General features: G+C 71.0%; 72 protein-coding genes, 1 rRNA gene, 1 other RNA gene and 1 pseudogene. 29 read left to right on the plus strand and 46 right to left on the minus strand.

From position 1 onward, the window contains the following. Positions 1–91 precede the first annotated feature (91 nt). The gene (locus ACWDA7_RS13270; RefSeq protein ID WP_450604222.1) at positions 92–601 is read right to left on the minus strand and encodes a DUF302 domain-containing protein; all 510 of its coding nucleotides are present in this window, start codon (positions 599–601) and stop codon (positions 92–94) included. A gap of 290 nt (positions 602–891) precedes the next feature. On the opposite strand from ACWDA7_RS13270, the gene ACWDA7_RS13275 reads away from it, so the two are divergent. Then, a complete protein-coding gene (locus ACWDA7_RS13275; RefSeq protein ID WP_450604223.1) occupies positions 892–1419 on the plus strand; it encodes a L,D-transpeptidase in 528 nt (175 codons plus the stop codon). A gap of 221 nt (positions 1420–1640) precedes the next feature. On the opposite strand, the gene ACWDA7_RS13280 is transcribed toward ACWDA7_RS13275, so the two are convergent. The 8 genes from ACWDA7_RS13280 to ACWDA7_RS13315 all read right to left on the minus strand — a co-directional run bounded on the left by ACWDA7_RS13280 (position 1641) and on the right by ACWDA7_RS13315 (position 11491). Next, positions 1641–2807, minus strand: a complete 1167-nt coding sequence (locus ACWDA7_RS13280; RefSeq protein WP_450604224.1) for an SUKH-4 family immunity protein — start codon at positions 2805–2807, stop codon at positions 1641–1643. A 190-nt stretch (positions 2808–2997) separates the two neighbouring features. Continuing rightward, positions 2998–3150, minus strand: a complete 153-nt coding sequence (locus ACWDA7_RS13285) for a hypothetical protein (RefSeq protein WP_450604225.1) — start codon at positions 3148–3150, stop codon at positions 2998–3000. Between the two features lie 13 nt (positions 3151–3163). After that, positions 3164–5476, minus strand: coding sequence for a xanthine dehydrogenase family protein molybdopterin-binding subunit (locus ACWDA7_RS13290; RefSeq protein ID WP_450604227.1), 2313 nt, complete (start codon positions 5474–5476; stop codon positions 3164–3166). After that, a complete protein-coding gene (locus tag ACWDA7_RS13295) occupies positions 5473–6891 on the minus strand; it encodes a 2Fe-2S iron-sulfur cluster-binding protein (RefSeq protein ID WP_450604229.1) in 1419 nt (472 codons plus the stop codon). Before ACWDA7_RS13295 ends, ACWDA7_RS13290 begins: the two co-directional genes overlap by 4 nt. Continuing rightward, entirely contained in the window at positions 6888–7781 is an 894-nt protein-coding gene (locus ACWDA7_RS13300; protein ID WP_432928256.1) for an FAD binding domain-containing protein, read from the minus strand. Before ACWDA7_RS13300 ends, ACWDA7_RS13295 begins: the two co-directional genes overlap by 4 nt. A 278-nt stretch (positions 7782–8059) precedes the next feature. Then, the gene (locus ACWDA7_RS13305) at positions 8060–9769 is read right to left on the minus strand and encodes a beta-N-acetylhexosaminidase (protein ID WP_450604230.1); all 1710 of its coding nucleotides are present in this window, start codon (positions 9767–9769) and stop codon (positions 8060–8062) included. 841 nt (positions 9770–10610) lie between these two features. Continuing rightward, positions 10611–10892 (minus strand): DUF3039 domain-containing protein, encoded by a 282-nt coding sequence (locus ACWDA7_RS13310; RefSeq protein WP_103841003.1) that lies wholly within the window; start codon positions 10890–10892, stop codon positions 10611–10613. A 29-nt stretch (positions 10893–10921) separates the two neighbouring features. After that, entirely contained in the window at positions 10922–11491 is a 570-nt protein-coding gene (locus tag ACWDA7_RS13315; protein ID WP_359396945.1) for a YqgE/AlgH family protein, read from the minus strand. A 251-nt stretch (positions 11492–11742) separates the two neighbouring features. Between ACWDA7_RS13315 and murA the strand changes: the two genes are divergently transcribed. Next, complete coding sequence (gene murA, locus ACWDA7_RS13320; protein WP_450604231.1) at positions 11743–13083, plus strand: UDP-N-acetylglucosamine 1-carboxyvinyltransferase; 1341 nt, start codon at positions 11743–11745, stop codon at positions 13081–13083. Positions 13084–13275: 192 nt separating this feature from the next. Here the strand turns inward: murA and ACWDA7_RS13325 are convergent, their stop codons facing one another. The 9 genes from ACWDA7_RS13325 to ACWDA7_RS13365 all read right to left on the minus strand — a co-directional run bounded on the left by ACWDA7_RS13325 (position 13276) and on the right by ACWDA7_RS13365 (position 25111). Beyond that, complete coding sequence (locus ACWDA7_RS13325; RefSeq protein WP_351222056.1) at positions 13276–13557, minus strand: HU family DNA-binding protein; 282 nt, start codon at positions 13555–13557, stop codon at positions 13276–13278. A 392-nt stretch (positions 13558–13949) separates the two neighbouring features. Further along, positions 13950–15368, minus strand: a complete 1419-nt coding sequence (locus ACWDA7_RS13330; protein WP_450604233.1) for a malic enzyme-like NAD(P)-binding protein — start codon at positions 15366–15368, stop codon at positions 13950–13952. 429 nt (positions 15369–15797) lie between these two features. Beyond that, complete coding sequence (locus tag ACWDA7_RS13335; RefSeq protein WP_450604235.1) at positions 15798–18107, minus strand: HelD family protein; 2310 nt, start codon at positions 18105–18107, stop codon at positions 15798–15800. Between the two features lie 150 nt (positions 18108–18257). Then, a complete protein-coding gene (locus ACWDA7_RS13340) occupies positions 18258–19082 on the minus strand; it encodes an anti-sigma factor family protein (RefSeq protein ID WP_450604237.1) in 825 nt (274 codons plus the stop codon). After that, on the minus strand, positions 19079–19615 hold the full coding sequence (locus ACWDA7_RS13345) for a sigma-70 family RNA polymerase sigma factor (RefSeq protein ID WP_359397056.1): 537 nt from the start codon (positions 19613–19615) through the stop codon (positions 19079–19081). The genes ACWDA7_RS13340 and ACWDA7_RS13345 overlap by 4 nt, the downstream gene beginning before the upstream one ends. Before the next feature lie 600 nt (positions 19616–20215). Then, a complete protein-coding gene (locus ACWDA7_RS13350; RefSeq protein ID WP_359396957.1) occupies positions 20216–20803 on the minus strand; it encodes a CGNR zinc finger domain-containing protein in 588 nt (195 codons plus the stop codon). 233 nt (positions 20804–21036) lie between these two features. Continuing rightward, positions 21037–22188, minus strand: a complete 1152-nt coding sequence (locus ACWDA7_RS13355; RefSeq protein ID WP_450604239.1) for a uroporphyrinogen-III synthase — start codon at positions 22186–22188, stop codon at positions 21037–21039. A gap of 199 nt (positions 22189–22387) precedes the next feature. Beyond that, positions 22388–23770 carry a nitrate/nitrite transporter gene (locus tag ACWDA7_RS13360; protein ID WP_450604241.1) on the minus strand — a complete coding sequence of 461 codons (1383 nt, stop codon included), beginning with the start codon at positions 23768–23770 and terminating at the stop codon, positions 22388–22390. Positions 23771–24130: 360 nt separating this feature from the next. Then, complete coding sequence (locus tag ACWDA7_RS13365) at positions 24131–25111, minus strand: LysR family transcriptional regulator (protein ID WP_450604242.1); 981 nt, start codon at positions 25109–25111, stop codon at positions 24131–24133. Positions 25112–25193: 82 nt separating this feature from the next. Between ACWDA7_RS13365 and ACWDA7_RS13370 the strand changes: the two genes are divergently transcribed. After that, the gene (locus ACWDA7_RS13370; protein ID WP_450604243.1) at positions 25194–26459 is read left to right on the plus strand and encodes an MFS transporter; all 1266 of its coding nucleotides are present in this window, start codon (positions 25194–25196) and stop codon (positions 26457–26459) included. Between the two features lie 531 nt (positions 26460–26990). On the opposite strand, the gene ssrA is transcribed toward ACWDA7_RS13370, so the two are convergent. The 5 genes from ssrA to ftsE form a co-directional block, all read right to left on the minus strand. Next, positions 26991–27359: a transfer-messenger RNA gene (gene ssrA / locus ACWDA7_RS13375) on the minus strand. Positions 27360–27523: 164 nt separating this feature from the next. Beyond that, positions 27524–28003: an SsrA-binding protein SmpB gene (gene smpB / locus ACWDA7_RS13380; protein WP_360991373.1), complete on the minus strand. Its 480-nt coding sequence runs from the start codon at positions 28001–28003 to the stop codon at positions 27524–27526. 83 nt (positions 28004–28086) lie between these two features. Next, entirely contained in the window at positions 28087–29250 is a 1164-nt protein-coding gene (locus ACWDA7_RS13385) for a S41 family peptidase (RefSeq protein ID WP_450604245.1), read from the minus strand. A 67-nt stretch (positions 29251–29317) separates the two neighbouring features. Beyond that, a complete protein-coding gene (gene ftsX, locus ACWDA7_RS13390) occupies positions 29318–30238 on the minus strand; it encodes a permease-like cell division protein FtsX (RefSeq protein WP_059127797.1) in 921 nt (306 codons plus the stop codon). 28 nt (positions 30239–30266) lie between these two features. Further along, positions 30267–30956 carry a cell division ATP-binding protein FtsE gene (ftsE, locus tag ACWDA7_RS13395; RefSeq protein ID WP_359396975.1) on the minus strand — a complete coding sequence of 230 codons (690 nt, stop codon included), beginning with the start codon at positions 30954–30956 and terminating at the stop codon, positions 30267–30269. A gap of 342 nt (positions 30957–31298) precedes the next feature. Here ftsE and ACWDA7_RS13400 point away from each other — a divergent pair, with 342 nt between their 5' ends. Next, complete coding sequence (locus ACWDA7_RS13400) at positions 31299–31490, plus strand: hypothetical protein (protein WP_450604246.1); 192 nt, start codon at positions 31299–31301, stop codon at positions 31488–31490. Positions 31491–31629: 139 nt separating this feature from the next. Here ACWDA7_RS13400 and ACWDA7_RS13405 read toward each other — a convergent pair whose 3' ends face one another. From ACWDA7_RS13405 to ACWDA7_RS13420, 4 genes are all read right to left on the minus strand, one after another. Continuing rightward, complete coding sequence (locus ACWDA7_RS13405; protein WP_450604248.1) at positions 31630–32268, minus strand: hypothetical protein; 639 nt, start codon at positions 32266–32268, stop codon at positions 31630–31632. A gap of 327 nt (positions 32269–32595) precedes the next feature. Further along, complete coding sequence (gene prfB, locus ACWDA7_RS13410; protein ID WP_450604250.1) at positions 32596–33702, minus strand: peptide chain release factor 2; 1107 nt, start codon at positions 33700–33702, stop codon at positions 32596–32598. Between the two features lie 879 nt (positions 33703–34581). Then, positions 34582–35814: a serine/threonine-protein kinase gene (locus ACWDA7_RS13415; RefSeq protein WP_450604251.1), complete on the minus strand. Its 1233-nt coding sequence runs from the start codon at positions 35812–35814 to the stop codon at positions 34582–34584. A 205-nt stretch (positions 35815–36019) separates the two neighbouring features. Beyond that, entirely contained in the window at positions 36020–37687 is a 1668-nt protein-coding gene (locus ACWDA7_RS13420; protein WP_450604252.1) for a protein kinase domain-containing protein, read from the minus strand. 779 nt (positions 37688–38466) lie between these two features. On the opposite strand from ACWDA7_RS13420, the gene ACWDA7_RS13425 reads away from it, so the two are divergent. The 5 genes and pseudogenes from ACWDA7_RS13425 (at position 38467) to ACWDA7_RS13445 (ending at position 49002) form a co-directional block, all read left to right on the plus strand. Continuing rightward, positions 38467–41871 carry an FHA domain-containing protein gene (locus tag ACWDA7_RS13425; protein WP_450604288.1) on the plus strand — a complete coding sequence of 1135 codons (3405 nt, stop codon included), beginning with the start codon at positions 38467–38469 and terminating at the stop codon, positions 41869–41871. 59 nt (positions 41872–41930) lie between these two features. Further along, a pseudogene (locus ACWDA7_RS13430) lies at positions 41931–42023 on the plus strand (carbohydrate ABC transporter permease); the annotation flags it as partial. A gap of 165 nt (positions 42024–42188) precedes the next feature. Continuing rightward, complete coding sequence (locus ACWDA7_RS13435) at positions 42189–44444, plus strand: bifunctional glycosyltransferase/CDP-glycerol:glycerophosphate glycerophosphotransferase (protein ID WP_450604253.1); 2256 nt, start codon at positions 42189–42191, stop codon at positions 44442–44444. 156 nt (positions 44445–44600) lie between these two features. Next, the gene (locus ACWDA7_RS13440) at positions 44601–46793 is read left to right on the plus strand and encodes a bifunctional glycosyltransferase/CDP-glycerol:glycerophosphate glycerophosphotransferase (protein ID WP_450604255.1); all 2193 of its coding nucleotides are present in this window, start codon (positions 44601–44603) and stop codon (positions 46791–46793) included. A gap of 4 nt (positions 46794–46797) precedes the next feature. Further along, positions 46798–49002 carry a bifunctional glycosyltransferase/CDP-glycerol:glycerophosphate glycerophosphotransferase gene (locus tag ACWDA7_RS13445; protein ID WP_450604256.1) on the plus strand — a complete coding sequence of 735 codons (2205 nt, stop codon included), beginning with the start codon at positions 46798–46800 and terminating at the stop codon, positions 49000–49002. Between the two features lie 104 nt (positions 49003–49106). Here the strand turns inward: ACWDA7_RS13445 and ACWDA7_RS13450 are convergent, their stop codons facing one another. Beyond that, entirely contained in the window at positions 49107–49520 is a 414-nt protein-coding gene (locus ACWDA7_RS13450) for an organic hydroperoxide resistance protein (protein ID WP_432928296.1), read from the minus strand. A gap of 131 nt (positions 49521–49651) precedes the next feature. Between ACWDA7_RS13450 and ACWDA7_RS13455 the strand changes: the two genes are divergently transcribed. Further along, on the plus strand, positions 49652–50149 hold the full coding sequence (locus tag ACWDA7_RS13455) for a MarR family winged helix-turn-helix transcriptional regulator (RefSeq protein WP_450604257.1): 498 nt from the start codon (positions 49652–49654) through the stop codon (positions 50147–50149). Here ACWDA7_RS13455 and ACWDA7_RS13460 read toward each other — a convergent pair. Next, complete coding sequence (locus ACWDA7_RS13460) at positions 50146–51828, minus strand: glycosyltransferase family 39 protein (protein WP_450604258.1); 1683 nt, start codon at positions 51826–51828, stop codon at positions 50146–50148. The two genes, ACWDA7_RS13455 and ACWDA7_RS13460, sit on opposite strands and share 4 nt — an antisense overlap. Before the next feature lie 107 nt (positions 51829–51935). Between ACWDA7_RS13460 and ACWDA7_RS13465 the strand changes: the two genes are divergently transcribed. The 3 genes from ACWDA7_RS13465 to galE are packed head-to-tail and all read left to right on the plus strand — an operon-like array spanning position 51936 to position 55945. After that, the gene (locus ACWDA7_RS13465; RefSeq protein WP_450604259.1) at positions 51936–53267 is read left to right on the plus strand and encodes a glycosyltransferase 87 family protein; all 1332 of its coding nucleotides are present in this window, start codon (positions 51936–51938) and stop codon (positions 53265–53267) included. Positions 53268–53322: 55 nt separating this feature from the next. Further along, positions 53323–54921: a glycosyltransferase family 2 protein gene (locus tag ACWDA7_RS13470; protein WP_450604289.1), complete on the plus strand. Its 1599-nt coding sequence runs from the start codon at positions 53323–53325 to the stop codon at positions 54919–54921. A gap of 43 nt (positions 54922–54964) precedes the next feature. Continuing rightward, the gene (galE, locus tag ACWDA7_RS13475) at positions 54965–55945 is read left to right on the plus strand and encodes a UDP-glucose 4-epimerase GalE (protein WP_450604260.1); all 981 of its coding nucleotides are present in this window, start codon (positions 54965–54967) and stop codon (positions 55943–55945) included. Positions 55946–55979: 34 nt separating this feature from the next. Here the strand turns inward: galE and ACWDA7_RS13480 are convergent, their stop codons facing one another. Then, a complete protein-coding gene (locus tag ACWDA7_RS13480) occupies positions 55980–56897 on the minus strand; it encodes an oxidoreductase (RefSeq protein WP_450604261.1) in 918 nt (305 codons plus the stop codon). A 99-nt stretch (positions 56898–56996) separates the two neighbouring features. On the opposite strand from ACWDA7_RS13480, the gene ACWDA7_RS13485 reads away from it, so the two are divergent. Next, entirely contained in the window at positions 56997–57602 is a 606-nt protein-coding gene (locus tag ACWDA7_RS13485) for a TetR/AcrR family transcriptional regulator (protein WP_450604262.1), read from the plus strand. A gap of 20 nt (positions 57603–57622) precedes the next feature. Beyond that, entirely contained in the window at positions 57623–58582 is a 960-nt protein-coding gene (locus tag ACWDA7_RS13490) for an ADP-ribosylglycohydrolase family protein (RefSeq protein ID WP_450604263.1), read from the plus strand. 69 nt (positions 58583–58651) lie between these two features. Here ACWDA7_RS13490 and ACWDA7_RS13495 read toward each other — a convergent pair whose 3' ends face one another. Continuing rightward, positions 58652–59278: a TetR/AcrR family transcriptional regulator gene (locus ACWDA7_RS13495; protein WP_359397004.1), complete on the minus strand. Its 627-nt coding sequence runs from the start codon at positions 59276–59278 to the stop codon at positions 58652–58654. Between the two features lie 260 nt (positions 59279–59538). Here ACWDA7_RS13495 and ACWDA7_RS13500 point away from each other — a divergent pair, with 260 nt between their 5' ends. The 4 genes from ACWDA7_RS13500 (at position 59539) to ACWDA7_RS13515 (ending at position 65301) form a co-directional block, all read left to right on the plus strand. Further along, the gene (locus ACWDA7_RS13500; protein WP_450604264.1) at positions 59539–60456 is read left to right on the plus strand and encodes an ABC transporter permease; all 918 of its coding nucleotides are present in this window, start codon (positions 59539–59541) and stop codon (positions 60454–60456) included. 4 nt (positions 60457–60460) lie between these two features. Next, complete coding sequence (locus ACWDA7_RS13505) at positions 60461–61327, plus strand: ABC transporter ATP-binding protein (RefSeq protein ID WP_450604290.1); 867 nt, start codon at positions 60461–60463, stop codon at positions 61325–61327. A 78-nt stretch (positions 61328–61405) separates the two neighbouring features. Continuing rightward, complete coding sequence (locus ACWDA7_RS13510; RefSeq protein ID WP_450604265.1) at positions 61406–63640, plus strand: CDP-glycerol glycerophosphotransferase family protein; 2235 nt, start codon at positions 61406–61408, stop codon at positions 63638–63640. Beyond that, positions 63640–65301 carry a glycosyltransferase family 2 protein gene (locus tag ACWDA7_RS13515; protein ID WP_450604266.1) on the plus strand — a complete coding sequence of 554 codons (1662 nt, stop codon included), beginning with the start codon at positions 63640–63642 and terminating at the stop codon, positions 65299–65301. The genes ACWDA7_RS13510 and ACWDA7_RS13515 overlap by 1 nt, the downstream gene beginning before the upstream one ends. A gap of 111 nt (positions 65302–65412) precedes the next feature. Here ACWDA7_RS13515 and ACWDA7_RS13520 read toward each other — a convergent pair whose 3' ends face one another. From ACWDA7_RS13520 to ACWDA7_RS13530, 3 genes are all read right to left on the minus strand, one after another. Beyond that, positions 65413–66825: a hypothetical protein gene (locus ACWDA7_RS13520; RefSeq protein ID WP_450604291.1), complete on the minus strand. Its 1413-nt coding sequence runs from the start codon at positions 66823–66825 to the stop codon at positions 65413–65415. A 182-nt stretch (positions 66826–67007) separates the two neighbouring features. Beyond that, positions 67008–67520, minus strand: coding sequence for a GtrA family protein (locus ACWDA7_RS13525; protein ID WP_450604267.1), 513 nt, complete (start codon positions 67518–67520; stop codon positions 67008–67010). 226 nt (positions 67521–67746) lie between these two features. Further along, a complete protein-coding gene (locus ACWDA7_RS13530) occupies positions 67747–72687 on the minus strand; it encodes an NAD-glutamate dehydrogenase (protein WP_450604268.1) in 4941 nt (1646 codons plus the stop codon). A gap of 614 nt (positions 72688–73301) precedes the next feature. Here ACWDA7_RS13530 and ACWDA7_RS13535 point away from each other — a divergent pair. After that, positions 73302–73868: a DJ-1/PfpI family protein gene (locus tag ACWDA7_RS13535; protein ID WP_359397018.1), complete on the plus strand. Its 567-nt coding sequence runs from the start codon at positions 73302–73304 to the stop codon at positions 73866–73868. A gap of 43 nt (positions 73869–73911) precedes the next feature. Here the strand turns inward: ACWDA7_RS13535 and ACWDA7_RS13540 are convergent, their stop codons facing one another. Next, the gene (locus ACWDA7_RS13540) at positions 73912–74577 is read right to left on the minus strand and encodes an HAD family hydrolase (protein WP_450604269.1); all 666 of its coding nucleotides are present in this window, start codon (positions 74575–74577) and stop codon (positions 73912–73914) included. A 68-nt stretch (positions 74578–74645) separates the two neighbouring features. Next, positions 74646–75161: a DUF6912 family protein gene (locus ACWDA7_RS13545; RefSeq protein WP_450604270.1), complete on the minus strand. Its 516-nt coding sequence runs from the start codon at positions 75159–75161 to the stop codon at positions 74646–74648. Positions 75162–75506: 345 nt separating this feature from the next. Here ACWDA7_RS13545 and ACWDA7_RS13550 point away from each other — a divergent pair, with 345 nt between their 5' ends. After that, positions 75507–76028, plus strand: coding sequence for an Rv3235 family protein (locus tag ACWDA7_RS13550; RefSeq protein ID WP_450604271.1), 522 nt, complete (start codon positions 75507–75509; stop codon positions 76026–76028). A gap of 73 nt (positions 76029–76101) precedes the next feature. Here the strand turns inward: ACWDA7_RS13550 and secA are convergent, their stop codons facing one another. Further along, complete coding sequence (gene secA / locus ACWDA7_RS13555) at positions 76102–78912, minus strand: preprotein translocase subunit SecA (RefSeq protein WP_450604272.1); 2811 nt, start codon at positions 78910–78912, stop codon at positions 76102–76104. A 407-nt stretch (positions 78913–79319) separates the two neighbouring features. Here secA and ACWDA7_RS13560 point away from each other — a divergent pair, with 407 nt between their 5' ends. Together ACWDA7_RS13560 and ACWDA7_RS13565 are read left to right on the plus strand one after the other, a co-directional pair. Then, positions 79320–79901, plus strand: a complete 582-nt coding sequence (locus tag ACWDA7_RS13560) for a GNAT family N-acetyltransferase (RefSeq protein ID WP_450604273.1) — start codon at positions 79320–79322, stop codon at positions 79899–79901. Between the two features lie 179 nt (positions 79902–80080). Further along, positions 80081–81283 carry a winged helix-turn-helix domain-containing protein gene (locus tag ACWDA7_RS13565; protein WP_450604275.1) on the plus strand — a complete coding sequence of 401 codons (1203 nt, stop codon included), beginning with the start codon at positions 80081–80083 and terminating at the stop codon, positions 81281–81283. A gap of 36 nt (positions 81284–81319) precedes the next feature. Here ACWDA7_RS13565 and ACWDA7_RS13570 read toward each other — a convergent pair whose 3' ends face one another. The 6 genes from ACWDA7_RS13570 to mtrA form a co-directional block, all read right to left on the minus strand. Continuing rightward, a complete protein-coding gene (locus ACWDA7_RS13570) occupies positions 81320–82066 on the minus strand; it encodes a response regulator transcription factor (RefSeq protein ID WP_359397032.1) in 747 nt (248 codons plus the stop codon). A gap of 239 nt (positions 82067–82305) precedes the next feature. Further along, on the minus strand, positions 82306–82962 hold the full coding sequence (gene hpf / locus ACWDA7_RS13575; protein WP_450604276.1) for a ribosome hibernation-promoting factor, HPF/YfiA family: 657 nt from the start codon (positions 82960–82962) through the stop codon (positions 82306–82308). A 316-nt stretch (positions 82963–83278) separates the two neighbouring features. Then, on the minus strand, positions 83279–84226 hold the full coding sequence (locus ACWDA7_RS13580) for a ComF family protein (protein WP_450604277.1): 948 nt from the start codon (positions 84224–84226) through the stop codon (positions 83279–83281). A gap of 183 nt (positions 84227–84409) precedes the next feature. Further along, a complete protein-coding gene (locus ACWDA7_RS13585; RefSeq protein WP_450604278.1) occupies positions 84410–86242 on the minus strand; it encodes an LpqB family beta-propeller domain-containing protein in 1833 nt (610 codons plus the stop codon). After that, complete coding sequence (mtrB, locus tag ACWDA7_RS13590; RefSeq protein ID WP_450604280.1) at positions 86232–88286, minus strand: MtrAB system histidine kinase MtrB; 2055 nt, start codon at positions 88284–88286, stop codon at positions 86232–86234. Before mtrB ends, ACWDA7_RS13585 begins: the two co-directional genes overlap by 11 nt. Position 88287: 1 nt before the next feature. Next, entirely contained in the window at positions 88288–88977 is a 690-nt protein-coding gene (mtrA, locus tag ACWDA7_RS13595) for a two-component system response regulator MtrA (RefSeq protein WP_359397045.1), read from the minus strand. A 229-nt stretch (positions 88978–89206) separates the two neighbouring features. On the opposite strand from mtrA, the gene ACWDA7_RS13600 reads away from it, so the two are divergent. Further along, a complete protein-coding gene (locus ACWDA7_RS13600) occupies positions 89207–89563 on the plus strand; it encodes a PAS domain-containing protein (protein ID WP_450604292.1) in 357 nt (118 codons plus the stop codon). Here ACWDA7_RS13600 and ACWDA7_RS13605 read toward each other — a convergent pair. Further along, positions 89455–90681, minus strand: a complete 1227-nt coding sequence (locus ACWDA7_RS13605) for a SpoIIE family protein phosphatase (protein ID WP_450604281.1) — start codon at positions 90679–90681, stop codon at positions 89455–89457. The genes ACWDA7_RS13600 and ACWDA7_RS13605 overlap by 109 nt on opposite strands. A 404-nt stretch (positions 90682–91085) precedes the next feature. After that, positions 91086–92231: an S-methyl-5-thioribose-1-phosphate isomerase gene (gene mtnA, locus ACWDA7_RS13610; protein ID WP_450604283.1), complete on the minus strand. Its 1146-nt coding sequence runs from the start codon at positions 92229–92231 to the stop codon at positions 91086–91088. A gap of 140 nt (positions 92232–92371) precedes the next feature. On the opposite strand from mtnA, the gene ACWDA7_RS13615 reads away from it, so the two are divergent. The 5 genes from ACWDA7_RS13615 to ACWDA7_RS13635 are packed head-to-tail and all read left to right on the plus strand — an operon-like array spanning position 92372 to position 97922. Continuing rightward, positions 92372–93715, plus strand: coding sequence for a hypothetical protein (locus ACWDA7_RS13615; RefSeq protein WP_450604284.1), 1344 nt, complete (start codon positions 92372–92374; stop codon positions 93713–93715). A 10-nt stretch (positions 93716–93725) separates the two neighbouring features. After that, on the plus strand, positions 93726–94436 hold the full coding sequence (locus ACWDA7_RS13620) for a DUF4129 domain-containing protein (RefSeq protein WP_450604293.1): 711 nt from the start codon (positions 93726–93728) through the stop codon (positions 94434–94436). After that, positions 94433–95623 (plus strand): DUF4350 domain-containing protein, encoded by a 1191-nt coding sequence (locus tag ACWDA7_RS13625; protein ID WP_450604285.1) that lies wholly within the window; start codon positions 94433–94435, stop codon positions 95621–95623. Before ACWDA7_RS13620 ends, ACWDA7_RS13625 begins: the two co-directional genes overlap by 4 nt. Then, the gene (locus ACWDA7_RS13630; protein ID WP_450604294.1) at positions 95623–96612 is read left to right on the plus strand and encodes an AAA family ATPase; all 990 of its coding nucleotides are present in this window, start codon (positions 95623–95625) and stop codon (positions 96610–96612) included. Before ACWDA7_RS13625 ends, ACWDA7_RS13630 begins: the two co-directional genes overlap by 1 nt. Further along, positions 96612–97922, plus strand: a complete 1311-nt coding sequence (locus ACWDA7_RS13635) for a DUF58 domain-containing protein (RefSeq protein ID WP_450604287.1) — start codon at positions 96612–96614, stop codon at positions 97920–97922. The genes ACWDA7_RS13630 and ACWDA7_RS13635 overlap by 1 nt, the downstream gene beginning before the upstream one ends. Before the next feature lie 91 nt (positions 97923–98013). On the opposite strand, the gene rrf is transcribed toward ACWDA7_RS13635, so the two are convergent. Next, positions 98014–98130 (minus strand): 5S ribosomal RNA (gene rrf, locus ACWDA7_RS13640). Positions 98131–98281: the final 151 nt, after the last annotated feature.

Below are 98281 nucleotides of genomic sequence, written 5' to 3' on the forward strand. Positions count from 1 at the left end.
CCTGGACCCTGACTCCGGCCACACCATGAAGCACGGAGGGCGGCCCCGCCACCAGCGGAACCACCCTCACAGCAAGATTTTCAGTGATCTTCTAGGCGAAGTCCTCGGTGGCGTCGACGCCGCAGCGGCGCAGTACTTCGATGACCTGGCGTTCGAGGTCCTCGCCCACCTTCGTCACCTCGGGAATGCCGAGACTTCCGAACTCGTCACTGGGCCGGTGCATGCCGAAGACCGCGTTGCCGTCGCCGTCGCTCCACACCAGCATCCGCAGGGGCGCGTACAGCAGGGCCCTGGGGTCGTACCGCATCATGCTCTCGGCAGTGACGTGGTTGCCGGTCAGGTACTCCATCGTCCTCACCTGGTGGCCCGCCAGCTTCAACAGCTGGGTGCCGTTGAGCCGCCAGTAGCGGACCAGGTGGTTGGGGGCGTTCACCTCCATGGCGGCACGGACGTCGTCCCAGCTGCCGCCGGCCTCCGCGATGAGCTCGACCACCCCCACGTCGGCGATGGGCGCCGCCTTCTCGAAGGCGGTGATGAAATCGCCGTAGGGAATTCCCGTGTGGACTTCGACCCGCTTCACGGTGTGGGTTTCACTCGGCATAAAAGAACTTCCCTTGCTGCTGGGCCCGCGTCCTTGGACAGCGGGCCGGATATGTTGCCGACAGCGGAAGCCTCAGAAAAAGAACCGTAGGTTCGTCGGGTGAGCCGGGCAACTCGGGCCGGGTGTTCTGGGCGCACCCTGGAAGCCATTTCCATGCGAACGGGTATTCGTTTGGACTGGCCGATTGAGCAGCTCGGTCGGCGGTACCCGCAGAGGCAGGGCGAAGCCGCCTCGATACGAGGGAGGGGCCAGAGTCTCCGAGTATGCACAGAGAGCGACGGTGATCAGAAATGACCCATCCACGCCAAGTCCCACGCCCACGCCATCGTGGCGTCTGCCGGCTCGCACTGGTCGGTGGCCTGGCGGCCTTCCTGACACTGGGCGCCGGTCCCGCCCGGGCGGCCTCCTCGGGGCACGTTTCGACGATCGACGAGGCGACCCACCGGATGACCGTCACGGACAACGGCCGGACGGTGATGACCTTCGCCGTGAGCTTTGGAAAGCTCAGCTTCCGTACGCCGTCAGGAACGTTCCACGTGCAGGGCAAGGACGCGGTCGTCCAGATGACCTCGTGCAGCGCGCACATCACGTGTGATCCGCACAATCCCAACTACTACTCCCTCAGGGTCAACTGGGCGGTGCGCCTGACCAGCACGGGCGTGTTCGTTCACGCGGCGCCCTGGAACAATGCCATCGGCCGAGCGGACATCTCCCACGGCTGCATCCACCTGAGCACGGCGGACGCCCGCCGCTTCTACGATTTCAGCCGGGTCGGCGACACGGTGATCGTCAAGCACACCGGTACGAGCGGCCGGTAAAGGCGCGCAGGCAGCGTGAAGGGGTGGCACTCGCGGGAGCGTGTCGCCCCTTCGTCCGTCCTTCGTGGGCGGTGCTTCCCCGCAGCGTCAGCGTGCAGTTCCGAACGTGGCGTGCCCGCCCACAAGCATCGTCTGCCCAGGGGCCGGCACGATGTCCGAGGCAGGCGCAGCCGCGAGCGGACCACGTCCGGTGACCCGGATCGCCCCGGCTCGGGCCGGCGCTACGCGTACAGTCCCCCGCCCGCCTGGTCCTCGAAGGCCTCCGGCCAGTAGCGCCAGCCGTCGTCCTGGGGGGTCCTCGGGGTGGGGTCGCAGGCGATCGGGTCGACCGCGGCGAGCGTTTCGGCCATGGTGGCGGCCAGTTGCTCGTACGCGTCCGTCAAGTCGTGCTCATGGTCGAGCGCCTTCTCGCGGTGCACCAGCCAGACCGTGAAAGCCAGGGTGGAGATGTCCGCGTTGAGCGGGCGAAGGACCGCGTCGGCCTCGCTCCAGCACAGGACCGCCCCGGTGGCGCCGTCGACGAGCAGACTCGTGTCCTCCACCAGATAGCCGAGGCGTATCAGCCGGTCCGCCTCCGAAGGCAGTTCGTCCGCGGTGAACCGGTCCTCGTCCGCGTAGTGCTCGGCCAGCGTCGGCAACGGCACGTCCGTGTCGAGTTCGTACCAGTAGCCGTTCTCCGGGAGGCCCACCTCACGCAGGAAGCGGCGGGTCGGCTCGTGCGTGAGCGTGCCGGGGAAATCGACCTCCTCGAAGCGCACGACGGCAGCGGAGCCGAACTCCTCGTCCAGCAGCCGCGACGGCAGGTCGAGCGCAAGTCCCGTGCCGGGGCGGGCGATCCGGGCGAGGGGGCGGATCAGCGCGGCCATCCGCCAGTACGGCGCCAGGTCCTCCCCGGCGTCCGCGGCGAACACCGACGCCAGCCGCTCGGACGCCGCCGCCACCGCCTTGGGGCCGTATCCCTGGGACGCGAACCGGCCCCGGGACGCGATCAGTTCGTCCGTCGCGGCCGCGCACCGCAGCAGCGCGTCCAGCGACGGCGCGAGCGGCGAGAGGTCCATCAAGCCGGGGTGACGCGGGTGGACGTGGGTCGTGAAGACCTCGCCCGTGGTGCCGTTCAGCACGAGGGACTCAAGGTCCCGGTCGACGGTCCGCAGCGCGCCTATGACGAGTTGGTCCCGCAGTTCCTCCGCGAGCCTCTCCGCGTCGTCGACGAGTTCGGCGACCCGCCGCAGCGCGGGGCGATGGCGCAGCGCCCCGAATCCCAACAGGGCGCTGTCGGACGGCAGTCCGGGCCCGGTGAGCAGGCGCCGCGTCGCCTCGTGTGTGACATGCGGATCGAGATCCGTCCCGGTCAGCGTGATCACGCCACCGATGTCGGTCGTGCCCATTGCTTCCCCCGTGTGCTTCGTCCCCAGAGCTGCCCGTGGCGGAGGGACGACCCCCGTCGAGCGGCTCTCCCCCGACGTCGAAAACCATACGCCGCCCCACTGACAACGCGGCCGGCATCGGTCCGGGACTCGCCGCACGCCCTGGGCACGTGACGAAGACCACAGGTTTTTTCGGGGAGGGCGCGGCCCGTCAGGTGAAGTACACCCCACCGAGGACCACCACGATCGCCGCCAGCACGAACACGAGGATCCACCCCAGCAGCTTCCCGACACTGGGTGGAGGCTCGTAGCGCGGCTCCTCGGCCGAAGGGGTCTCGGGGGTCTGCTGGGGCTGGTCGGTCACGTTTCGCTCCCGCTCACTGCGCTGTCACCACGGCCGCCTGCGGACGGATCGGCAGGCGGTTGACGGGGCGGCCCGTCGCCGCGCGTACCGCCGAGGCGATCGCCGCCGGGGAGGTCACCACCGGCACCGCGCTGACGGACTTCGCTCCGAAGGGCGCGACCACGTCCCGTTCCTCGACCAGCTTGACGATCCGGATCTCCGGCGCGTCCAGTGCCGTCGGCAGGGAGTACCCGGTCAGGTCGGGGTGGCGAATCAGGCCGCGGGCGGTGCGCAGGTTCTCCGTGAGCGCGATGCCCACGCCCTGGGTGACGCCGGCCTCCACGCGCGCCATGAGCTGCGTCGGATTCAGCACCCGGCCCACGTCCTGGGCGAGCGCCAGCTCCACGACCCGTACCGAGCCGATCTCGATGTCCACGTCCACCACGGCGCGGATCGCGCAGAACGCGAGCCCCACGAAGGCGTCGCCCTGGCCCGTCTCGTTCAGCGGCTCCGTCGGGTGCGGGCGGCACTGCGCCGTGGCCCACAGCTCCTTGCCGTCCATCGCCTCGGTGACGGTGGTCGACAGCACTCCGTCGTACGAGGTGATCTTGCCGTCGGTGATCTGGAGCAGCTCGGTGGACATGCCGAACTTGTGCGCCAGGGGTTGCAGCAGCTGCGTGCGGACCATCTTGGCGGCACGTTCCACCGCGCCGCCCGACACCCAGGTGTGGCGTCCCCGGCAGCCCGGACCGGCCGGCGGCTGGTCCGTGTCGACCGGTGCCACGTGCACCTCGTCGATGCCGAGTGTGTCCTGGACGATCTGCCGGGCCAGCGTCGCGAAGCCCTGACCGGTCTCGACGGCCGCGCACAGCACGGTCGCGACGCCGTCCTGCACCTTCACCGTCGCCGTGGAGACCTCGTCCGCGCCCTCGGCGCCCAGCATGTGCACCATGCCGACGCTGTAGCCGACGCCCCGGCGCACGGCACCCGGTTCGCCCGCACCCTCGGGACCGCCCGGCAGCAGCCAGTCCTCCTCGGGGGTGTCCTTGGGCAGCGGGGGCAGCGGGTAGTCCCGTACCGCCTCCAGCAGTTCGGCCACCGGCGCGGGGCAGGTCACCGTCTGGCCCGTGGGCAGGACGTCACCCGTCTCCAGGACGTTGCGCAGCCGCAGCTCCGCCGGGTCCACGCCGAGCTTCTTGGCGAGCTTGTCCATCTGGGCCTCGTAGGCCGCGCACACCTGCATCGCGCCCTCGCCGCGGACGTGGCCCGAGGGCGGGTTGTTGGTCCGTACGGCCCAGCCCTCGATGAAGGCGTTCGGGACGACATACGGGCCGCAGGCGAAGGAGACGGCGGCGGCGAGCGCCTCCGAGGAGGTGTCCGCGTACGCCCCGGCGTCCAGCAGGATCTGCGCCTCGACCTTCACCAGCTTGCCCTCGGCGTCCGCGTGGTGGCGGTAGCGCAACAGGGTGGGGTGGCGGTGGACATGCCCGAGGAAGGACTCTTCGCGCGTCGCGGTCAGCTTGACCGGGCTGCCCGTCTTCAGCGCGAGCAGACCGAGCGGCAGCTGGAAGCCCTGGTCCTCGCGGTCGGCGGTGGCGCCGGGCACCCCGGTGACGACCACCTTGACCTGCTCGGGTTCGAGGCCGTAGACCGCGGCGGCGCGGTCCCGGTCGGTGTGCGGGTCGGTCGAGGCGACGTACAACTCGACCCCGCCGTCGGGCCGGGGCACGGCGAGCCCCGCCTCCGCGCCGATCGGGGCGGGGTCCTGGCGGCCGATGCGGTAGAGGCCCTCGACGACGATGTCACCGGCCGCGTCCGGGTCGCCGTGGCGCAGCGGGATGTGGCGGATCAGATTGCCGTCGGGGTGCAGCGGCTCGGCCTCGAAGGCCTGCTCCGGGTCGGTCACCGGGTCGAGCACCTCGTACTCGACGATGACGGCGGCGGCGGCCATGCGCGCGGTGTCGGGGTGGTCGGCGGCGACGGCCGCGATGGGCTCACCGTGGTGGCGCACGATCTCGGAGGCGAACACCGGCCGGTCGGCCGTTCCGCGGCCGTGGAGGGCGCCGCCGGGCACGTCCTCATGGGTGACCACGGCGCGGACGCCGGGCATCTCGCGCGCGTGACTGGTGTCGATGGACAGGATGCGCGCATGCGGATGCGGCGAGCGGAGCACGGCGGCCCACAGCAGGCCCTCGGCCCACAGGTCGGCCGCGTAGGGGAAGGTGCCCTCGGTCTTGGCGCGGGCGTCGGCGGACGGCAGGGAGACGCCGAGGCCGTGCGGCATCAGGTCCGGGGCGGGTACGGGTGCGGCCGCCGCAGTGGTCGCGGTGCCGGCTTCGTTGCTCACGCCTGGCCTCCGTCCTGGCCGTAGAGGTGCTCGTTCGGGGCCGCGGCGTCGAACGCAGAGGAGTGAACGCCGCCCGCCCCGGGTCCGGCCTGGTGGGGGATGCGGGCCTCGTCGGCGTCCGGCGCCGCCTCCGCGTGCGCCTCGCGCTCGGCGACGACCTCCCTGACGGCCTCGACCACGCCCCGGTAGCCGGAGCAGCGGCACAGGTTGCCGCACAGCGCCTGGCGGGTCTCCAGCTCGGTGGGCGCGGGGTTGCCCTCCAGGAGGTCGTGCAGGGTCATGGCGATGCCGGGGACGCAGAAACCGCACTGCACGGCGCCGCACCGGGCGAGCGCCCGCTGCACGTCCGAGGGCTGCCCGTCGACGGCGAGGCCCTCGACGGTGCGCACCTCGTTGCCTGCGGCGGTGACGGCCGGCACCAGGCAGGACGCGACGAGCCGTCCGTCGACCTGGACGTTGCAGGCGCCGCACTCGCCCTGCGAGCAGCCGTCCTTCGCGCCGGCCAGGCCGAGCCGCTCGCGCAGGACGTACAGCAGCGACTCGCCGATCCATGCGTCGGTCACCGGCCGGTCGGCGCCGTTCACCCTGAGGACGTACGACGCCAAGGGGTGCTCGTCGTTCGTAGGTGCGGGCCCGGCGGCCTGCTCACCGGATTCGGCGGCCTCCGCCGGCATCTCGGGCCCGGGATCCGGTGTCTCTTCGGCCTCGGAGGCCCCGGAGGGCTCAGACGGCTCCTGGGCGGCCTCGGGGGCCTGCGGGGCGCCACCGGGCCGCCCGGCCTCGTACGACCCGCCGGAAGGCTCCCCAGGAGCCTCGGCGGCCACTTCGGCGGTGCTCTCCGGTGCCTCGCCCGACCAGGGCTGTCCGGGCGCTTCCGTCGCCCAGGGCGCGGCCGCACCGCCCGGCAGGGTCGCGGGCGGGGTGCCGCCCCACTGCTCGACCAGCGAGGACGTGCTGAACTCGCCCGACTCGTCCGGCAGGTCGCCGCCCGCCACCGGGATCGACCACTGTCCGGTCACGTCGTGCCCGGGCGCGGGCGCCTCCTGCGCGGCCGCCGACTCCTGGAAGTTCCACTGCCCGGTCGCGCCCGGGTGGTAGGCGAACCGGCCGCCGCCCTCCTGGCCGGCGGTGTCCCGGTCGGGCCACTGGGCCCCCTCGGCGGGCGCGCCCCAGTTGCCGCCTGCCGCCCCCGGGTCGACGGGGGTGCCCGCGGCCGGGGTGAAGGAAGGGGGCACATACCCGTGGCCCGGCGCGGCGAGCGGGCTGTCGGCGGCGGCGAGAAGTGCGTCGATACCGCCCTCGGGGAGCTGAACGAAGGCGGTGGCGCTGTCGTCGTAGTCCCCCTGCGGCAGCCGCTCCCAGGAGCCGCGGGCGCTGCGCCGGGAGTCGCCCTCGCGGTGCTGGTCGTCGGTCACGACAGTGCCCTCCCCAGTGCTCGTCGGGCCAGCGCGGCGACGGTGCGCCGCAGATGCATCACGGCGGGCGGAAGCTGTTGCACGGAGCCGTCCTCCGCCGGGGCCGCGTCCGGGATGCAGGCCGAGGCGACGTACTCGCCGAAGGCCGTGCGCGCCTCCGGGACGATCGTGCGGTTGTTGTCCCAGTCGATGAGCTGGGCGACCCACTGCTCGGCCTCCAGAGGGCGCAGCGGCATCGGCGCTATGGCGCCGACGGCGCAGCGCACACCGCGCCGGGCGGGGTCGAGGACGAGCGCCACGGAGGCGACGGCCCGCCCGGGGCCGGTGCGCCCGGTGGCCTTCAGGAACACCTGCGGGGCGTGCAGCAGTGGCACGCGCACATAGCCGATGAGTTCGCCGGAGCGCAGCATCTCCACGCCCGCGAGCAGGTGCGAGACCGGGATCTCCCGGCGGGCTCCGCCGGGCCCGACGATGACCAGCGTGGCCTCCAGGGCGGCCAGCACCGGGAGCGCGTCCCCGGTGGGGGCGGCGGAGGCGATGTTGCCGCCGAGGGTGCCGGCGTTGCGGATGTGCGGCGGTCCGGCCGCGCGCGCGGCCGCCGCGAGGGCGGGGATGAGGGCCGCGAAGTCGGGGCGGCCCATGCGCGCGTGGGTGAGTCCGGCGCCGAGCAGCGCGTGGCCGTCCTGGTACTGCCAGCCGCGGATCTCGCTGATGCGGCCGAGACCGACCAGCGCGGCCGGTCGTAGCTGCCCGGAGTTGACCGCGGCCATGAGATCGGTGCCGCCCGCCACGGGAACGGCGGCCGGCACGGCGGCGAGCGCCGCCACGGCCTCGTCCAGCGAGGCGGGCAGCGTCACGGCCTGCGCCGCCTGCGGTGCGTGCGTGGTCAAACCGGCTGCCCCTTCCCGCTGCCCCACTGGTCCCACCTGTGCTGCCGTACGGTACGTGCTGACAGGGCGGACGTGGCAACTCTGGCACATCTTTCCCGGCCCTCGACGCGGGGGTCCGCTAGGAGGCATTCGCCCCCTCACCAGGAAGATGGTCCGCTTTGATGACCAATGCCCGATAAGGTCGGATTGCCGGTTTTCGGTGATGCTTGCGTCACTTCTCCCATGCGTAGTCACGTTTCCAGGGAGTCCGGCGCCTCGCCCGCCCCTCCACGGCCGCCTCACACGTTCGGGGGCGCACCCTCGATCGGGCGTCCGAGCACACCCGGTCGCCGCTGCCACGGACGTGGTCCCGCGGGCGGCCGGTAGGCCACTCCCAAGGCGTCGAGCCGGCGGTAGTGCGCGGTCATCCGCCGCTCGAAGTCCGCGAAGTCGCGGTCCGCGGGGGCGGGCAGGGCGCTCCAGGCCACCTCGGCGAAGGCGGCGAGCCGGGGGAACGTCTGGTAGTCCACGCGCGACTGATCCTCCATCACCTCGGTCCACACGTTGGCCTGGGTGCCGAGGACATGCCGCGCCTCCTCTTCGGTGAGCTGCGGCGGAACCGGCTCGAAGCGGTAGACGTCCTCCAGAGTGCGCACATATCCGATAGGCACCGGCTCGTCCGCCCCGCCGTCCTGACGGTGGTCCAGGTAGACCTGCTGCTCAGGGCACATCACGACGTCGTGCCCGGCCCGCGCCGCGGTGATGCCGCCCGCGCACCCGCGCCACGAGGACACCGCGGCACCGTCCGTGAGGCCCAGTGCCGTCGTCTCACCCCTGGCCGCTCGTGACTCCCGCAGGCCTTCCTCGCCGTCCGCGGCCGGGGTGCGCTCTTCGACCCGGCTCCCGCCCTCCAGGATCTCGTCCCAGCCGATGAGCCGGCGGCCGCGCGCACCGAGCCAGGCGTCGAAGTGCCGGATGAACCACGCCTGCAGACCGTCCTCGTCGGCGAGCCCGAGTTCCGCGATGCGCGCCTGGGCGGCCGGGGACTTCCGCCACTGGTCCTTGGCGCATTCGTCGCCGCCGATGTGGATGAAGTCCGAGGGGAACAGTTCCAGGACTTCCTCGAGCACATCCTCGTAGAACCTCAGGGTGTTGTCGGTGGGCGCGAGGACGTTCCTGGAGATGCCCCAGTCGTCCCAGACCGTGAGGGAGTCCGTGTCGACGACGTCGCGGTTGCCGAGTTCGGGATACGCGGCGATGGCCGCCTGGCTGTGCCCGGGCATGTCGATCTCGGGGACCACGGTGATATGCCGCTCGGCCGCATAGGCCACGATCTCGCGGATGTCTTCATGCGTGTAGAGGCCACCGTGCGGTTTCTCCTCCCACAGCGGGGAGGCCCGGTGGCCGAATCTCGTGCGCGCCCGCCAGGAGCCGACCTCGGTGAGCCGCGGATACCGCTCGATCTGCAGACGCCAGCCCTGGTCGTCGGTGAGATGGAAGTGGAAGACATTGAGTTTGTGCGCGGCCATCAGGTCGAGGTAGCGCAGCACACCGTCCTTGGGCATGAAGTGCCGGGCGACGTCGAGCATGAGACCGCGCCAGGGGAAGCGCGGCGCGTCCTCGATGATCTGGTGCGGAATTCCGTGGCCGGCTCCCGGCCGCACGGGTGCGCGCCGGAAGGCATCGGGCCCGAGGAGCTGACGCAGCGTCTGGGCGCCCCAGAACACTCCGGCCGCGCTGCCACCCCGGATCTCCACACCCCAGTTGCCAATGGCGCTGAGTTTGTATGCCTCGGGTTCCAGTGTGTCGTCCAGGCGGAGCCGTACGGAATTGCGGCTGTCCTCGGTACCGGGCGGCAACGGCAGGCCGAGGGCCGCACCGAGGGTGGAGCGCAGCCAGCGTTCGGTGGTACCGGTACCGGGTGCGGCCACCAGGGCGGTTTCCCGGTCGAGCAGGACCCCGCAGCGCGTGGGGCCCTCGATGGCGCGCGGCGCCGGAATCAGTTCCATCACGTCAGTCCTTTACCGCTCTGCCCGGCCCGGAGACCGGCCATCGCTGTACGAGTACGAAAGAAGACCGGACCGGAAGAGGACGAGGAGTGCCGTCGTCACAGGAATCCGCCGCATGAATCCGGCGATCGGGAACGGGCGGTCAGGAACGTCATCAGCGGCCTGGGCCGGCACTGGAAGCCGCATCGCGTCCTGGCCGTCGCCGCGGGAAACGCGACCATTCCCGGGGCGAGGACGGCCGGGCCCACCGGGCGATGGCCGTTGAGGAAGCAACAGCCGAATTCCCGCCCCCTGAAGGCGGATCCGCACCTGCGCGGCGCCGTCGAATGCGGCGGCCGTCACGGCGCCGGCCGCCGGATGAAGGCGGGGCGCCGCAGGAGTGGCAGAAGCCGTGCTGATCCGGCCCGGCCGAGGGGATTCCGACGGCGGTCGCGATCAAATCCGTCCGGGCCGCCGGAACTTGAATGCCGCATTCCGTCAAGGCGGCGATGCGGGGCCCGATGGCGTCGCGGGCAGTTCTCGGGGTCGCCGATGATGGCGTCGACGCGCCGGGAAGGCCGAGGGGCCGGGCGGGCGACCAGTGGCGCGACGGTTCGGGCAGAGTGCTTCATCGAGCATCCTCCGGAGCGAGCGCGTTGCAATATGTGCAATGGCCGCTCTGCCCTGCACAACACCGGAGGCTACGGGCTCATGAACATGCCGACAACAGATCGCACCGCCCCGTGACCCGGCGGGACGCGTCGCCGGCGCCGGCAGGACGCCGGGCAGAAGCACGAAGACCCCCGGGGTGCGCCACTGCGCGCCCCGGGGGTCCGGCGATGCCAGTCGGTGAGCCCGTCGGCTACTTGTCGCCGCCCTTGCCTTCATCGCCACCGCTGCCCATGGAGTCGTAGATCTCCTTGCACATGGGGCAGACGGGGTACTTCTTCGGGTCGCGGCCCGGTACCCACACCTTGCCGCACAGCGCCACGACGGGCGTGCCGTCGAGTGCGCTCGCCATGATCTTGTCCTTCTGGACGTAGTGGGCGAAGCGCTCGTGGTCACCGTCGCCGTGCGACACCTGCGGTGTCGGCTCGACGAGGGTCCCCGTACCAGTACCGCGCTCGGGCTCAAGAGTGCTCATAGGGCCAAGGGTACTGAAGCCCGCACGCATCAGTTGAGCGTAGGGTCGTCCGGGTAGGTGGCCACCATCGCCAGCTCACTGCGCTGGCGTCGCAGCACCTCGCGCCACAGCCTCTCTGGCTCCGGGGACGACACATCGCCGGGCTCCGACTCCACGACGTACCAGGCGCCCTCCACCAGCTCGTCCTCCAGCTGACCGGGGCCCCAGCCCGCGTACCCGGCGAAGATGCGCAGCGAGCCGAGCGCCTGGGCGAGCAGCTCGGGCGGCGCCTCCAGGTCGACCAGACCGATGGCCCCGTGCACCCGCCGCCAGCCGAGGGGGGCTCGTTCTCCCGATCCACCGGGGATCACCGCGACACCGAGCGCCGAGTCCAGCGAGACCGGTCCGCCCTGGAAGACGACCCCGGGCTCGCCCGCCAGGTCCGCCCAGCCCTCCAGGATGTCGCCCACATCCACGGGAGTGGGACGGTTGAGCACCACACCGAGCGACCCCTCCTCGTCGTGGTCAAGGAGGAGCACCACAGCGCGGTCGAAGTTCGGGTCCGCCAGGGCGGGCGTGGCCACGAGCAGCCGCCCTGTGAGCGAGGACACCTCGGTCATGCCAGACATGATCCCGCATCTTGCGTCCGGATGGGGAGGCAATACGGGTACGCGGGTGAATGCAGCTCAGGGCGTACGGGTGCGGCCCGGGCGCACAGGCGGGTGGTAACCCCTTGCGTCCGGATACGCACGGTTCGTGTTGTGGCGAATCTATGACGTGGCTGGGAAGTACTTGGGCTTACTCGAGGGGGGTAGGCGGCCATTACGCTTACGTCTCCGGCCCCTGCCCAACTCCACGGAACGCGAGATCCATGACCGTCAACGACGATGTCCTGCTTGTCCACGGCGGAACCCCGCTGGAGGGCGAAATCCGTGTCCGAGGTGCGAAGAACCTCGTGCCGAAGGCCATGGTCGCGGCCCTGCTGGGCAGTGCGCCGAGCAGACTGCGCAACGTTCCGGACATCCGCGACGTACGCGTCGTGCGCGGGCTGCTGCAGCTGCACGGCGTGACGGTCCGTCCGGGCGAGGAACCGGGCGAGCTGGTGCTCGACCCCACGCACGTCGAGAGCGCGAACGTCGCTGACATCGATGCCCACGCGGGCTCCTCGCGTATCCCGATCCTCTTCTGCGGCCCCCTGCTGCACCGTCTGGGCCACGCGTTCATCCCCGGCCTCGGCGGCTGCGACATCGGCGGCCGTCCCATCGACTTCCACTTCGACGTGCTGCGGCAGTTCGGCGCCGTCATCGAGAAGCGCGCGGACGGCCAGTACCTGGAGGCGCCCAAGGGACTGCGCGGCACAAAGATCCGGCTGCCGTACCCGTCCGTCGGCGCGACCGAGCAGGTGCTGCTGACGGCCGTGCTCGCCGAGGGTGTCACCGAACTGTCCAACGCGGCCGTCGAGCCGGAGATCGAGGACCTCATCTGCGTACTGCAGAAGATGGGCGCGATCATCGCGATGGACACCGACCGCACGATCCGCATCACCGGTGTGGACAGGCTCAGCGGCTACACCCACCGCGCCATCCCGGACCGTCTGGAAGCCGCGTCCTGGGCGTCGGCGGCGCTGGCGACCGAGGGCAACATCTACGTCCGCGGCGCGCAGCAGCGCTCGATGATGACGTTCCTGAACACCTACCGGAAGGTGGGTGGTGCCTTCGAGATCGACGACGAGGGCATCCGCTTCTGGCACCCCGGCGGCCAGCTGAAGTCCATCGCGCTGGAGACGGACGTGCACCCGGGCTTCCAGACCGACTGGCAGCAGCCGCTGGTGGTCGCCCTGACCCAGGCCACGGGCCTGTCGATCATCCACGAGACGGTCTACGAGTCCCGCCTCGGCTTCACCTCCGCGCTCAACCAGATGGGCGCGCACATCCAGCTCTACCGCGAGTGCCTCGGCGGCTCCGACTGCCGCTTCGGGCAGCGCAACTTCCTCCACTCCGCGGTGGTTTCGGGCCCGACCAAGCTCCAGGGCGCCGACCTGGTCATCCCCGACCTGCGCGGTGGTTTCTCGTACCTGATCGCGGCTCTGGCGGCCCAGGGCACCTCCCGGGTCCACGGCATCGACCTCATCAACCGCGGCTACGAGAACTTCATGGACAAGCTCGTGGAGCTGGGTGCCAAGGTCGAGCTGCCCGGTAAGTCACTCGGCTGAGCGAGCCGGGTACGGCGCGAGGGGCGGTCACCCGGATCGGGTGACCGCCCCTTTGGCCTTACTGGGCCCGTACGCCGTCCCGAGGAGCGTCTGCGGGCCTCGTTACGCCGTCCCATGGCGGTACGGCCTTCGCTGCGCCGTCCCGTGGGGGTACGGCCTCGTACGCCGTCCCGTGGCGCACGAACGGCAGGGTCAGTTGCCCTTGGCGGCTTCCTTGAGCTTGGAGCCCGCGGAGACCTTCACGCTGTAGCCGGCCGGGATCTGGATGGGGTCGCCGGTCTGCGGGTTGCGCGCGGTACGAGCGGCACGGTGGGTGCGCTCGAAGGTCAGGAAGCCGGGGATGGTGACCTTCTCGTCGCCCTTGGCGACGACCTCGCCGACCGTCTCGGCGAACGCGGCCAGCACGGCGTCGGCGTCCTTGCGGGTCACCTCGGCGCGGTCGGCCAGCGCGGCCACCAGCTCACTGCGGTTCATGTTGTTACTCCCGTGTTCTTCTTGCCGTTGAGGCGTGCCACGCGGCGGAGCCGCATGATGGGCACGTCGAAGCCGATGCTGCCAGGGTCCTCGGTGGGCCCCCGGACCCGGGTCCGTCGTCAGACCCTTCGCGCCCGAAGACGCATCCTGCCCCCACCTGCGGCGGGAAAGCCAATCCGGCACCCGTAGGAGTCGTGAGAACACCCGTGGGAGTCACACGAAAAGCGCCACTGCCTCATTGTGGTGACGCCGTTCCGCGCGCGGCAACGGATCGCAGGCCCCCGGGGGCCTGACCTGGCCGCCACCATAGAGGGCGACCGGGCACCCCGGCTTCCACGACGCGCCGGATCCACGCCACCGTGGCAATGCTCACAGCCCGGGCGCAGCAAGGCCTACTCGGCGGAGGCCGCCACCGCCTTCGCGGCGTCGCGCACCGCACCCGCGACCGCGCCCGCGACCTTGTCGTTGAACACGCTCGGGATGATGTAGTTCGGGTTCAGCTCGTCCTCGGTGACGACGTCCGCGAGCGCGGTGGCCGCGGCCAGCATCATCTCCGTGTTCACCGTGCGGGACTGCGCGTCCAGCAGACCGCGGAAGACGCCCGGGAACACCAGGACGTTGTTGATCTGGTTCGGGAAGTCGGAGCGTCCGGTGGCCACAACGGCCGCGGTCTGACGGGCGATTGCGGGGTCGATCTCGGGGTCCGGGTTCGCAAGCGCGAACACGATCGCACCCTCGGCCATGGCGGCCACGTCGTCGCCGTCGAGCACGTTCGGGGCGGAGACGCCGATGAAGACGTCGGCGCTGCGCACGGCCTGCTTGAGGGTGCCGGTGAGGCCCTCGTGGTTGGTGTTGTCGGCGATCCAGCGCAGCGGCGAGTCGGGGGCGGCGGCCACCAGGTCCTCGCGGCCCGCGTGCACGACACCGTGGATGTCGGCGACGACGGCGCTCTTGACGCCCGCCGCGAGCAGCAGCTTGAGGATGGCAGTTCCGGCCGCGCCGGCGCCCGACATCACGACGCGCACATTCTCAATTCCCTTGCCCACCACGCGAAGTGCGTTGGTGAGGGCGGCGAGGACGACGATCGCGGTGCCGTGCTGGTCGTCGTGGAAGACGGGGATGTCGAGGGCCTCGCGCAGCCGGGCCTCGATCTCGAAGCAGCGGGGCGCGGAGATGTCCTCGAGGTTGATGCCGGCGAACCCGGGGGCGATCGCCTTGACGATCTCGACGATCGCGTCGGTGTCCTGGGTGTCGAGGCAGATCGGCCAGGCGTCGATGCCGGCGAACCGCTTGAAGAGGGCCGCCTTGCCCTCCATGACGGGCAGCGCGGCCTTCGGGCCGATGTTGCCGAGGCCCAGTACGGCCGAACCGTCCGTCACGACCGCAACCGAGTTGCGCTTGATCGTCAGACGGCGCGCGTCCTCGGGGTTCTCGGCGATGGCCATGCAGACGCGGGCGACGCCCGGCGTGTAGATCATGGAGAGGTCATCGCGGTTGCGGATGGGGTGCTTGGACGCCATCTCGATCTTGCCGCCGAGGTGCATGAGGAACGTACGGTCCGAGACCTTGCCCAGGGTCACGCCGTCGATACCGCGCAGCTTCCCCACGATCTCCTCCGCATGGGCGGTGGAGGTGGCCGCGATGGTGACGTCGATACGGAGCTTCTCGTGGCCGGACGCGGTGACGTCGAGGCCGGTGACCGAGCCTCCGGAGGACTCCACGGCCGTGGTGAGCTGGGAGACCGCGGTTCCGCTCGCGGGCACCTCCAGCCGGACCGTCATCGAGTAGGAGACGCTGGGCGCCGTTGCCATGGCCGACTTCCTCTGCTTTAACCGTGTGGCGGATATGCCGTCCGATCGTCGCACCTACTGAGGAGTACGTGGTAACGGCCCCGGATTGCGGACGTTTTGTTTCGTCACAACCGAGTACTTTCGGAAAGCGCCTTCCACCATACGAGAGGCCCGGACGGCGATGAAAGTGACCCGGCCCACCAGTGAGAAGAGGTCCGCGTCACGGATATGACGCGGACCTCTCGAACGTTCAACGACACCGACCCGCCATGCTCGCCTCGCGGCAAGTGGTCGCTCGCAGCGACAAAGGTTGGGCCCGGGGGCTTGGATCGGGCCGGTGTCACGTCAAGGCTAACAAACAGATCCGGCAAGGCCATTCCCGAACCGAGAGTTCATCTTCCGTACGGGTCGGTCCAGGTCAGCCGGGGGCCGGTCCAGGGCCCGTCCAGGTCAGTCCCGGAGCAGATCCGGCACCCCGGACGCGTCCGGCTGGTCGCGCTCGCTGGAGACCACCGTCAGCTGCTGGGTCGCCCGGGTCAGCGCCACGTACAGCACCCGCAGGCCCGCGGGGCTCTCGTCGGCGATCTCCGCGGGCGAGACGACGATCGTCGCGTCGTACTCCAGGCCCTTGGCCTCCAGGCTGCCGAGCGCCGCCACCCGGTCGCCGAGCCCCTCGAGCCAGCGGGCCGCCTCCTCGCGCCGGTTCATGGCCACGACGACGCCGACCGTGCCGTCCACCAGGCCGAGCAGCCGGGCGGCCTCGCTCCGTACGGTCTCGGCCATCGACCCGCGCACCACCGGGAAGCGCGGCTCGACGCCCGTGGAGCGGACGGCAGAGGGGGCCTCGGAGCCGGGCATCGCCAGGGCGAGGACCTTCGAGGCCAGATCGGCGATCTCCGCCGGGTTGCGGTAGTTGACCGTGAGGGTGAAGCGGCGGCGCGGACGCGTGCCCAGTGCCTCGTCGCGCGCCTCGGCCGCCTCGTCGGGATCGGACCAGGACGACTGGGCCGGGTCCCCCACCACCGTCCAGGTCGCGTGCCGGCCGCGACGCCCGACCATCCGCCACTGCATCGGCGTGAGGTCCTGGGCCTCGTCGACGATCACATGCGCGTACTCGATCCGCTCCTGGGCGAGTCGCTCGGCGCGCTCGCGCTGCGACTCCTCGCGTACAGGCATCAGCTCCTCGAGACCGGTCAGCTGATCGAGCGGGTCCAGTTCCCGCTTCTTCTTCGGGCGCGCGGGCAGGCCGAGGATGGCCTGCAGCTCGTCCAGCATCGCCACGTCGTGCACGGACAGCCCCTGCCGCTTCAGGGAGCGCGCGACCCTGCGCACCTCCGACGGGCTGAGGATGCGCCGTGCCCAGCGGCCGAGCCGCCTCTCGTCGGCCATCGCGGCCAGCACGACCTGCGGGCTCAGCTCCGGCCACCAGGCGTCCAGGAACGCGACGAAGGAGTCCTCGGAGGCGATGTCCTCGTCGAAGGAGGAGCGCAGCTCGGCTGCCATCTCGGGGTCGGTATGCCGGGTGGCCGAGCCGGAGCGGTTCCACAGGGCGTCCAGCAGCAGCTTGCGGGCGCGCGGGCGCAGCAGGTTCACGGGAGCGGTGCCGCTGAGGGCCTGGTGCCGGATGCGCTCCAGTTCCTCAGCCTCCAGTTCGAGGCGGCGACCGAAGGCGACGACCCGCAGCCGGGTGGGCGAACCGTTCGTCTCCAGAGCCCCGCGGGCGGCCTTCCGCAGCACCTTGAGCATGCGGTGCGAGCCCTTGGCCCGGGCCACGGACGGGGAGTCGTACAGCGTGGCCTCGGCACCGTCGACCAGCGAGCCGATGGCGCGGATGGCGACCTGGCCCTCCTCGCCCAGCGAGGGCAGCACGCCCTCGGTGTAGGCGACCAGCAGCGGGGTGGGCGAGACGATCAGGATGCCGCCCGCGTATCTGCGCCGGTCCTGGTAGAGGAGGTAGGCGGCCCGGTGCAGGGCGACGGCGGTCTTGCCGGTGCCGGGCCCGCCCTCGACATAGGTCACGGAGGAGGCGGGGGCGCGGATGACCATGTCCTGCTCGGCCTGGATCGACGCCACGATGTCCCGCATGGTGTGGGTGCGGGCCTGGCCGAGTGCGGCCATCAGGGCGCCGTCGCCGATCACCGGCAGCTCATGGCCGTCGAGTGTCGCCTTCAGCTCGGGGCGCATCAGGTCGTCCTCGACACCGAGCACCCTGCGGCCCTTGGAGCGGATGACCCGGCGGCGTACGACCCGCCCGGGTTCTACCGGCGTGGACCGGTAGAAGGGGGCGGCGGCGGGCGCCCGCCAGTCGATGACCAGGGGCGCGTACTCCTCGTCGAGGACACCGATGCGGCCGATGTGCAGGGTCTCGGCGATGTCGGCCGTGTTGTCGGCCCGCACCGCGCCCTCGGCGGGCTCGACCGCCGTGTACGCGCCGTCCGGGCCCTTCTTGCCGTCCTTGCCGGGAAGCAGGTCGATCCGGCCGAAGAGGAAGTCCTCGAACTCGTTGTTGAGCCGGTTCAGGTGGACACCGGCCCGGAAGACCTGTGCGTCCCGCTCGGCCAGGGCTCCGGGCGTGCCGACGTGGCCGCGCTGGGCGGCGTCGTGCATCAGGAACTCCGCCTCGTGGATCTTCTCCTCGAGACGCCGGTACACCCGGTCCAGGTGTTCCTGTTCGACGCTGATCTCCCGGTCGCGGAGCGAGTCGTGCGCGGACCTGCCGACCGGGCCGAGCGCGGTTTCCTGCTGAACCTGAGCGGCCACCGGGCCCCCTTCTTACGTGCTGGGCAGCCGTCCACCGTACGCGAAGGGGGCCCGAAGAGGCTACGGCCTGCCCCGGACCCCCTGCACGCGTCAGCCCGCGGCGTGGTCCTGCGAACGCCGCGGGAGGTGCTCAGGAAGCTGCGCGATGGCCTACGCGTTCACCTCCACCAGCCGCTTCCCGTCGAAGGTCATGACCTCGAAGTGGTCGATCTGGTTCGGCGTGAAGGCAGCGCCGCCGTGCACGTAGAGCGGGTACTTCGCCGCTTCGGTCTTGGCGTTCGGGATACCGTAGCCCCGGTCCGGGACGGACCAGGAGGTGACCGTCTCGCGCTCGCCGTTCTTGCCGACGGCGATCAAGGAGCACTTGAGCGGGCCCTTGACGTTCTTCAACTGGAGAACGGCGTGGGTGCCCCAGGCCCTGGGCTCCACCGCGACCACGGCGTTGACCTTGGTGCTCGGGTCGGTCCCGGAGTGCTTGTCCTTCATGATCTGGAAGGCCTGCTGGGCGGGGCCCATGGCCATCGGGTCCTGCGCCGTGCCGCTGTCACCGCCGCCGTTCACCGCCATGACGGTGAGCGGGCCGCCGATGATCAGCGCGGCCGCGGCCGCCACCAGGTAGAAGCCGCGCCGGCGTTTCTGGGCGCGCCGCTCGGACACCTCGTCGATCAGCCGCTCGGCCAGCCGTGGGCTGGGCTTCGCGGACAGGGATTCGCCGAGGACCGGGGAGCCCTGGCTGCCGGGCAGGTCCGCGAGTGCGGCCAGCATCGGCTCCATGCCCGCGAGGTCGTCCAGCTGCTCGGCGCACCAGTCGCAGGTGGCGAGGTGGGCCTCGAAGGCCGTCGCCTCGGCGTCGTCCAGGATTCCGAGGGCGTAGGCGCCGACGGTCTCATGGATGTCGCCCTGTCCCTGGGGACCCTGTGGACCTCTTACGGCTCCCGGGCCGCCGGTTCCGAATCCCCCGTACACATTGCTCATGCCGTCACCCCCCGCTCCTCCAGCGCCAGCTTCATGGACCGCAGGGCGTAGAAAACCCTGGAGCGCACCGTCCCACTGGGGATGCCGAGCGTTTCGGCCGCCTCATTGACCGTACGCCCTTTGAAGTACGTTTCGACCAAGACCTCCCTGTGAGCAGGGGTCAGGTCGTCCAGCGCGTCCGACAGTGTCATCAGCCACAACGCCTTGTCGATCTCGTCCTCCGCGGGGATGACCTCCAGCGGCGACGGGTCCACCTCCTGCGGCCGGGCCTGCCGGCTGCGGTGGCCGTCGATGACGATGCGCCGGGCGACCGTCACCAGCCAGGGGCGTACCGAACCGGTCGCTCGATTGAGCTGGCCGGCGTTCTTCCAGGCACGGATGAGCGTTTCCTGCACGACGTCCTCGGCGCGCTGCCGGTCGCCCGCGACCAGGCGCAGCACATAGGCGAGCAGGGGTCCCGCGTGTTCTCTGTACAGGGCGCGCATCAGCTCCTCGTCCGGTTCCCCCGACGAGGACGACGAGGACGAGGTCATGCGATGGCGGGCCCTTGGCCTTCGTTCATCAGCCACGGCGGAATCCTTGCGCACGCCTACCTCCGGTGTCCGGGGGTTCCCCCAGTCGGTCGCTCACATCCGGGTACGCAGACAAGGGCCGCCGTGTTCAAAGTGAGACCACAAATTTCTTGGGGAAGGTGTGGAACGCCACGCTCCTGGGCACCCATTCCTCCCCCAACGGGACATACGGCATCAGCAGTCGAGAGACGCAGGTCACAGCAGCCGGAGGCTTCACTCGCCGACAGGGCTGGATCATCCTGTGAAAATTTGGCTTGACTTTGATGGAGGACCTGTCGAGATCCGTCACCCGCAGTTCGGTTTCAGCCACCGTCTGCCATGACTCGGCCGCTTTCCCGCATGTTCCAGAATGCCTTCCCTTTTACGGCCGGGGATCTACTTTCAGCGACGACTCGACCCCTTTCCGTCACCTGATGATTTTCTCTTCGCCGCCGGTCCTCTTTTTTCGTGGCCATTTCTCTTCTCCGCCGCGCCGCCGGCCGATGCCCCGGCGCGGATCCGCCGCATCCGGCGTCCACCACCACAGCTGGAGCCCGGCCGCAGCCGGGTCGCCCGGCGGGGTCACGCGCGGGCGAGTGCGGCGCGGCGGCGGTGGCGGGCCACCCGTTCCCTGTTGCCGCACACCTCGCTCGAGCACCAGCGGCGACGGCGCCCCCGGGACGTGTCCAGGTAGACGATGGGGCAGTTGTCGCCCGCGCACTGCCGCAAACTCGCCCGCGCCTCCGGGTCGGTCAGCAGCTCGACGGCCTCACGAGCCACCGCGGCCAGCAGTTCCTCGCACCCCGGGAGTGCCCACAGCCGCCGTACCAGCACGCCCTCCTCGGTGCGGATCGCGCAGGGCGCGGGCACCGTCCCCTGCGCCACCGTGTTGACCCATGCCAGCGCCCCGTCGGCCGGATGCCCGTCCAGTTCGCCGCGCACCAACCGCCCGATGTACCCGCGCAGTTCACGGAAGGCCGCCAGCCACCGCGCGTCCACCCCGGTCAGCGGCGTGCCCACCGGCACCAGCCCGGCCCCGTCGATCCATGCCCGCAGCCGCTCCACCGAGTCGAGCCGTTCCTCGGGATGAGTCGTCGCCAGCAGGTCCAGGCAGATCCGACCGGAGTCGAACCGCAGCTCGGACGAGGCCGTGGCCGTGTCGGATGCCATGTGCCTGTCACCGCCTTGGAGTTGCCGCCGCGAGCGGCGGCCGGTGTGGTCCGCCGAAGAGACGTGTCCGCGCGAGGATGCCCGGGTACCCGGAGTTCGTACCCCCGTTCGTACCCACTACAGTGCACGTCCGCACCTGCCCCGGGAAGGCCCCGTACGCCCCTGCCTCCACCGCGGACACCGGCTTGTGCGGCTGCGCGGTCGTCTCCGTGTGCCGGACTCGTCAGGACGGCTCAGACATCGGCGTACTTGGACTCCGCCACCGGGTCGAGCGCCAGCCGGTAGCCGCGCTTGACCACCGTCTGGATGAGCTTGGGCGCCCCCAGAGCCGTACGCAGCCGGGCCATCGCCGTCTCCACGGCGTGCTCGTCGCGCCCGGCTCCCGGCAGCGCCCGCAGCAGCTCCGCCCGGGCGACCACCCAGCCCGGACGCCGGCTCAGGGTGCGCAGCAGGGACATGCCGGCAGGCGGCACGGGCCGCAGCGCCCCGTCCACCAGCACGGCATGACCTCGGATCTCCACACGGTGGCCGGCGACGGGCAACGTCCGTGCCCGGGCAGGCAGTTCCCGGCACAGCAGTTGGACGAGCGGGCCCAGCCGGAAGCGTTCGGGCTGGACCGTGTCCACGCCGCGGGCCTGGAGCGGCAGCGCGGTGACGGGTCCGACGCAGGCGGGCAGCACGTCGTGGTGGAGGGCGGCGAGCAGGTCGGAGCCCAGTCCGCGCTCCTCGGCACGGGAGAGCAAAGACGCGGCGGCCGGCGCACTGGTGAAGGTGAGCGCGTCCAGGCCACGGGTGACGGCCGCGTCCAGAAGCCGGTCGACGGGCCCGACGTCCTCCGGCGGCATCCACCGGTACACGGGGACCCCGACGACCTCGGCGCCGCCCTCCCGCAGCGCCTCGACGAAGCCGGGCAGCGGCTCGCCGTGCAACTGGACGGCGATACGCCGGCCCGCCACGCCCTCGGTCAGGAGCCGGTCCAGGACCTCGGCCATGGACTCCGAGCCGGGCGACCAGTCCTCGGTCAGTCCGGCCGCCCTTATGGCGCCCTTGACCTTGGGCCCACGTGCCAGCAGTTCCACCCCGCGCAGCCGGTCCAGCAGGGCCTCACCGAGCCCCCAGCCGTCGGCGGCCTCGATCCAGCCGCGGAAGCCGATCGCGGTGGTGGCGACCACGACGTCCGGCGCCAGGTCGATCAACTCCACGGTCGCGGCCAGCAGTTCACCGTCGTCGGCCAGCGGCACGATGCGCAGGGCGGGGGCGTGCACCACGGCCGCGCCGCGCCGCTGGAGCAGGGCGCCCAGTTCGTCCGCCCGGCGCGCGGCCGTCACGCCCACGGTGAACCCCGCGAGCGGGCCGTGCTCAGGTCGCTGCTGGTTGTCGTCCATGGCCCTCGTCCCGCACTTCGGCCGGCATTCCGGTCCTACGCCTCGTCCTCGGATTCCGACGAGCCTGTCAACGACGCATGACGGGCCCGGTTCCGCTTCGTGTCACCGGTGTTACCGATCCGGTCCGGCCACGGGGGCGCCGCACGGATCTCCGGCTTTCCGGCCGAAGAACCGGGGGCGCCCCCGGAAGGACTCCGCGTCACACCTCGGCGTAGCCGAGCTGCGGCTTCGCCGCCGCGGCAGCGGCCTTCGGCTGCGCCTGCGCGGCCGGGCGGCGAAGGTATACGGCCCAGGTGACCGCGAAGGCGACGCCGTAGAAGGCGAGGAAGGCGACGAACGCGCCCGTGCCGGAGCCGTAGGAGAGGAAGGACTGCCGGAAGGCGAGGTTGATGCCGACGCCGCCGAGGGCGCCCACGGCCCCGATGAGTCCCATCGAGCCGCCGGAGAGCCGGCGCCCGTAGGAGACGGCCTCGTCCCCGGACAGCCCCTTGGCGGCGGCCTTGGCCTGGAAGATCCCCGGAATCATCTTGTACGTGGACCCGTTGCCGAGCCCGCTGAGTGCGAACAGCACCACGAAGACGGCGACGAACAGGGGCAGCGACTTCTGCACACTGGCCACGACCAGGACCGCGGTCGCACCGGCCATGGCGACGAAGTTCCACAGGGTGATCCTCGCGCCGCCGTAGCGGTCGGCCAGCCATCCGCCGACGGGACGGATGAGGGAGCCGAGGAGCGGGCCGACGAAGGTGAGGTACGCCGCCTGGAGCGGGGTCTGCCCGAACTGGTTCTGCAGCACCTGCCCGAAGGCGAAGCTGTAGCCGATGAAGGAGCCGAACGTGCCGATGTAGAGGAAGGACATGATCCAGGTGTGGACGTCCCTGGCGGCGTCCTTCGCGGCGCCGGTGTCGTTCCTGACGGACGCGACGTTGTCCATGAAGAGGGCGGCGAGTACGGCGGCGACGACGATGAGCGGGATGTAGAGGGCGAGCAGTACGCGCGGCCCGCCGTTCGCCCCGATGACGGCGAGGGCCACGAGCTGGATGACGGGCACGCCGATGTTGCCGCCGCCGGCGTTGAGTCCGAGGGCCCAGCCCTTCTTCCGCAGCGGGAAGAAGGCGTTGATGTTGGTCATGGAGGAGGCGAAGTTGCCGCCGCCGATACCGGCGAGCAGTCCGACCCACAGGAAGGTGGCGAACGACGTGCCGGGCTCCATGACGACGAAGGCGGCGACCGTCGGCACGAGCAGCAGGCAGGCGGAGACGATCGTCCAGTTCCGCCCGCCGAAGACGGCGACGGCGAAGGTGTAGGGCACGCGGACGACCGCCCCGACGAGTGTGACCACCGAGGTGAGCAGGAACTTGTCGGCGGGGGTGAGCCCGTACTCGGGGCCCATGAACAGGACGAGCACGGACCACAGGGTCCAGACCGAGAACCCGATGTGCTCGGAGAGAACGGAGAACGCGAGGTTGCGCCGGGCCACCCGCTGCCCGGTCGTACGCCAGAAGGTCTCGTCCTCCGGATCCCAGTGCTCGATCCAGCGGCCTCCCCTGCGCGGTGCGGGGGCTGTGCTCGGGGCTGTCATGTCGCCTCCACGGTTCTCCGGTGCCCGGGCGTCGTGAGTCCCGAAGGTAGGAAGGACGCGTTTCCGCACTGTGCCCGCGGGTGACCGCGAGGGAACGTTGCTCTCACGGGGTGGGGAGGGGTGCGGTGAGGGGGGCCGGGCACGGTGAGGAGGCCGGCTCGATCACAGGGCGGGCGCAGTGAGAGGACGGGGCACACGAGGGGGCCGACGCGGTAAGGGGGCCGGCGCGGTCAGGGAGCGGCACGGTAAGGGGGCCGGGGCGGTGACGGGGCGGGCCCGCCGCACAGGTGTGCTCGCTCCCGGGACGCCACGCCCGCTCGCGTCGGCGCCGGGAAGGCGCCCGCGGCGATCTGTCAGGTGTCAGGAAGCGGCCCTGCCCATGATGTCGGCGTCGGCGGCCGGAAGCCACGCCCCCGGGGGCCGGCGAAGCCATCCCTCGGCTGCACCGGTCTCGGCCGCCGCCCGTCGCAGTGCCTCGAGCCCGGGATGGGTCGCGCCCTTGCGCCACACCAGCGACACGGGGGACAGCGGCACCGGGTCGACCAGCGGTCGCAGGACCGTGCGCGGCATGGGCGGGAAGTCCGTCACCGCCAGGATCGGGTTCCCTCTCTTCGCCATGATCCGCTGGAACTCCGCCGTCCCGACGGCGAGCGGCGCGGGCGGTGCGATGCCGATGCCCCGGTTCTCGAACAGGCGGCGCGCAAGGTCGGTCCACTCCGGTGTGCGAGGGTTCCCGGCGCCCGCGTACACCGTCTCACCGGCCAGCGCGGACAGCGGCACCTCGGCCAGCGGTGCCAGGCGGTGGCCCTCGGGCAGGATGATCGCCATCCGCTCGTACCGCACGGGCTGCTGTTCGAGCCGGGTCCGGACCGCCGGATCCAGTCCGGCGAACCGCCCGAACGACGCGTCGAGCCGCCCGGCGAGGATCTCCGTGGCGGCCCCGGTCAGACCGCTCTCGTAACGCGTCATCAGTTCGGCGTCGGGGACCAGTTCTCGGGCACGGTCGAGGATGCGGCTGCCGACCAGGCCCGGGCTGTTGACGTCCACCAGCAGCGGCCGGTCGGGCTCGCCGTCCCGCCCGAACGCGGCGAGCAGCGCGCTCTGCGCCTCCAGCACCTGGCGCGCGTACGGCAGGAGGCGCGCGCCGTCCGAGGTCAGGGACACCTGCCGGGTGTTGCGGATGAACAGCTCGGCGCCCAGTTCCCGTTCCAGCCGGCGGATGTCGCGGCTGAGCGCCTGCTGGGCGACGTAGAGCCGGGTCGCGGCGCGGGTGAAGTGCAGTTCCTCGGCGACGGCGAGGAAGGCATGGAGCAGGCGGGGGTCGACGGTGACGGCGGGCATCCGCAGAACTTACAACCCAGGTGCGTCAATCACCACCGAGTAAGTGTTGGACCGCAGGTCAGGGGGCGGCGACGGTTGCACCATGCCGCAACCGCCCGCCCTCGCCCTCCGGCCCCGCAACCCCTATCTGCGCCTCTTCACCGTGCCCGGCACCCGCGCCTTCACGGCCGGGAACCTCATCGCCCGCCTTCCCATCGGCATGTTCAACGTGAGCGCGGTCATCATGATCGCGGGTGCCCGGGGGTCGTACGCCCTCGCCGGTGCCGTCACCGCCACCGGACTCGTGGCGACGGCCGTGGCCGGCCCCTGGGTCGCGCGGCTCGTCGACCGCCACGGCCAGGCGCGAATCGCCGTCCCGGCCGCGGCGTTCGCCCTCCTCGGCGGTCTGGCCCTGCTGCTCTGCGTGCACTACGACGCCCCCGACTGGACCCTGTTCGCCGCCTACGCCGCCACCGCCACGACCCCCAACATCGGCGGCCTGTCCAGGGCCCGCTGGGCCCATCTCCTCCGCGACGACCCGGACGCCCTGCACACCGCGAACTCCTTCGAACAGGCGGTGGACGAGCTGTGCTTCATGCTCGGCCCGGTGCTGGCCGCCTTCCTCTGCACCCGGCTCTTCCCGGAGGCCGGAACCCTGATCGGCGGGATCCTGCTGCTCACGGGAATGCTGGTGTTCGCGGCCCAGCGCGCCACAGAACCGCCGCCGAGCCGGGGCGCCCGTACGACCGCCCCGTTCCGCGCGCCCGGCATGCCCCCGCTGCTGCTGGGCCTGCTCGCCACGGGGGCGGTGTTCGGCTCGATGGAGGTGGTGACCATCGCGTTCGCCGACGCACACGGCCACAAGGCGGTCGCCGGCCCGGTCCTCGCACTGCAGGCCGCCGGATCATGCGCGGCCGGCCTGCTCTACGGCACACTGCGGCCCGCGGGCCCTCCCGAGCGCCGCTACCTGTGGTGCCTGACGGTGATGGCCGGCCTCATGTCCCTGCCCCTGGTCGCGGCCCGCACCACCGGCTCTCTCGCCGCCCTCGCCCCCGCCCTGCTCCTGGCGGGCATGGCCACCGCGCCCACGATGGTCACCGCGATGACCCTGGTTCAGCGCCGCACACCGAAGGGCCGCCTGAACGAGGGCATGACCCTCGCGGTGACGGCCCTCCTGGGCGGCGTGGCCTGCGGCTCCGCCACGGGCGGCTGGGCGGCGGAGCACCTGCAGCCGACAACAGGTTTCACCGTGCCGGCCACCGCGGCGGGACTGGCACTGCTGATCGCGGTGGGGCACAGGCGCGTTGTACGGATACCCACCGATGCACAGGTCTCCCGATGGACACCCTCGAAGGCGGACAGCCGATGAGGCGCAGCCTGCGCCGAGCAGGGCGCGCTGCGGCGGGATCGTCGGGGAAGAAGTCCCCGAACCCTTCGGCGCGCAGCGGACCGAACGCGTACTCGCCCTCGACCGTGATGTCGACCGGGCGCGGCCGCGCGCCCTGGCTGTCCCGCTCCCAGTGGAGGCCGTCGCAGCCCCAGCACACCCACTTCGCCGTCCGGTGGCGCTCGTCCCAATAACGTACCGCCCACGACGGCCCGAGGTGCCGGACCAGTAGCCGGGCGACCCTCAAACCCCGTTTGACGTGCTTGCGCAGGTCCGGGCGGGACGCGAAACCGCCCGGCGAACGGGACAACGACCAGGTACGCAGCGCGTCGGCCAGCTCCCCCGGTTCTCGCGCAGAAGCCGAGCTGGGTGTGAAAGGCCTCCTCCGATGATCCCCTGGCTGGTCTCGGTGGCCGCTGCGCCGCAGCAGCTTGGCCGAAGTCCGTCCGACCGGCTCCGCGCACGACAAAGGCCCCGCCGCTCGTAAGCGGCGAGGCCTTGCCCACATGGGGTAAGTGGAGATGGCGGGAATCGAACCCGCGTCCAACGGTGCGGAATCAGGGCTTCTCCGTGTGCAGTCCGCTGCGCTTTTCTCAGCCCCGGAGATCACGCGAACAAGTCTCCGACGGGCTCAGTCACTGTTTGGTTTCCCTCTTCACCCCGTGACCGGGATCAAGGTTTAGTCCCCTAGCTGATGCCAGGATCCGGGTCGGGAACAGCCCCGGGCTGACACTTCGCAAGTCGCTACTTAGGCAGCGAGGGCGAAGGAATCGCGCTTGGTGTTGGCGATTATTTTTTTCGGCCTGTGGTTTACGAGATCATGGCCGCTTCCTCGACACGCTTCCCCTGCTTCGACAGCCGCTGTCGAAACCGATCATCCCCATGTTGATTTTTCAATCGGCGCCCCTCGCGAGGAGGGACTGGCACCGGCGTACGGTGCGGACGCCATCGTACGGGATCAACGCATCTTCATGCCAGCGTATTCCCGGTGGCCACCCGGTCGTGGGACCAGGTTCAACCGTCCGGCGTGCCCGGTCGTCCCCGGCTCAGGCCCGCTGCCGGCGCCGTGCCGCAGACATCGCCCGGTCCGCCTCGCGGCGGTCCTGCTTCTCGCGGAGCGTCTGCCGCTTGTCGTACTCCTTCTTACCCCTGGCCAGCGCGATCTCGACCTTGGCGCGGCCGTCCTTGAAGTACAGGGCGAGGGGCACGATCGTGTGACCCGTCTCCTGCGACTTGGACTCCAGCTTGTCGATCTCGGTGCGGTGCAGCAGCAGCTTCCGCTTGCGGCGGGCGCTGTGGTTGGTCCACGTGCCCTGGCTGTACTCCGGGACATGGACGTTGTGCAGCCACGCTTCGTGACCGTCCAGTTGCACGAATCCGTCGACGAGCGAGGCCCGCCCCTGACGCAGCGACTTCACCTCGGTCCCCATGAGCACGAGACCGGCCTCGTACGTGTCGAGGATGTGGTAGTCGTGCCGCGCCTTCTTGTTCTGCGCGATCAGCTTGCGCCCTTTTTCCTTAGCCATAGTGCCGCCATTTTCGCACTGCGGAGGGGTGACGAGGAAAGCCGATTACGGCGGATGTCGATTACGGGAGGCGACGCGCTTCGCTACGAGGCGTCGCCGAGGCCGCTGAGCACCGTCTCGGCCCGCTCCAGCACCCGCTCATCGACCTCCAGGTCGGGGGTGATGCCGCGGCCGTCGACGCTGCGGCCCGCGGGGGTGCGGTAGTGCCCCACGGTCAGTTCCGCGACGGAGCCGTCGGGGAGGCGGCTCGGCATCTGGACCGAGCCCTTGCCGAAGGTGCGGGTGCCCACGACCACGGCCCGGCCGCGGTCCTGGAGGGCACCGGTGAGCAGTTCGGCCGCACTCATGGTGCCGCCGTCGACGAGTGCGACCAGGGGTCTGGTGGTGTCACCGCCCGGATCGGCGTGCAGGGCGCGCTCGTCGCCCTTGACGTCGTACGTGGCCACGAGCCCGCCGTCGAGGAAGGCCGAGGCGGTGGTGACGGCCTCGGTGACCAGTCCGCCGGAGTTGCCGCGCAGGTCGAGGACGATCCCCGCACCCTTGGGGGCGGCCGCCACGGCTTCGCGCACGAGGTCGCCGGAGCCCTTGGTGAAGGCGGCGACCCTGATCATGGTGACGCCGCCCCCGAGCCGGCGCACGGTCACCGAGTCGGTGGACAGCCGGGCCCGGCGCAGTACCTCGTTCCACCGGTGCGTGCCGCGCTGCAGACCGAGCCGGACCGGGGTGCCGGCGGGGGCGTCGTCGGCGTCGCCGCGCAGAAAGGACACGACCTCGGTGACGGGCCTGCCGTCGACGTTCTCGCCGTCGACGCTGCGCAGCCAATCGCCCGTGCGGATCCCGGCGGCGTCCGCGGGCGAGCCGGGCTGCACCCGCGTCACCTCGATCCGGCCGTCGCGCTCGCGGCGGGTGGAGAGCCCGACGCCGGTGTACTGGCCGTCGAGGGCTTCCTCGAACTCCTGGTACTCGCCCCGGGAGTAGACGGCGCTCCAGCGGTCGCCGCTGCGGCTGACGGCGCGTTCGGCCGCCTCCATGGGGGACTTGCCGTCGGCCATGGCCCGCGCGGCCGCCTCGGCGACGTCGTCGTCCCGGCCGACCTTGGCGACCGGGGTGGTGGAGGGCGATTTCCCGACGGCTTCGTCGAACGAGCCGGTCGCGGCGCCCGCGACGAGGACGCTCGCGAAGACCAACGTCAGGGCCGCCCCGTGGCGGATGCGACGGGGCTGACAAAACAAGTCATGGCCTGACATGCGGGTGAGTCTAGGACAACGCATGGGGGCGTACGGGCGGTTGCCCGCACGCCCCCATTGGCGTGCATCACACCTTCAGGTACTTGCGCAACGCGAAGAAAGCGGCAAGCGCGGGCATCAGCAGGCTCGTGGCGAGTATCAGCGGCAGCTTCGTCAACACGGCGTCCCAGCCGATGAAGTTGATCAGATTGAGCTTGTGGGACAGGTCGAGGCCGTGGTCGATGATGAAGTACCGGGCGACCACCAGGAACCCGCACGCGACCGTGCCGCCGATGAGTCCGGCGACCGCGGCCTCCATGATGAACGGCGCCTGGATGTAGAAACCGGAGGCGCCGACGAGACGCATGATGCCGGTCTCACGACGACGGCTGAACGCGGAGACGCGCACGGTGTTGACGATCAGCATCAGCGCGACGACGAGCATCATCGCCATGACCGCGCGGGCGGCCCAGTTCATGCCGTTGAGCAACCCGAAGAGGTTGTCGAGGATGCCCTTCTGGTCCTGCACCGACTGCACGCCGTCGCGGCCGTTGAAGGCGCTCGCGATGACCTGGTACTGCTCCGGGTTCTTCAGCTTGATGCGGTACGACTCCTGCATCTGGTCCGGAGTGAGCGAACTGGCCAGCGGGGAGTCGCCGAACTGCTCCTTGTAGTGCTTGTAGGCCTCGTCCTGCGACTCGTAGGTGACCTTCTGGACGACGGTCGTCATCTTGTCCAGGTCGCCGATGATCTGCTTCTTCTGCTCCTCGGTGACCGCGCCCTTGGAGCAGTTGGGGTCGGACTCCGCGTCACTCTTGTTGCACAGGAAGACCGAGACGTTGACCTTGTCGTACCAGTAGCCCTTCATCTGGTTCACCTGGTCGCTCATGAGGAGCGAACCGCCGAACAAGGCAAGCGAGAGGGCGACCGAGACGATCACCGCGAAGGTCATCGTCAGATTGCGGCGGAGACCGACACCGATCTCCGACAGAACGAACTGGGCGCGCATGGCGTCTGCTCAAGCCTTTCCGTGGATCTCAGTGCTGGTAGCCGTAGACGCCGCGTGCCTGGTCGCGGACGAGGCGGCCCTTCTCCAGCTCGATGACGCGCTTGCGCATCTGGTCCACGATGTTCTGGTCGTGGGTCGCCATCACCACGGTCGTGCCCGTCCGGTTGATCCGGTCGAGCAGTTTCATGATGCCGACGGAGGTCTGCGGGTCGAGGTTTCCGGTGGGCTCGTCGGCGATCAGCAGCTTGGGCCGGTTGACGAAGGCCCGCGCGATGGCGACGCGCTGCTGCTCACCACCGGACAGCTCGCCCGGCATACGGTCCTCCTTGCCGCCGAGCCCGACGAGGTCGAGCACCTGGGGCACGGACTTGCGGATCTCGCCGCGCGACTTGCCGATGACCTCCTGAGCGAAGGCCACGTTCTCGGCGACCGTCTTGTTCGGCAGAAGACGGAAGTCCTGGAACACGGTCCCCAACTGGCGGCGCATCTGCGGCACCTTCCAGTTGGAGAGACGTGCGAGGTCCTTGCCCAGGACGTGCACCTGCCCGGTGCTGCACCGCTCCTCGCGGAGGATCAGCCGCAGGAAGGTGGACTTTCCGGAGCCGGAGGACCCCACGAGGAACACGAACTCGCCCTTCTCGACCTCCAGGGATACATCCCGGAGGGCCGGACGGTTCTGCTTGGGGTAGACCTTGGAGACATTGTCGAATCGGATCACGGATGCACCACGGGCCGTTGGGATTGGTGACCGTGACCATACGCGAAGCAGGTGTACCGGCGCAGTCGCCGGTCTGGGTTGTGCAAGAGTTATGCGTTTTGTCCACCCCCAGCCACAGCACGAACCATGACATCCTGCAATTCGGCCGTGGGGACGCGATCGGCCGCGGGGGGGTCCCGTGGCTCCGGAACCAGCCGCTCCGACCGCCCTGGGAGCGCTTCCAGGCCCCATTCCCTCAAGGCCCCGCGCCGAAATCGACGGAACCTGGCACAGTGGAGTGGGGAACGGTTGCGTTCCCGGAAACGTTGTGTACGTGTAAGCGGCACAAGGAGGGCGAGGCGCATGACGTACGACCGATTGGTGTGCGCGAACTGCGCGGCGCCCGTCAGTGAGGGACGCTGCCCCGTCTGCCGCGCGAGCCGAGAGCGCCTGCAGCAGGAGAACCCCTGGTCAGGGCTGAATCCAATGGCGCTGATCGTGCTCTTGGCCGTGCTGATCGCAGCAGTGGCGCTGCTGGCGCACCAGACGGCGTAGGACAGCCGCACACACGGCGGCACGGGGACATACGGAAGGGCCCGGAGCGAGATGACGCTCCGGGCCCTTCCCATGCGCTTCTCAGGCCTGCGGACGCTGCACGGGCCCATCGGCCTCGGCCGGGCGGCTTGAGCCTTGGTCAGACAGCAGCCCCGTTGCGGCCGCTGACGAAGCGCGGCAGCACCCGGAAGCCGATACCACCGGCGATCATCGTGGCGGCGCCGACCAGCAGGAACGCGGTCTGACCGGCACCCGTCTCGGCCAGCTGCTTACCGCCGCCCTGGGCGGAGGTGTCGGAGCTGCTGTTGTCCGCACCGGTGTCGGTCAGGCCCGAGGAACCCTTGCCCTGCTGGACCGGGTTGTTGCCGCCGTCGGGGTTGGTGTTGTCGCCGCCACCGTTGCCGCCGCCGTTCCCGTTGCCGTGGCCGCCGCCGTTGCCCTCGGTCGGGTCGTCGGTCGGCTCGGTCGGTTCGCCGGTGGGCTGGGTCGGGTCGTCGGTCGGCTCACCCGTGGCGGTCGGCGGCTCGGACGTCGGCGGCGCCGGAGGCGTCGAGACGGGGGCCGAGGGGATGCCGGTCTGGGAGGGATCGCCGGTCGGCTCGCCGGTCTCGCCGCCGAGGCCGGCGGCGACGTGGACCCTCAGGCCGTCGTCGTCCGCGCTCGCGCCGATGTTGAGGTCGAGCGCCGAAGCGGCACCCGCGGCGGTCAGCGAAGCACCGGCGGCAATTACCACACCGGCGGCTATCCGCGCCACACGGATCCGCGTCTTCTTGGTCATCTGCCTACTACCCCCAGTAGCTGATCGTCAGTGGGGCAGCGCCCGGGGCCGCGGCGTCGGGGGCGGCTGTACGGGAGCCCCCCGGTTCACATGCACCCCAGAGATACGCATGCCGCACTTCACCCTTCCGAGTTTTCACAGCAACGTCAAGGTCGTTGCGTACGCGATGTCCAGTAAGTGATCGTTTGCGGGAGACGTCGCAGCGTGAGTGTGATGTAAAACCCAGACATCCGGCCGCAGAAAAGGCAACTGCCCCCGCTTGGGGGGCAGTTGCCTTTTCGACAAAGCATCGCTGTCAGGTGGCGATTTCGCCGTTCACCGCCGGACTTACTTCTCCTGCTGCTTGCGCCAGCGAATTCCGGCCTCGATGAACCCGTCGATCTCGCCGTTGAACACGGACTCGGGGTTGCCGACTTCGTGTTCGGTCCGCAGGTCCTTGACCATCTGGTACGGGTGCAGGACGTACGAACGCATCTGGTTGCCCCAGGAGTTTCCTCCGTCGCCCTTGAGGGCGTCCATCTTGGCCTGCTCCTCCTGCCGGCGCCGCTCAAGGAGCTTGGCCTGCAGAACGTTCATCGCGCTGGCCCTGTTCTGGATCTGGGACCGCTCGTTCTGGCAGGTGACGACGATGCCGGTGGGGAGGTGCGTGATCCGCACGGCGGAGTCGGTCGTGTTGACGCCCTGGCCGCCGGGACCGGAGGACCGGAACACATCGACGCGGAGGTCGGAGTCGTCGATCTCGACGTGGTCGGACTGCTCGACGACGGGAAGGATCTCGACGCCCGCGAAGGACGTCTGGCGCCGCCCCTGGTTGTCGTAGGGGGAGATGCGGACGAGGCGGTGCGTGCCCTGCTCGACGGAGAGGGTGCCGTAGGCGTACGGCGCCTGGACGGCGAAGGTCGTGGACTTGATCCCGGCCTCTTCCGCGTACGACGTGTCATAGACCTCGGTCTTGTAACCGTGCTGCTCGGCCCATCGCAGGTACATGCGCTGGAGCTTCTCCGCGAAGTCGGCGGCGTCGACGCCACCGGCCTCGGCGCGGATGTTCACGAGCGCCTCACGGGCGTCGTACTCGCCGGACAGCAGCGTCCGGACCTCCATCTCGTCCAGCGCCTTCTTGACGTCGGAGAGCTCGGACTCGGCCTCGGCGCGGGTGTCCGGGTCGTCCTCGGCCTCGGCGAGCTCGAAGAGCACCCCGAGGTCGTCGATCCGGCCACGCAGGGCCTCGGCCTTCCTCACCTCGGCCTGGAGGTGGGAGAGCTTGCTGGTGATCTTCTGCGCCTCGTCCGGGTTGTCCCAGAGGGACGGCACGGCCGCCTGCTCCTCGAGCACGGCGATGTCTGCCCTCATCTTCTCGAGGTCCAGAACGGCCTCGATCGACTCCATGGTCGAGGAGAGGGACTTGAGCTCTTCGGATACATCGACGACTGCCACGCATCCAGCGTAACGGCTCCGCCGCGAAGCCCATGCCGGGTGACTGCCGCTTCCCGGGACACCAGGGGCCACGCGAGCCCCTGAGGCCGCCGCCCCGCCACCCCTTCCGGCCTGGGCGGCCTCGCCTTCGGGCGGCGGGCGGCCTTGCTTTCGAGCGCCGGGGCCGAGCGGCCGGGGTGCGCCTGGCAACGGGCCTGAGGGCTTCGGGGCCGCTGGGGCCCGGGGCGAAGGGGCCTCGCGGTCGGGCGGCCGAGGCGCGCCTGGGCACTGGGACGCCGGACCACCGGGCGGAGAGGGCCGGGCCCGGGACGCCGGGCCGGTGAGCCCTGGACCCGGGACGCGGGGCCCAGAAAGTCGTGCCTCGGGCGCCGGGCAGCGTCGCCTTCGGCCGCCGGGCGCCCGGGGTGCGTCTGGTACTGGGCCGGGAAGGTTCGGGCCGCTGAGGCCCCGGGGCGAAGGGACCTCGCTGTCAGACAGCCGGAGTGCGTCTGGGCACCGGGCCCCTGGGCCACCGGGCGGAGAGGGCCGGGCCCGGGACGCCGGGCCGGTGAGCCCTGGACCCGGGACGCGGGGCCCAGAAAGCGGTGCGCCTCCGGCGGCGGGCGGCCACGCCTTCGACCGCCGGGGGCGGCGGCCGGGATGCGCGTGACACCGGGCCTGAGGGGTTGGGGCCGCCGCCCCGGGGCGGAGAGGCCTCGCCTTCGACCGCCGGAGGCCGGGCGGCCGGAGTGCGCCTGGCACCGGTCCGCTGTGGCCGGGGCCAGGGACTCCGGGCCGGTGAGCCATGAGCGTCGGACGCCAGACCGCCGTGCGGTTCGGACGCCGGACGGCCGGTGGAGGCACCGGTCCGACGTACCGCGGCCGGTCGTGTACCGGCTGTCAGGGTGTCGCCGGGGCCGAGTTCTTTGTGTCTGTGGGGCCCGCGGTGTCGTCTCCCGAGGTGGCCAGCCATGCGCCGACTCCGATGGCCGCGAGCAGGGTCGCCGTCGCCGCGCCCAGTGCGATCCGGCGGCGGCGGGCCTGCGCCCGGTGGCGGGCCGATCCCGGGCGGGGTGCGCCCGCGGCGCGGGGGGCGCGTGCCGTGCCGCGGGCGCCGCCCGCCAGCTCGTCCGGCCCCGGCACCCGCATCGACGTGTGAGTGTCCCGGTTGGAGTCCGTCTTGGCCCCCGGGACCAGCGGCACCGCCCCCCGCCGGGCCGGCGCCACCGCGGGGTCACCCGGCGCCGCCGCCTCGTGCGGCTCCTCCACCGGCTCCGTGTCCGGCTCGTCCACCTCCAGCGGCGGCATCCCGGCCAGCAGCGGCAGTTGCTCCCGCAGCCGTGCGGCGAGCTCCGAGGCCCGCAGCCGGGACGCGGGCGCCTTCGCCAGGCACTGCAGCATCAGTTGCCACAGCTCGTCCGGGATGCCGGGGAGGGGGACGACGGTCTCGGTCACATGCCGGCGCAGCACCGCGCCCGGGTGGCCCCCGCCGAACGGCGTGAAGCCCGCCAGAAGCTCGTACAGGACCGTCGCCAGCGCGTAGATGTCCACGGCCGCCCTCGGCGGCAGTCCCTCGACTATCTCCGGGGCCAGGTAGTCGGGCGTACCGATGATCTTCGTGGCCCGGGTGCGGCGCGGCGAGTCGATCAGCTTGGCGACGCCGAAGTCGGTCAGCAGTGCCGGGTGCGCGCCGCCGGGACCCAAGGGGCCCTGCATGTCGAGCAGAACGTTCTCCGGCTTGACGTCCCGGTGCACGATCCCCGCCGCGTGCGCCGCGGCGAGCCCGTCGGCCACATCGGCCACGATCGCCGCCGCCGCCTCGGGCGCAAGGCGGCGCTCCCGGTCCAGGCGGGTGCGCAGATCGGTGCCCCGGACCAGGTCCATGACCAGCGCCAGGTCGTTGCCGTCGACCACCAGGTCCCGTACGGACACCACGTGGGGATGGTCGAGCCCCAGCAGCGCCGTGCGCTCCTGGACGAAGCGGCCCACGAGCTCCTGGTCGGACGCGAGGTCCTCCCGCAGCATCTTGATGGCGACGGGCCCTTCCGGCCCCTCGCCCAGCCACACCGTGCCGGCGCTTCCCCGCCCCAGGATCTGGTTAGCGGTGTACCGGCTGCCGATCTTCCGTGCCAAGACTGCTCCTACTGGGGACGCGTGTTGCCGACGCTGCGCCGTTCCGGGGCCGTTCTGCCGCGGCGGACGCCGCGATTCCCGGACCCGGTCGACAAAACTACGCGTCCGAAGGGGCAACCTTCACCGCCGAAGCGGAAATCACCCTTCAGGTGTCGACAAATCCCCAAAGTCGAAGCGTTCTCGGGTCAGTTCGAACGTCCGGCGCTCAGGGGGTGTTGCCGCTGGTGCCACTGGTGCCGCTGTCACCAAGCTTCCCGATCCATCCGGTCACGGAGGAGAACCAGTCGCTCAGCTGCGCCCAGTACGACTTCGACGTCCCGATCCAGTGCTGCAGCGGGCTGAACTCCCACACCAGCCACCCGGCGACGAACAGGATGACGATCGTGAACAGGCACCCCTTCAGGCAGCCGAGTCCCGGGATCTTCATCGGGTTGGCGTTGCGCTGACGCGGCGGTCGCGGCTCGCGCGCCGGACGCGGGGCCGGCTGCTGCGGCGCGGGCGCGTAGCGCTGCGGCTGGTGCTGCGGCGCGGGGGCGTACTGCTGCCGCTGGGGCGCGTACTGCTGGGGCTGCTGCCGCTGCGGATACCCGTATCCGGGGGCGGGCTGCTGCTGCGGCCGGTTGACCTGCCGCTGCGGACGGCGGCGCAGCGGGTCCTCGGCGGGGTCGAGGTACGCCTGGACCTGGGTCTGCTCGTTGCGGTCGCGGGCGGCGCGCAACTGGTTCTGCCAGGGGTGCGGATCCTCCTGCCCGGACTGTCCGCCCTGCTGGTTCTGCGACATCGGCGGCATGACGGCCGTCGGGTCGGCCGCGCCTCTGTTCGGCAGGACGGCGGTGGGGTCGGCGGCGCCGAAGGGGCCCGAGGAGTGCGGCAGGACGCTCGTCGCCGCGTTCGGGTCGTATCCGGCGGAGCCGTGCGGCAGGACCTGCGTGGGGTCGGCGGAGCCGGGGACGGTGGCCGGGGAGGGGTCCGGCGCGAGCAGCGCGGCCACGCCCTCCGCCGCGGCGATCTGCGCGGAGTTCGCGTGCACGCCGACGCCCTCGGCGACCACCCGCAGCGCCCGGGCGAGGTTCTCGGCGCTGGGCCGCTCCTCCGGCTTCTTGCGCAGGCAGCGCTCTATGACCGTCCACAGCGGGTCGGGGACCGTCGACGGGCGGCGCGGCTCGGCGCTCAGGTGCTGGTGGAGCACCTCCAGGGCCGATCCGCCGCCGAACGGAGGACGCCCGGTGACCAGCTCGTACAGCAGGATGCCGGCGCCGTAGACGTCGACGGCCGAGGTCTGCGGACTGCCCTCGGCCGACTCAGGGGCGACGTAGGCGGGCGTGCCCACGAACTCGTGCGTGCGCGTGAGGCCGGGTGAGTCGGCGAGCCGGGCGATGCCGAAGTCGGTCAGCATCGGGTGCATCTCGCCGCCGTCCTGCTTGAGCAGGACGTTGGCGGGCTTCAGGTCGCGGTGCACGACGCCGTCCGCGTGGCTCGCGGCCAGCGCGTCGGCGATCTGCGCGGTGAGCAGGGCCGCGCCGACGGGTGTGAACGGGCCGTTCTCGCGGAGGTGGCGGTGCAGGTCGGGGCCGTCGACGAGGTCCATGACCAGCGCCAGCAGGTCACCCTCGACGACCAGGTCCCGCACCCGCACGATGTTCGGATGGGTCAGGCGGAGCAGGACGGACCGTTCCCGCAGGAACCGCATCACGACGTCCGGGTCGCTTGCCAGCTCCTCCTTGAGAACCTTGATCGCCACAGTCTCGCCGGGCTGGCCCGCGACGGCCGCCTCGGCGCCCGCGGCCTCGCGCTGGCGGGCTCGCCAGACGGTGCCCGTGGCGCCGCGTCCGAGCGGCTCCTCGAGCAGGTATTTGCTGCCTACCGGCCGCACGTCATGCGCTCCCTGCTGCTTGCTTGTCCGGTCCGTCCACCGCGCTACCGGTGTTCCGTCCCACTGTAGTGCCGCGGATCCTGGCACGCGGGGGTCGGCGGTCCTTGCTCGTACCACCGCTTTCACAGCCAAGGACGTCGGTGAGCACGTCAGCGTTCCCCTTCCTTCCCTGTGGTTCCTGGTCTCCCCTTCCCTGTCGTTCACAGGTCTCCGAACGGCCTGCCCGTGGACACCTGCGCGTGGGGGTTTCCCGGGAGAGGGCCTACTGGGCGAGCGCCGAGCGGCGACCTCGCGGGGCCGGGGCGCGGCATCCGTCTTCCGCCACTGTGTTCCGCCACGGCTGCGGCCGCGAGCCGTGAGCGCCGCGAGCCGCTGTCGCGGTGTGCCACCGGCGACGGAGCACCAAGGAGCTCCAAGGAGCACTGCCGCCCAGGCGCGGCAGCCGTTTCGCCGCGCTTCGCACATGTGGTGTACGGATAGGCATCCCGTACACGTTCGATGAGGAGACGCTCGCTTCGGTGCACTTGGTTGCCGGGATCGGACGTGACCGATCTCAAGCGGACACCTGCTGGGCACTGGTCAGGCACTTTTGCGGGCAGAGCCGACCAATCAAGATCACTTGACGGCGGGCGACGGGCGCGCTGTCGGTGGCAGGTGCGAGGATGCTTCCCGTACCGGCCATGTGCTCGTGAGCGGTGGGGGGAAGTCGCGGTGGGCGACCGCGACGCAGCCCCCTTCCCCGTCCGCGGGCGCCCGTGCAGAAGGGACCGCTGACGGCGATGCAGATCCGGCTGACCGTCGTAGACCCGCTGGGCACGCCCCTGGAATCCCGGGTGCGCGCCGCGAGCTGCGATGTGCTGGTCACCGCGCCCGCCGGGACGGCGCTGGCCGCGGTCGCTTCGGGACTGGCCTCGGCGGTCGGCTCGGCCGGGGGCGCCGTACTGCCCGAGCGCGGTCGAGAGCCCGCGGGAGCCGCCGTCGCGCTGTACGCGGGCGCGGAGCGGCTGGACGCACAGCGCTGCACGCTGGGGGAGCCGCCGCTGCTGGACGGCGCGGTGCTGACCCTCGGCGCCCCCGCGGACCCGGGCCCCGAGCCCGACGAGGACGCGGCACAGTTGCACGTGGTCGCGGGCCCGGACGCGGGCGGCGTGCATCTGCTGCACGGCGGCGTGATCCGCATCGGCCGCTCCGCCGACGCCGACGTCCCGCTGGACGACCCCGACGTCTCCCGGTTGCACTGCGCCGTCACGGTCGCCGCCGACGGCACCGTCTCGGTCGCGGACCTGCACTCGACCAACGGCACGGTGCTGGACGGCAGGCCGGTGACCGATCACCCGGTGCGCTTCACCCCCGGGGCGCTGCTGCGCCTCGGCGAATCGGCCCTGCGGCTGGCCCCACCCGGCGGGGTACGGGCCGTGGGCACGGCGCCGGACGGGGAAGGACATGTCCGGGTCCTCGGCCAGGAGGACCCGGAAGACCCGGCCGGGCCCGCACCAGCGGCGACCGTCCCGCACGCGCGCGTGGTGACCGTCATGGGGTCGGCCCCGGGCATCACGGCGGCCTCCGGCGCCGACCGCGCCCCGGGTGCCGGGCGCCCCTCCCCCGGCACCGGGTCCGCCCCGGCCGACAGAGCAACCGGAGACACCCATCACGGCTTCGGCGTCACCACCTGGGGCGCCTCCGGCGGGGCTGCCCCAGGGGCCCAGGAGCACGCGCCCGTGGAGCCGCCCATCCCGACACCGGTGGTTCCGGTTCAGGCCGGGGCCCCGCTGATCGAGAGCCGGGACCCGGTGGCCGGGGACATGGCTGAGGACAGCACGCGCAAAGGCACCCCGCCGCGCGGGACGGACGTGCCGCCGGGGGTACGCAGGCGCGGCGGCCTCACCGCGTGGGCGCGCCGGCTGGCCGGAGGCCGCGGCGATCAGGGCGGCAGCGGACTGGAGGCGTACGGCGAGGGCGTGGATGCGCAGGCGCTCGCACCCCTTGCTGCCCCGGGCCGGGAGAAGTGGCCCGACCCCGCGACCCTGCTGCTGAACGCGCTCGGCCCCGGACCCCGGCTGTGGGAGCGCGGCCCCGAGCATCCGGAGTCACTGACCGTGCGGCTGGGTACGGCGGACCGGGCGGCGCCCGACGGTTCGGGGCTGCTGTCCGCGGTGCCCGTCACCGCTGACCTGCGCGAGGTCGGTGCGCTAGGGCTCGCAGGCCCCCGGGAGCGGCTGGCCAGGCTCACGCGCGCGGTGGTGGCCCAGCTCGCCGCGCTGCACTCGCCCGACACGCTGGAGCTGGTCCTGATCAGTGCCGATCGCTCCCGCCCACTGGAGGAGCGCACCGCCGACTGGTCCTGGCTCGGCTGGCTGCCGCACCTGCGCCCGGCTCACGGCCAGGACTGCCGGCTCCTGCTGGCGTACGACCGCGAACAGGCCACGGCCCGCACGGACGAGCTGCTGCGCCGCCTGGAGGACCACCTCACGGACCCGGACGGCCTCATCGGCACCCCCCACCGGACCGCCCCCGGCGACCACCGCACAGCCCGTCCGGCCGCTCCCGGCGGTCCGGCGGCCGGACGGGGCGCCCGTCGCCCCTCCTGGGCGCGGGACGACGACCAGGTGGACGGCGCCTTCTCCGGGCCCTACACCGTGGTGCTCGTGGACGGCGACCCGGGCGGTGCCGATGTCCGCGAGGCCGTGGTGCGGCTGGCGGAGCAGGGAGCACGGGCCGGAATCCATGTGGTCTGCCTGGCCGAGGCTGCCCCGGCCTCGCCCGCCTCGCCGGTCACGGAGACGTACGAGGCGGCCTGCGCGGTCTCCCCGGCGTTCCGCGCATGCGGGGCCGTCGCCCTGCTGAGCGGGGACGTGGCCACCGCGCTGCGGCTGCTGCGGGTCGCACCCGGGGACGGTGCGGACGCCGTGCGCGCGCTGCGCGCCCCGGTGGGGCAAGGCACCGTCGCCGCGGTGGACGCGGTGTCCCCGGCATGGGCGGAGCGGTTCACGCGAGCACTGGCCCCGCTGCGGACGGACGGCGGCGGGGACCGGCAGGTGCGGGTCTCGGCGCCGCTGCCCCAGGCGGCGCGGCTGCTGGACGAGTTGGGCCTGGCACGGGCCACCCCCGCATCTCTGATGGCGCGTTGGGCCGACGCCGTGGACGACACCTCGGCGCCGGGCGGGCGCGGTTGGGCGGTGCTCGGCGCCGGCCCGCGCGGTCCGGTGTGCCTCGATCTGGCCGCCGAGGGGCCGCATCTGCTGGTCGAGGGTCCACCCGGCAGCGGTCGTACGGAGCTGCTGCGTTCGATCGCCGCGTCGCTCGCCGCGGCCGAGCGCCCGGACCGGCTGGGCATCGTGCTCGTGGACGGCCGCGATTGCGGCGGGAACGGCGGCTCGGGCGGGGAGGGCCTCAAGGTCTGTACGGATCTGCCGCACGTCACCACGCATCTGGCGGCCAACGACCCGGTGCGGATGCGGGAGTTCGCGCAGGCGCTGAGTGCCGAGCTGAAACGGCGGGCCGAACTGCTGGGGGGTCTCGACTTCGCCGAATGGCACACGCGGCAGGAGGTGTCGGCGCGGATCGTGCCGCAGCGGTCGGAAAGCGCGGCCCCGGGCGACCTGGACTCACCGCCGAGCACGACGCTCCGGCTGCGTCCCGCGGCGACGCGGCAGCAGACCGAGGCGCGGCCGGCGCCCGCCCGCCTTGTGGTGCTGGTCGACGACCTGGACGCGCTGCTGTCCCCGGCCCTCGGATCGCCGGGCCGCCCGGCGGCGGGATCGGTCGTACGGGCCCTGGAGGCCGTGGCGCGGGACGGAGAGCGGCTCGGGGTGCATCTCGTGGCCGCCGCCGGCCCGGGCGGACGGACGGCCGAGTGGGAACCGGCCCGCGCGGCCTCACTGCGGGTGACGCTGGACGAGGTGTCATCGGGCTCGGAGGAACCGGCGCCGGGTCGGGGGCGGTTGACGCGGGCGGACGGCAAGGTGACGCCGTTCCAGGGCGGGCGGATCACGGGACGCATCCCCCGCACGGCGACGCTGCGCCCGACGGTGGTACCGCTCGAGTGGCACCGCATGGGCGACCCGCCTGCCCGGCGGCCCGTCCGCGAACTCGGCAACGGGCCCACGGACCTGGCCCTGCTGGCGAGCGCGCTGGAGAGGGCGGCGCGGTCGGTGTCGGCGGCAGAGGTGCCTTCGCTGTTGTAACGACGGATGCCACACGCCCGCCTGCGCCGCGTGGCGCCTAGGTCGCGCCCGAGGAGCGGGGCACGTTCATCTCGCTGGTGATCCCGCCGGCCGTCTTCTTCGCGCTCCAGCGACAGTTCGTGACGGGCGTCATGGCGGGCGCCGTCAAATAGCGTGTTCCGTACGGCGGTTCAGGGGGTAGACCGACACCCGGTCCACCCTCACCGTTCACCTGGGGTTTCCTTCGCCGTTCCCCCCAAATGCCGCATCCGGCGTAACCAAAGCGGCCCATCGACCGTTTCCGGGCAGTATGCCCGCGTCGATCCCATGGATGCCCCTTGCCCAGGTTCAGTGTCATCGTCCCCGCGTACAAGGTTCAGGCGTACCTGCAGGAATGCCTCATGTCCGTGCTGGAACAGTCGTACGCGGACTTCGAGTTGATCGCTGTCGACGACGACTCTCCCGACGCCTGCGGGGCGCTCATCGACGAGTTCGCCGCCCGTGACGCCCGCGTCCGCCCGCTGCACCTGTCGCGGAACGTGGGGCTCGGCCAGGCCCGCAACGCCGGGCTGCGGCAGGCGACCGGCGACTACGTGCTCTTCCTCGACGGTGACGACACCCTGACCCCGGGCGCACTCGGGGAGGTGGCCGACCGGTTGGCGCAGACCTCGGACCCGGACGTCCTGGTCTTCGACTACGCCCGTACCTACTGGACCGGGAAGACCGTCCGCAACCAGCTGGCCGGCCTGCTCACCGAGAAGGGCCCCGCGCCCTTCCGCCTCGACGACCGCCCCGGCCTGCTCTCCCTGCTGATGGTGGTCTGGAACAAGGCGTACCGCCGCGACTTCGTCGAGCGCGAGGGCTTCACCTTCCCGCCCGGCTACTACGAGGACACCCCGTGGACGTTCCCGGTGCTGCTCACGGCGGACACCATCGCCACCCTCGACCGGGTCTGCGTCCACTACCGCCAGCGCCGCCGGGGCAGCATCCTCGGTTCGACCAGCCGCGCGCACTTCGACGTCTTCGACCAGTACGACCGGGTCTTCGCGCACCTGGACGCGCATCCCGGGCTCGCCCGCTGGCGGCCGGTCCTGTTCCGCCGCATGGTCGACCACCTGGCCACCGTCTACGCCCGGCGCGGCAGGCTTCCCCGGGACAGCCGCGCCGAGTTCCTGCGTCTGGCCCGTGACCACTACCGCCGCTACCGGGTTCCGGGCGCCCCGCTTCGGCCGCGCCATCTGCTGATCCGCCTGGGCAGCCATCACACCTACCGCCTGGTGTCGGCGGCGTCCCGGTTGGGGCGTGGCGCACGGCGCCTGGCCGCCGGGGCGGGCAGGCAGATGACCGCCGCCGCGCTCCGGACGCACTACCGCATCCAGCTCCGCCTTCCGCTGCGCACCGACCGGGCCGTGTTCGCACGGGACGCGGGAGGCAGGTACGGCTGCAACCCGGGCGCCCTTGAGTCCGCGTTCCGCAACCTGCTCCCGCACATCCGCACCGCGTGGATCGCACAGCCCGAGCACCACCACACGATCCCGGTGGCCACCCAGCGGATCCGGCCCGGATCGGCCGCGTACTGGACGGCGCTGGCCCGCTCCAAGTACCTCGTTCACAACGCAGACTTCGAATCCCGCGTGGTCAAGCGCCGGGGACAGGTCCTGATCCAGACCCGGCAGGGCACCCCGGTCAAGCGCATGGGCCTCGACCTCCAGGACCGTCCGGTCGCCGCCCGCGGCTGCGACTTCGGACGGATGCTGCGCTCGGCCGACACCTGGGACTACGTCGTGTCCGGCAACCGCCACTCCACCCTCGTCTGGGAGCGCGTCTTCCCGTCCGGGTTCACCACACTCGAGTACGGCCTCCCCCGCAACGACGTCTTCGCCCGCGCGACCTCGGCGGACGTGGCCCGGCTGCGCCAGACGTTCGGCATCCCCGAGGGCTCGGTGGCCGTCCTGTACGCGCCCACCCACCGCGACTACCGCACCGACGGGCGCCCCGCCCTCGATCTGGAACGCTTCCTGCGCGAACTCGGCCCGGGCTTCGTACTGCTGACCCGTACGCACCCCGCGTACGGCGAGCGCCCGACGCGGCCCGCCGGCGGCCGGGTGATCGACGTCACCGGCCACCCGAGCGTGGAGTCGGTGTGCCTGGCCTCGGACGCGCTGGTCACCGACTTCTCCTCGCTGATGTTCGACTACGCCAATCTCGACCGGCCGATCGTCGTGTACGCGGACGACCGGGAGACCCACGAGGCGACCCGCGGCACCTGTTTCGACGTGCGCGACTGTCCGCCGGGCGCACTCGCGCGCGACGAGGACGAGCTGATCGACATCTTCGCGACAGGCCACTGGCGCGGGTCTCGTTCGGCGCAGCTGCGCAGGGTGTTCCGTGAGCGCTTCTGCCGGTACGACGACGGGCGCGCCGCCGAGCGGATCGTGCGCCGGGTCGTGCTCGGGGAGAGCGCCTGGCTGCCGTCGGTCGTCCCCCTTGCGGACCGGCGCCCGGTCCCGTCCGCCGCGCTGGGTGTGCAGGCCCCGCCGCTCACCAGCGTCCCGGTGCCCGGCCGCCGCATGCCGGTCGCCGAGCGCCTCTGACCCCGAGACCCCGACACCCGGAGTTCCGCATGCCGCGCAGGCCCACCCCCACCCGGCCCGTCACCTGCCGCCCCGCCGGACGGCCGGGGCGCTGACGACCGACTCCCCGACGCACTGGCCCCGGCACAGCAACCGGGGTCCGAGAGAAAGAGCAGAATGCCCCGCTTCAGCATCATCGTCCCCGCTTTCGGCGTCGCCGGCCGGCTGTCCCAGGCGCTGGACTCCGTCCTCGCCCAGTCGTTCGGCGACTTCGAGCTGATCCCGGTCTGCGACGCCCCCGGCTCCCCGGCGGGCACGGTCGCCGGCACGTACGCCGAGCGGGACAACCGGGTCGTTCCGCTCACCTCGCCGCCGGCCGGCGGCCTGGGCGTGGCCAGAAGCGCCGGGGCGGAAGCGGCGACCGGGGGCTATCTGCTGTTCCTCGACGGGGACGACGTCCTCAAGCCCGGCGCCCTCGCGGCGATCGACGCACGCCTGGGGGAGACCGGCGAGGTGGACGTCCTCTACATCGGCCATGAACGGGTCCCCTGGTGGGAGGGTGCGGCGTACGCTCCCCCGCTCGGCGAGGCCCCCGAGGGCGCCTTCAGCCCCGATCGGGCCCCGAAGCTGACCTGTGTGGGCGTCCCCGCGTGGAGCGCCGCCTACCGACGCGCATTCGTCGCCGGTCACCGACTCGCCTTTCCGGCCGGTCACTTCACCGACATCGGCTGGGGCGGCAGGGTCACGCTCGCCGCCGAACGCCTGGCCGTGCTGCGCTCGGTCTGCGTACGGCATCTGATGCCCCGCCAGGGCAGCCGGCTGCACAGCCCGGGCGAGCATCAACTCGACCTCCTCGACCAGGTGGACGCGGTGCTCACCCGGGCCTCCGAAGTCGCCCTGCCCACAGAGCGGTTGCGACCGCTGTTCGAGCAGCTCCTCGGCGAGGTGCTGCGGACCGCCGCGCATCCCGAACGGCTGCCCGCGCAGCTGCGCCGGGTCTTCTTCCGGCGGGCGTCACGCCTCTATCGCCGCCACCGCCCGGCCGGGTACCACCCGCCCGCGGGCAGCGTCGGGGTGCAGCACCGGCTGCTCGCGGCCGGTGCGTACAGCGCGTTCCACACGCTGCGCGGGGTGAGCCTGGGCACGGCGAAGGCGGCGCGGAAGGTCCCGGTGCCGCGTATGCCGCGCACTCGCCTCCGGTACGCGCTCGGGCTGCGCCGGCCGCTCGATCCGAACCTCGCCGTGTACTGCGCGTACTGGGGCCGCGGCTACGCCTGCAATCCGGCCGCGATCCACGCCAAGGCCCGCGAACTCGCCCCGCACATCCGCTCGGTGTTCCTGGTCGAGCCGGACGCGGTGGACAGCCTGCCGGAGGACGTGGAGTACGCGGTGATCGGCAGCCGGAGGTACTGGGACGTGCTCGCCCGCGCCACGTACCTGGTCAACAACGCCAATTTCGCCGACGGTGTGGTCAAGCGCCCCGGGAGCGTCCATCTGCAGACCCAGCACGGCACCCCGCTGAAGAAGATGGGCGTCGACCAGTCGACCTACCCGGTGGTCGCCGCGGCGACCGGCAGCTTCACCAAGCTGCTGGCCAGGGTGGACCGCTGGGACTACAACCTCTCGTCCAACCGGCACTCCACCGAGATGTGGGAGCGCGCCTTCCCGGGCTCCTACGAGACCCTCGAGTACGGGTATCCACGCAACGACGTCTACTGCACCGCGACCGCCGAGGACGTCGCCCGCATCCGCCGCGAACTGGGCGTGCCCGAGGACAGGAAGGCCCTGCTGTACGCGCCCACGCACCGCGACCACAGCACGGGCTTCCGCACGCGCCTCGACCTGGAGGCGTTCTGCGAGGCGATCGGCGACCAGTACGTCGTCCTGCTGCGCGCCCACTACTTCTACGACCAGGGCGCGGCGGGAAGCGGCGGCCGGATCATCGACGTCACGGGGCACCGCTCCTCCGAGGACGTCTGCCTCGCCGCGGACGCGCTGATCACCGACTACTCGTCGATCATGTTCGACTACGCCAACCTCAACCGCCCCATCGTCGTCTACGCGGACGACTGGGAGGTGTACCGCGAGATCCGGGGCGTCTACTTCGACCTGATGGAGGCACCCCCGGGACGGGTGGCGCACTCACCCGCGGAGCTGGCGGCCGTCTTCCGGGACGGTTCCTACGCGGACGGGACCGCGGCGGGCCTGCGCGCCGCCTTCCGTGAGCGCTTCTGCCAGTTCGACGACGGACGTGCCGCCGAGCGCGTGGTGCGCCGGGTGCTGCTGGGCGAGCCGCCCGAGTCGATCCCGCCGGTGATCCCGCTGGCCGAGCGCATCCCGGCTCCGGCCCACGCCCTCGTGAGGAGCTGATCCCGTGCCCCGTTTCAGCGTCATCGTCCCCGTCTTCAAGGTGCGGGGCTTTCTGCGCGAATGCCTCGACTCGGTGCTCGAGCAGTCGTACGCCGACTTCGAGGTGATCGCCGTCGACGACTGCTCGCCCGACGGCTGCGGGGCGATCCTCGACCAGTACGCCGAACGGGATCCCCGCCTGCGTGTGCTGCATCTGCCACAGAACGCCGGTCTGGGCCGGGCACGCAACGCCGGGATGCCGTATGCCACCGGGGACTACCTCCTCTTCCTCGACAGCGACGACACGCTCACCCCGGGCGCACTGCGCGCGGTCGCCGACCGGCTCGAGGAGACCCGGGATCCGGACGTGCTGGTCTTCGACTACGCCCGCACGTACTGGTGGGGCGGCACCCGCCGCAACGCGCTGGCCCGGGTGATGGCCGAAGCCTGCGAGGGCACCTTCACGGCCGCGGAGCGCCCCGAGATCCTCGAGCTGCTGATGGTGGTGTGGAACAAGGCCTACCGACGGGACTACGTCACCGAGCACGGCTTCAGCTTCCCGCCGGGGTACTACGAGGACACGCCCTGGACCTTCCCCGCCCTGCTCAGCGCCCGGCGGATCGCGACCCTGGACCGGATCTGCCTCAACTACCGGCAGCGCCGCCAGGGCAGCATCCTGTCCACCACCAGCCGCAAGCACTTCGACATCCACGACCAGTACGAGCGGGTCTTCGCGTATCTCGACGCCCACCCGGAGCTGGACCGCTGGCGGCCCTGTCTGCACCGCAAGATGGGCGAGCACTGTCTGGACGTCCTCGCCAAGCCGGGCCGGCTGCCCGCGTCCGCCAAGGGCGAGTTCTTCCGCCGCACCGCCGAACTCTTCCAGCGGTACCGCACGAGCGAGCCGGTCCCCGCCGGACTGCGCGTCCTGGAGGGTGGTTACGCCCGCTATCTGACCCGGCAGCGGGCTGCGGCCGGCGCTGCCGCGTCCGGCCGGCTGGGCCGGCGGACCCGCGGGGCGGCGGCCGGACGGGTAAAGCGCGCCTGGACCTGGGCGCACCAGCAGCGGCCCCTGGACCCGGAGCTCGCGGTGTACTCGGCGTTCTCGCACCGCGGTGTCCTCGGTGATCCCGCCGCGATCCACCACGCCGCCCGCGAACTGGCGCCGCACATCAGGAACGTGTGGGTGGTGCGCGAGGACCAGGCCGAGCACCTGCCTCCGGGCGTCGAGTACGTCCTCTTGGGCTCGCTGGCCTACCGGCAGGTCACCGCGCGGGCCACGTACTTCGTCAACAACGTCAACTGGCCCCCATCCCTGCTCAAGCGCCCCGGCAGCGTCCACATCCACACCCACCAGGGCACGCCGCTGAAGTACATGGGGGCCGACCTGCTGGGCAAGCCGGGCGCCCGGCACGGCCTCGACGTGCCGCAGATGCTGCGCCGCGCCGACCGCTGGGACTACAGCCTCGTCGCCAACCGCCACTCCGAGCTGGTCTGGGACCGCGCCTACCCGTGCCGGTTCACCTCGGTGCGCACCGGCAGCCCCCGCAACGACGTCCTTGTGAACGCGAAGCCCGGCGACGGAGCGGCGTTCCGGTCGCGGCACGGCATCCCGGTGGACCACACGGTCGTGCTGTACGCGCCGACCCGCCGCGACCATGTGCGGGGCGGCCATGCGGAGCGCTTCGACCTGGCCCGGTTCGCGGAGGACCTCGGAGAGGGCCACACCCTCGTCGTACGGCTGCACCCGTCGCTCGCCGACGGCCCGGCCCGCGGGATGGGGACGGCCGAGCTGCACCGCAGGGGCGTGCTGGTGGACGCCACCGACGAGCCGCACGTCGAGGAGGTGATGCTCGCCTCGGACGCCCTGGTGACGGACTACTCGGCCCTCATGTTCGACTACGCCAACCTGAACCGGCCGATCGTCGTGCACGCCGACGACTGGGGTGCGTACACGGCGAGCAGGGGCGCGTACTTCGACATCACGGCGAACGCGCCGGGGCATGTCTCGCGTTCGTACCGGGAGCTGTCCTGGCTCTTCGCGTCGGGGAGCTGGCGGGACGCGGACGCGGCGGCGCTGCGGGCCGCGTTCCGGGCGCGGTTCTGCGAGTTCGACGACGGGCGGGCGGCCTTGCGGGTGGCGCGGACGCTGATCCTGGGCGAGCCGGCCGTCCCGGCCTCGATCCCGGCGCCCGCGGCGGGCGAGAGGGACGTGCTGACCTCGACATGACGAAGCGCCCGGGCCGGGAGGAGGTTCCGGCGCCGGGCGCGGCACGTGCGCGGCCCCGTACTCCCGCTCAGGTGTACGAGGCCGCGCACGGATCGGTCGTGGGATTACTCGACGACGAGCTCGACCGGGATGTTGCCGCGGGTGGCGTTGGAGTAGGGGCAGACCTGGTGGGCCTGCTCGACCAGCTTGCGGCCGGTCGCCTCGTCCACGGACTCCGGCAGCTCGATGCGCAGGGTGACCGCGAGGCCGAAGCCCTCGCCCTGCTTGCCGATGGTGACCTCACCGGTCACAGCGGCGTCGCTGACGTCGACCTTCGCCTGCCGGCCGACCACGCCGAGGGCGCCGGCGAAGCAGGCCGCGTACCCGGCGGCGAACAGCTGCTCGGGGTTCGTGCCCTGGCCGCTGCCACCCATCTCCACCGGGATGGCCATCTGGAGGTCGAGCTTGCCGTCGGAGGTGACCGCCCGCCCGTCGCGGCCGTGTGTGGCGGTGGCGACAGCGGTGTAGAGCGCGTCCATGGAAAACCATCCCTCTCGAAATCATGTCCGTCGGCCGCCCCTTCCGTCCGTCCGGGCGGCCTCACGAGATTAGTACAGCACACAATTCAATTGTGCACAACTAAATGGCCCTGCCGGGCTACCCTGGGGGCATGAAGACCACGCCGACCATCAGCGCCGAGTCTCCTCCGGGCGCGGAGTTCCTGCGCCTGGACCGCCAGATCTGCTTCTCGCTCCACGCCGCGTCCCGGGCCTTCAACAGCGTCTACCGCGTCGTCCTCAAGGACCTCGGGCTCACCTATCCGCAGTACCTGGTGATGCTGGTGCTGTGGGAGCACGGCGAGCTGCCGGTGAAGAAGCTCGGCGAGCATCTGCGGCTGGACTCCGGGACGCTCTCGCCCCTCCTGAAGCGGCTGGAGGCGGCGGGCCTGGTGCGGCGGGAGCGGAGCGTCCAGGACGAGCGGTCCGTGCACGTGCACCTCACGGACGAGGGCACGGCGCTCAGGCAACGCGCCCTTGAGGTGCCGCGCCGGATCGGCGCGGCCACGGGCTTCGAGCTGGACGAGATCATGGAGCTGCAGGCCCGCCTCGACCGGCTGACCCAGGCGCTGGACGCGGCGGCGTTGGAGGAGACGCCGGGCTGCGACTAGCCGCCCGGCCGCGACAGGCCACGGCGTACATAGAGCCGAAGGGTGAGACCCGGGCGCACGTACTCCGCACGGGTGACGAACTCCTCGTGCACCACCGCGAGTTTGGCGCGCTCGGTGGGGCTCCAGGGAGTCCACGACGGCCGTAGCGCGTACGGCTCGCTGACCACCCACAGATGGGTCAGCCCGGCGAGCCGCCGCCGCAGTTCCACGGGCCCGGCCTCCCGCCCGTACAGCGTCCCGTCCTCGGCGGCGGGCACGTCCAGCGCCACGTCCCTGACGCCCCGGAACCCCGCCGGATAGGTCAGCGCCGAACGCCGCTCCAGTGACGGCAGGAACAGCACGGGGTCGCCGGGCCGCACATGCCGCGCCACGACGGCGGAGACGGCAGCGAGGTCGTCGGGCCGGTGAGCGACGCTGCGGTCGGCCCGGAGCAGGGGGAACTGCAGGACGAGCGCACCGCAGACGCCGAGCACACCGAACAGGGTTCCGCCCTGCCGCCGAAGCCATGAGGGCCGCCGGACGACCGCACGCCCGTCGGGCACGACCAGCCGCGGAGCCTCCTGAAGGGCGACTGCCCCCGTGGATGGGACAGGGCGACGGGGGGCGGGCAGCGGACGGCCGCCGGCCATGACGTCCCCGGTGGGACGACCGTCGTCGCCCGAGCCGAGGGGCCCGGTGGGCGTCCACCCGCCGACCGGCCGCATTCGGCTCACGGCACCGGCCAGCCGCTCGGCACCCGCTGCGGCCAGCAGTGGCGCGCCGGCCAGCGAATACAGCACATACCTCTCGTCGTACAGAGGGGTGGTCTGCGAGACGCTCATCAGCACCGCCGGCGGAATCACCAGCAGCGGCAGAGCCACCCCGGCCAGGGACACCTCCCGTCTGAAGCCTGGTCTCCACACAGCCAGCGCGACCAGCACCAGATACGGCCCGAGCATCGCCCGCGAAGGCCCCGCGAACTGCCCCACGAGCCGTTCCGCACTGCGCCCGTCCGGCGCCGACAGCCACGCCACCTGGGCCGCCTGCCCCCGCGAGACCAGCACCAGGGGCAGCAGCACCAGGACGGCGGCGCCCGCCGCACACGCCCACCCGCGCCAGACCCTCCCCGGCACCCGCGCGAGCGCCAGCGTGCAGGCGTGCGCCAACAGCACCAGCACGGCGAACTCGTGCAGCACACACGTGACGGCCACGACCACCCCGTACGGCCACCACCTCCCGTCCCGCACCGCCCTCAGGAGCAGCAGCGTCGCGCCCGCGACCCCGGCGGAGACCAGCGCGTACGAGCGGCCTTCCTGGGCGTAGTGCCCGGCCATCGGCGTGACCGCGTACAGCAGCCCCGCCCACAGCCCCACCCGGGGGCGGCACAGCCGTGCGCCCAGCGCGGCGACCAGACCCGCCGTCGCGGCCGCACCGACGACCGAGGGAAGCCGTAGCAGCACCTCGCCGGGGTGCACGGCCAGGACCACGTGCATCAGCAGGTAGTAGAGGCCGTGCACCGCGTCCACGTTGTGCAGCAGATGCCAGATCTGCGGCACCGAGCGGCGCGCGACCTGGAACGTCGCCGCCTCGTCCCGCCACATCCCGCCACGGTCCAGTCCCCATACCCCGATCGCGACCATGACGACCACGGGGACGAGGACGGCCCCCCACTCCGTACGCCTTGCCGGCAACCGACTCATGCCTGCATTCAACATGCCCAGATTTTGTAGTATTAACTAACTTTTGCTGCGTGTTGACGGTATATCTGCGCACATGAGGGATGCATACGCCCTACCATCCGGGCTTGATGACTGCCTTGAAGAGTGTCCCGGAGTCCCGGGCGACCATCTCCGCGCCCGTTTCACCGCCCCTCCTGAAGAGGGTCCGCACGACGCGTCGGTTGCCTCTGCTCGCCGCCGGCTGGCTCGCCACCCGCGCCCTGATGCTGTGGCTGCTCGCCCACGACCAGTACGCCCTGCTGGGCCGGGGCGGGGTCGCGCGGGAAGTGTGGAAGCTGTACTTCCACTGGTACGGCACCCTGCGGCACGGCGCGTTCCCCGCGGGCGACCACCTGTGGCAGTACCCGCCGGGAGCGGGGCCCGTACTGCTCTCCCCCGCCCTGCTCCCGGGCCTGACCTACTTTCAGGCGTTCGTGACCCTCACCTTGCTGACGGACGCCGTGATCACACTCGTCCTCGCGCGCGTGGGCACGCGTCCGGGCCGCTCGTTGCGCGGTGCGGCGCTGTGGACGGCCGGCCTTCCGCTGCTGCTGCACATCCCGCTGGCCCGGTACGACGTACAGGTCACCGCCTTCGCGGTCATCTCCTTGCTCACGATGTCACGCTCCAGACACATGAGCGGAGTGTTCGCCGCGCTCGGCGCCCTGGTGAAGGTGTGGCCGGCGCTGGCACTGATCGGCACACCACGCGGCCGTTCGACCCGTGAGGCGTGGACGGCCGCCGCGGTCACCGCGGTCACTCTTCTCACCCTGCTCGCGGCCCTGTTCCGCCATCCGTTCGACTTCCTGCGCCAGCAGGGCGGCCGCGGCGTGCAGATCGAGTCGCTGGGCGGCACGGTGCTCATGTTCGCCCGCCGGGCCGGCTGGCCGGGGCACACCCACTACCAGTACGGGGCCGTGGAGTTCGTGGGCCCGCACGTGCACACGGTGGCATTGTGCTCCCTCGTGCTGACCGCGGTGGCCTTCGCCCTCCTGCTGCTGTGGCGGCTGCGGAACCGCCATTGGACGCCCGCGACCCCCTACGACGCGGCCCTCGCCGCCGTCCTGCTGTTCACGGTGACGAGCCGGGTGATCAGCCCCCAGTACATGATCTGGCTGATCGGACTGGCCGCGGTATGCCTGACGTCGCGGCACACCACACAGCGCCCGGTGGCCCTGCTCGTCCTGGCGGCGACGGCGGTCAGCGTCGTCGAATACCCCGCCTACTACGGGGATGTCATCAACAGCACCTGGGCGGGCTGCTTGCTCATGCTCGTACGCAACACACTGCTCACGTCCGCCGCCGTCGTGTCCTTCATCCGGCTGTGGCGTGCCGGACGGCCCCTTGTGGAACGGACGAAATCGGGTACTCCTCCACGGAACCCCCACGAAATTCCTGCCGTCTTCCGTACAGATGGTTAATTGCCTCTTAACAGATGATTACCAGGTATCCGTAATGTTCCGGCCCGTGGAATCGATGCACCCTCACGATGCACAGGTCAGCGTCGTCGTCATCGGGTACGACGACGCCGCTCATGTGACGGACGCGGTGCGTTCGGCCCTCGCCCAGGGCGGTGTCGTCCGCGAAGTGATCGCGGTCGACGACGCCTCGCGGGACGGCAGCCCGGAACTCCTCGACGCCCTGGCGGCCGAGGACCCGCGGGTGAGGGTGGTGCGCCGAACCGTCAACAGTGGCGGCTGCGGCACCCCGCGCAACGACGGAATCGACACGGCGACCTCGCCGTACGTGATGTTCCTGGACAGTGACGACGTACTGCCGGCCGGCGCGGTGGAGGCGCTGCTCATGGCGGCCGTCGCCCACGGGACGCCGCTCGCGGTGGGCTTGTGCGTACGCCGCGAACTGCCCTCGGGCCGCGAGACCCTCTGGCAGCCGGAGTTGTACGAGCGGCCCGCGCTGATCTCCCATCCGGGCCGGCGTCCCCGCCTCGCCTACGACACGCTGTGCGTCAACAAGCTGTACCGCACCGACTTTCTGCGCGAGAACGGCATCCGCTTTCCCGAAGGCCGCTTCCCCTACGAGGACTTCGTGTTCGGGGCGCGAGTCCTGGCGGCCGGTCCGAGCATCGCCCTGGTTCCCGAGACGGTCTACATCTGGCACGTCCGCCGCTCGGCCCGACGTCTGTCCATCTCCCTCGACCGCGCCGACATCGACAACTGGAAGGCGCGCATTGAGGCGAACCGGCAGGCGTACGAAATCCTGCTCGGCGCCGGCGAGAAGCGGCTCGCACGCGCGGCCCGCACCAGCTTCCTGGACCGCGGACTGCGCATGTACACGCGTGAACTCCCACTGCGTGACGAGGAGTACCGCTCCGAGTGGTGGAAGCTCACACGCACCTACCTGTCGGACTTCGACGCGGCCGACTTCGCGCAGGCGTCCGTGCCGGGGCGGGTGGTGGCCCAGGTGGTGCTCGCCGCCGAACGGCCGCGCGATCTGCACCGGCTCAAGGAACTGGCGGCCCGTCCGGCGCGGTTGAGCCCGCCGTACGCGAGCACGGCGGACGGCATCCCGGTCTGGTCGGCGGATCTGCCCCAGGTGCAACTGGACCATCTGCTGCACCGCCCCATGCGGCACCTTCCGATCGCCGTCGAAGCGGAACTGTGCCCACGCGCCCGGACCACCAGGCTGCGACTGCGCCTGCACGAGCTGTACGGACGGGTGGAGAACGCGCGTCCGGCCAGGGTCGACGTGGAGTTCACCCGCCGGGAAGGCCGCGCCATGGTGGGCCTCTCCTGCACGGCCGTGCTCCGGCGGGAGCCGGAGTCGGACGGCTGGACGGCCGAGATGCCGGTGGACCTCGCGAAGCTCGGCAGCGGCACCTGGGACCTCAAGCTGACCCTTCGCTTCGACGACGGCACCAGCCGCGACACCACGGCCCTTGCCCTCACCGGACCGGGACTGGGCCGCCGCATGGTGCCGAACCTGCGGCACGGCGTGCTGCTGGTGCAGCCGTACGCGACGCACTCCGGAGCGCTGGCCCTCAGGGTGGCGTCGGGGGTGCGGGGAGCGACCTCCGTCCTGGGCCGCAGGCTGCGACGCCTGATTCACTGGAAGTGACCGAACCGACACCATGGGCCAACCGACGAGGGGACGACCGCACATGACCTGGCTGATCACCGGCGGCGCCGGTTACATCGGGGCACACGTCGTCCGCGCGATGACCGAGGCCGGCGAGCGGGCCGTGGTGTACGACGACCTGTCCACGGGCATCGCCGAGCGCGTGCCCGCCGAGGTGCCGCTGGTGGTGGGCTCCACACTCGACGGTGAGCTGCTGCGCCGCACTCTGGCGGAGCACCCGGTGACGGGCGTCGTGCACCTGGCGGCGAAGAAGCAGGTCGGCGAGTCGGTGGAGGCGCCGCTGCTCTACTACCGGGAGAACGTGGAGGGCCTCCGCGTCCTGCTGGAGGCGGTGACGGCGGCCGGGGTTCCCTCGTTCGTGTTTTCTTCGTCCGCCGCGGTGTACGGCATGCCGGACCTCGATCTGGTGACGGAGGAGACGCCGTGCGTGCCGATGTCACCGTACGGCGAGACGAAACTCGCCGGCGAGTGGCTGGTGCGCGCGACCGCCCGGGCCACGGGCCTGTCCGCCGCGTGCCTGCGCTATTTCAACGTGGCTGGGGCGGCGGCGCCGGAGCTGGCCGACGTCGACGTCTTCAACCTGATCCCGATGGTCTTCGAGAAGCTGACCGAGAACGCGCCCCCGCGCATCTTCGGCGACGACTACCCCACACCCGACGGCACGTGTGTGCGCGACTACATCCACGTGGTCGACCTCGCTGAGGCCCACGTGGCCGCGGCCCGCGCGCTCCAGGCCTCGCCCGGCGCGGATCTGACCCTCAACATCGGTCGCGGGGAAGGCGTGTCGGTCCGCGAGATGATCGACCGCATCAACACGGTCACCGGCTACGACACCCCGCCGACTGTCACCCCCCGCCGCCCCGGCGATCCGGCCCGAGTCGTCGCCTCGGCCGACCGCATCGCCGAGGAGCTGGACTGGACGGCGAAGCGCGACGTGGAAGACATGATCACGTCGGCCTGGGAGGGATGGGTGCGCAGGCATCCGGGGGCGGCGCGGGGCTGAGCCCGTCCGGAGGCCGGCCCTGCGCTGCCGGCCGTCAGGCCCGCACCAGGTCCGGGAACACGACACCCGTCAGCTCCTCGGACGCCGTCCACAGGCGGCGCGCCGACTTGGGGTCGCTGGCCGCGTGGGAGCGGCCCACCAGCGTGGGTCCGCCGCGCATCTCACCGAGGCCGTCCGGGCCGACGTAGCTCGCGCCGGGCAGGTCCTGGGTCGCGGCGTACAGGGTCGGCAGCGCACCCCCCTTGTTGTCCTGGGCGAAGACGCGGTTGCCGACCCGCATCACGATCCGGCGTACGACGCTGGCGTCGTGGCCCTGAAGGTTGGTGGCGGCCCAGCCCGGGTGGGCCGCGAGGGCCCGCACCGTCGATCCCGCCCCGGTCAGCCGGCGCTGGAGCTCCAGCGTGAACAGCAGGTTGGCGAGCTTGGACTGGCCGTACGCCACCATCGGCGCGTACTCGCCGGTCAGGTTCAGGTTGTCGAAGTGGATGTCCATGCCGGGCGGCAGGCGGTGCGCTCCCGAGGAGACGGTGACCACGCGGTCCGTGATGTGCGGCAGGAGCAGGTTCGTCAGGGCGAAGTGGCCCAGGTGGTTGGTGCCGAACTGCATCTCGAAGCCGTCCTTGGTACTGGCCTCGGGGATGTTCATGACGCCGGCGTTGTTGATCAGCAGATCCAGGTCTCCCCGCCAGCCCGCGGCGAACTCCCGGACGGAGGAGAGGTCGGCGAGGTCGAGGCGGCGCACTTCCACGCTTCCCCTCGCGCCGCGGACGGTCGCGGCGGCTGCCTCACCGCGCCGTACGTCGCGCACGGCGAGCACCACATGCGCGCCCGCACGGGCCAGGGCGTCGGCGGCCGCGAGTCCGATACCGCTGTTGGCGCCGGTGACGACGGCGATACGGCCGGTCTGGTCGGTGATGTCGGTTGTGTTCCACTTGTTCTGTGTTTTCGGCATGACTTAAATGTAGGCGTCGCCAACAATGCTGTCAATGACAACAATAGTGACGACGACAACAATGTAGGCGTCGATCACATGGTCGATACACTGGCCTGCATGCAGACTCGTCGTCGTTACCACCACGGAGACCTTCGCGCCGCGCTGCTCACCCGCGCGGAGGACACCCTCCGGGAGAAGGGACCGGCCGCCCTGTCCCTCCGGGAGCTCGCCCGCGACCTGGGCGTCAGCCACGCCGCACCGAGTCGCCACTTCAAGGACAAGCAGGCACTGCTCGACGCCCTGGCGCTGGTCGGCTTCGACCGGCTGGACGAGGCGTTCGCGGCGTCGCTGGAGGGAGTGGGCGACTCCTTCGCCGAGCGGCTCGCCACGACCGCACGCACCTACGTCGACTTCGCCACCGCCAACGCCGAACTGCTCGATCTCATGTTCGCGATCAAGCACACCCCGGAGGCGTCCGAGGACCTGCTGGCCGCGTCCCAGCGATGGACCGACCGCACGGTGAGCCTGATCGCCGAGGGCCAGCGCCGTGGCGAGGTGCGCGAGGGCCCACTGGAGAGCGTGGGCATCGGGGTCTTCTCCACACTGCACGGCTACGCGACCCTGGCGGCCGGCGGCTCCCTGCCGCCCGAGGCATGCGAACCGGGCCTGGACGCACTGGTGGCGTACATGCTGCGGGGGTGCGCGCCGGAGAAGACGGCCTGAGGCGCCCGTACGCTGCCCTGGTGACCGAGTCGCACAGCCCTGCTCACACCCACCGCGCCGTCACCGCCGTCCTCGGCTCCGCCGTCGGCGACGCACTGGGCGCACCCTTCGAGTTCGGCCCCGAGGGCACGTTCTCGGCACGCTTCCCCGCACCGGGCCAGGGCGGTGAGATGTGCGGGGGCGGTGGCTGGGACCCGGGCGAGGCAACCGACGACACACAGATGGCGGTGCTCGTCGGGGAGTCACTACTGGAGCGCGGCGGCCTCGATCTCCCCGACGTCTTCGCCCGGTTCCGGCGCTGGGCGGCGGCCGACCCCAAGGACATAGGACTGCAGACAGAGGCTGTCCTGACCGGCGGCGACCCCTGGGACCTGGCAGCGGCACTGCACTTCCAGACGAACGGACGGGCCGCGGGCAACGGCGCGTTGATGCGCGCGGCGACCTCTGCCGTGTACTTCGCCCCGTGCGGAAGGGACGCCACGATGGACGCCGCCCGCCGGATCGCGGCGCTCACCCACGGGGACCGGGCGGCCTGGGAGGGCACGGCGATCTTCCACGAGCTGATCCGCGTGGCGCTGGACGACGGCGACCCACTGGCCGCGCTCCCCGAGACCCTCTCAGCCGTCCACCCCGACCACCGCGAGCGCTACACAACCGTCTTGGCCCCCGACTGGCACCCTGACCTGGCAACGGAGTTCAACGGGGCGGTCTGGCCCTGCCTCGGCTCCGCCGTCTGGGCAGTGCGCACCACGACGTCGTACGAGGAGGCCGTGCGCGCCGCCGTCGACCTCGGGGGCGACACGGACACGGTCGCGGCGGTGACGGGAGGCCTGGCCGGAGCGGTGTACGGTTCGGGCGCCATCCCGGAGCGCTGGACCGAACCGTTGCACGTGCCGCTGCCGGGCTTCGGCGATCGGGTCCTGTATGCGTCGCAACTCACCCGGCTGGCAGAGAAGCTGGCGTCCGCCAACTCCGCCTGAGTGAGCGTGCGGCACCTCATGGGGCAGGTGCGCGCAGGCTGAGGCACCGCGCACGCCGCTCCGGGTCCCTCACAACGCCTTGAGTGCCCCCGCGGTGGCGCGGGCCAGGCCCGCCAGATAGCCCTTCGGCAGCTTCGGTCCGCGTACCACCACCGCCCGCCAGTACAGCGGCCCCGAGATCAGGTCGAGGGCCAGGGCCGGGTCGATGTCCTCGCGGATCTCGCCACGGGCGGCGGCCGCCGCGACGATGCCGCTCGCCACGCTCTCCTGGCCCTCGCGCAGCGCCGTCTGCATGGCCTCGGCGATGTCCGGATTGCGGGCCGCCTCCGCCTGGAGGTCGGGGATGATCTGGCCCGCCACGGGGTGGCGCAGAGCCCGGGACGTCACCTCGTAGAGAAGTCTCAGGTCCCCCTCCAGAGATCCGGTGTCGGGGGCCGGCAGGCCCTGGACGGCGACCGCCGAGACCAGGTCGAGGACCAGGTGCAGCTTGGAGCGCCACCTGCGGTACACCGCCGTCTTGCCGACGCCCGCCCGGCGTGCGATGCCCTCGATGGACATCCGTGCGAAGCCGACGGCCGCGAGTTCCTCGAAGACGGCCGCGCGAATGGCCTCCGTCACGTCCTCGCGCAGGACGGCCGCACCCGCGGGCGCCCTGCGGCGCCTTTTCACCTGGGGAGTGTCGGCGTTCGTGGTCATGCGAACCAGCATAGGGCGTAACGACGATACGGTTGCGTTCCGACGCCGGTACAGATTACGCTCGCGTTGCGACGATACGGCCCCGTCCCGACGTAAAGTGCAGTAGCCAAAACCCTCAAGAGCTGTACAAGACCCCAAGAGCAGAGCAAAACCCCGGCAAGAAGCGTGAGAAAAGCCGGAAACAGACAGCAGAGGGGTCGATGCGGCGGGACACTTCGGACCGGTTCGCGCACCCGACCCCCCGAGCGAAAGCAGCGGATGTGAGCCAGGTTCTCCACACACCGCCCCCCACGGCGACCGAACAGGCCGAGACGCCGGCCGAGCTCGCCGCCAGGTACGGCCTCTCGGTCAGTGGCGCCCGTCCCTCCCTGCCCGAGTACGTCCGTCAGCTGTGGGCGCGGCGCCACTTCATCACCGCGTTCGCCACCGCCAAGCTCACCGCCCAGTACGCGCAGGCGAAGCTCGGCCAGGTCTGGCAGATCATGACCCCGCTGCTGAACGCCGCGGTGTACTACTTCATCTTCGGTGTCCTGCTGCAATCCAAGAAGGGCGTGCCGGACTACATCCCGTTCCTGGTCACGGGCGTCTTCATCTGGACGTTCACGTCGAGCTCGATCCAGACCGGCACCCGCGCCATCGCCGGCAACCTCGGTCTGGTGCGCGCCCTGCACTTCCCGCGGGCCGCACTGCCGATCTCCTTCTGCCTCCAGCAGCTCCAGCAGCTGCTGTTCTCCATGTGCGCCCTGATCGTCATCCTGCTCTGCTTCGGCGTGCCGGTCGCCGCCTCCTGGCTGCTGGCCATCCCGGCGCTGATCCTGCAGTTCACCTTCAACACCGGCATGTCGCTGATCATGGCCCGCTGGGGCGCCCAGACCCCGGACATCTCCCAGCTGATGCCCTTCGTGCTGCGCACCTGGATGTACATCTCCGGCGTCATGTGGAGCATCGACAAGCTGACCGCCAAACACAGCGGTCTGCCGAGTTGGGTGGCCCCGGTGCTCAAGGCCAACCCGGCCGCCGTCTACATCGACCTGCTGCGCTTCTCCCTGATCGACAGCTTCCACGCCAGCCAGCTCCCGGCCCACGTGTGGATCATCGCGACCGGCTGGGCCCTCGTCGTCGGCGTCGGCGGCTTCATCTACTTCTGGAAGGCTGAGGAGACGTACGGCCGTGGCTGAGAACATGAACGACACCCGCGTCCCCACCGTCGTCGCCGACCATGTCGACATCGTCTACCGGGTCAACGGCACCGGTGCCGGCCGCGGCTCCGCGACCGCCGCGCTCAACCGCATGCTGCGCCGCAAGCACGCCGAGAAGGCGGCCGGCGTCCGCAAGGTGCACGCCGTCAAGGACGTCTCCTTCGTCGCCTACAAGGGCGAGGCGATCGGCCTCATCGGAACCAACGGCTCCGGCAAGTCCACCCTGCTCAAGGCCGTCGCCGGCCTGCTCCCGGTGGAGAACGGCGCCATCTACACCGACGGCCAGCCCTCCCTCCTCGGCGTCAACGCAGCCCTGATGGGCGACCTGACCGGCGAGAAGAACGTCTACCTCGGCGGCCTCGCCATGGGCATGTCCCGTGAGGAGATCAAGGAGCGCTACCAGGAGATCGTCGACTTCTCCGGCATCAACGAGAAGGGCGACTTCATCACCCTCCCGATGCGCACGTACTCCTCCGGCATGGGCGCCCGGCTGCGCTTCTCCATCGCCGCCGCCAAGGACCACGACGTCCTGCTCATCGACGAGGCCCTGGCCACCGGTGACGCGGCCTTCCGCAAGCGTTCCGAGGAGCGCATCCGCGAGCTGCGCAAGCACGCGGGCACGGTGTTCCTGGTCAGCCACAACAACAAGTCCATCCGTGACACCTGCGAGCGGGTGCTGTGGCTGGAGCGCGGTGTGCTGCGCATGGACGGGCCGACCGAGGACGTCCTCGCCGAATACGAGGCCTTCACCGGCGACAAGTCCGACAAGTCCAAGCGGCCGAGCGCTCCCAAGAAGCCGAACCCGCCGAAAAAGGAACCTGCGGACGCCAAAGCCCCTCTTCCTTCCTGAGGCCCGCCCACGCGTTCGAACAGCCTCATCACAGCAGTAGCAGTGCCGCCGTGGGCGTATGAAAAGCAGGGAGGCCACGTGCAACCAGGGCTGAGCGTCATCGTCCACGGCCCCGATCCCCAAGGTCGTCTGGGCGAACTCCTCGACTCTCTGAGCGCCCAGCCCTTCGCCGAATCCGAGGTGATCGTCGCGGCCGTCGGCGACTGGGCCCGGCAGCAGGCGGAGCGGCGTGCGGCCGAGGACTCGCGGATGGTGGTGCTGCCGCTGCCCGAGGGCACGAGCGACGGCGCGGCCCGGGCGGCGGGCGCCGCCCGGGCCACCGGCCGCTGGCTGCACTTCGTGCACGCCAAGGACGGACTGCCGGCCGGCGCCCTGCGCATCGTGGCCGACCGCACCACGGAACTCGGGGACTCGGCGGACGTCCTGGTCGTGGACCATGTCCGCTCCACCTGGCAGAACTCCGGGGCGCCCGGCGGGGACGGCCGGTTCCTGGCCCGGGTCGGCCGCCGTGCCGTCCCGCTCGCCGACTCCCCCCAACTGCTGCGGCTGACCCCGGTGCTGGGGAACCGTGTGATGCGCGCGGACTTCTGGCGGTCCCCGGACGTCCACGCGGACATCGCGGGCGAGGACGTCCTCGACGACGAGGCGTACACCGCCCTCGCCGTGCTCCTCCACGCCGGCGCGATCGCGTCCGTGGACCAGGTGGCGTACGAGATAAGGGACCTGCGCGAGCAGAGCCTGCCGCCGGTGGCCCCCGCGCAGCGGTACGCGGTCATCGACCGGTACGAGCGGCTGCACCGGCTGCTGGACGGGCGGGACGTGCCCGACGGACCGAAGTCGGTCCTGTACGACGTGATGGTGCGCGATCTGCTGCGTACCTTCGCCCGCGGCGGGATGCCGGAGCCAGTGGCGCGGGAGTTCTTCCGCCGCGCGTCGCGGGCCGCCGTGCGCCGGCGGCCGTCGCACCACCAGCGCCCCACCGGCCTCGACGGCATCCGCCACTCGCTCCTCGAGGAGAACGCGTACACCAAGTACCGCGCCTTCCAGGCCGCCAACCAGAAGCGGCGCGAGGTCAAGTCGGTGGTCGCGGCGGGCAGGCGCCAGGTCGGCGCGAAGCTGCGCGACCACCGCTACCGCCGAGCGCTGAGCGAACCCGTCGACGCGGAACTCGCGGTGTTCTCGGCGTACTGGGACCGAGGTGTGGCCTGCAATCCGGCCGCGATCGCCGCCAAGCTCACCGAACTCGCGCCGCACATCCACCCGGTGTGGGTGGTGTCCCGGCACAAGGCGGCACTGCTGCCGCCGGGCACCGACCACATCGTCCCCGGCACCCGCCGCTACTGGGACGTGATGGCGCGGGCCAAGTACCTCGTCAACAACGTCAACTTCCCCAACTCCGTGGTGAAGCGCCCGGACGTGATCCACCTCCAGACCCACCACGGCACCCCGCTCAAGCGGATGGGCCTGGACCAGCTCGACTTCCCGGCCGCCTCCAAGGGGCTGGACTTCGAGGCGCTGCTGGCCCGTATCGACAAGTGGGACTACAGCGTCTCCGCGAACAGCCACTCCACGCGCATGTGGGAGCGCGCGTACCCCTCGCGCTACACACCGCTGGACTACGGCTATCCGCGCAACGACGTCTTCTACTCCGCCACGGCGGCGGACGTCCGCGCGATCCGCGACCGCCTCGGCATAGCCCCGGGCCGCCGGGCCATCCTCTACGCGCCCACGCACCGCGACTACGAGGCGGGCTGGACCCCGCGCCTCGACCTCGCCTCGCTGGCCGACCGGCTGGGCGAGGACACGGTCCTGCTGGTCCGCGGCCACTACTTCTACGGTGGTGCGGCCTCTCCGCTCGCCGGACTGCGCCGCTCCGGCCGGGTGATCGACGTGTCGTCGTACGACCCGGTCGAGGACCTCTCGCTGGCGGCGGACGCCCTGGTCACGGACTACTCGTCGATCATGTTCGACTACGCCAACCTGAACCGCCCGATCGTGATCTACGCCGACGACTGGGAGACGTACGCGAAGACGCGCGGCGTCTACTTCGACCTGACGGCCGAGGCACCGGGCCACGTGGCGCACACCCAGGAGGAACTCGCGGCCGTCTTCGAGTCGGAGGCATGGCGGGACGAGGCCTCCCTGAAGTCGCTGGCCGCCTTCCGGCGCCGCTTCTGCGAGTTCGACGACGGACGGGCTGCGGAGCGGGTGGTGCGCCGGGTGTTCCTGGGCGAGAGCGAGGAGTCGCTGCCGCCCGTGGTCCCCGTGGACGAACGAACCCCGGCCCCGGCCCCCGCGGAGGCGACAGCGTGATGACGACGACCCGGACCCCCGATGTGACGATCACGGTCATCGTCTACAACGACGCGGAGCGCCTGCCCCGCGCGGTGGCCTCGCTGCTGCGGCAGACCCACCCGGACATCGAAGTGATCATCAGCGACGACCACTCGACGGACGACACTCCGTCGGTCGCCCGGCGGCTGGCGGCACAGGACCAGCGGGTGCGCTATCTGCGACTGCCCGAGAACAGCGGCGGCTGCAGCGCACCGCGCAACCGGGCGATCGAGATCGCCCGGGCCCCGTATCTGATGTTCCTCGACAGCGACGACGAACTCCCCGCGAACGCCGTCGAATTGCTGCTCGCGGCACACCGCGAACGCGACGTCGACTTCACCATGGGCGCGGTGGAACGCGTGCGGATCGACACCGGTCGCCGCTCGACCTGGATGCCGCACCTGGTCGCCGAGCGGCGCACGGTCGAGGGCATCGCGTCCGAACCGGGCCTGCTGTTCGAGCACCTCTCGACAAGCAAGATGTACCGGCGGGAATTCCTCGACCGCCACAAGCTGCGCTTCCCCGAGGGCATCCACTACGAGGACCAGTTGTTCTCGGCACAGGCGTACTGCCTGGCGCGCTCCTTCACGATCATCCCCGAGCCGGTGTACCGCTGGTACATTGCGCCGTTCGTGGCGGCGGAGTCGGCGTCCATCTCCAACCAGCGGCACAAGCTCACGAACGTACGGGACCGCATCCATGTGCAGCGGCTGATCGACGACTTCCTCGAGACGAGCGGCCACGGCGGGCTGCGCGAGCACAAGGACCACAAGTTCCTCAAGCACGACTTCCGGATGTACGCGGGCGATCTGCCGTACCGCGACGAGGAGTGGCTGGCCGGTTTCGCGGACGTGGTCACGCCGTATCTGGAGACACTGGCGCCCGGCGCGTACGCCCGACTGCCGCGTACGGAACGGGTGGTGATCCAGCTGGTGCGCGAGCGCCGGCTCACCGAGGCACGGTCCGCGGCGCGGGGACTAGGGCAGGAAGTGGCGCCTCGGGAGGTGGTGACGGACGGTTCGGGAGCGGTCCATTGGGGCACACGGATCCCGTCCTCCTCCTGGGCCCGCCGTGAACTGGACGTCTCGGAACTCGAATTGGAGGACCGGCCCTTCCCCAGCGCGCTGTTCCGCCACGAGATCTCGTCCGTGACTCCGGGCCCGGGAGCGTCGGTCGATCTCTCGATCCGCACCTTCGACCCGGGCCTGCGTCTGTCCGTCGGCCCGCAGCGGGCGAGCGTCGTGGTCTCCCCGGGCAGGCGCAGCCTGGTCACCGCCTTCCGTCTGGACCCGGTCCGCCCCGGTGTCTTCGAGGGACGCGTCCGGGTGGACCTGGCGGCGGCCCATCTGCCCGTGCAGGGCTTCGAGGGCATCCGCCATCCGGTGCTGCGCCTGGAACACCAGGGCCTGACCAACACGGGCGTCCTGCTGGCGCCGACGGTCTTCCCGTCCCTCACGGCGACCCACGTCGGCACCCTGCCGCACGAGGTGACCGTCGAACCGGAGGGACGCGGCCCTGGTCGCCTGCAGATCCGGTGGCGGCCCGTGGGAGTCACGGCACGCGTGGGCCCGGTCGTCGGCCGAGTGGCCGGACCGCGAGTACGGCGGGCGGCGCAGTTGGTCAGGAGCGCGCTGCGGTGACGGCGGGCGGCGCGTGGGCCCTGGCCCCCGCCGCCCCGGGAGAGTGCCGCCCGGTCCGGCTCCTGACTTCGACGACCCACGCTCGAACGCCGGACGGGTGCAGCAGCCTCCTCAGCGCAGTACCTCGTACAGCACCTGGCCCCCGGGTCCCGAGGCCACCTTCCGCACCGCCCGGTCGCCCGACGGCAGCCCCCCGTCCGAGGGCCGCTGCACCACCCACCGCACGCCGTAGGACCGGAGCACATCGAGACGTGCGCTCCGCGACGACCCGGCCGCGAAGTACGTCCGCACCGCCGCCTCCCGCCTTCCCTGGTCCGGCAGGAAGAAGTCCGGATATCCCGGCGCCACGGTGTACGCCCCGTACGCCGGGATCTGCCGCGCGGGATACGTCTTCGCCATCACCACGTCCCCGTACCGGACCCACGGGGTGATCCAGTGGTAACCCGCCCACGGCGCCCGGTACTTCGCCGCGACCGCCCCGGGCAGCGCACTGCGGCCCACCACGAACCCCACGGTCTGGACCTGCGTCCACGCCCCGACGGCCAGCGCGGCCGCCAGCACCACGGCCGCCCAGTTGCGCAGCGCTCCCCGCGCCGCACCGGCCACCTCCACGGCCGCCGCCACCTGCGCCGGAATCAGCACCGCCGGCAGCGCCCGTCCCCAGGAGTAGTGCCCGGTCAGCCCGCCCGCCGCGAACAGCACCGCCCCGAGCAGGAAGAAGACCACCAGGGGGTCCCGCGGGTTCCGCCGCGCCCGCAGGCCGAGCGCCGCCACTCCGGCCAGTACGAGGCAGAACCGTGTGACCAGGTGCTGGTACAGCGGCCGGTGGATCGCCTCCAGGCCGCCCGTGCCCAGCAACGCGAAGAAGTCGTAGTACGGCCAGAGCGCGAGGACCGCCGACCCGAGCACGGCACCGGCCCCGAGCCGCGGCAGGACCCGGCGCCCGGGCCGCGCCCCGGCCACGGTCGCGATCGCCCCCAGCGTCGCCACCACCCCGGTGAACTGGTGGCTGAGCAGGATCACCGCCCACATCGCACCGAGCCCGAGGAAGGCGACCCATCCGGCTCCCTCGCCCTCGAGCGCGCGTGCCAGCAGCGCCCAGAAGTGGAAGGCGAGGCCGAGCGCGAACACACTCGGGTAAGCCACCGTCAGGGCAAGCGAGTTGAGACCGAGGAAGCCGCTCCAGTTGAACACCTGCGTGCCCCACAGGAACACCACGCACAGCAGGGCGAGCGGCGGCGCGAGACGCTCGGCGCTCAGCGTGCGGACGTACCGCCAGACGCCGGTGACCAGCAGCGTCAGACCGATCAGCGCGCCGATGCGCAGCACGGCCCAGACGGACAGCCCGGTGAGGCGGGCGACGGCCCCGAGGAAGAGGGTCCACGGCGAGTAGTACGGGCTCGGCGTGTTCGCGTCGACCAGCGGATTGCCGGGGTCCAGCAGCCGGTGCCGCAGCCGCTCCACGGTCGCGGCGTGCATGCCGAGGTCGCCGTCCCACGGCAGCCGGACGATCACGAGCAGCATCAGTACGGCGAGCAGGCCCAAGGCCGCCCACACCACGGCTCCGGCCCCTCCGCGCGGCGTTCCGGCGGCCGTGAGCGCGCTCCAGGGCCGCTTCGGCCTCTCGGTTCCCGTGGCCGGCCCGGTCTTCTCCTCGGTCCCGGTGATCCCTCTCCCGGTACCGCCTGTCCCGTCGGAGGCGACGCTCATCGCGCGCCGGCGCCCTGCTTCGCCTCGTGCTGGAACACCCACGTCCGGTACACCAGGAAGCGGAACGCCGACGCCAGCACGATCGACAGCGCCTTGGCCACGTTCGAGCCGAGCGGCCCGTTCATGGCGAGCCCGTGGTAGCCGACGTAGAACAGCACGCTCTCCATCAGCACGCCGATTCCGCTGAAGCCGAAGAACAGGACGATCTGCTGCCGGGTGCGGGAGGCACGGTCCCGGTAGGCGAAGAAGCGGAAGCCGAGGTAGTTGGTGCCCATGGCGACGATGCTGGCGAGCACGGTAGCCGTCATCGGCGCCCACGTCAGAACGTGCAGAAGGAAGTTGAAGACGAGGATGTTGACCGCGACACCACTGCCGCCGACGACCCCGAACTTGGCCACCTCGACCGCGATCCGCCGGACCCGGGAGATCACCGGGACGGGGGCGGGGACAACGGTCTCGGCTACCGGGCGAGCGACCTGGGGCCGCTGCTCGGAGAGGTTCACAGTCACGGGTACGGGTCCTCCACACTCGTTCGACGATCAGGCCAAACCTTAGCCCAAATGTCCCGTTTAGCAGGAAACGGTAAATTCAACTCCTGAATTGCCCAAGGTATTGACAAGAAAGCCGTCCCAGCCTCGCGAACTGGGGGAGGACGCCCGGACATACGAACGGGGACGCCCCAACACCGTGGGGCGCCCCCGCCGTAGCGGTACCGGCCGTACCGCCGGGCCGTGCCTAGCTGTGCGTCCGCAGCAGCGTGCGCATCGTGCGCATCGCGACCGAGAGGTTCGCCAGATCGAAGGAGTCCGAGCTCGAGATCTCGTCGAGGGTGGTGCGTGCCCTCGAAAGGATCGCCGCGTTCCTCTCCTCCCAGGCCTTGAACCGCTGTTCCGGCGTGGAACTGCCGTTGCCCACCGAGAGGACTTCGGCGGTCAGGCCCGCGTGGGCCGCGTACAGGTCCTCGCGGATCGCCGCGCGCGCCATCGACTGCCACCGGTCGGCGCGCGGCAGTTCGATGATGCGGTCCATCAGCTGGGTGATCCGCAGCCGGTCGGCGAGGTCGTAGTAGACCTCGGCGACGGCCATCGGGTCCTTGCCCGTGCGGTCGGCCACCGAGACGATGTCGAGCGCCGGGAAGGCGGAGGAGAACCCGGCCACACGCATGGCGAGTTGGTCCGGGACGCCGGCGCCCGTCAGCTCGTCGTAGATCTTCTGCCACCACTCGAGGTCCGCACCGCGCATAAGCTTGGGCAGTTCGTTCCAGACCTGCTCGACGCGGTCCTTGAAGAACTCGATGGTGCCGCTGAGCTCCAGCGGCTGCGGCCGGTTGTTGAGCAGCCAGCGCGTGCCGCGCTCCACCAGCCGGCGGGAGTGCAGGCGGATCCGGGTCTGCACATCGGCGTCGACCTGGTTGTCGAGCGCCTCCACCGCGTCCCACATCATGCTGGAATGGAAGATCGCACGGGACGCGGTCTGCGCCCTGACGATCTCCTCCAGCGATGCGCCCGTCTCCTCGCGCAGCCGGTGCAGGAAGCTCGTGCCGCCCGTGTTCACCGTGTCGTTGACCAGAAGGGTCGTCACGATCTCACGACGCAGCGCGTGGTGGTCGATCTGCTCGGGGAACTTCTCGCGCAGGGCCGTCGGGAAGTACTCGTGCAGCAGGGTGCGCAGATACTGGTCGTCCGGCAGGGGCGTTTCCAGCAGCTCCTTGGCGACGGTGATCTTCGTGTACGCCAGCAGGACGGCCGTCTCCGGGCCCGTCAGGCCGTGGCCGGAGTTGAGCCGCTCGCGGATCTGCCGGTCGGTGGGCAGGAACTCCAGCGCCCGGTCGAGGTGGCCCTCGCGCACCAGATACCGGAGGAACCGCTGCTGTGCGTGCAGCATGTCCTTCGACTGGAACAGGGCGTTGGCGATCGCCACGTTCTGCGCGTAGTTGTTGCGCAGCACCAGGGAGCCGACCTCGTCGGTCATCTCGGCGAGCAGATGGTTGCGCTGCTTGACGGTCAGATCGCCGTTCGCCACGACCGCGTTGAGCAGGATCTTGATGTTCACCTCATGGTCGGAGGTGTCCACGCCCGCGCTGTTGTCGATGGCATCCGTGTTGATCTTTCCGCCGTGCTGGGCGAACTCGATCCGGCCGAGCTGGGTCAGGCCCAGGTTGCCGCCTTCGCCCACCACCTTGGTACGCAGGTCGCAGCCGTCCACCCGGATGGCGTCGTTGGCCTTGTCACCGACGTCCGCGTGCGACTCCGCCGAGGACTTGACGTACGTCCCGATGCCGCCGTTCCACAGCAGGTCCACCGGCGCCTTGAGGATCGCCTGCATCAGATCGGCGGGGGTCATCTTGGTGACGGTCCCCTCGATGCCGAGCGCCTCGCGGATGTGCCCGTTGACCGGAATCGCCTTGGCCGAGCGGGGGAACACCCCGCCGCCGGCCGACAGCAGTTCGGTGTTGTAGTCGGCCCAGGAGGAACGCGGCAGCTCGAACAGGCGGCGGCGCTCGGCGTACGAGGTCGCCGCGTCCGGGTTCGGATCGATGAAGATGTGCCGGTGGTCGAAGGCCGCGACCAGTCGGATGTGCTCGGACAGCAGCATGCCGTTGCCGAACACGTCACCGGACATGTCGCCGATGCCGACGACCGTGAAGTCCTCGGCCTGGGTGTTCACACCCAGCTCCCGGAAGTGCCGCTTCACGGACTCCCAGGCGCCGCGGGCCGTGATGCCCATCTTCTTGTGGTCGTAGCCCGCCGAGCCGCCGGAGGCGAAGGCGTCCCCGAGCCAGAAGTGGTAGCTCTCGGCGACCTCGTTGGCGATATCCGAGAACGTCGCCGTGCCCTTGTCCGCGGCGACCACGAGATACGTGTCGTCCGAGTCGTGCCGGACCACGTCCGCGGGCGGCATGATCTCGCCGGCGATCATGTTGTCGGTGATGTCGAGCAGGGCGGAGATGAACGTCCGGTAGCTGCGGATGCCCTCGGCGAGCCATGCGTCGCGGTCCACGGCCGGGTCCGGCAGTTGCTTGGCGACGAACCCGCCCTTGGCGCCCACGGGCACGATGACGGTGTTCTTCACCATCTGCGCCTTGACCAGGCCGAGGATCTCGGTGCGGAAGTCCTCGCGCCGGTCGGACCAGCGCAGGCCGCCTCGCGCGACCTTGCCGAAGCGCAGGTGCACGCCCTCCACGCGCGGCGAGTACACCCAGATCTCGTACGCGGGGCGCGGCGCCGGCAGGTCCGGGATGGCCTGCGGGTCGAACTTCATGGAGAGGTAGTCGTGCGGCCTGCCGCCCCGCGCCTCCTGGAAGAAGTTGGTGCGCAGGGTCGCCTTGATCAGGGTGAGGAAGGAGCGCAGGATCCGGTCCTCGTCGAGCGAGGCGACCTGGTCGAGCGCGGCGTCCAGCTCCTCCAGCAGGGCGTCGGTCAGCTCCACCCCGGCCCGCTGCCGGTCCGGCGACATCCGCGCCTCGAAGAGGGAGACCAGCAGCCGCGTGGTGTGGACATTGTTTCGGAGGGTGTCCTCCATGTAGTCCTGGCTGAAGGTCGAACCGGCCTGACGCAGGTACTTGGCGTACGCGCGCAGCACCATCGCCTGCCGCCAGGTGAGTCCGGCGCCCAGCACCAGGGCGTTGAAGCCGTCGTTCTCGGCCTTCCCGGTCCAGGTGGAGGAGAAGGCGTCCTGGAAGCGCTCGCGGGCGTCGTCGCCGACGTAATCGCCGTTGCCGGTCATCGACTTGGGCAGACGCAGACCGAAGTCGTAGATCCACGCGATCGTGCGGTCCGCGCAGCGCAGCTCGTACGGGCGCTCGTCGACGACCTCGACGCCGAGCCGGTTGAGCACGGGCAGCACGGCGGAGAGGGAGACCGCCTCGCCCTTGCGGTAGATCTTGAAGCGGCGCTCGCCGGGGGCCGCGCCCACGGGCTCGTACAGGCTGAGGGCGAAGTTCTTGCCGCCCTCCTCGGTGGTGAGCTGCTCCAGGTGCACGAGGTCGGCGACCGCGGCACGCGGGGTGTGGTCGGCCTTGTAACCCTCGGGGAAGGCGCCCGAGTAGTGGCGCTGCAGCTCGGCGCCCCGCTCCTCGCCGAGCTCGGCGTTCAGCGCCTCGTTGAAGGCGTCGGTCCAGGAGCGGGCGGCCTCGACGAGGCGGGCCTCGATGCGCTCCTTGTCGGCGTCGGACAGCTGCGGCAGCTCGGTGCCCTGCGGCACACGGACCACGAAGTGCAGCCGAGACAGGATCGACTCGGTGTTCCAGGCCGTGAAGTCGACGCTGGTGCCGCCGAGTTCCTCCTTGAGGATGTCGATGATCCGCAGTCTCACGCCCGTGGTGTAGCGGTCGCGCGGCAGGTAGACGAGGGCCGAGTAGTAGCGCCCGTACTCGTCCTGGCGCAGGTACAGCCGCAGCCGGCGGCGCTCCTGGAGGTAGAGGACGGAGGTGGCGATGGAGCGCAGCTCGTCGGCCGGGGTCTGGAACAGCTCGTCGCGCGGGTAGGTCTCCAGGATCTGGAGCAGGTCCCGGCCGTCGTGGCTGTTGGGCGAGAAGCCGGCGCCGTCGAGGACTTCGTCGACCTTGCGGCGGATGACGGGCACCCGGCGCACGGACTCGGTGTAGGCGGCGGACGAGAACAGGCCCAGGAAGCGGCGCTCGCCGACCACGTTGCCCTTCTCGTCGAACTTCTTCACGCCGACGTAGTCCAGGTACGACGGGCGGTGCACCGTGGCGCGGCTGTTGGCCTTGGTGAGGACCAGCAGCTTGTGCTCGCGGGCCTTGGCGCGGGCGTCGGCGGGCAGCCGCTCGAAGGAGGGGCTCACCGGGTGCTGGTCGTCACCCGAGTGGTGCGGGTCGGATCGCAGTATCCCGAGCCCGGTGCCGGGCACGGCGGCCAGCACGTCGTCGTCGCGCAGCTCGTACTCGCGGTAGCCGAGGAAGGTGAAGTGGTCGGCGGACAGCCAGCGCAGCAGCTCGCCGGCCTCCTCCAGGTCCGCGGTGGGCAGGTCGTCGGGCACGGGCTCCTTCTGGAGCCCCTCGGCGACGCGCAGCGCACACTCGCGCATCTTCTCCCAGTCCTCGACGGCCTCGCGGACGTCGGACAGGACGCGCAGCAAATCGGCGGTGATCTGCTTCAGGTCACCGCGGTCGGTCTCGCGGTCCATCTCGACATGGATCCACGACTCGACATGCGCGTCGTGCGGCAACGCGCAGTCGGGGCCTTCGGGCAGCACCTCGAGCAGCTTGCCGGTCAGGTCGCGGCGGACGACGAACTGGGGGTGGATGACGACGTGGATGCCGCGCCCCTGGCGGGACAGCTCGTTGGTGACGGAGTCGACCAGGAAGGGCATGTCGTCGGTGACCACCTCGACGACGGAGTGGCTGCAGGTCCAGCCGTTCTCCTCGACGGTCGGGGTGTGGACCCGCACGTTGGCCGTGCCCTGCGGACGCGTCTCGGCCAGTCTGTAGTGCGAGAACGCGGCTCCGAAGACATCCACCGGATCGCGGTCCGCCAGGTCCTCGGGGGCGGTGTGCAGGTAGTAGCGCTGGAGGAACGCGAGCACGGTGTCCCGGTCGGGGGTGCCCTCGCCCGTCGTCCCAGTCGGTAGGTGCCCCCCGACCGGGCTGTTCTCAGCTACCCGGGCGGCCCGTTCGAGCAGCTCGGCCTTGGCTTCGTCCAGCTTGGTCTGCATTGTCCTCTGGCTCCTGTCGCGCGCCGTTGCGTGACGTAGAAGGAAATACGGTCTCTTCTCCGACGTGACGTCGTAACGCGGGGTGTCCGGTCTGGTTCGACGCTATGCCGCACGGAGAGGAAGGTGGGGGGGTATCGGCCAATTCCGGCACCTGGGGCGGCTGTGACGCTTCTCTCCGCGCGTCGCGCGCCTCCGGCGTCCCCGGCACCCCTGCTGCCGTCCCGGGCGCCCGCGGCGCCCTTCCCGGCCGGCCCCGCCTGTGAGGATCAGCGACCGCCGCCCGGTCACGGATGTCGTCCGTGCTCACCGGGCGCAGGGCAGGGACAAGAACGTCCCCGCGAGGTATCGCGCTGATCACGCCACAAGGCTATCGCTCTGCACGGGGGGCACGTCATGAGCCGTATGTGTACAAAAGAGGGGGTCGAACTTTGACGTTCTGCACAGGGGCGAAGAGGACGATGCCGTGCAGAGCCCGTCGGTGCGAGCATGGCGGTACGAGCAGCGAGCACGGCCGGCAAGCGGTACGCGGCCCCTTGGCAGCGCCCTCGGCCTCGGGCACGTTGCCAGAAGCAGCGGACGCAGCCCTCCGCCCGACCGAGGGGAGTACAGCCAACATGACGCAGAAGATCCTGATCGTCACCGGCGACGCCGCCGAATCACTGGAGGTCCTCTACCCCTACCAGCGCCTGCGCGAGGAGGGCTACGAGGTCCATATCGCGGCCCCCAGCCGCAAGACACTCCGCTTCGTCGTCCACGACTTCGAAGCCGGTTTCGACACGTACACCGAGAAGCCCGGCTACACCTGGCCCGCCGACCTCGCCTTCTCCGAGGTCGACCCCGGTGACTACGCCGCCCTCGTCATCCCCGGCGGTCGCGCCCCGGAGTACCTCCGCAACGACCCCGAGCTGCGCAAGATCCTCAAGTCCTTCTTCGACACCGACAAGCCCGTCGCCCAGATCTGCCACGGCCCCCTGCTCACCGCTGCGGCCGACGCCCTGCGCGGACGGCGCGTCACGGCCTACCCCGCGCTGGAGCTGGACATGCAGGCGGCCGGGGCGACCTTCCAGGACGTCGAGGCGGTCGTCGACGGCACGCTCGTCTCGTCCCGCGCCTGGCCGGATCACCCCGGCTGGATGCGCGAGTTCCTCACGGTGCTGCGCTCGAAGGCGCCGGTGACCTGACGGCACCCGGTGCGGCGCCCCGAGGGGCGCCGCACGCCCGGGCTTAGGCCGCCAGCCGTTCGGCCTCCGCGACCGCCTCCCGCAGCGTGTCCACCACCGGCACGCCGATCTCCTCCAGGCTGGCGCGGCTGTGGGAGCCACCGGTGTACAGAACGGCCCGTGCTCCCACGTGCCGGGCGGCGACCGCGTCGTCAGCGGCGTCCCCGATCACCACTGTGCGCGCCGGCTGCACGCCCGCAAGGGCCCGTAGGTGCCGGACCATGTGCTCGGCCTTGCTGCCGCCGGAGGGCCCGGTGCGCCCCTCCACCCGTACGAAGTGCGTCTCGATCCCGAACCCACGGACCAGGGGGACGAGCTCGTCGTGCATGTACATGCTGAGGATGGACTGGCTGCGGCCGGCCGACCGCCATCCCGCGAGCAGTTCCGTCGCACCCTCGGTGAGCCCGCACCGGATGCGGTGCTCCGAGTAGTACCGGTGGAAGGCCTCGTCCATGAGCTGCCACTCGGTGTCCGTCGGCAGCCGTCCCATCAGCCGCTCGTAGAACTTGGGCACCGGCACGCAGTACAGCGCCCGGTAGCGCTCCAGTGTGATCGGCGCCAGACCGAGTTCGGCGAAGGCCGCGTTCGTGGCCCCGATGATCGCGTCATTGTCGTGGAACAGCGTGCCGTTCCAGTCCCAGACGATGTGAGCGCTTCCGTACGTCCCCATGCCGGAAAACCTACCCGGCCGCACTGACAATCGCCGGTGCACCGGCCCCGTGGGAGGCAAAACCCGGGTCAGTCCCCGAGCCCCAGCAGATTCGGAACCTCCTGCGTCGCGTACCAGAGCAGCTCGTGGTCCTCGGCGCCGTCCACCACGAACTGCGCGTCGTCGTCACCGCGGTCCGCCTCCTCCAGCGCCTCGGCCGCCGCCGTGACGTCCGCCTCCGCGTCGGCCGCGTCGGCGTGCACCGCGGCCGCCTTGGCCAGCGCCACGGCCCCGGTGACCCGCACCTCGCCGAGCGCCGCCGGGTCGAGGCCCTTGTCGGGGTCGGCGGCCGCGGCGCGGTCCGGTACGTCGACCGCGACGACCACCCGTCGCCGCGGCGCCCCCGAGTCCGCCGCCACCAGCCGCAGCGAGGCCAGCGCGGCCCGGCTCAGGGCCGCGTACTCCAGTTCCTCGATGTCGTCGGACAGGTACCACTCGCGCAGCGCGGGCGTGACGGCGTACGCGACCAGCGGTCCCGCACCCAGCTCACCCGTCTTGTACGCCTCGGCGAGCCCGGAGAGGGTCAGGGGGACGTAGACGCGCATGACGAGCCGCTTTCGTAGTCGTGAGGCCGGCCGGACAGGCCCGTGGGAGGACCACGCGGAGGTCGGTCCCGCGCCTCCGGCGAGTCACCCAAGGATACGTGCGGCCGTCCCCCTTCGGGCCCCGGTCGCAGTCTTCCCCGTGGTCAACCGAGGCGCCCAGGGATCACCCGGTACAGTCCGGGCGCCCCATGGAGCCCCCGCGCTCGCATCACCCTGATAGGTGAATCCCCCGGCCCCCGCGGCGCACCTCGGGATTCCTTGCGAGCGCGGCCCCTTGCCTCGTACAAGATCCCCACCGAGAAGTTACCGACCGGTATCCGCCGGTCCCGCGAAACGGGGATCCACATGAACAAGGTCATGACCAGGAACAGCGCGATGACCAAGGTCAAGCGGCACCCGGGCGGCCGCCCGCCGGTGCGCCACGACACCCGCCGCCCCGGCAGCACACCCCGCGATACGGCACCGCGCCCGGGGACGTCCCGCGCCACACCACCCGTCGCGCCGGGGCCGGCCGGTCCGGTTGCCCAGCCCCGCCCGACCGATGTCTTCGCCGACCGTCTGGTGTCCGTGCTGAGCGGTCAGCGCCCCGTGCACAGCATGCTCCGCCATACCGTCGGCCGCGCCTACGACGAGCTGGCCTGGCTCGCCGAACGCGGCGCACTGCGCACGCGCGGCACCCGCCCCGTCGTCCGTGACATCGGGTACTACGTACCGCGCCCCGGCGCCATCGAGGCCTTCGCCCGTATCGGCGCGGGCGACCAGCTCCGCGCGATGGCGTTCCGCCTGGAGTGCGGGACGGACCACCGCTGGCGCTGCACGGCGGTGGAACTGGGCGGACCCCGGAGGCCGGGCAGGGACGACGACTGACCCGGACGACACGAGGGGCCGGGCACCCTCCGGTGCCCGGCCCCTCGTCACGGCTGTGCCGACCGCAGCGTCGTCACTTCTTGCGGCGCCGCCCGGTCTTGGCCTGCTTGCGGCGCTCAGCGCGCGTGAGGCCGTCCGCCTCCGAGCGCACCGGCTCGTCGTCGCCGGCGAAGTCGCCTTCGATGATGCCGCCCTCACCGTCCACGGTGGGCGCCGAGAAGTGCAGCCGCTCGCGACGCTGCGGCGCCTCGAGGCCCTTCGCACGGATCTCCGGGCGAGCCGCCTGCGCCGCCACGGCCTCTTCCTTCTCCAGGGAGGGCTTGGCGTCCTCGACGGGGACCTCCTCGACCTGCTGCTCGACCTGGACCTCCAGGTTGAACAGGTAGCCGACGGACTCCTCCTTGATGCCCTCCATCATCGCGGTGAACATGTCGAAGCCCTCGCGCTGGTACTCGACCAGCGGGTCCTTCTGCGCCATCGCGCGCAGGCCGATGCCCTCCTGGAGGTAGTCCATCTCGTAGAGGTGCTCACGCCACTTGCGGTCCAGGACCGACAGCACGACCCGGCGCTCCAGCTCACGCATGATCTCGGAACCGAGCTGCGCCTCACGCTCCTGGTACTGCTCGTAGACGTCGTCCTTGATGGACTCGGCGATGAACTCGGCGGTCAGCCCGGCACGGTCGCCGGTCGCGTCCTCCAGCTCCTCGATGGTGACCTTCACCGGGTAGAGCTGCTTGAAGGCGCCCCACAGCCGGTCCAGGTCCCAGTCCTCGGCGAAGCCCTCGGCGGTCTCGGCACCGACGTACGCGTCGATCGTGTCGTCCATGAAGTGCTGGATCTGCTCGTGCAGGTCCTCGCCCTCCAGCACGCGGCGCCGCTCGCCGTAGATGACCTCACGCTGCCGGTTGAGGACCTCGTCGTACTTGAGGACGTTCTTCCGGGTCTCGAAGTTCTGCTGCTCGACCTGCGACTGGGCGGACGCGATCGCGCGCGTGACCATCTTGTTCTCGATCGGCACGTCGTCCGGCACGTTCGCCATCGACATGACGCGCTCGACCATCTGCGCCTTGAACAGACGCATCAGGTCGTCGCCCAGCGAGAGGTAGAAGCGCGACTCGCCGGGGTCGCCCTGACGGCCGGAACGACCGCGCAGCTGGTTGTCGATACGGCGCGACTCGTGCCGCTCGGTGCCCAGCACGTACAGGCCGCCGAGGTCCTCGACCTCGTCCTTCTCGGCCTTGACCGCCTGCTCGGCACGCTCCAGGGCGGCGGGCAGCGCCTGCGCCCACTCCTCGATGTGCTCCTCGGGGTCGAGCCCGCGCTGGCGCAGCTCGGCCTCGGCGAGATCCTCGGGGTTGCCGCCGAGCTTGATGTCCGTACCACGGCCGGCCATGTTCGTGGCCACGGTCACGGCGCCCTTGCGGCCGGCCTGCGCGACGATCACGGCCTCGCGGTCGTGCTGCTTCGCGTTGAGCACCTCGTGCTGGATGCCGCGCTTGGCGAGCTGCTGCGAGAGGTACTCGGACTTCTCGACCGAGGTCGTGCCGACGAGGATCGGCTGGCCCTTCTCGTGCTTCTCGGCGATGTCGTCGACGACCGCCTCGAACTTGGCGACCTCGGTGCGGTAGATCAGGTCCGACTGGTCCTTGCGGATCATCGGCTTGTTGGTCGGGATCGGGACCACGCCGAGCTTGTAGATCTGGTGGAACTCGGCGGCCTCGGTCATCGCCGTACCGGTCATGCCGGAGAGCTTGCCGTAGAGGCGGAAGAAGTTCTGCAGGGTGATCGTCGCGAGCGTCTGGTTCTCGTCCTTGATGTCCACCCCTTCCTTCGCCTCGATCGCCTGGTGCATGCCCTCGTTGTAGCGGCGGCCGGCGAGGATACGGCCGGTGTGCTCGTCGACGATCATGACCTCGCCGTCGATGACGACGTAGTCCTTGTCGCGCTTGAAGAGCTCCTTGGCCTTGATGGCGTTGTTCAGGTAGCCCACCAGCGGGGTGTTCACCGACTCGTAGAGGTTGTCGATGCCCAGCCAGTCCTCGACCTTGGTGACGCCGCCCTCGTGGATGGCGACCGTGCGCTTCTTCTCGTCGACGTCGTAGTCGCCGGTCTCCTCGGTGCCCTTGAGGGGGTTGCCCGCCTCGCCCTTCTTCAGGCGCGTGACCAGCTTGGCGAAGTCGCCGTACCACTTGGTGGCCTGGTCGGCCGGGCCGGAGATGATCAGCGGCGTACGGGCCTCGTCCACGAGGATGGAGTCGACCTCGTCGACGATCGCGAAGTTGTGTCCGCGCTGGACGAGCTCGTCCTTGGACCACGCCATGTTGTCACGCAGGTAGTCGAACCCGAACTCGTTGTTCGTGCCGTACGTGATGTCGCACGCGTACTGCTCGCGGCGCTGGGCCGGCGTCATGTTGGCCAGAATGCAGCCGACGTCCAGGCCCAGGAACTTGTGGACGCGGCCCATCATCTCCGAGTCGCGCTCGGCCAGGTAGTCGTTGACCGTGACGATGTGGACGCCGTCTCCGGACAGGGCGTTCAGATACGCGGGCAGGGTGCCGACGAGCGTCTTGCCCTCACCGGTCTTCATCTCGGCGACATAGCCGAGGTGGAGCGCGGCACCGCCCATCATCTGCACGTCGTAGTGCCGCTGGCCGAGGACGCGCTTGGCGGCCTCGCGCACGGTGGCGAAGGCCTCGGGCAGCAGGTCGTCGAGGGTCTCGCCATCGGCGTACCGCTGCTTGTACTCGTCGGTGAGGGCCCGCAGCTCGGCGTCGGAGAGGTCGATGAAGTCCTCTTCGATGGAGTTGACCTGGTCCGCGATGCGGTGCAGCTTGCGCAGGATCTTGCCTTCGCCTGCACGCATGATCTTCGAGAGGACGGACACGGGGGTTTGTCTCCTTGCCGGTCGGGCCTGGGACGGTCGGTTACGTATGACAGCTTGAGCAACGGCCATCGTAAGCGAGGACCCCGCCGCACCGGGAGGTCTGCCCCCGACAGCCACTAGGACAACGGACGGGCGCCGCCGAAGGTGCCGCGTCCTTGCCACGAAAAGTAACGGGCCTGACACGCGGAAACGAGCGCCTGAGCACGACGGCGTGGCGGGCCCGGAAGGGCCGGTCGGCCCGGCCAGGAACGGCGGCGGCACCGGCCAACCCGCCCGGCGGAGAACGGTCGCGGCGCGTTCGAAGGCGACGGCCCGGCCCGACACAGTCGGCCCCCTCACGGCGAAAGCGACGCGGCCCGGGGCGAAAAATCATGGCGCCGGGGCGGGAGCCCGAGCAGAATCGGGCGATGGACCCCGTCACCCTGACCACCGCGCGCCTGGTACTGCGCACCGTGGGCCCGAAGGACACGGACGCGGTGTACGAAGCCGCCCAGGACCCCGACATCCAGCGCTGGACGACGATCCCGTCGCCGTATCTGCGCGAGCACGCGGAGGCGTTCGCCGGGCAGGTGGTGCCGGACGGGTGGGCGGACGCCTCGATGTTCACCTTCGGTGTCTTCCTGCTGCCCTCCGACGAGCTGGTGGGCATGCTCGGCCTGACGATGCGCTCGTTGGGCGTCGCCGAGATCGGTTTCTGGGCGGCGAAGGAACACCGCGGCAACGGCTACATCACGGAGGCGACGCTCGGCGCGTCGCGCTGGGCCTTCACACAGTTGTCGGTCGACCGCGTGGAGTGGCGCGCCGAGGTGGGCAACGCGGGGTCCCGTGCGGTCGCCGAGCGCGCGGGCTTCACCATTGAGGGCGTCCTGCGCTGCGCGATCAACAACAAGGGAGTGCGCCGGGACTGCTGGGTGGGCTCACTGCTGCCGTCGGACCTGGAGCTGCCGTCCACGGCGCCGTATCTGCCCGCACCTGCGCGGCCCGCGTAGGCCGGGGGCGTGGCGCACCGGGGCCGGTCTCCGTGTGCGGGGTGTCCTCCGTCGCCGGGTGGCCATCCCTGGGTGCCGGGCCGCCGTCGTCGCACGTCGCAAGGGGTCCGCACCCCGGCCGAGACCACCGGAACCCGCGTACCGCCATCGATGTCAGTGCCACGTCCTACCGTGTCACCATGCCGAGTCTTCCGCGCCCCGCCACCGAACTGACCGCCGACGAAGCCCGCCGCATCGCCCTGCGGGCCCAGGGTTTCCTCGGCGCGCCCGACCGCAGGTCCGGGGTCCGCGGCGTGCTGCGCCACCTGGGCGCGGTCCAGCTCGACACCATCTCGGTGCTCGCCCGCTCCCATGAGCTCATCCCGTACGCGCGCCTGGGCGCCATAGGGCGCAAGACGGTCGACTCGGCCTACTGGACGCCGTCGCCCGACGGCACGCCCGCGGCCGGGCCCCATGCGTTCGAGTACTGGTCCCACGCCGCCTGCATCCTGCCCATCGAGGAGTGGCCCCACTTCGCCTTCCGGCGCCGCGCCTACCGCGCCCGCCCGCACTGGAACCACGCGCTCCCGGACGGGGTCTACGACCAGGTCGTCAAGCAGCTGCGCACCGAAGGCCCGCTCACGGCCACGGACCTGGGCGGCGCGAAGAAGACCAGCGAGTGGTGGGACTGGTCAGGCACGAAGGTCGCCGTGGAGCGCGCGCTGATGTACGGGGAGGTGGTGTGCGTCGAGCGCCGGGGCTGGAAGCGGGTCTACGACCTCGCCGAGCGCGCGGTCCCCGAGGCACTCCTTCACGACGACCTGGACGACGCCGAGTGCCTGCGCCGTCTGGTGCGCCTGGCAGGCCAGTCGCTCGGAGTCGGCACGCGCGCGGACATCGCGGACTACCACCGTCTCAAGGGCGAACAGGTCGACGCGGTGATCGCGGACTCGGGCCTGGTTCCGGTGACGGTCGAGGGGTGGGGCAAGGCCGCCTGGGCGGACCCGGAGGCCCTGCAGACCCCGCCGAAAGGCCGGCACCGTACGACGCTTCTGTCGCCGTTCGACTCCCTGATCTGGGAGCGGGCACGCACGGAGCGCATCTTCGGCTTCACACACCGCCTGGAGGCCTACGTCCCGAAGCCGAAGCGGGTGTACGGCTACTTCGCGATGCCGGTGCTCGCCGGTGGCCGGCTGGTCGGCCGAGTGGACCCCGCCCGCGAGGGACGCACGCTGGTCGCCAGGCAGGTGGCCCTGGACGGCGCCAAGGCGGTCCCGGCGGTGGCCCAAGCCCTGCTGGAGGCGGCGACATGGGTGGACTGCACAAACGTCCGCGTGGAACGGGTGGACGACCCGGCGCTGCGCGAGCCCCTCATGCGGGAACTGGCCCGGGCCCTGGACTGATCCCTGCCACCGCGGCGGGGCTGAGCCCCGGTCCCGCTAACGGATCTCCAGGATCTTCTCCCGCATCGCGTAGACCACGGCCTCCATCCTGGAGTGCAGCTGCAGCTTCTCCAGGATGTTGCGCACGTGGTTCTTCACGGTGTTCTCGGAGATGAACAGCTCCTTGGCGATGTCCCGGTTGTTCATTCCGGTGGCGACGAGTTTGAGGACCTCGAGCTCCCGGTCGGTGAGCCGGGGCGCCGGAACCAGCCGCCGCTCGTCGGTGCGCTGGATCATCGACTTGAACTCGGTGAGGAGTTTCGACGCCATGGAGGGGCTGATCTGCGACTGCCCGTCGGCGACCGCGCGAATGGCCGTGGCCACCTCGTCCGTGGAAATCTCCTTGAGGAGATAACCGGTCGCACCGGCCTTGATCGCGTCGTAGAGATCGGCCTCTTCATCGCTGATGGTCAGCATGATGATCTTCGCGCTGGGTGCCACCTCCTTGATGGAGGTGCACGCCTCGATCCCGCCGCGCTTGGGCATCCGTACGTCCATCAACACGATGTCGGGCAGCAGATCGGCCGCCTTGTCGACCGCCTCCGCGCCGTCCCCCGCCTCGCCGACGACCTGGATGTCCTCCTCGGCCGCAAGCACGATCTCCAGACCACGACGGAAGAGGGCGTGGTCGTCCACGACGAGGACTCGGATCGGCTCCTTGCGTGGCGAGCCCACGTCCGGGCCCATGACGGTGGCGCCGTCGTCGGCGTCCTCGTCACGCATCGGTCCGAAGCTGTCCGCCATCGTTCCTCCCCCTGAAGGCTGCGGCTGGGGTCGTGTGCCATCGCCAACCCAAGGTAACGGCCCATCGGTTGAGCCGTTGCGGCCATGATTCCATGCCCGGGTGGCGGTCAGGCGACAGAGCGCGGCGTGAAGAGGTCGCACACCGGTGCCCCTGGGGACGCACGAGCTCACCAGGGGCACCGGGTCACAGCACTCATCCAGCGGGATCAGCCGCCGAGCGCTCCTGCCGCGTCGACCGTCTACGCCTGAGCCACCATCTGGTCCGTACTGAGGTGGATGACGCCGTAGTCGTACGCGTGCCGTCGGTAGACAACGCTCGGTTGCTTGGTTTCGGAGTCGACGAACAGGTAGAAGTCATGCCCGACCAACTCCATTTCGTAGAGCGCCTGGTCGAGCGACATCGGGGACGCGACGTGGGTCTTCTCGCGTACTACGAGGGGGCCTTCGCCCTGCACCTCGAGTGATCCCACCTTCTTGGCCGCTACGCCGCCTGCCTCATCCTGCGGTACGACGCCGTTGCCGTTGAGTGTCGCGGCACCCGGGACGTGGTCGGGCACCTCGGCTGCCGTCAGCCGGGCCACCCCGCGACGTGTGTGTCGCTTGTCGTGCTGCTTGCGCAGCCGAGCCTCGAGCTTCTCCGCCGCCAGGTCGAGCGCCGCATACGGATCGCTGGCCGCTGCCTCCGCCCGGATCACCGGACCGCGGGAGTAAAGCGTGATCTCCACTCGGTCGCTGCGGTCGGCCTGTCGGGGGTTGGGCTCCTTGGACACCTCGACATCGAGGCTGATCACCTTGGCATCCAGCTTCTGGATCTTGTCCAGCTTCAGCTTGTCGGCCACGTGCTTCCGGAACCGCTCGGGCACCTCGGTCTTGCGGCCTTTGACGACGATGTCCACGCAGAACTCCGTTCCCGGATCGCTCCGCATCGCTGGCGGAGCATCTCCCTTGTGCACCAGGCCCCGGTGACCACCGGAGCCACGGACTCGGTGACTTCCACCTCCTCCTCCCCCGGGGGCGAGATCCCCACCCCGACCACTACGGGTGATTCAGAAAACCCGCAGATCGGCATTCGGATAAGCGAGGGATGGCCTGCGCCTTTCCCTCCACAACCGAACATATCTCGCCCGGACGGATGTCGTCACCCTCTACTACGGCGTACCTCCGTTCAGGTGAATTGACCTCCCCATTACCTGCAACGACGCAAGTTCTGAGTCAGTTCCGGTTTGTTTCGAAAGCTTCCGGCGACGCAGCGACCACCGCCGCTCGGATCCGGTCTCCGAGGCCGTTCCCAGCGGTCATTTCCCGTGGTGCTCGCATCCAGTACGTCGTTGCCGTCCTCTGTTCTGCTCTCTGTTCCCCCGTTGCTTCCCCTGTCCCACGGACATACACATCCGTGTCCGCCGTCCGTGCAACGGCGAGCGCATCCCGGACCGCGCGCGCCGCCTCCGCCAGCGACGCGCCCGTGGTCATCAGATCGTCGACGAGCACGACAGGCGCGTCTGCCAACAGCCTCCCGCCTCCGCCGGCCACCTCCAGCGCGCCCGCGAGATTGGCAAGCCGCTGCCGGGAATTGAGCTCCGACTGGTCGGCCACGGCCCGTCGCTGCCGCAGCACGGCCGCCACCCGCGCCGCCGTCCCGCACCGGCGCAGCTCGCCCGCCGCAGCGAGCGCGATCCGCCGCGTGGGGTCGTGCCCCCTCGCCCGCACCGCCCGCCGCGACGAAGGCACGGGCACGAGCAGCACGGGTCCCCGACCGCCACTGTTGCCTGAAGCCCCCGATCTGCCGTCGGCCCGCCCTGCCCCGCGACCCGCGCCGCCCGGCACGGCGCCCGCATCGACCGCTGCCCGCCCGGCCTCGGGGCCGATCGCGACGAGACCCGCCCGGACGGCCCCGGCCAGCGCCGTCCCGAGCGGTCCCGCGAGCGTGAGGACCCCCCGCTCCTTGTGCGCCAGGAGCGCGGCGCGCACGGCGCCCTCATACGCGGCCGTCGCGTGCACCACGGGCAGCCCCACCGGTTCCGGCGCCGGTCGCACCCGGCGCGGTGCGCCGCCGTGGAGAGCCGCGCGGCACTCGGGACAGAGCACCGTGCGCAGCCTGCCACAGCCGCCGCACTCGGCCGGCAGCACCAGGTCGGTGAGGTCCTGCCACCTCCTCCGCATGACCCCACTGTGCCAACGCCCACGAGGACCTGCCAGGCCTGTGGATAACTCCCGGCTTTCTCTGTGGATAACCGTCCGATGGCCGTGGATAACCGCCGAACGGACGGATGGCACGGGCGCGGATACGGCCGAGCCCGGACGCACGGCTGAGCTCACGCGCACGGCTCACCCGGCATGCACGGCTCACCCGGGATAGACGGGTGCCGTCCCTTCCTTGACCACCTTCTGCCACTGCTCCCCGGCCGACAGGCGCACGATCCCGTCCACCGAGTACGCCACCAGCGGCAGATGCTCGTCCTCGGACGCCGCGATCTGCGTGACGCCCGTGAGCGAGGGCGGCGGAGTGCCCGTGGGCGTGGAGCCGTCCACCTGCACATAGCGCAGCTGCTGCACCCCGCCGGACTCGCGACCGACCACCACGAGCTTGCTGTCACCGGCCCACGACATGGCCGTGACCTCTTCTAGTTGCGGAGTCACGGAGTGCAGTTCGAGAGCCGACACGCTGAGCCGCCCGCCGGACCCCGTGTCCCGCTCCACTCGTCCGATCTGCAGGGACGTCTTACCGTCCTTCTCCACGATCAGAGCGATCCGCGCACCGTCGGAGGCCACACGCACCGCGTCGATGCGCCCGTCCAGATCCGGCACGCTCACCTCGACCGGCCGGCCCGCGCCCTTCTCCAGCAGCACCAGCCGGGCGTTCTTCGGGTTGCGGTCGGCCACCCACAGGTCGCCCGCGCCGTCCCAGCTCGGCGTCGTCAGCCGGTCGCCCGGCGACGCGCCCTCACTGGACAGCACGGGGTCGCCGAGTGAGGCGCCCGACACCAGCGAGCCCACATACAGATACCGCCCGTCTGCGGAGACGCCGGCGGCGGTGTCCTCGTCCCGTGAGACGGCGGCCGAACGGAACTTCTTGTCTCCCTGGCCCAGCGCACCCGGAACCGGTTCGGGCTCCTTGGAGGTGCTTTCGCTGCGCAGGCGGACGAGCCGCTCCTTGCTGTCGATGAAGTAGTCGTACTCGGACCGCTTGGCCGTGCCGTGCGAGGCGATGATCTCGGCGTGGTTCTCGTCCAGCTCGCACAACCGCCTGCCGTTCGAGCGCTCGAGCTCGACCTGGTCCACACCCGTGGGCGTCAGATCCTGAAGCGTGAACAGCATCTGCGCCGCCATCCTGGTGCACTGCGTCTGCCCGACCCGGTCCGCCTTGTCGTTGAGCGGCACCGTCAGCTTGTTCTGGTCGTCGGGCGACAGGGAGGTGACCCCCCTCCTGAGCGCCGTACCCGACGGGAAACTCGACGCCGCGACGGGGTCGAGCCAGCGTGTAGGGCCCTTCAGCAGAGAGCGGACCGTCGAGGTCACGGGGTCCACCTTGCTGCGTACGTACACCGGGTCCGCGACCGTGCTCAGCTGGCCGCTCGGGGAGGCGGGCGCGTTCGAGGCGTAGTAGTACTTGTTGACCGACACGTAATTGCGCTGGAAGTCGGACTTGCCCATCACGACGCCCTGCGGCAACGAGTCGATGCGCCACTGATTGGTCTTCTTCTCCTGCGTCAGGTGCACCGTCCTGCTGTACGAGCCCGAGTCCGGCGCATACGCGTGCTCCGAGTCCACCACGGCGAGCCGGCTGCCGGTCAGCGTGTACGCGTAGTCGTCGCCCGCCTCCCGGCTCCTGGCCTGGTCGGCCTCGGCATTCGGCCCGTCGGACAGCACCGTGGTGGAGTCATCCGGGTCCCAGTGGCGCCGCGCGCTGTCCGTCAGGTACTTCCGCGCCGTCTCGTACCGCGGGTCGTCGCTGGTCAGCGCCTCCAGGAAGCCCCGCACGATCTCGTCGGGCCCCGCGTCCTCGCGCGGCGGCACCGCGAAGACCCGGACCTGGGTGTCCTGCCGGGGCGTCGACTCGACCCCACTGAGACCTCCGCTGTCCGGCATGGAGGCGCACCCGCTCAGCAGTACGGCCCCACAGCCGACATACACCCCCAGGTGCAGCGCACGCCGTCGGCCGCCCCCCTCAGCGCCCACCCGATGCCTCCCCTTGCTCACGCTCGTCGGGCCTGCCGACGCCGTGCGCCGGTTCCTGTGTGCTCTCGTCCTGGCGCCTCAGGGTCCCGGTGGACCGCGGCACCACACGCGCGCCGCTGCCGGGCAGCGCCGTCGGGTCAGCGGCAGGTGCCACCGTGGCCATCCGCGCCGCTATCGGGTCGCGGGAGGACGCCCTCTCCTCCGTGGCCTGCCGGGGCACCGTGGCCAGCCTGCTGGACCCGCCCTGGGGCAGACCGGCGTCGCTGAGCCCGCGATTGCGCCGGGAGTCCATGGGCTCCAGCGGTATCGGGGAACCCCTCAGCGGTTCGTCCGCGGTCCGCGGCAGCGTCAGCCGGAACTGCGAACCCCCGCCCGGCTCACCCCATGCCTGCAGCCAGCCGCCGTGCAGCCGTGCGTCCTCCAGGGCGATCGAGAGCCCGAGGCCCGTACCGCCGGTCGTACGCGCGCGTGCCGGGTCCGCCCGCCAGAAGCGGCTGAACACACGGGTGGCCTCCCCCGGCTTGAGACCCACACCGTAGTCACGCACCGCGATCGCCACCGCGCCGCCGGCCGCGGCGAGCTTGACGGTGACGTCCTTGCCCTCGCCGTGCTCGACCGCGTTGACCACGAGGTTGCGCAGCACACGCTCGACGCGCCGGGCATCCGCCTCGGCCACGACGGGCTGCTGGTCGCCCACGACACGGATCTGGGTGCCCTTGCGCTCCGCGAGCGGCGCGGCGCCGCTCACCACCCGTCGCACGACCTCGCGGAGATCGATCGGCTCGGCCTCCAGCGCGGCCGCGCCGGCGTCGAAGCGGCTGATCTCCAGCAGGTCCGCGAGCAGCGACTCGAACCGGTCCAGCTGGTCGGCGAGCAGCTCGGCGGACCGGGCGGTCACCGGATCGAAGTCGACACGCGCCTCGTGGATGACGTCGGCCGCCATCCGCACGGTCGTCAGCGGCGTACGCAGCTCGTGCGACACGTCGGACACGAACCGCCGCTGCATCCGCGAGAGGTCCTCCAGTTGCTGGATCTTCATCTGGAGGTTCTGGGCCATCTTGTTGAAGGCCTCGCCGAGCCGCGCGATGTCGTCCTCGCCGGTCACCTTCATACGTTCCTGCAGACGCCCGGCGGACAGCCGTTCGGCGATGCCCGCGGCCATCCGTACGGGTGTGACGACCTGACGCACCACGAGCCAGGCGATCGCCCCGAGGAGGACCACCACGAAGAGCCCGGCGGTCGCGAGCGTCCCCTTGACCAGGCTGAGCGACTTCTCCTCCTGTGTGAGCGGGAAGAGGTAGTACAGCTGGTACGGGTGTCCGTTCGGGTCGTTGATCTGCTTGCCGATGATGAGCGCCGGCTGCGTGTCGCGTCCGCTGTCGGTGTAGGTGATCCGGGTATAGCTCTGGGCCACACCCATACCCGCGCCGACGCGCGTGCGCAGGTCCTCCGGGACGCTCTGGCTCGGGTCCACCCCGCCCGAAGCGCGCGGTCCGAGTCCGCGGTTGTCGTTGTCAGCGACGGCCGTACTGAGCGTGACCACGTCGAACGCGCCCTGACCGCCGCTGGAGAGCGACTCCACGAGGTCGCCCATCCACCCGCTGACGTTCTGCACGGGGTCGTTGCCGTCGGCGCCCGGGTTGTCGTCACCGCCGCTCGCGCTGGCCGCGCTGTCCGCCTTCTGCCCGGCGACCGTGAAACCGCCCACGGCCTGGCTCTGCGACGCCTTCACCTTGGCGTCCAGCAGGCCGTTGCGCACCTGACCGATGACGACGAAGCCGAGCAGCAGCACCACGCCGAGCGACATCAGCAGCGTCGTGACGACGATCTTCAGCTGGATGTTGCGTCGCCACAGCCGCATCACGGGCAGCAGTGGACGGCGCACCCAGCGCATGACGAGCCGAAGGACCGGGCTGCCCTGGACTCCGCCCTGGAGCAGCCCGCCCTCGAAGAAACTTTCCCATCCGGAGCCCTGCCGACCGACAGGCCGCCCCGTACGGGCGCCCGGCCGACCGGGCGCCGAAGCGGCACTGTCCCGCGACATGTCAGCTGGGTCCGGCCTTGTAACCGACACCACGTACGGTCACCACGATCTCCGGCCGCTCCGGGTCCTTCTCGACCTTGGAACGCAGCCTCTGGACGTGAACATTGACGAGTCGGGTGTCCGCCGCGTGGCGGTAGCCCCACACCTGCTCGAGCAGGACCTCGCGGGTGAACACCTGCCACGGCTTGCGCGCCAGTGCCACCAGCAGGTCGAACTCCAGCGGCGTGAGCGCGATCGACTGCCCGTCCCGCTTCACCGAGTGACCTGCCACGTCGATGACGAGGTCGCCGATGGCGAGCTGCTCGGGCGCCGGCTCCTCCGACCTCCGCAGCCGCGCCCGGATGCGGGCCACCAGCTCCTTCGGCTTGAACGGCTTCACGATGTAGTCGTCCGCGCCCGACTCCAGACCGACCACCACGTCCACGGTGTCGCTCTTGGCGGTGAGCATCACGATCGGCACACCGGACTCGGCCCTGATCAGACGGCACACCTCGATGCCGTCCCGCCCGGGCAGCATCAGGTCGAGGAGCACCAGGTCGGGCTTGGTGTCACGGAAGGCGGCCAGCGCCTTGTCTCCGTCGGCTACGAAAGACGGCTCAAAACCTTCGCCACGCAGCACGATGCCGAGCATCTCGGCCAGTGCGGTGTCGTCGTCGACGACAAGGACTCGTCCCTTCATAAACGACATCATCCCATTCTCGTAACGGTGACCATGGCGCTGGTGAACAAGGTCACTGGCCTGTGACGATAGTCGTATGTGACCGTCACTGTCTGCCCTCGTCCGCGGACCTTGATGTCGGGAACGGATACCGGCTCCGAGGCGGGCAGCCTCGTCCCCGCCATCGTCACTCAACGCAGCCAGTCAGACACATCCTTTACCGAGACTCCTTCGAAGGGACTGCCCGGCGGCTCTCTCGACTCTGGACGGTGTCATCAGCGGTCTCAACGCGGCGATGGCCACGGCGCTGGGCAGGCCGGCGGAGCAGTGCCTGGGACGTGGCTTCGGTGATCTGTGGCCCGCAAACCACCGGATCTCGGCGGAGAGTCTCGTGGTGGCCGCCGCCGGGACGAAGACGGTCGCGATGGGGGTGCTGGAGTCCCCCGGACGGGGCGGAGCACCCGTTGCCTGCTTGATCGAGGCGCGGCAAGTGAGCCGCGTCGCTCGAAGTCATAGGCGGATGACGACCAGGGCTATGTCGTCGCTGGCGCCGTTCGCGACGCCGAGGCGGGCCAGCAGCGTGTCGGCCAGCTGGTCAGGGGCAAGGGTGGAGTCCTGAGCCAGGGCGTTGGTCAGGTGGGCCAGGCCGGTGTAGATGTCCTCGTCGCGGCGCTCGATGAGCCCGTCGGTGTAGAGCACGAGCGTGTCACCCCGGGTGTAGGTCATGCTGGCCTGGGGGCGGGGGACATGATGCGGGCGGGCGCCGAGGGGCGGATCGGTGGCCTGGTCCAGCAGTTCACAGGTCCCGTCGCGGTGGAGCAGGACGGGCGGTGGGTGCCCGGCGTTGCTGTAGATGATCAGTCTGGTGCGGGGGTCGATGAGTACCTTGACTGCGGTTGCGGCCGTCGCGCCCTCAATGGAGCGGGCGTACAGACCGAGGATTTCCAGGGCCTGGGCGGGGCTGGGCAGGGCCCGGATGGCTGCACTCAGGGCGCTGCGCAGCATGCCCATGACGGCCGCGGCGTGCAGGCCATGGCCGACGACGTCTCCGACCGCCACCGAGTAGAGGTCGGGTGGCAGGTCGACGATGTCGTACCAGTCGCCGCACACGTTGAGTGATGTGGTCGCAGGCAGATACCGTACGGCGACGTTCTCGTAGCGGAGCAGATCAGGGTCGTCGAGCATGGCTTCCTGCAACGTGACGGCGACCTGGCGCTCGCGGGCGTGGGCTTGGCGCAACTCCTGATTCAGCCGCTGTAGCTCGCGCGCCCTCACGTAGAGCTCGGCGGCTATGCCTTTGTTGTGCTCGGTGAACTGACGTGCCCTGGGTGAGTGGACGAAGTCGGTGACGTCGTCGGCCCGTTGGACGACCCACTTCACGCTGCCGTCCGGCCCCGGAATCGGGGTGTGGACCACGGACCACCACCGCTCCTCGAACTGGCGCGGCTGGTCGGGGGCGGGTACGTCGTACCGCTGCAGCGTCAGGGTGTCCGGCTTCCCGGTGTCCAGGACCTTCAGCAACGATGCCTTTACGTATTCTTCGTCGTCCCCGGGGGCGCCGGGATTTCCTGGTAGGGCGTCGAAGAAGTACTTCTCGATGAGCTCTTCCCTGGTTCGCCCGGTGATCTGCAGACATGCCGGGTTGACGTAGCGGATCACCAGGTCCTTGTCCAGCATCAGATAGGGGCTCGGCACCGCATCACAGAAGGCTGTGAAATCGAAGAAGTCCAGTGACATGCGCGCTCTCCAGGGTCCGTGAGCGCGACCACCTCAAATGTCATTCTATGGGCGATCCAGCGTCGGGGCTCGGCGGCCTCGACCGGGGCCTGAGCTGCACGTCTGCACCTGCTCCTTCGGCTCCCGCCATCCCAGCGAGGCGTCCGAGGGAGCTCGCTGCACCGTGAGCCTGCGACTCTCCTTGAGGCCGCCGCATGCGCCCGCGGCGGCACAGGATGGCTGGACGGCGGCTTCTACGTCTGTGAGGGAGACGCCCACCCGGCGGCCGACGACCGGTGCCCTCTCCACGCCACCCGATATGGCACCGCCCTGTTGTCAGCCGCAGATATCACGGCCCCTTCGCCTGCGAATCACCGCAGGTGGAGGGGCCGTTTTCGTCGATCAGTGTGACATCAACCCATTGCCTAAATCGTTACCTGGCGTGACCTGTCGCACAGCGCGGCGAGTGCGTCGGCGGTCACAGGCGACACGACACCCTCGTCGGTGACGATCGCCGTCACCAGTGCGGGCGGCGTCACGTCGAACGCAGGGTTGTAGGCCTGGGTCCCGAGGGGCGCCACCGCGATCCCGCCGCCCGCTTCCACTCCCGTCACCGGCACCCGAGGTGCGGTGAACTCCGTCACCTCATGTCCGGGCCGCTGCTCGACCTCGATGGACGCTCCGTCCGGCGTGTCCGGATCCACCGTCGTCACCGGTGCCACCACGATGAACGGCACGTGGTGGTACCTGGCGAGCACAGCGAGCGGATAGCTCCCCACCTTGTTCGCCACGGAACCGTCGGCCGCGATCCGGTCCGCCCCGATCAGTACGGCGTCCACCTCTCCGGCCGCGAAGAGCGAGCCCGCCGCGTTGTCCGTGAGCAAGGTGTACGCCATCCCGTGGCGGGCCGCCTCGTACGCCGTCAAGCGGGCACCTTGCAGCAACGGCCGCGTCTCGTCCACCCACAGCCGACGCAGGCGTCCCACCCGGTGCGCCGCCAGCGCCACCGCGAACGCCGTGCCCTCCCCTCCGGACACCAGCGCCCCGCTGTTGCAGTGCGTGAGCACCCGGTGCCCGCCGCCCGGCAGCAGCTCGTCCAGCAGGGCCAGCCCGTGCCGCGCCATGCGTCCGCTGGCCGCGGCGTCCTCCTGGTGCAGTGCCCGCGCCGCGGCGAGCGCCGCCGCGGCAGCCTGCTCCTGGCCTTGGCCGTCGGTGAGTGCGGTCCGGTACGCGGCCCGGGCCCTGCCCACGCCGACAGCCAGGTTCACCGCGGTGGGCCGGGCGCCCGCGAGCGCCGCGGCGGCCTCGTCCACGTCGAAGCCGCGTGCGGCGGCGAGCGCCACACCATACGCGCCGGCGATCCCGAGCAGCGGTGCCCCGCGCACGGCGAGGGTGCGGATCGCGTCCACCAGCGCGGGCGCGTCCGTGCACACGAGCTCGACCTCTTCCGCGGGGAGCCTTCTCTGGTCGAGAAGCACCAGCACGGGCCCCTCGGGCGGCTCGTCCCAGCGGATCACGGATATCCCCATGGACTGCATGTCCTCGCCGGATTGCGCGTACTGATCAGCCATGCCGTCAGTCTGCCCCGTATCCGGCCGACAATTGAAGGTGCACAGCAGGCTCTCCCCCCGGTCCCTTGGCGAACGCAGCGTGGCACGATGGCAGCCAACTCGCCGCCGCGACCGCGGACGGGCACCGTGAAGGAGCGACGATGGAAGACACTCCGGGCTGGGCCTCGCCCGGATCTGCCCCGGCCGACGGGCGGCAGCCGGACGCATCCGGCGCGCGGTCGCCGGAGCAGCCCACGGGTCAGGGCGGCGCCGATCAGCCGCAGCCGCCGACCAAGTGGTCCAAGGAGCAGCCGCCGCCGGGGCAGTGGGCCGCTCCCCAGCCTCACGGGCCCGGCCAGAACCCGCCACCGCCGCAGCCCGGCCGGAGCTGGGCCTCCCACCCTCCCACCGCTCCCGGCGGCTACCCCGGCGCGGGCGCCGGATACGGCGGCTGGGGAGGACCCGACCGCGGATACGGCGGCAACGGAGCATGGGGCGGCGCCTGGGGCCCGCCCCCCGCCGCCAAGCCCGGCGTGATCCCGCTGCGCCCGCTCGGCGTCGGCGAGATCCTCGACGGCGCGGTCTCCACCATGCGCACCTACTGGCGCACGGTCCTCGGCATCGCGCTGGCCGTCTCCGTCGTCATGCAGACGGCCGTCCTTCTGCTCCAGAAATTCGTCCTGGCCGACAGCACCACCACGGACACCCTCAACGACCCGAACGCCTCCGTGCACGAGCTGAGCCGCGCGATGGCCGACACGATGGTGAGCTCCTGTGTCGTCCTGCTCGTCGTCCTGCTCGCCACGATCGTCGCCACAGGCCTGCTCGCACCCGTCACCAGCCGCGCCGTGCTCGGCAAATCGGTGACCGCTGAGCCATCGCGTCCCTCCCGCTCCCAGCTGGCGAGGCTGATCGGCCTGACGGTGCTGCTGCCGCTCATAGCGCTCGCGGCCATCGCCGTGGGCACGCTGCCCGGCATCCTCGTCGCCGTGACCGCCTCCACCGCCGGAGGCACCGCGCTGGCCGTCCTCGGCGGCCTGGTCGGGGGCGTGGCGGCCCTGTGGATCATGACCCGCTACTCGCTCGCCCCGTCCGCACTGATGCTGGAGAGGCAGAGCATCCGCAAATCGATGAGCCGCTCCGCGAAGCTGGTGCGCGGTTCGTGGTGGCGGATCTTCGGCATCCAGCTGCTCGCCCAGGTCATCGCGGCCATCGTCGCGTCGCTCGTCGTGATCCCGTTCGTCATCGTGGCCGGGGCGGTGAGCGGTGACGGCATCAGCAGCCTCGTCAACACGCCGGGCAGCGTCGGCTGGACGTTCCTCATCGTCAGCGGCATCGGCTCGGTGATCGGACGCATGGTCACCTTCCCGATCACCGCCGGCGTGACCGTGCTCCTCTACATCGACCAGCGCATCCGCCGCGAGGCCCTCGACCTCGATCTGGCCCGCGCCGCCGGTCTCCAGGTCCACGGCTCCGACACCCCCGGCACCACTCCGGGGAGCTGATGCGGTGAGCATGACGGGGGGGATACTGAAAGTCGTACCGGTGCTGTGGCGCTCGGGCGACGGACCACCGGTGACGATCCCGCGCGACCCCGCGCGGGAGGCGGCCCGGCGCGAGCTGTCCAAGCGGATGTACCACGAGAACGACCCAGGGCTGCTGCAGCGCACTTTGAACGCCTTCTGGGACTGGGTCGACCGGCTGTTCGGAGCCGCCTCGACGGCGACACCGGGCGGCTCGGTGGGCCTCCTGGTCATCGTCCTGGCGGTGCTGGCGGTCGTCGGGGCCCTGTGGTGGCGCCTCGGCACCCCGCGGCGCGCCTCCGCGGCGTCCGCCGCGCTCTTCGAGGACCGCCCCCGAAGCGCAGCCGAACACCGTGCGGCCGCCGAGGCGCACGCCGCCCAGGGCCACTGGAACCAGGCCGTCCAGGAACGCATGCGCGCGATCGTCCGCTCCCTGGAGGAACGGGCCCTGCTCGACGTACGCCCCGGCCGGACCGCCGACGAAGCAGCCTCCGAGGCCGGCCGGACCCTGCCCGACCACGCCGACCCGCTGCGCACGGCGGCCCGCGACTTCGACGACGTCACCTACGGTGGCCGGGCCGCCGGCGAAGGAACGTACCGCCGCCTGGCCGCCCTGGACGACGACTTGGAGCGCGCCAAGCCACAGCTCACCGCCAGCACCCTCGCCACGGCCCACAACGGCCGCCAGGGAGCCGCCGGATGACCACCGAGACCCTGCTCCCGTCCACCTCGGTCTCGCCCCCCGTGCGCCAGGTCTGGACCCGGGCACGCGGTGTCCTGCTCGCCGTCGTCCTCCTCCTGATCGGGGCCCTCGCGCTCGCGGTCATCCGCTCGGACACCCATCACGGCCGCCTGGACCCGCGCTCCGCCGACCCCTACGGCAGCCATGCCGTAGCCGCTCTCCTCGCCGAGCGGGGAGTCTCCACGCGCGTCGTCACCACCCTGGACGAGGCCCGCTCCGCCGTCGGTCCCGACACGACGCTGCTGATCGCCGTACCCGAACAGCTGACGCACCGTCAACAGCAGGTGGCGTACCAGGCGGTGAAGGACTCCGGCGGCAGGACGATCCTGATCGCTCCCGACACTTCGGTCGCGACCCTGGCACCCGGGGTCTCGGCCGACCCCGCGCCCAGCTTCGAGTCGGCACTCGACCCGGACTGCACGCTGCCCGTCGCCCGCAGAGCCGGAGCCGCCACCACGGGCGGCCTCCGCTACGACACGAGCATCGACCAGGCCGACACCTGCTACCCCAGCGACGGACTGCCCACTCTGGTGCGTGTCCCGGCTGTCTCCGGAGGCGGCGACACCGTCGTCCTGGGCGCGCCCGACATCCTCTACAACAACCGCCTGGCCGAGCAGGGCAACGCCTCGCTCGCCCTGCAACTTCTGGGTTCCCGTTCCCACTTGGTCTGGTACCTCCCCTCGCTCTCCGACGCCTCGGCCACCGACGCTGGCCGCAAGACCTTCCTCGACCTGCTCCCCTCGGGCTGGCTCTGGGGCACCCTGCAACTCTTCATCGCCGCAGGTCTGGCCGCGCTCTGGCGGGCACGCCGACTCGGCCCGCTCGTCGCCGAAAAACTCCCCGTCGCGATCCGCGCCTCCGAAACCGTCGAAGGCCGCGCCCGCCTCTACCGCAAGGCGGACGCCAGGGACCGCGCCGCCATCGCTCTGCGCTCCTCCACCCGCACCCGCCTCGCCCCCCTCGTAGGCATTCCCCTCGCCCAGGCGCACGCGCCCGAGGCCCTACTCCCCGCACTGTCCGCACAGATGCACGGCGAGGCACAGTCCCTGCACGCTCTCCTCTTCGGCCCGCCGCCCGGCGACGACGCGGCCCTCACTGCCCTCGCCGACCAACTCGACGCCCTCGAAAGAGAGGTACGCCGTCCATGATGGACCCGACCACTGACAACGCCGGGTACACCGAGGACGCGGGCACCGCCCGCGCCTCTCTGGAAGCCTTGCGCGCCGAGATCGCCAAGGCCGTGGTCGGCCAGGATCCCGCGGTGACCGGCCTCGTCGTCGCCCTCCTCTGCCGCGGACACGTGCTGCTGGAAGGGGTCCCCGGGGTCGCCAAGACACTGCTGGTGCGCGCACTGGCCTCCGCACTCGAACTCGACACGAAGCGCGTCCAGTTCACACCGGACCTGATGCCCAGCGACATCACCGGGTCCCTCGTCTACGACGCCCGCACAGCCGAGTTCTCCTTCCAGGCCGGCCCGGTCTTCACCAACCTGCTGCTCGCCGACGAGATCAACCGCACCCCGCCCAAGACCCAGTCCTCGCTCCTCGAAGCCATGGAGGAGCGTCAGGTCACGGTCGACGGCACCCCGCGCCCGCTCCCGGAGCCGTTCCTGGTCGCCGCGACGCAGAACCCAGTCGAGTACGAGGGCACGTATCCACTCCCGGAAGCCCAACTTGACCGGTTCCTGGTCAAACTGACGATCCCTCTACCGTCCCGCCAGGACGAGATCGACGTCCTCACCCGTCATGCCACCGGCTTCAACCCCCGCGACCTGCGCGCCGCCGGCGTACGCCCGGTGGCAAGCGCTGCCGACCTCGAGGCCGCACGCGCCGCCGTCGCCAAGACGGCGGTCTCCCCGGAGATCACCGCGTACGTCGTGGACATCTGCCGCGCCACCCGCGAATCGCCGTCCCTCTCCCTCGGCGTGTCGCCTCGCGGCGCGACGGCCCTCCTCGCCACGTCCCGGGCCTGGGCCTGGTTGACGGGTCGTGACTACGTCATCCCCGACGACGTGAAGGCGCTGGCTCTACCGACGCTGCGTCACCGCATCCAACTCCGCCCGGAGGCCGAGATGGAGGGCGTGACGGCGGACTCCGTCATCAACGCGATCCTCACCCACGTCCCCGTCCCCCGGTAATGGCACTCACCGGACGCGCCGCCCTGCTCGCGGCACTCGGCACCCTCCCGGTCGGCATCTGGGAACCCAGCTGGACGGGCATCCTCGCCGTCAACGGATCGCTCGCCCTGGCGTGCGCCTGCGACTTCGCGCTGGCGGCCCCCGTTCGGCGACTGGGTCTAAGCCGTTCCGGCGACACATCGGTACGACTCGGCGAAGCGGCCGACGTGACACTCACCATCACCAACCCCTCGGGCCGCCCCCTGCGGGCCCGGCTGCGCGACGCCTGGCCGCCCAGCAGTTGGCAACCGGGGACCGAAACGCCCGCCTCCCGCCACCATCTGACGGTCCCTCCGGGTGAGCGCCGCCGTGTGACGACCCGTCTGCGCCCCACCCGCCGCGGTGACCGGCACGCGGACCGCGTCACGATCCGCTCCTACGGCCCCCTCGGCCTCTTCGCCCGCCAGGCCGCGCACACGGTCCCCTGGACGGTACGGGTCCTGCCGCCCTTCGCCAGCCGCAAGCACCTCCCGTCCAAACTGGCCCGCCTCCGTGAACTGGACGGCCGCACCAGCGTGCTGATCCGCGGCGAAGGAACCGAGTTCGACAGCCTGCGCGAGTACGTCCCTGGGGACGACACCCGTTCCATCGACTGGCGTGCTACGGCGCGCCAGTCGACCGTCGCGGTGCGCACCTGGCGCCCTGAACGAGACCGGCACATCCTGCTGGTCCTGGACACCGGCCGCACATCGGCCGGACGAGTCGGGGACGCACCTCGTCTGGACGCCTGCATGGACGCGGCGCTCCTGCTGGCCGCCCTGGCCTCCCGGGCCGGCGACCGCGTCGACATGCTCGCCTACGACCGCCGCGTTCGCGCCTTGGTGCAGGGCCGAGCCGCCCGTGACCTGCTCCCCTCACTGGTCGATGCCATGGCGACACTGGAGCCGGAGCTGGTGGAAACGGACAGCCGCGGGCTGGCGGCCACCGCGCTCCGCACTGCGCCACGCCGTTCCTTGCTCGTCCTGCTGACCTCTCTTGACGCGGCCCCCGTCGAGGAGGGCCTTCTGCCGGTACTGTCCCGCCTCACCCAGCGGCACACGGTGCTGCTCGCATCGGTCGCCGATCCGCATGTGGCAGCCATGGCGACGGCCAGGGGAAGTGCGGATGCGGTGTACGAGGCGGCGGCCGCGGCCCAGGCCCAGGCGGAACGCACCCGCACGGCCGAACAATTGCGACGCCAGGGGGTCACCGTCGTGGACGCGACGCCGGAGGACTTGGCGCCGACGCTGGCGGACGCATATCTGGCGCTGAAGGCGGCAGGCCGGCTCTGAGGTCGACAATCCATTTCCGCTCTCAGGGGTGGGAACTGCCCCTGAAATGCAGAAAACCCCGCACCTGCGGTGCGGGGTTTTCCCAAGATTTGTTCGGCGGCGTCCTACTCTCCCACAGGGTCCCCCCTGCAGTACCATCGGCGCTGTAAGGCTTAGCTTCCGGGTTCGGAATGTAACCGGGCGTTTCCCTCACGCTATGGCCACCGAAACACTATGAAACAGACAACCCGCCCGGCACCCAGGGTGCGGGGATTGTTCGTGGTTTCAGAACCAACACAGTGGACGCGAGCAACTGAGGACAAGCCCTCGGCCTATTAGTACCGGTCACCTCCACACGTTACCGTGCTTCCAGATCCGGC

This window comes from Streptomyces sp. NPDC001156 (genome assembly GCF_053598275.1).

Coding starts and splice junctions, on each gene's coding strand:
- ACWDA7_RS13450 (WP_432928296.1), bottom strand. CDS start 49,520: ATGGACGCGCTCTACACCGCTGTCGCCACCGCCACACACGGCCGCGAC.
- ACWDA7_RS13280 (WP_450604224.1), bottom strand. CDS start 2,807: ATGGGCACGACCGACATCGGTGGCGTGATCACGCTGACCGGGACGGAT.
- ACWDA7_RS13580 (WP_450604277.1), bottom strand. CDS start 84,226: ATGCGGAGGAGGTGGCAGGACCTCACCGACCTGGTGCTGCCGGCCGAG.
- ACWDA7_RS13515 (WP_450604266.1), top strand. CDS start 63,640: ATGACGACGACCCGGACCCCCGATGTGACGATCACGGTCATCGTCTAC.
- ACWDA7_RS13425 (WP_450604288.1), top strand. CDS start 38,467: ATGCAGATCCGGCTGACCGTCGTAGACCCGCTGGGCACGCCCCTGGAA.
- ACWDA7_RS13570 (WP_359397032.1), bottom strand. CDS start 82,066: ATGGCGGACAGCTTCGGACCGATGCGTGACGAGGACGCCGACGACGGC.
- ACWDA7_RS13470 (WP_450604289.1), top strand. CDS start 53,323: ATGCACCCTCACGATGCACAGGTCAGCGTCGTCGTCATCGGGTACGAC.
- ACWDA7_RS13455 (WP_450604257.1), top strand. CDS start 49,652: ATGAAGACCACGCCGACCATCAGCGCCGAGTCTCCTCCGGGCGCGGAG.
- ACWDA7_RS13400 (WP_450604246.1), top strand. CDS start 31,299: ATGACGTACGACCGATTGGTGTGCGCGAACTGCGCGGCGCCCGTCAGT.
- ACWDA7_RS13505 (WP_450604290.1), top strand. CDS start 60,461: ATGAACGACACCCGCGTCCCCACCGTCGTCGCCGACCATGTCGACATC.
- ACWDA7_RS13385 (WP_450604245.1), bottom strand. CDS start 29,250: ATGTCAGGCCATGACTTGTTTTGTCAGCCCCGTCGCATCCGCCACGGG.
- smpB (WP_360991373.1), bottom strand. CDS start 28,003: ATGGCTAAGGAAAAAGGGCGCAAGCTGATCGCGCAGAACAAGAAGGCG.
- ACWDA7_RS13310 (WP_103841003.1), bottom strand. CDS start 10,892: ATGAGCACTCTTGAGCCCGAGCGCGGTACTGGTACGGGGACCCTCGTC.
- ftsX (WP_059127797.1), bottom strand. CDS start 30,238: ATGCGCGCCCAGTTCGTTCTGTCGGAGATCGGTGTCGGTCTCCGCCGC.
- ACWDA7_RS13460 (WP_450604258.1), bottom strand. CDS start 51,828: ATGAGTCGGTTGCCGGCAAGGCGTACGGAGTGGGGGGCCGTCCTCGTC.
- ACWDA7_RS13565 (WP_450604275.1), top strand. CDS start 80,081: ATGCCGAGTCTTCCGCGCCCCGCCACCGAACTGACCGCCGACGAAGCC.
- ACWDA7_RS13465 (WP_450604259.1), top strand. CDS start 51,936: ATGACTGCCTTGAAGAGTGTCCCGGAGTCCCGGGCGACCATCTCCGCG.
- ACWDA7_RS13275 (WP_450604223.1), top strand. CDS start 892: ATGACCCATCCACGCCAAGTCCCACGCCCACGCCATCGTGGCGTCTGC.
- ACWDA7_RS13325 (WP_351222056.1), bottom strand. CDS start 13,557: ATGAACCGCAGTGAGCTGGTGGCCGCGCTGGCCGACCGCGCCGAGGTG.
- ACWDA7_RS13370 (WP_450604243.1), top strand. CDS start 25,194: ATGCCGCAACCGCCCGCCCTCGCCCTCCGGCCCCGCAACCCCTATCTG.
- galE (WP_450604260.1), top strand. CDS start 54,965: ATGACCTGGCTGATCACCGGCGGCGCCGGTTACATCGGGGCACACGTC.
- ACWDA7_RS13345 (WP_359397056.1), bottom strand. CDS start 19,615: ATGACCTCGTCCTCGTCGTCCTCGTCGGGGGAACCGGACGAGGAGCTG.
- ACWDA7_RS13520 (WP_450604291.1), bottom strand. CDS start 66,825: ATGCTGCTCGTGATCGTCCGGCTGCCGTGGGACGGCGACCTCGGCATG.
- murA (WP_450604231.1), top strand. CDS start 11,743: ATGACCGTCAACGACGATGTCCTGCTTGTCCACGGCGGAACCCCGCTG.
- ACWDA7_RS13545 (WP_450604270.1), bottom strand. CDS start 75,161: ATGCGCGTCTACGTCCCCCTGACCCTCTCCGGGCTCGCCGAGGCGTAC.
- ACWDA7_RS13550 (WP_450604271.1), top strand. CDS start 75,507: ATGAACAAGGTCATGACCAGGAACAGCGCGATGACCAAGGTCAAGCGG.
- ACWDA7_RS13485 (WP_450604262.1), top strand. CDS start 56,997: ATGCAGACTCGTCGTCGTTACCACCACGGAGACCTTCGCGCCGCGCTG.
- mtrA (WP_359397045.1), bottom strand. CDS start 88,977: ATGATGTCGTTTATGAAGGGACGAGTCCTTGTCGTCGACGACGACACC.
- ACWDA7_RS13340 (WP_450604237.1), bottom strand. CDS start 19,082: ATGAGCAATGTGTACGGGGGATTCGGAACCGGCGGCCCGGGAGCCGTA.
- ACWDA7_RS13360 (WP_450604241.1), bottom strand. CDS start 23,770: ATGACAGCCCCGAGCACAGCCCCCGCACCGCGCAGGGGAGGCCGCTGG.
- ACWDA7_RS13355 (WP_450604239.1), bottom strand. CDS start 22,188: ATGGACGACAACCAGCAGCGACCTGAGCACGGCCCGCTCGCGGGGTTC.
- ACWDA7_RS13440 (WP_450604255.1), top strand. CDS start 44,601: ATGCCCCGCTTCAGCATCATCGTCCCCGCTTTCGGCGTCGCCGGCCGG.
- ACWDA7_RS13480 (WP_450604261.1), bottom strand. CDS start 56,897: ATGCCGAAAACACAGAACAAGTGGAACACAACCGACATCACCGACCAG.
- mtnA (WP_450604283.1), bottom strand. CDS start 92,231: ATGGCTGATCAGTACGCGCAATCCGGCGAGGACATGCAGTCCATGGGG.
- ACWDA7_RS13605 (WP_450604281.1), bottom strand. CDS start 90,681: ATGTCACTGGACTTCTTCGATTTCACAGCCTTCTGTGATGCGGTGCCG.
- ACWDA7_RS13620 (WP_450604293.1), top strand. CDS start 93,726: ATGACGGGGGGGATACTGAAAGTCGTACCGGTGCTGTGGCGCTCGGGC.
- mtrB (WP_450604280.1), bottom strand. CDS start 88,286: ATGTCGCGGGACAGTGCCGCTTCGGCGCCCGGTCGGCCGGGCGCCCGT.
- ACWDA7_RS13365 (WP_450604242.1), bottom strand. CDS start 25,111: ATGCCCGCCGTCACCGTCGACCCCCGCCTGCTCCATGCCTTCCTCGCC.
- ACWDA7_RS13630 (WP_450604294.1), top strand. CDS start 95,623: ATGGACCCGACCACTGACAACGCCGGGTACACCGAGGACGCGGGCACC.
- ACWDA7_RS13305 (WP_450604230.1), bottom strand. CDS start 9,769: ATGGAACTGATTCCGGCGCCGCGCGCCATCGAGGGCCCCACGCGCTGC.
- ACWDA7_RS13615 (WP_450604284.1), top strand. CDS start 92,372: ATGGAAGACACTCCGGGCTGGGCCTCGCCCGGATCTGCCCCGGCCGAC.
- ACWDA7_RS13270 (WP_450604222.1), bottom strand. CDS start 601: ATGCCGAGTGAAACCCACACCGTGAAGCGGGTCGAAGTCCACACGGGA.
- ACWDA7_RS13350 (WP_359396957.1), bottom strand. CDS start 20,803: ATGGCATCCGACACGGCCACGGCCTCGTCCGAGCTGCGGTTCGACTCC.
- ACWDA7_RS13540 (WP_450604269.1), bottom strand. CDS start 74,577: ATGGGGACGTACGGAAGCGCTCACATCGTCTGGGACTGGAACGGCACG.
- ACWDA7_RS13495 (WP_359397004.1), bottom strand. CDS start 59,278: ATGACCACGAACGCCGACACTCCCCAGGTGAAAAGGCGCCGCAGGGCG.
- ACWDA7_RS13560 (WP_450604273.1), top strand. CDS start 79,320: ATGGACCCCGTCACCCTGACCACCGCGCGCCTGGTACTGCGCACCGTG.
- ACWDA7_RS13530 (WP_450604268.1), bottom strand. CDS start 72,687: ATGCAGACCAAGCTGGACGAAGCCAAGGCCGAGCTGCTCGAACGGGCC.
- ACWDA7_RS13635 (WP_450604287.1), top strand. CDS start 96,612: ATGGCACTCACCGGACGCGCCGCCCTGCTCGCGGCACTCGGCACCCTC.
- ACWDA7_RS13535 (WP_359397018.1), top strand. CDS start 73,302: ATGACGCAGAAGATCCTGATCGTCACCGGCGACGCCGCCGAATCACTG.
- ACWDA7_RS13315 (WP_359396945.1), bottom strand. CDS start 11,491: ATGACCGAGGTGTCCTCGCTCACAGGGCGGCTGCTCGTGGCCACGCCC.
- ACWDA7_RS13625 (WP_450604285.1), top strand. CDS start 94,433: ATGACCACCGAGACCCTGCTCCCGTCCACCTCGGTCTCGCCCCCCGTG.
- ACWDA7_RS13405 (WP_450604248.1), bottom strand. CDS start 32,268: ATGACCAAGAAGACGCGGATCCGTGTGGCGCGGATAGCCGCCGGTGTG.
- ACWDA7_RS13330 (WP_450604233.1), bottom strand. CDS start 15,368: ATGGCAACGGCGCCCAGCGTCTCCTACTCGATGACGGTCCGGCTGGAG.